We start from the raw sequence: 100481 nt of genomic DNA, 5'->3' as shown, positions 1-100481 counted from the left end.
ACGACAGGGCGGAGTGGGGGCACCTCCCGGGCCGAAGGCCCAGGGGGAATGGTGCCAGGGCACGCGAGCCCAGCAAGATCCGTAAGACAGGCCCTAGCGGCCTGCACCGATCACGGCGACGCAGATGCGTCCGTGGATGGCGCCTCGGCCCGCGCGGCGCAGGCAAGGCAGGGCGTCCGATCTGGTGGAAGTGCATGGGCCCGCGGGGCTTTGCGCATTAAAGTCGTGTCATCACTGGTGGTTATGGGGCCGGGGCTCGGTGTGCGTGCGTCGAGGTCCTGGTGGGGAGGGCCTGTCGAGCATGAGCCGTCGCTCCAATGGGTTGGTCGGGATCTGGGCTGAAGCGCAGCGGCAGCAGCAACGTCAACAGGAGGCGCAAGCCCGGTACCAGCGGGATCTGGAGCGGCAGCAGCGGGCCTACCAGCGGGAGACGGCGCGGCGGCAGCGGGAGCAGCGGGCGGCTTACCGGGAGATGCGGGAGGCGGAGGCGCGGCGGCGGACCGAGGAGATCGAGGCGCGGGTCGAGTCCTTGCAGGGGCTGTTGGCCGCGGGGTGTCGGGCGCCGGCGTTTCGGGCGGGGGCTCTGGCGCGGGTGGAGCAGGTGGAGCCGTTCGCACCGGGGCAGTTGGCGCAGCCCGTACGGATGCCGGATCCGAACCAGTACCAGCCGCGGGGTGGTTGGACCGCTTCCCGGCGGGCGCAGGCGCAGGCCGAGGCGCGGGCGCAGTTCGAGCGGGACTGGCAGGCGGCACAGGCGGCGGAGGCGCAGCGGCAGCAGCAGTTGGCCGCGTACCAGCGGCAGTACCAGCAGTGGGTGGACGGCCAGTTGAGCGAGGTGCGTCAGCACAACGCGGGCATCGTGGAGATGACGACGGGGCTGCGGAACGGGGATCCGGAGGCCACGGTGGCGTACTTCTCCGCGGCCCTGTACGCGTCGACCGGCTGGCCGGAGGAACTGCCCCGGCAGGTGTCCGCCGCGTACGATCCGGGCGCGCGGCAGTTGGTCATGAACTGGGAGCTTCCCCGGTACGACGTCGTGCCGGAGGCGAAGGCCGTCCGCTACATGATCAACGCGGACCAGGAGAAGGAGGCGCCGCGGCCGGTGACGCAGCGGCGCGCGCTCTACCGGGACGTGCTGGCTCAATGTCTGCTGCTGGTACTGCGCGATCTGTTCGCGGCGGACGAGTTCGGGGCGCTGGAATCGGTCGCTTTGAATGGTTTTGTCGATGACCACGACCCGACCACGGGGCGGCGCGCGTCCATCTTCCTGGGCACGGTCATGGCGCCCCGCGCGACCTTCACCGAGCTGCACCTGGAGCAGGTGAACGCCGTCAACTGCCTGGTGGACGGGTTGCGGGGGCAGCTGTCGGCGCGGCCCGACCAGTACGTGGCCGTACGGCCCGGTCGGGTGCCCGAGGACGTCGGCAGCGGTGTCGTCACGCACGGGGGCGACGAGGAGCCGGATCTGTACGAGATGGATCCGCTCGCCTTCGAGTCGCTGGTCGCCGAGCTGTTCCGGGCGATGGGGATGCAGGCCGTGACCACCCAGCGCTCGAACGACGGCGGGGTGGACGTGGACGCGCTCGATCCGACGCCGATCCGCGGCGGGAAGATCGTGGTGCAGGTGAAGCGCTACCGCAACACCGTGCCGCCGACGGCCGTGCGGGACCTGTACGGGACGGTGCAGGACGCCGGCGCGAACAAGGGTGTGCTGGTGACGACGTCGGGGTTCGGGCCCGGCTCGCACGCGTTCGCCAACGGCAAGCCGTTGGAGTTGGTGGCGGGCGCCGAACTCGTCGACCTGCTGCACCGGCACGGGCTGCGCGGGCGGTTGGGCGGCGGCAGCGGCCGTGGTGGCAGCGGGGGGTCGGTGCCGGCGCAACGGACCGCGCCGGAGGAGGAGACCCGTTCGGACGACCACAACGTGCTGGGCATGTTCTGGTCGGGGAGCGTGGCCCTGGACGTGTGCGCGCTCGTGTGCCGGGGGAACCGGGTGCTGGACGACGAGCACTTCGTCTTCTTCAACAACCCGCGGACGCCGGACGGTTCGGTACGGGCGCTGATACCCGTCGCGCCGGACAGGGCGGCGATCCAGGTCGCCTTCGATGCGCTGCCGGCACGGGCCGACCGTCTCGTCATCGTGGCCGCGGTCGACCCCGAGGCGAACCCCACGGCGGACCTGGCGGGCTTCACGAACGCGGGCATCCGGCTGCTGGACGCGGAGGGAACGCCGCTCGACCAGCTCCAGGTCTCCGACGGCCGCGCCGGCGAGACCGCGCTGGTGCTGGGGTCCTTCCGGCGGCGGGCGAACGGGGATTGGGACTTCGTGGCGGGTGGGAACGGATACGAGGGCGGTCTGGAGCAACTGATCCAGGAGTACGGCATCGAGGTCGTCTAGCGACCCACAGAAGAGCCGCAGGTCAGGACCCCTTCCGCCGGTGCTGGGCGGGAGAGTTCCTGACCTGCGGCGAGGCGGGCCCGACTTCTCACACGGGGAAGTTCGTCGCCCCGCCATTCGCTACCCAATACGCGATACAGGAGAATATGGCCAACCTCATCGCGTACTTTGCTCCGTTCATCGGTCCTTGCAGTCCTGTCTTGAACTCATCGGAAAAGGGCGCGCGGTATCCCGCGGAGTGGCAACGTCGCCACCCATGCGAGTGATCGTACAGGGTTCCAGTTGACGCGTAACACCAAGGAAGGACCTGCGGGAACCTCGACCCATTCACGCCGACGATTGGTCCACACCAATTCCCGGGCGAGTGCAATTTCATCGCCCGATGAATGCATTGCGCATTTAAAAGGCGTGGCCGCCCAGCGTCGCCCGCAACTCGCTCAGCGCCCGCTCCGCGCGCAGTTCCTCCACCGGGGCTCCGAGCCGCTTACTGACGGCGAGGGACTCCTCCAGATGACTCACGGCCTGGGTGGCCCGGCCCGTTTCGCGCTCCGTGAGCGCCAAGTCGTACAGGACGTCGCACTCATCGCCGACGGCGTGGATCCTGCGGGTCACCGCGAGGGCCGCGACGTGGCGGCCGAGCGCCTCCTCACCTCGGCCGACGGCGCGGCACGCCCTGCCGAGGCCGTTGAGGGCGATGGCCTCGCCGCGACGGTCGTCAGCGGCGCGGAAGACGGGTAGCACGGACTCGTAGAGCCCCAGGGCCTCCTCGGCCTTCCCCAGGGTTTCGAGCGCGCTGGCGAAGTTCACCCGGAGCATCGCCCTGTCCCGTTTGTTCCCGAGGCCCTGTGCGGCTTCCATTGCTTCCCTGTACGCCGTTTCCGCCGCGTCGGGGTGGCCCGTGCGCTGATGGAGTTTGCCCAAATTATTGAGCGTGCTGTAGCGTCCCCTTTGGTCCCCGATTTCCGTGAAGGCGGACAGTGCCGACGTGAAGCAATTCAGTGCTTCTCGATTCTCGGCCAGGTGGAGATGGACGATCCCCAGCAGGTTCTGCGTGCGGGCAATGCGGAGGGCGTCTCCATTCGCCGTCAGAAAGCCGAGCGCCTTCTTCTGGAGCGTTCGCGCGGTGGCGTATTCACCGGTCTGCCACAGCAGGATGGAGAGCTGGTGGACGGACTCGCTCTCCAGATCGCGGTCTCCCAGCGCACGAGCCGCGTCCAGTGCCTGCCGCAGGGTCGCGATCGCCTCGGTGAAGCGCGACGCATGGGTCTGCACGGCACCCAGGTCCAGCAGGGCCCGGGCGCGCGACGGGCCGTCGTCCGCTGCCGTCCAGTGGGCGACCGCCCGTCGCAGCAGGGGCTCGGCCGTGGTCAGGGGGCCTTCCATGTCGAGGAAGCCGGCCAGGACGTGCACCGAGAGGGAGAGTTGGTGGTCCGTGCCGTGGTGGGAGAGCCAGTCCAGGGTGTCGCGGAGGTTCGCCGCCTCGGCCAGGAGCCACTGCTCCGCCTCGTGCGCGTTCGCCATCTCCTGGATCGGCGTCACGCGACCCTCGGCGTCCAGGTCCGTACGCGAGCGGAACGGATACGCCAGGCGGTCCGCGCGGTCCGCGGTGTGGACGTAGTGGTTCACCAGGGCGTGGACCGCGCGGCGGGACTCCTCCGGGGACTCGAACTCGCCCGAGTCGACCAGGGAGCGTGCGTAGTCGCCCAACAGGTCATGAAGTCTGAATCGATGCGGGGTCGGCTCGAACACCAGGTGATGGGTGAGGAGTTCCTCCAGGATCCGGCCCGCCGTGTCCACGGAGAGACCCGTGAGCGCCGCCACCGCCGACGGGCCGAACTCGACGCCGACGTGCAGGCCCATGCGGCGGAAGACCAACTGCTGCTCGTGGTTCAGGGCGTAGTAGGACAGCGCGAAGACGTGCGAGAGATCGCGTTCGCCGTCCCGCAGTTGGGACAGCCGGCCTCTTCCCGCGCGCAGCTGGCGCAGCAGGTCCGCCGTGGTCCAGGAAGGGCGGGCGAGGAGGCGGCTCGCGGCGATCTCGATCGCCAAGGGCAAGTAGCCGCAATCACGGATGATTTCCGCGACCTCCGCCGGGTCGCCGCGGCGCCCCGGGCCCAGGCGCTGGGCGAAGAGGTTCGCCGCGTCCTCCGGCGGCAGCAGGTCGAGGAAGAAGGGGCGCACCCCGGGCAGGCCGGGGAGCCTTCGGCGGCTGGTGACGACGATCGCCGTCGGGGAGGCGCCCGGGAGCAGGGGGCGGACCTGGTCGGAGTCGGCCGCGTCGTCGAGGATGACCAGCATGCGGCGGTCGCGGGCCACGGAGCGCCACAGGGCTGTCAGTTCGGCGATGTCGTGCGGGAGTTCCTTGGCGTCCAGGCCGATCAGCCGGAGGAGTTCGGTCAGGGCCCGTGTCGGGGTGGGGGCGGTGCGGTCGGGGGCGCCTCCGCCGAGGTGGAGGAAGACGCTGCCGTCGGGGAAGCGCTCCCGTAATCGATGGCCGAGGTGCACGGCGAGCGCGGTCTTGCCCACGCCGCCCAGGCCGTCGACGGCCTCGACGGTGACCACGTTCGACGTGCCGCCGCCCTCGCAGAGCGCCGCGCCGAGCCGGCGGAGTTCGTCGTGGCGGCCGACCCACGGGACGTCGCGCGGCAGGTTGTCCGGGGCGCGGCGGGCCGGGCGGGCGGGGACCCTTTCGCCACCGGCCTGACGGAACAGGGCCGGTGCCGGGGTGCCCGACAGAATGCCCTGGTGGACGCGGTGCAGTCCGCGGCCGGCGTCCAGGCCGATGTCGCGGACCACGCGCTGGCGCGTGCGCTGGAGCAGCCGCGTCGCCTCCGCGGTGCGGTTGCCGCCGTACAGGGCGATGGCCAGGCGTTCGGCGAGCGCCTCGTCCACGGGGTGCGCCTCGATCAGGGGCAGGAGTACGGGGACGGCGTCGGCGAACTTGCCGTCGCCGAGGTGGATGTCGGCCCGGGTCATGGCGGCGACGAGGTGGGTCTCGTCGACGGAGGCGCGCAGGTGGTCGGCCCAGGAGCCGGCGATGCCCGCCAGCGGTTCGCCGCGCCACAGCGCGTCCGCCCGCTCCAGCAGGGCCAGCGCCCCGTCCCGGTCGTCGCTGTCCCGCAGCGCCCGGGCCTGTTCGACGCAGCTGGTGTAGCAGCGCAGGTCGACCAGGTCCGGATCGACGTGCAGCACGTACGAGTTCGTCCGGCTGACGACCTCGGGCCCGTCCGCCCCGGCGCTCCGCAGGGAGGAGCGGATCCGGGAGATGTGGGCGTGCAGCGCCTTCCTCGCCTTCTCCGGTGGGTGTTCGTCCCAGATGCGGTGCATCAGGGTGTCGACGCTCACCGTGCGGCCCGCGTCCCACGCGAGCGCGGCCAGCGTGAGGCGCGTCTTGGTCGAACCCAGGTCGCAGCGCCGGCCGGCCGCCCTGACCTCGACCGAGCCCGAGAGTCGGATCTCGAAGTCCACCAGCGACCACCCCCGACGGTTGGGCCTGCTGAAATGTCGAGCAATTTCGAGCATTCGAGGGTTTCACGGGCCCGGAGCGGACGTCCACAGCCTGGCGTCACCAACCCGAATTGGCTGATTGCGCGACGGTGCTTGTTCACATCGGGCCCCGGGAGGGGAGTGAATGTCGAGGTAGCGAAAGGAGTGGTGCGCATGCGAGCCTCCTCCTCGGGCGAGCGGGATGCGTTGCTGTCGGCACTGGTCGCCTGTGGCGCCGACCCGGAACCCCCTGCGTGGCACGGCCTGGTACGGGTCGTGGGCACCGCCGCGCTGGCGGATCCGGCGGTGGCGCGGCTGTGGCCCCCGCAGGGCGGCAGGAGACCGCCGCCCGAAGCGTCGTACTGGCGAGAACTCGCCCAGGCCCTGGGCGGGGCGGCGCTTCGGGACCCGACGACGAGCAGTCTCCTCGCGGAGTGGTTACGGAGCTACGGCGCGGGCGTGAGCACGGGCCCGGGCTCAGACGCCGCCCTCGTCCCGGACCAACCGGACGACCTCGTCCCGGACCAGTCGGACGACCCCGTCCCGGACCAACCGGACGCCCCCGTCCCGTACGCACCCCACCCCGCCACCGGCAACACCATCAGTGGCGACGCCGTCCTCCACGGGCCCAGCATCCAAGCCCGCGACGTCCACGGCGGCATCCACTTCCACCCCTCCCCCGCGCAGCCCCCGCCACCGCCCCCCGCCATGCCGGTGCCGCGCCAACTCCCGCCCGTCACCCCCCGCTTCGTCGACCGCGAGGCCGACCGCACCGCCCTGGACGCCCTCCGCGACCAGCGGCCCGCCCACGCGCCCCAGGTACTGGTCATCAGCGGGCTCGCGGGCGTCGGCAAGACCACCTTCGCCACCCACTGGCTCTCCGCGCACGAAGGCGGCTTCCCCGACGGCATGCTCTACGCCGACCTGGGCGCGCCCGGAGCCGACGGGGCCAGCGGGCCCGTCTCCCCCGCCACCGTCCTGGAAGCCTTCCTGATCGCGCTCGGCGCGCCCGCCGTGCCGGCCGGGGTCGCGCAGCGGAACGCGCTGTGGCGGTCGATGACGTCGAACCTGCGCCTCGCCGTCCTCCTCGACAACGCCTTCACCGCCGCGCAGGTGCGTCCGCTGCTGCTCAGCGCGCCGACCGGGCTCACCGTGGTGACCAGCCGCAGCCATCTGACCGGGCTCCAGGTCGACGGCGCGGCCTTCCGCCGGCTGGAGGGGCTGCCGGCGGAGTCCGCCGTCGCGCTGCTGGCCGCGGCCGGCGGCGGGACCCGGGTGGCCCGGGAGCCGGCCGCCGCGCGGGAGGTGGTCCGGTTGTGCGGGCGGTTGCCGCTGGCCGTCGCGCTGGCCTCCGCCCAGCTCGCCGTACGGCCCCACCGCACCGTGTCCGCGCTGGCCGAGCTGCTGTCCCGCGGGCGGGGCGCGATCGACGCGCTGCGGGTCGACGGGGAGGCCGTGATGCGCACGGCGCTGGACATGTCGTACGACGTGCTGCCGGGGCGGAGCGCCGCGCTCTACCGGCGGATGGGGCTGCTGCCGACCGACCGGCACGACCTGTCGATGCTCGCCTGCGTCGCGGCCGTCGACCCGAGGAGCGGCGCCGCGGCCGGCGAGGAGGACGACGACGAGGCCGACCACGCCGTGCACGCCCTCGTGGAGGCCAACCTCCTGGAGGAGACGGGGCCGAGCACGTACCGCTTCCACGACCTGGTCCGTCCGCATGCGCGACGGCTCGGCGAAGAGTTGGAGGATCGTGAGCAGCGGGAGCGCGCGCTGCGGCACTTCGTCGACTGGTGCCTGTCCACCGCCGTCGTGGCGGAGGGCATTCTCACCCCCAGCCACCACCTGCCCCTGCCCGACGTTCCTGAGCCCGACGCGCCGCCGACCCCGCTCGACGACGCGACGGAGGCGCTGGCCTGGCTGGACACGCACCGCAACGGGCTGATGGGTGCGGTGCGCCACTGTGCCGAGTCGGGTTGGCACACGTCCTGTTGGCGGCTGACTGACCTGTTGTGGCCGCTTTTCCTCCGCTTCAGACCGTCGGACCTCTGGATCGAGGCGCATCGACTCGGCCTCGAAGCGGCCCGTCGGAGCGGATCGCGGCCGGGCATCGGCCGGATGCTCACCTCGGGTGCGATCGGGTTGCGCAACGCCGCGCGGTACGAGGAGGCCGCGGTCTGGTACCGGGAGGCGCTGGAGCTGGCCGTCGAGGACGGGAACGTACGGCAGCAGGCGCAGGCGGTGAACGGGCTCGGGCACGTCGAGCTGCTGGCCGACCGGCTCGACGCGGCGCGCGAGCACTTCGAGCACGCGCTGCGGCTGCGCGAGTCGATCGGTTACGGACGCGGGGTGGCGCTCTCCCGGCGGCGTCTGGGCCAGACCGCGCTCGCCGCCGGCGACTTGGAGGCCGCTGCCGTACATCTGCGCCTGGCGGAAGCCGAGTTGGCCGCGCTGGGCGAGTCGTACGAGGCGAACCGGGTACGGGCCCTCCTCGGGCACGTCCTGGACCGCGCGGGCGACGCCGAGGTGGCCACCCGGCTGCTGCTGGAGGCCCTGGCGCGCTTCCGGGCCGGCGACAGCCGGTCGGAGCACTGGGAGGCGCGCTGTCTGGAGTGGCTCGGCCGAGCCGCCGAGTCCCGCGGGGACCCGGCGGAGGCGGCCCGTTGCTACGAGGACGCGCGGGACCTCTTCCAACGGCTGCACCCCGCGGACGCGGAGCGGATGGAAGACCGGCTGCGGGAGCTGCGGCAGGCGTGAGGGCTGCCGCAGTGACCACCGCGACCGGTGCACTGGTGGCGTCGTGGGTGCACCCACGACGCCACCAGGCTGCCCCTGGGGCATGTCCGGGGCCCGTCCTCAGTGCCGCGTCACCGGCTCACGAGCGAGACGGAACGCAGCTCTCGGGGTGCCCCGCCGGCCGCGACCCACGCGTGCACGACGGACGCGAACACCGGCGTCGGGACCGCGACCCCGTGGCCGTCCGGCCGCGACCGTGCGCACCACACGCCGCCCCCGCCGTCCCGCACCCCGACGACGCATCCCGCGGCGACGTCGGGCACGGCGGCGACGAGGCAGCCGGGGTGGGCCACCAGCAGCTCGCGCGCCCGACGGTGGGCCTCCGCGGGCGGCAGCGGCGTGCGGTCCACGAGCACGTCGGCGTGGAGCGCCAGCTGGGAGCCGACCGGGTCCGCCCGCAGGTGCACGTCGCACGGCGGCCGACCGCCGCGCGGATACGGGCACGGGGCCGGGTCCGGGCACGGGTCCGGCGCCGGCACCGCGGTGGACCGCACGAGGACGAGCCCGCGCGCGACGTCCGAGCGCCACATCAGGAAGGCCGGTCGACCACCGCCCCGACGGGACGCCGCACCAGAACGGGCCGGATGGAAGCACACCGCGGCCCACGCCGCGGTCGGTTCCGCCTCCCCGACCGTCGAGACCGCGGCCACGGCCGAAGCACCGGAAGCGCCCAAGACGCCACAGACACCCGATGCGTACCGCCGCGTACGGCTCACTGCGCCGCCCCCTCGCCCGCGCGGACCTCCCACTGCGTGAGCGCCGGCGGCAGCGGCGGCGCGGCGACCCGCGGCGGGAACGCCGGTTCGCCCAGGTCCAGCAGCCGGTACAGCACCGACCGCATCCGCCGGTGGAACTCCCCCGGCACCGACGACAGCGTCTGCGCGACCTCGTCGTACCGTCCCGGGCCGCGCAGCCGTGCCGCGTACTCCAACTGCTCGGCGAGCGGGTGCCCCGGCAGGATCACCGGCGCCACCGCGCTCAGCAGCGCCGCCGGCGAGCGGTCCGACACCTCGCGCCGCGGGCCGGCCGTGAGCAGGATCGTCGCCTCCGTGAGCGTTCCGTAGGCGGTCAGTGACCCGTGGTCACCGATGATCCAGTCCGCGGCGATCAGCAGCGGCTGCCAGTCGGCTTCCGGGGGCACGACCGCGACCCCCCGGCCGCGGCAGGCGGCCAGCCAGCCCCGCACCTGCCAGGTGCCGTGGCCGGCGAAGACGTTCGGATGGAGCATGATCGCGACCCGGTAGCCGTCGCCCGGCAGTTGGCCGAGCAGCTGCGGCAGCAGGCAGTCGAGCCGTTCGAAGGTCGAGGCCCGCCCCCACGTCGAGGAGACGACCACGAGCCTCTGTCCGGGCTCGACGCCCAGGGCCCGGCGGTAGTCGGCGCGCCGGGGCGCGCCCGCCGTGATCCGGTCGACGCACGGGTCGCCCACGACGTGGGCCACCGGCAGCGCCTCCGGGCAGGAGACCGCCAGCTCCTCCAGTGCCCGGGTGTGGCTGTAGACGACCGCCGCGTGCAGCACCTTGCCCTCGTGCAGCAGGTGCTGACGGCTCAGCATCCCGGGCGAACGGCGCTCGCCCGGTGCCAGCCTGGAGACGTCGGTGAGCAGTTTGTTGTGGCCGGCTCCGTGCGAGATGCGCACCACGGGGGCGCGCAGCTCGTGCACTCCGCGGGAGCCGGCGACCAGCGCCAGGTCGAACTCGGCCCGGAGGGCCTCCTCCCAGGGCACCGTGGCGATGCCCAGGTCCTGTAAGAACTGGGTGACTCCGGCTCCGAAGGCGTGCGGCGCGGTCGTGAAGACCAACTGGACCCGCAGATCCGCCTCCAGCAGGTCGAAGACCTCCCGCAGCCGCTGCGCGAAGGTCACCGTGTGCACGACCACGAGGACCCTCTTGCAGTCCCGCACCGTGAGCCAGTGGCCCTGTTCGATCAGTGCGGACTTCGTCGTTGTGACAGACACGCGATCCCCCATCGCTCGTCGCTGCGTCCAACTTCGACGAGGGGATGCCCGGCGCACCGGGCACTTTCCTTGCAGGACCCTTGCAATACCCTTGCCGGCGCGCTGATGCGGGGCGTTTCCCGCGGGCCGGGCCGGTTGGGGCGCCCTTCCCCGGGGCGCGGCGCGGAACGTCGGTTGCGCCAGGGCTCAAGGATGGCGCAGAGACCCCTGCTACGTCAGGGAAACGGACCATGCGGCAACTGGAAACGCGTCCGGCCGCCCCGTAAGACAGGCCCTGGCGGGGGAGCCCTATGTCGCCGGCCCCTTCCAGCGGGGGCGGGCGAGGTTGGTCCAGGCCCGCAGGATCCACTCCACGGGCCCGTACGGATGCCGCCGCAGCCACCAGCGGCTCGCCATCACCTGGGCGGCGAACAGCGCGAGTGCGATCGCGGCGACGCCCGACGGCGGGACGCGACCGGAGAGCGCCGCGCCGTACCCCGTGAACAGCAGGGCGCAGAACAGCGACTGGGACAGGTACACGCTCAGCGCCATCCGCCCGGCCGGCGCCAGGACCGCGGCCAGCCGCTCGGCGTGCCGGCCGGTGGCCGCGCGCAGCACGGTCGCCGCGTACGCCGCGGAGAGCAGCGGCGCCGTCATCACGTCGATGCCGAGCGCGAGCAGTTGGCCGGCGTCCTTCGTACTGGTGGTGCTGACGTACGCATAGGCGACCGCGCCCGCCAGGCCGACGGTGAAGCCGGTCCACTGGAGCCGGCGCAGCAGCGGCGTGAGGTCGGCGAGGCGGCCGATGACCCCGTGGCGTCCCGCCGCCAGGCCGAGGAGGAACGCGGCCAGCGCCGAGGGCGCCTGGAAGAAGACCAGCAGGAAGGCGACGGACGGCAGTTGGTCCAGGTGTGCACCGATGACGGAGGCGGCGTCGCCGCGCAGCGCTTCGGTGGCCCGCGCCGCGTCGGCGGCTGCCGCCGTCTCGTCGACGCCCCCGGTGCCCGCCGCCGCGGCCGCGGCGGCCAGCAGCAGGTACCCGACCGAGGTGACCACGAGCAGGGTGACGCCGATCCACACCGCGACCCGCGGGCGGATGCGGTGCACCGCCAGCAGGACCAGACCGAGGACCGCGTACGTCGTGAGGATGTCGCCGGGGAACAGCAGGACCGCGTGCAGACCGCCCAGGACGAAGAGGCCGAGGAGGCGGCGCAGGAACCGCGGGGCGAAGCGGGCGCCGCGGCGCTCGGCGGAGGCCAGTTGCAGCGTGAAGCTGTAGCCGAAGAGGAAGGAGAACAGCAGGAAGAACTTGGCTTCGAAGAACACCGAGGTCAGCGCGGAGACGGCGGTGTCCAGCGGGCCGCCGGCGCCCGGCTGCTCCGCTCCGCTGCCGTGGTAGGCGGAGGCCAGGAAGCCGATGTTCACCACGAGGATGCCGAAGAGGGCGAAGCCGCGCAGCACGTCGACCGCGGCCAGCCGGCCGGCCGCGTCGCCCGCCGCAGCCCCCCTGTCTGCTCGGTTGCCGCCCGCGCCGACCGACGCGTCCACCGTCGACGTCATGACGCCACCTCCCCGGCCCGCCCACCGCACCATCCGCGGGCCCCCACCACACAGGAATCGAGCACGCCCATCCCCCTTCGTTCATTTCGTTTGCATCAGAAACGCTCGTACTGAGAATGAACGTATCGGATGCGATAGCGCAACTCGGCTATGCTGCTCGCGATGACCAGCACCACCGCGGAAGACCGCGACGACGCACCCCGAGCCGACCACCGGCCGGAGGTCCCCACGCGCCTGCTGGTGGACGCCCTCGTACGGGAGGACGGCACCGTGGACGCCGGCGAGCTGTACGCCGTCGCGGCGCTGATGGGCATGAGCGACCAGCAGGTGCGCCTGTGCGTGCGGCGGCTGGTCGACGAAGGGCGGTTCACCCAGGACGGGCGGGGGCGCAAGGCCGTGCTGCGGGCCGTCGCCGACCCGACCGGCGCGCTCGTCCCGGACGCCGCGTACGTCCGCCACGCCTATCTCCAGGACGCCGGGCTCGCACCCTGGGACGGCACCTGGCACCTCTACGGATTCGCCGTCCCCGAGTCCCGGCGCGCCGCCCGGGACGCGCTGCGCGACACCCTCGTCCACCTGGGCGCGGTGCCGGTCCACGGCGGTCTGTACGCGTGCGCCAACGACGTCGACGAACTCGTCGAGGCCCACGCCCGCCACCTCGGCGTGCTGTCCGCCGTCACCTTCCTCACCAGCAAGGACCTACGGGTGGGCGAGGTGGGCGACCCCGTGGCGCTGGCCGCCGCGCTGTGGCCGCTGGCCCGGATCGCCGAACGGCACGAGCGGCTGGCCGACTTCGCCGAGCAGTGCCTGTCCCGCGCCGAGCACGCTGACGGGGCGCACCGGCTCGTCCTGGCGGTGGAGCTGGCGGCGGAGTTCACCCGGGCCATGGCCCCGGACCCGCTGCTGCCGCCGGAGTTGCTGCCGCGCCCCTGGGCCGGCGCCCGGGCGCGGGAACTCGCCGCCCGGTGCTGGGCGGTGCTGCTGGCGGCCGGCGGCGGGGAGCCCGCGCCGCGGCTGTTCCGGTGGTACGCCGACGTGCTCGCGGCCCCGCCCCGGCCGTGACCCACCGGACGGCGCCGCGCTGCGACCGCGTCAGTCGAAGATGACGTCGAGGGGCACCGAGCGGTAGCCCCGCACCTCGGTGGGCACCTCCAGCGCGTGCGACTCGGCGGAGGCCACCATCGAGTTGAGCAGGCTCGTCATGGCGGCGCGCAGCGCCTCCCGGTTGTCCCCGCCCTCCACGGCCACGAAGGCGGCCACCGTCGACAGCCGCCGCAGGACGGACTCCCTGGCCCGGCCGAAGCCGTACGTGATCACGTTCGGGTGCGGCTTCCAGCCGGGGTCGAGGAGTTCGTCCAGGTCGTCGTGCCAGTTCTCGCCGGGCAGGTCCTGCTCGTCGGTGGGGGCGCCGTCGGTGAGGACGAAGACCAGCGGACGCAGCACCTGGATGCCGCGGCTGCCGAGCGCGGGCACGTCGTGCTCGATGCGGCTGCGCACCAGACGGATCATGGGGCCGAAGTTGGTGCGTCCCGAGCAGGTGACCACGGGCAGGCGCTGGACGTCGTCGATCTCGGTCATGGCCGTGACCACGTGCGCCCGGCTGTTGAAGGACAGCACGGACAGGTGCACGAACTCCTGCACCTGCGGGGAGGTGACGATCGTCTGGTGGATGGACTCCAGGGTGTCGTTGAGCAGCGGCTCGAAGTCCTTCATGGACAGCGAGGTGTCCAGCACCACGTACACCGGGAGTCCGGACTCGGTGTACTGCGGCGTCTCGTCGAGCGGGTTGCTGAGAGGGGTGTTCATGGTGGGGTTCCTCTGGTGACGCGGTGGTGAGTGGCGGTCAGCGGACGGCGAGGAGCACGAGGACGAGGACGGCGCCGAGGACGATGAAGAAGGCGATGGCGCAGCCCGGGGCCGGCTTCGGCGGGGCGGGCGGAGCCGCGCCCGTTCCCGTACCGGTCGTGGTGCCGGGGTCCGGGTCGGCCGCCCCGGCGACGGGTGCCGGCTCAGGGGGGCGCACGGGCTTGGGGACGGGCGGCAGCACGTCGCGCCAGCCGCTGACGTTCGCGCTGCCGGTCCTGGTGCCCGTGGTCCCCGGAGCGGCGGGCGGCGGCGCACCCTGCGGCCGGACCTGGATCGCCGACAACAGCGTGAACACGCTGGGGCGTTCGCTCGGCTGACCCGTGGTGACCGCCCGGCGCAGCAGCGGGACGAGTTCCGAGTCGTCCGCCCGCTGCTCCGCGAGGCCCTCCAGCGCCCGGCGCGGATCGCCGCGGGTCCCGGTGAGCACCCGCAGCGTGAGCACGGCCATCCGGTAGCGGTCGGTGTACGTGGTGAGCGGGGTCCCCTGCGGGAAGAGCGGGTCCTCCCAGTGGTGCGACCTGATCCACTTCCGGCTCTCGATGCCGCAGGAGTCCAGGTCGATCAGGAAGACGTCGCCGTTCTGCTGGCTCCACAGGGCGTTGCGGTACGACCAGTCGCCGTACACCACGTCGTACCGCTCCATCAGCGCGCCCAGGGTCAGGAAGCGGGCCGCGGTCGAGCGGCGGCGCGCCGCGGACGGCGGGTCGAGGCCGAGCGCGGTGAACTTGGCGTCCTGGAGCACGAGGTGGTCGAGGAGGAGTTCCTTCGGCTCGGTCCGGCCGCCCTCGCCGTACGCGAACCGCACGTAGAAGGCGTCCGGGATCCGCGGCATGATCACGCCCACGGTGCCGCCGCGGTCCGTGACGCGGGCGACGGGCCACGCGGAGTGGCGGTCCACCAGGCGCATTTCATCCCAGCTCATCTTGGCCGGCAGATCGATCAGCCGGGTCAGGGTCTCCGCCTCGTCCTGCGCCAGGGGCTCCTTGTACAGCTTGGCGACCCAGCCGGGGTGGCCGACCACTTCCCGTACGCCGGTGGACTCGCCGCCCTCGCCGAGGCTGGCGTCCGCCAGCCGCAGCCCGGAGCGGGCGGTCTCCGGCGCGAACGGGCTCATCGACCAACCGGTCCCGCGCTGGCCGTTCTTGCTGCTCCTGCTGCGCCCCGCGCCGTTCGTGTCGTTCGTCTCGTTCATCTCGTTCGTGTGATGGACGTCGTTCGCGCCGTTCGCGTCGGGTGTGCGGCTCATCGCGGTCCCCCCGACGGCCGCCACCACACCAGGACCGCCGTCCGGTCGTCGTTGCGCTGCTGTGCCTCGTAGCCGATGTGGAGCAGCAGGTCGTGCGCCGTCACCGGGTGGGCCCACTGACGGTGGAACCAGCGGGCCGCGACCGGGAGTTGCGCCAGGGCGTCGCCGACGCCGTCCGTGGTCAGGGCGAGCAGGCCGCCGCGCCCGACGTCGATGCGGCGGGTCTCGGCCTGCTGGGGCGTGTGCGGCAGGAAGTGCCGCAGCTTCCCGCGGTCGAAGCCGCCTTCCTTCCCTGCGAACAGCGGCTTCCAGCGGTCGGTGCCCCGGAACCAGCCGGAGGGGTCGCCGACCCGGGCCAGCCAGAGCGTCCGCCGGCCGTCGGGGTCGGGGCGGGTGGGCAGGACCGCGGCGAGGGCGACCGTCCGCACGTCCTCGTCGCTCCAGCCGCGCTGCTCGGCGGCGGCGTACACCTGCTGCGCCGCCTCCAGGAAGACCTGCCCGGCGTCCAGCGTGCGGGGCCCGTCGCCCTCGTCGAGGCGCTGGCGCAGGGTGTTGACCAGGGTCGACACGGCGACGGCCGCGGCCACGTCGGCGTGCGCGCTGTCGGACATCCCGTCCGCGACGGCGACGATCAGGTGCGCGGAGCGCCCGTCGCGCCCGAGGCGGTACGCGTCCTGGCGCGGCCCCGCGTGCGTGGGGTCGCTGCGGTGGCCCGGCCCGATCAGGGACGCGGCGCGCACCTCCAGGTCGCCGACGGTCGCGGCGTCCGCGGTCATCGCCGGCGGCGCGGGCGCGGCGGGCAGCCGCCAGGGCAGCGCGGACGTCTTCGACGTGCGGTGCAGCCGCGGCGGTGGCGGCGACGGGGGCAGCGGCGCCGGCAGCCGCACCCCGGGCAGCGGCCAGGCGGGGCCCTGCGGCGGACGCTCCGGGACCGGCGGCGGAGCGGCCGGGGGCGGCGAGGCCTGCGGCGGTACGGGCGCGGGCACCCGGGGAGCGGGGTGGTGCTGCGGGTACGCCGGGCCGTGCACCGGACGTTGGGGGTACGGGTCGACGTGCGCCGGCCACATCTCCGCGGGCCTCCCCGGTGCTCGGTCCGCACCGGGCGGAACGTCCTTGCGCTGGAACTCGTCGATCACCACGTACACGGCCAGCACGACGATCGACGCGAAGACCCCGCCCACCAGCCCGGTCACCCGCCAGACCACCGCGCCCACGGTGATCAGGCACAGGCAGAGCACCACCACGCCGAGCCAGCGCGACGCGCGGCGGCGGCGTTCGGCGCGCCTGATGCGGTCGGGGCCGGCCGCGTGCATCGGTGCGGGGTGTCGGACCGGCGGCCCCACGCGCGGTGGCCCCTCTGACGGTGGCCCTTCGCCGCGCGGGAGCTGCGCCCGCGGCGCCGGTCCGCGGTCCGCGTCGAAGCCGCCTCGTCCGCCGAATCCGTGTGTCATACGGCCTCGTCGTCCCCCGCGTCCGCCCCGGGGCCGGAACGGTTCGGCCGGCCCACCGTCCGCCAGCCCACGACGCCGTCACCGGGCCCGGACCCCGACCCGGCTCCGGGCCCGTCCCCCGGCGCCTCGTCCGCCGCCGCGTCGTCCACGTCCGCGGCGCCGACCGTCGGGCGGTGCCGCGGCTGGGGCGGTACGGAAGGCATGGCCGCAGCGGACCGAGCCGGGGCGGGCGGGGCCGGTGGGGCCGCAGCAGACCGGGCCGCGGCGGGCGGCGGGGGCAGCGGCGGGGGCGGTGCCCCCGCACCGCGGATCGTCCGCCCGTCGACCGCACCCGGCAGCGGCAGCCGCCCGTCCCGTACGGTCAGCGTCGCGTCCGCCCCCGGCGACATCTGCCGCTCGAACAGCCGCGACAGGAACTCGGACCCCTCCGCCGGCAGCAGCACGCCGCTGTCGACGCACGCCTGGATCGTCCGCACCCGGTGCTCCAGCGAGACGTCCTCGCGCTCCGCCATCTCCCGGAGGATGTCCCGCAGCTGGGAGGGGTCCTGGGCGATCAGGTGCAGCATCATCCCGCCGTCGCCGCGGGCCGCCGCCCGCAGCGCCTCGGCGCGCAGCTCCGTCACCCGCCGCTCGTGCCCGACCTCCCGCACGTCCCGGTCGTGCCGCCAGACGTCCTCACGGCGCCCGCGGAAGGTCGCCGTCTCCTGCTCGCCGGGCGTGACGTGCACCCGGCACCCCAGGACGGTGATGCCGCTGCGGAGCACCGGCGCCTGGGTGCGCAGCACGTGGCCGGCGGCCTCCTCCGCGGCGGAGAAGTCCTCCAGGTCGAACTGCTTGACCCGGGCGCGCGCCAGCGCGGTGACCGCCCCGCGCACCAGCCCGGCGCCGTCCTCGACGCTGACGATGCCGCGCCGTACGACCTCCAGCGGCGCGGTCACCCGCCACGCGGCGGAGATGTCGACGGTGAAGTCGAAGCCGGCGGTGCCGCTGGGCAGTTGCTCGCGCCACCGGGTGGACTGGTCGGTGACGTCGACCTCGTAGCGGTAGTGGTAGCGCCCCGAGTCCCACAGGGACGGCCGGCGGTCCAGGAGGACCGGCTCGCCGTTCTCCAGCGAGTACACCTGGGCGAGACCGGGCCGCGGTACGGCGTTCCGCCCGCCCGAGCGCGGCTCCAGCGGCCCGTTGACGAGATTCTTGGCCGTCTTGGCGCGGTCCCTCTGGGGTTTGGCTTCGTTGCTGCTCACAGCGCTTCCTCGCTTCCGAGGTCGTACGGGACCTGGTCCAGGACGTGTTCCACCTGCGCGGCGGTGAGGGCGGCCTTGTCGTCCTCGTACTGCCAGGCGCGCACGTGGTGGCGGATGACGCGGCCGGCGCGCGGCGAGGACGCCGCTGCCCGCAGCAGCCGCGCCAGCGACCGCCGGCCGAGGGGGTCGTCGTTCACCGCGCGGGCCCACTCCCGCAGCACCGCGGCGGCGGTCGCCTGCGGCTCGGGCGACAACAGCACCGCCTCCCACAGCCGGGCGACGTCCCGCTGGCGGACCGGGTCGGCCGCGGCGAGGGCCAGCAGCCGGGGCCACTTGCGGCCCCGCGGCCGGCCGCGGCCCGCCGGCATCTCCTGCCGCAGGTCGGCCGCGGCGAAGAGGAACGCCAACTCGCCCACGGTGCGCCGCTCCGGGTCGCGCAGCGCGACCCAGTGCCGCAACAGGGCCAGCGCGGTGCGCTCGTGACGGGATCCGCCGTGGGACAGGTACTCGGCGACGCTGACGCAGATCGCTTCCGCCACGGCCGCGGTGGGCTCCCCCGCGAGTTCGTGCAGCAGCGCGACGGCCTCGCCGCCGCCGCGGTCCTCCTCCCGCAGCAGTGCGAAGAAGCCGCGGGCCGCGGCGGCCCGGTACGGGGTGCCGACGGGCTCCGCCGCCCACGCCCGCACCAGGTCGCGCACCGGCCCGACGAGGCCGGGGTGTTCGGCGGCGGTGCGCAGCGCGGTGGCGGCGGCTTCGCGCAGTTGCGGCGAGGTGCTGGCGGCCCAGGGGGTCAGCGTCCCGGAGCGCAGGGTGTCGAAGGAGAGCCCGGCGAGGAAGCCGGCGACGACGGCGGCGCGGGCGCGCACCGTGGGCAGTTCGTGGCCGGCGCAGGTCTGGAGCCAGCCGGGCAGTGCGGCGCGGATGTCGTCGTACTCCTCCCAGGCGGTCTGGAGCACCCGGGGCGGCACGTCGGGGTCGAGGTAGTGGACCGCCTTCGCGGGCGTCTCGCCGTACCGGCCCTCGACCTCGGTGTCGATGAGGGTTGCGTGGAGCCGGCGCAGCCGCACCGCGCGGGTGGCGCCGACGACGTGGTTGCGCGGCCGGTCGGGGTGGTCCGGGGTCTCGGGCTGTTGCAGCAGTTCCTTGAGGGCGCGGGCGAGCCCGTCGGCGGTCTCGTACGCCTCGCCCGCGAAGGCGGCGACGGACACGGCGAGGCACTGGGTGTGCAGGTCGGCGAGGCCGGTGAACCAGTCCTCGAAGCCCTGGCGCGGGTCGAGCCGGGCGGCGGCGTCGGCCGCGGCGCGGGCCGGTTCCCCGTCGGTGGCGGCGAGCACCCGGGCCGCTTCGGCGGCGCTGCTGAGGCTGCGGCCGGGCACGGCGGTGGCCTGGTGGTTGACCAGCTCCCGCACCTCCGCGCTGGCCAGCAGCTCCCGCCCGCGCCCGGCGCGGGCGGGCCCCAGCCGCCAGAGCAGATGGGAGGCGAAGACGTCCCAGGGGTCCGGGGGCGCGTCGGCCCACTGGACGTACGCGGCGAGGTCGAGGTCCGCGGGCACGGCCTCCTCGCGCAGGGTCACGACGAGACGGCAGTCGTGCGCGGCCAGGGCCCGTGCCACGCGTTGCAGTTCGAACGCGGACAGGGTGCGCTGGGCCACGGCCTCCGGCAGGTCGGGCAGCAGGTAGCCGTCGCCCCGGGTGAGCGCGGAGACGTCGAGACGGGTGAGGTCGGCGCCGGACTCCAGGCGGTGCAGCCGACGGTGGCCGAGGTCCAGCAGCCGGTGGCAGGCGGCGGCGTACTTGCCGCTGCCCTGCCGGCCGGCGAGCAGGACGAGCCGCCACGGGTCGGGCCCGGCGAACGGGCCGCCGTCGGTGGCCCGGCGCGACGGCACGTACGTGGCCCGGCACTGGTCCAGCGCTTCCTCGGTGAGCTGGTGGGCGCGGACCGCGCGTTCGCCCTGGCCGATGACGACCTCGATGTGGTCGCCGCCGTAGACGCGGTCGGCGCGGACGTCGGTACGGGCTCCTTGGGTCTGTCGCGAGAGGCGGGAGAGGAGGGCGCGGGCCTCGCGTTCGGCGCCGAGGCGTTCCTCGGTGGTGCCGGGGGAGGCGGCGACGGCGGCGAGGCCGCGGCGGAAGTCGGCCATGTCGCGCTCGGCGGAGCGGTCGGGGCGGGCTTCGGGGGCGGGTTCCGACGTGCCGTCGTCGGTGGCGTCTTCGGGGGTGCCGTCGGAGGGCCTTTCGCGGTCACGATCCCGATCCCTGTCCCGGTCACGATCGCGTTCCCTGCCGCCGTCCCGATCGCGGTCCCTGTCCCTGCCCCGATCACGGTCCCGATCACGGTCCCGGTCCCGTCCCCGGTCCTGGTCCCGTCCTCTATCTCGATCGCGATCCCGGTCACGGTCACGGTCACGGTCACGGTCTCTGTCCCGATCCCGATCCCTGGGGTTGTCCCTGGGGTTGTCCCTGGGGTTGTCGTCCCTCCCCCCGCCACCGCCCCCGCCAGGGGCGGCCGGCCGGACGGGCGCTTCGGGCGGGGCCGCCTCGCCCCGGTCGGCGGGGGCCCTGCCGTCCCGCTCCCGCCCGACCGCCCGCCCCCTCGGGTTGTCGTTCCCGCCCTGCTCCCGGACCTGGCGCACGATCACCGCTCGGCCCTCCCGGTCCCGTCACCCCTGACGACCTCGTGGTGGTCCCCGCCGTACAACCGCCCCACGTGGTGGAAGACCGCGCCCGCGAACCGACTGCCCGGCTCGGCCTGCTGTGCGGACGCGGGCTCGTCCGCCCCTTCCGCCCCTTCCTCCGCCTCCGTCGGGTTCGCCGACACGGGCCCGAGCCCGGGCGGTGCGCCGTACCCGGGCACCCGGATCCACGCTCGGGAGTCGACCTCCTTCTCCCGGAAGACCACCGGCCGGAACGCCGAGGACTCCAGCCCCGGATACCCGTGCCGCACCACCGCGTCGTGCCACGCCTGGGACACCGCGAGGGCCAGCGCCGAGCGGTCCGCCGCGGCCAGCGCGCGCCGCAGGTCGTCCAGGTCCACGAGCCGGCAGGCGGTGTTCAAGTCCGCACCGACCCAGCCGCGTTCGTCCCGGGCCACCTCGCCCGCGTGCAGCGCGACCCGCAGCCGCAGCGGCTCGGCGCCGGGCTCCGCGGCGTACGACCGCAGCCGCGTCTGGAGCCGCTCCACGACGTCGCCGGTGAGGTCGACCTTGGAGACGCCGGACGGGAACAGCCAGAAACCGCCGTCGCCGCGGTCGCCCACGCCGGCGACGTGCTGCGGCATGACGTCCGCGTCCTTCAGCGCCTCCTCGACCACGGAATACAGGGCGCTGCGCGCCCGTTCCTGTTCGGGATTGGTGCGGCTGCCGAATCGCTCCAGATCCAGCACCATGATCGAATAGTGGAGGGGTCGGGCACCCATGTTCGTCGTCCTGTTCCCTTCTCGCTGAGCGGCAGTCGTCGCGGCGCCCCCGAATTGCCGGCGACGACTGCCGTGCCCTCATGAATACCGGTGAAGGGGTGGCTCGTTCTGCCTCAGATGCGGCAGAAAAACGCTCAATCCCCTTCCGGTTCCCACCATTCGAGGCCCTCGGGATCCAGCACGACGATCGCGCCCCGCGCCGTCTCGACGAGTTCGTGCTGGTGGAGCTCGCGCAGGGTGCGCACCACGGACTCGCGGGACGTGCCGGCGGCGGAGGCCAGCTCCTGCTGGGTGAGTTTGAGGTGCCGGGCCCTCGGCGCCCAGCGCGGTGCCGGCGTCCCGTGCCGCTCGGACAACTCCAACAACACCTGCGCCACCCGCACCACCGCGGTGCTCGATCCGAGGGCCGCGCGCTGGTCGTCCGCGTGCCTGAGCCTGCTGATGACGCTGCGCAGGATGGAGAGGGCGAGGGCGCCGTTCTCCTCCATCAGCGCGCAGAAGCGGGGTGCGGCGATGACGAACCCGTGCACCGGCCGCATGGCGACGACCGACGCGGAGCGCACGGTGTCGTCGAGACAGCCGAACTCGCCGATGAGGTCGTGCACACCGCGCAGCGCCAACAGGCTGACGTAGCCGTTGGCGGACTCCGAGACGATCTTCACCACGCCCGTCTCGATCAGTACGGCGCGGTCGGCGGGCTCGCCCTGTCTCATCAGGACCCCGCCGCGCGGCCAGGCCGCGGGGACTCCGGCGCCGCGGAGCAGGGCGAGGTGTTCCGGTGTGAATCCGTCGAACATGGACTTCCCCCTGAAAGGTCCCCACTGTAGAGCGAGATCACAGCGTTTGTGCGGCAGTTGACCTACAAAACCCCGTCGCATGGGCGCACAAAGGAACGCACACGAAAGACAGTCGCGCCGTGCATCGAAATGCGCCCGAATGCGCCCGAGGGGAATTCAGATGGTCACGAACGATCAGCGGCGGTCCACGTCCACGTCTACCCCTGCCCCTACTCCTTCACCCTCGGCCTCGGCCTCGACCTCGGCATCGGCCGGGGCCGGGGCCGGGGCCGGGGCCACTGGAGCCGACCCCGCCCCGGACACCGTGCTCGCCACGGCCTGGAACGTCCACGCGTCGATCGTCGAGGTCACGGCCCGCGGTGACGCGAAGGCGTCCATCGCGCTGAGCGCGGAACTGGCGCTGGCGGCGGTCGCCGTCGCCCGCCTCGGCAGCCCGCCGCACGACGAGACCGTCCTGTCCCAGGCGTTGCTGTACGCCGGTGCCGTACTGCTGATGCTGGCGTCCCTGTTCGCCCTGTCGGCGGTCGTGCCCCGTCTGCCGGAACCGGTGCAGCCCGGCGGGCTCCTCTACTTCGGTGCGCTCCGTCTCTGGGACGCACGGGAGTTACCGGCGGCGCTGCGGGGCGCGGACGCGCTGGAGTCCCTGAGCGAACAGCTGGTCGCGATGTCCCGCATCGCCTGGCGCAAGCACCGCCTGGTCGCCCACTCCCTACGGATCTCGGTGCTGGGCCTCGTCTGCCTGGGGGTGGCAGCGCTGATCCCGGTCCTCCCCGGCTGAGGACTTCCGTACGACGCCTTGCGCGCGGGCTCCCCGCGGCGTCGGCCGCGGGGCGCTTCCAGCCTCGCGTTCAGATGCTGACCACGACCTTCCCCCGCGTGCGTCCGCGCGCGGAGTACGCGTGCGCCTCCGCGATCGCATCGAGCGGGTACGTCCGCTCGACGCGCGGCGTGTAGCGGCCCTGCCGGCCGAGTTCGCCCGCTTCGGCCAGGAGCGCGGAGTCGTTCGCCGCGTTCACCAGGTGCACGCCCAGGCGCTGCGCGTTGGCGTGGTCGGCGATCGTCGACACCCGAGCGGGGTCGCCCGCGATCGCGACGAGGTCGACCAGGGACCCGGAGCCCGCCGCGTCGAGCACCACGTCGACACCGCCCGGAGCCAGGGCGGCGACGCGCTCCGCGAGCCCGGCGCCGTACGTCGTGGGTACGGCGCCGAGGGAGGTGAGGAACGCGTGGTTGCGCTCGCTGGCCGTTCCGATCACCGTGGCGCCCCGAGCCACCGCGAACTCGACCGCGGCACTGCCCACGCCCCCGGCCGCGCCCTCGACGAGCAGGGTGCGCCCCTGGAGGAGCCCGAGCACCTTCAGCCCGCCCAGCGCGGTCACGGCCGCGAGCCCGGCGCCGGCGGCCTGCTCGTCGCTCCACTCGGCGGGCGCGGGCGCCCAGGCGGAGAGCACCGCCAGCTCCGCCGTCGCCCCGGTGACGCCGCCCAGTCCGAAGACGCGGTCCCCGATGCGTACCCCCTGCACGCCCGCGCCGATCTCGTCGACGACGCCGACGGCGTCCCGCCCGGGAATCGCGGGCAGGTCCACGGGAAGCACCTCGCGCACCGCGCCGGAGCGCACCTTCCAGTCGACGGGGTTGACACTGGCCGCCGCCACCTCGATGCGGATCTCACCGGGCCCGGGGCGCGGGTCCGTCACCTCCTCGACCACGAGGGTCTCCACCCCGCCGTACTGGTGGTACCGGGCTGCGCGCATGACGTCCTGCCTTTCGTGGATGCTCGGCGAGTGCCGACGCCGACCGTTACGCCAAAACCTGACGTCGGCGTCAGGTGCAAGTCGGGCGGGCGAGCCGCCCGGGGCGGAGGAGGACCGGTGCGGATCGGAGAGGTCGCCGAGAAGGCGGGCGTGAGCGTGCGGGCGTTGCGCTACTACGAGGAGCACGGCCTGCTCCAGGCGTCCCGCACCCCCGGCGGCCAGCGCCACTACCCCGACACCGCCGTCAGCCGGGTCCGCCTGATCCAGCAGCTCTACGCGGCGGGCCTCCCGAGCCGAGTGGTCCGCGAGGTGCTGCCCTGCGTGGACACGGGCGAAGCGTCCCCGGACCTCCTGGACCAACTGGTGTCCGAGCGCGCACGCATCGACCTGCGGATCACCGACCTGCTCGCCGTGCGCGACCGGCTCGACGACGTCATCGACGTCACGCGGAACCCCGACGCCCGGTGCACCTACTCGTAGGGCCCGCGAAAAGTCGGATGAGCACCCCCGGGGCGCGCTGTTAGGGTGCGCCGATGTCAACGATCAGGCAGTTCCAGGTGACCTTCGACTGCGCGGACACCGAGCGCGTGGCCGACTTCTGGTGCGAGGTGCTGGGTTACGTCGTGGCGCCGCCGCCGTCGGGCTTCGACACCTGGGCCGACTTCAACCGTTCCCACTTCCCCGAGGACGAGGGTTCCTGGCTCGCCTGCCTCGACCCTTCGGGTGCGGGCCCGCGCCTCTTCTTCCAGCGCGTCCCCGAAGGCAAGGTCGCAAAGAACAAGGTCCACCTCGACGTCCGCGTCGGCACCGGCCTCGTCGGCGAAGAACGCCTCGCCGCCCTCGAAGCCGAGTGCGCCCGCCTGCTCCCCCTGGGCGCGGTCCGCGAACGGCTCCTGTACGACGGGACGGACTCGTGCATCGTGATGCAGGACGTCGAGGGCAACGAGTTCTGCCTCGACTGAGTCGGCCGAAGGGTCAGGACCCGTCGACCGACGAAGGCGCGGGAACCACGGCGGGAGTCGCCATGCCGTTCGCTGCGAGGTCGACGTGGTCCAGCAGCACGCTGCGCACCAGGACCCCGGGGAAGTCTGCGAAGCGGTCCAGGGCGTCCGCGACGGCCTCCGTGAGCGTTTCGGCATCGACGACGCAGAGGAAACCGCAGTAGCCCGGCCCCTCTTCCAGCCCGATGCCGCCCTCGTGGAAGCGGTCGAGGTGGTCCAAGGTGTTCTTCTGCTCCTCGGTGAGCGGAGCGTCCAGGACCAGGTTGAAGTACCAGCTACGCACAGTTCCGGTGCCTCTCGGTGAATTGGTCGATCTTCTTCGCTTCGTTGCCCGGACTCCTGGGCGTGCAGGACACCGTGGTGTGCTGCGCACAAGGACAGCAGATGACGACGCCCCAGGTGTGCCCGTTCCCCTTGTGCGTCACTTTGAGCCCGGCGTCCTCCGCCCGTCTCAGCGCCGCCTCGACGTCCTTCTTCTGATGACGGTCTCCGATTCCCATCAGGCCGTCCTACCGGGCACGGAACGGAGGCGGAGACCAACGAGCCCCAGGTCCCCCGAACGCGTGAGCGCTGGCACACCGACCGCGAGGAGGGAAACGTGTTCTGCCTCGACTGAGTCCGATCGGCAGCGGTGCAAAAGTGACTGGATGTGCTGCTGTGGCCTGTGTTTCCATGCCGGAGTGAACAGCGAAGCGTACGGGGCGCTTGACGGGAAGCCGAGCCGCAAGGTCCGGCAGCGGACTGACGACGACGTTGCGGAGTGCGTACGCGTCCTCGCCGAGACACATCGGACCGACGGCTACCCCATGAACTGGCCCGCCCAGCCGGGCGATTGGCTGTCCAGCGGACCCCTGATCGGCTCCTGGGTCGCCGAGCTGGACGGCCGCATCGTCGGCCACGTCAACCTGTCGCGGGGCGACGGCGCCGACGCGGCCCCGGCGCTCTGGACCGAGCGGCACGGCCCGCAGAGCGCGACCGCCGTCGTCAGCCGACTCTTCGTCGCCCCCGAGGCGCGCGGCCACGGCATCGGCACGCTCCTGATGGACCACGTCGTCACGGAGGCCCGGCTCCACGACCTCCACCCGGTCCTCGACGTCATCGCCTCCCACCCCTCCGCCGCCCTGTACGAGCGGCTGGGTTGGGAACTCCTCGCCACGGTCGACCGACAGTGGCCGAACCGTACGGTGCAGGTCCGCTGCTACGCGGCACCGTCCTGACGCGGTCGGCGTCACTCGCCCGCCCCGGTGCCGGGCCCGCCTGCCTGCTCTCCGGAGCTTCCCTTCCGGGCCTGCCCCCTTCCGCGCGGGCGGTTCGCCGATCGGCCCATCCACGGCATCACTCGGCAAGTGAGAGCCGGATGAGTTTTTGATCAACATGTTCTTGAAGCCCGCTCCGTGATGAACTTCCTCTCTAGGGTGATCGATCAGAGGACTCCGAGTCCCTTACCAATGGCTCGGCAGATGCCGACGCCTTGCCCACTGAGCAGGAGATCATCGTGCTTTCACGGAGGCGTTTCACCCAACTAGCCGTGGTCTCGACTCCCTTGCTGTCCCTTTCGGCTCCCAACGCGTCCGCGCAGGAATCCGACGCAATGCCGAGCCTTGATCTCGCGGTCAAGCACTACGACATCAATCTCGCCTACCAGCCGCATTCCGGCGTTCTGACCGGCTCGACCCGCATACGGGGTGTCGCGGTCCGCACGTTGTCGACATTCCGCCTGCGATTCCGGCTGCGGGTTTCATCGGTCCATGTGAATGGCAAGCCCGCGGCGTTCACTTCCGACAACGGCACCCTCACCATCACCCCGAAAACTCCCGCGGGCGTCGGTGACGAACTACTCGTGGCGGTCCACTACCGGGACACTCCCGCCGCGTATCCGGCGGGCGACGGCGGCTGGGGCTGGATCCGCACGCCGACCGGCGCGCTGGCGGTGGTCAGTGCCGCCTGGTGGCATCCCGCGGCCCTCACCCCGGCCGCCAGGGCGACCCGGTCCGTGTCCGTGCTCGTCCCCAGGGGCCTGACGGCCGTGTCCAACGGCACGCTGCGCCGAGGCAGCCCCACCGTCACGTCCGACGGCGACCGGTGGTCCTGGTACAGCAAGACGCCCCTGCCGACGGAAACGGCGCTGCTCGCCATCGGCGACTACAGCCTCACGAAGTCCCGCGGACCGGATGGGACACCCGTGTTCAACGCGTACGGCAAGGACCTCGGCGCGCTGGAAGCCCCGGCCCGTGCCTCGGTGGAGCGCACCGCCGAAGCCGCGCAGACGCTGTCACGGTGGTTCGGCCCATATCCGTACGAAGCCGTGGGCGGCGTGGTCGACAAGGCATTCAACAACGTGGTCGCGACCGCGACCCGACCGATCTACGGCGGCAGTTACTTCGCAGACGGCGCGAACCCCTCCATGGTCGCGCACGAGACCGCGCACCACTGGTACGGAAACGCGGTCGCGCCCGCCGAGGACGCCGCGTGGCTGTCCGAGGGATTTGCGACGTACGCGGAATTCCTGTGGTCGGAACACTCGGGGCTGGGCACCGCAGCGGAACTGGCTCAGCAGGAATACGACCAGTATCCCCAGGACGACCCCGTTTGGAAGGAGGCTCCGGCCATACCGAACCCGGACGGCTTCCTCTCGTTCCCCGTCTACACCCGCGGTGCACTCACCCTCCAGGCGCTCCGCACCAAAGTCGGCGACGACACCTTCTTCCGCATCCTGCGCGGGTGGGTCACGGCACAGAAACCGGATACGGAAGCGACCACGGCCGCCTTCACCGCGTACGCCGAGCGCCTCCACTCGCGTCCTTTGGACGACGTCTTCCGGCCGTGGCTCTACGGCACCACCCGCCCACCGGTCGGCCCCAACGGCCAACGCCCCCGCAAGCCGGCCGCCGAACCCACCTCTACTCCACCATCACCCGCAACAGGGACCGTCTCGCTGCTGCGCACCACCGCCATCGGCGCTCGTGCGCGTGACCGTCAACGGCTGCACCGCCGCAATGTCGGCCGCACATCGTGGCCGTGCCGAGGGCGGCGGTGCGGCCGTGCTCCAACTGGAGGACGAGGGCGGTCCGGGTGATCCGGGTGATGCTGCCGGGGTCGAGGCAGACCCGGCGCAGGGCCTTGAAGGTGACCTTGAGCAGGGCGTTGGCACGCTCGGAGACACCGTGGGTGCCAAGGATCACCTTGTTGAACGCCTTTTGTTCAGTGGCGAGTTGGTCGCCTTGCGACGCGAGTCAACTCGTCCGCTTCGAGATGAGTACGCGTACTCAGGGCCATGCCGGTGCGCGACCGTAAGTTGACGTCATGCCCCGAATAGCACACACCGCAGCCGCCCTCGCTCTGGGCGCGCTCACCCTCACCGCCTGCTCCAGCACCCGCCCGGCCACCACCATCGAGATGAACAATGTCGCCTCCGTACCCGAGGGCCGGGACGCCGACAATCCGCAGCTTGACTTCATGAAGCTGTCCCTCAAGCTCACCGACGGCTGCCCGCCGCTGGACGGCACCAAGGCCGGCAAGGCCCTCGGCCCCAGCGACGTCCCCACCGTCCCCCATGGCCCCTCCAGCAAGCCCGCCGGCAAGCACGGCGACCGCGTCCCCTTGCCCGCCGACCCCGCCCCCGCCGATCCGCCCGCAACCGACGACCCCGTGCCGCCCATGCCCGACGGGAACCTCCTGAAGCCGGTCCCACTCACCAAGCCCGAGATCTGCTACGCGGACAAGTTCGCCGCGCACATCACCACCGCCCTCAAGGGCACGGGCGAGAACACCGCCGAGGTGCGAACCGCACTCAAGCGCGCCGGATACCCCGACGAGCGGATCGTGGACATGAAGCCCGAAGGCGGTTCCCCCCGCGTGCGGATCGACCTGCGCGAACAGGACACCCGTGTCGCCCTCCAGGTCGTGCACGCCGGCACCAGCGGCACCGTCGTGGAAAAGTTCGGTGCACAGCCCACCGCGCCCCTCAAGGACGTCCGGTACATCCCGGAGCTGGCTGAACCCCTGAGCTGAGACCGTGATGAACGTCTTCCTCGGGCCCGATCGAACCCATGCGGGACGAGTTGCGGTCAGGACGGCGGTCGGCCGGGTCTCCAGGGATCGGCTGGTGAATCAGGGGCGGCCCCAGCCGTCCGGGTGCGGGAGGTTGTGACGGCTGGGGCCAGGAGGCGGGTAACAGGGCGCGCCTCCTCTTCCTCTTGGCCGGACGGGGCAGTTCCGGTCAGGAGGGGCTGGACCCGCTGTCGCTTCGTTTTCCCCTTGCCGTAGCGACAGCGGGAGTTGGGGTGGTCCGGGGCGGCGCTAGGCGGCGGCGCCGTCTGGGCGCAGTTGGACCGTGTCGTGGACGGTGCGGGAGTAGAGCGCGTGGCCCGTCGTCGTGAGGTGGTACGCCATCCAGTCGCCGGCGTACTCGTGGTCGTTCTCCGCGAGACCGCCTGCGTCGGGCATCCGCACGCCGCACTCCGGGTGGCCGGACACACACCTGACGGTCACGTCCACACCCTCGGAGGGGACGGGGTGCGGGCTCCAGCTCTGCGGCTGCACGACGTACGCCCCACGGTGCTGCCTCGCGTACGGCTCGCGCCCGATCACGGGGCCGCCCCCGTTCGGCTGTCGGCGTTCAGTGCGGCGACGGCCGGCCGCAGCACGTCGGAGAGCGTGGCGCTCAAGTCCTCACGCCGCGCGGTCCACTCGATGCCGCCCTTGCGGGGCCGGAGGTAGTACCGGGCGCCGTCGTGGGCCATCACGACACCTGTCTTTTTGGTGACGCGGTCATGAACAACAGCCCCTTTGGCCAGGGCATCCTGGGGCAACCCGGACACAGGCGCTCCTCTCTGTAGCGAAACCACTACCAAGTGCCATCAGGTTGGCCTAGGGTCGGAGAACCATTCAACTGGGCAACAGCGAATGAAGGATCTGATGCGCTGTGGTGAACCGAAAGCAGTTGAACCCTGAAGCAGGCCCCGTTGAAGCGTTCGGCGCGCGCTTACGCACGTCACGCGAGGAACGCGGCTGGACGCAGGAGTACCTGGGCGAACAGATGGGCTACTCCAGCCAGCACATCTCAGCGATGGAAACTGGCCGCAAGCCTCCAACCCTTCGAAGCTCGGTGAACGCCGACAAGGTGTTCGAACTCGCCGACACGAGGCAGTCGTTCGAGCGGGCGTACCGGGAGATCAAGAACGGCAGCTTGCTGGAGGGTTTCCCGGAGTATCTGGCGCTGGAGGGAAACGCCGCGGAGGTCCGGCTGTTCGAAGTCGGAGTGATCCCGGGACTGCTCCAGACGCGGGAGTACGCGGCAGAGCTGAACAACGGCGCGGTCGAGCGGGGCGACATCAAGCCAGAGAAGGCGGCGGAGCGGGTCGAGTACTTGATAGAGCGCCAAGCCGCGCTCGTGCGGACGCCATCGCCACTGATCATCGCCGTGCTGGACGAGAGCTGCGTCCGCCGCCCCATCGGGGGTCCGTCGGTGATGAACAAGCAGCTGGACTGGCTGATCGAGTTCGCGGACCAGTCCAACACTGCTCTGCACATCGCTCCTTACTCGATGGGAGCGCGGAGGCCGTTCAATCGGTCGGTGAACCTGCTGACGCAGGCGGACCGCTCCATCGTCTCCTACGTCGAGTCACAGACGTCGGGCCACTTGGACCGCGAACTGACCTCTGTCCTCCCCCTGGTGAAGAACTACCATCAGGTGCAGACCGACGCGCTCTCCCAGGCTGAATCCGTCGCCTTGATCAAACAGCTACGAAAGGGCACCCCGTGACCAGCGCCCCCCTCCCGGCCACTCGTTGGATCAAGTCCTCCTACAGCGACAACGGCGGTACGTGCGTCGAATGGGCACCGGACCACGCGACCGCCACCGGCACGGTCCCCGTCCGCGACAGCAAGCGCCCCCACGGCCCTGTCCTGATGCTTTCCCCCACCGCCTTCGCGGGCCTCATCACCCTCGCCCGCGACACCCAGCTGTAACCCCCGAAGCACCGCCCGGGCCCCGTACGCCACCTGTCGTACGGGGCTCGGTCTTCGTTCAAGAACGCGTCCAGGGCGTGCCTGTCAGCGAGCACGGCGTTTGGCGAGGCGGCGAACGAGCAGGGGCGCGACGGCACCTGCCAGGAGGGCCGCGAGCGGTACGGCGACGTTCACCCAGGGGGCCCGGAGGGGTTTGTACGTGGCGATGCCGTCCCTGATCTCGATGTAGCCGCGGGCGCGGGCGCCGGCTCCTCCCCCGCAGTTGTTGGCAGCTCCCGCCTCGGGACCTGTGCCCCCGGCGAAACCGAAGCCGACTTCGGCGACCGGGATGACGGTGACTCCGTCGCTGGTGACGGGTTCCCCGAAAACGGCTGACACCGAGGCCCTGCCGAGTTGCTCGGTCAGTCGTTCCATCAAGGCTGCGGCCGGGTCGGCCTGCGGTTCGACTCGGGCCGGTATGTCTGAGCTGGCCATCGGGATACCTCCGGAGTGGCGAGTGCGTCGGTGTCGAGGATATGGGGGTGCCTGGGCCCAACCGATTCCACTGGACCTTGCGCCAGGACGACGGGTCCGGGCCCGGGATACCCGGGGAACTCGCCCATGACGCGCGGTCCTCGCACCAGCCGGATTCACCCGGAGCCACACCGAGCTGCCACCCGCAGCCGAAGCCTCACCCCACCCCGCCGGCACCCTCCTGGCCGTCGGCCGGGAGCCTCACGTGAGCGAGGCGGGCTCCGTCGCGCGTGGTCCGGCGAGGCGGTAACGCGGTATGCCTGAGCTGGGCCGCGGCTCAGGCGCGGCGGACCCGCCAGAGCCACGCCGACACCGCGGCCAGCAGGGCGAGCATCGTCACGTTGGCCAGGAGCGCCGGGCCGTCGCCCGTCGGGCCGCCGCTGGAGAGGTTCCAGGTGGCGATGACGACGGTCGGCAGGACCGCGGCGAGCAGGACGCCGGTGGTCTTGTGGACGGCAGTCCAGTGGACCGAGGTGCACAGGAGCACCGCGCCGACGATGCGGAACAGGACGCCGAACAGCGGCCCGGGCTGGTCGGGGAAGACCACGATGAAGGCCAGCGAGAGCGGGAGCATCAGGAGCGGGACCAGGGGGTGCACCTTGCCGCGCCGGGCCGGGGCCGGAGCGGGCTCGCCGCTCCCGCTCCCCGCCTCGGCCAGCGCCGTCGCCGCGATCGCGCGCGGGTCCCCCAGCTCCGCCAGGACCTCGCCTATCGCGGCGTCGGGGCGCTCGGCGCGCGTCACCTCGATGTGTTCGGCGAGGTCCGCGAGGAGTTCCTGGCGACGGTCGGCGGGGAGTGCGGAGGTCTCGCGCTCGACGGCGGAGAGGTAGTCGCGTACGAGGTCGACAGAGGTGGCGGCGGCAGGGGTCTTCATGCGAGGTCTCCGGTGCGGGTGTGGGGGGTGGTCAGGAACGCGTCGACGGCGTCGCGGAAGCCGGGCCAGACGCGGGTGAACTCGTCGAGCGCGGCCCGGCCGCTGTCGGTGAGCGCGTAGTAGCGACGGGGCGGCCCGGCGGTGGACTCCTGCCAGGTGGTGGTGACCAGGTCGTCCCGGCGGAGCCGGGAGAGCAGCGGGTAGACCGTGCCCTGGCTGGTGGCCAGGGCACCGGAGCCCTCCAGGGCGTGGAGGAGTTCCACGCCGTAGCGGGGGCGGTCCCGCATCAGGGCGAGTACGCAGTACTCCAGCACGCCCTTGCGCAGCTGGGCGGCTGCCCGGGCCTGCTTGGTCGAATCACCTGGTTCCATGCGATGCAAGATACCTGGTCGGGCAAGTGCGGTGCAAAAACGCGTCTGCCCGGCGATCGGTCGGCGATCACGCGATGCCCCGTGGCCATCCGCCCGCTCCCCCGATTAGCTTGGCGATCATGAACCAGACGAGTTCCGCCACCGACCAGGCTCCCGCCAACCCCGCCGCCACCGATGAGGAGTTGGCGAACCAACCCATCGGCTACTGGAGCGGACGCGCCCACGCCGTCGTCACCCGGCAGCTGCGCGACGCCATGGCGCGGATCGACGTCACGCAGCCGCAGTACTGGGTCCTCAACCGGGTGGACGGCGGACCGGTGGCGCCGAGCGTCGAAGAGGTGGTCGCGCAGCTCACGCCGCTGGCGGACGGTCCGCACGAGATCGCACGGTCCGTGGACCAACTGCTCCACCGAGGCTGGCTCCGCGGCGACGACGAGCAGCGCCTCCGCCTCACCGACGCCGGCGAGGCCGCCCGGCTGCGGGTGCGGGCGCTGGCGACGGAGGTGCGCGCCGTGGTGCACGAGGGGATCGGGGACGACGAGTACGTGGCGGCGCTGAAGGTGCTGCGCAGGGTGATCGACAACGTCGAGGGGGCCCTGGACGCCACCGGCCGTGCGGGAGCCTGAGCCGCGCGGGAGCCTGAGCCGCGCGGGAGCCTGACCGGGGCTCCCCATGCGCGGTCGACGGTCAGCGACCACCGGCCATGACGGCGACACACCGCGAGTACCGACTGATGCGGCCGATGACGAATTGGCGCTCGATCGCCGGGTGCCACTCGCCCGGCGCACCGCCGGCCGCCTCCCGCTGGCGGAGGTGGTGACGGGAGAGCCCCAGCAGCAACCACCTCGTCGCGGTCGCGACGTCCGGCGCCCTGCTGAAGACCTCCCGGACCCAGCTCGGCCACACCGCGGCGGGTCCGCCGCGTCGGTCGTCGGGCGGCCGGGTCGGGGCCCTTCCCGGTTCGAGGCCGGAGACGAGCGCGTGCATTTCGGCGTAGGCGAGGACCTGTCGGACGGACGGGTGCACCGGAGGCGCGGGGGCGGCGTACGAGACGATCGCCTCGATCGGGGAGCCCGGTGGCGTCGGGGGGAGCAACTGCCGCCAGCCGCGCGTCAGGTCCGCGTGCGCCCGCTGCGGGCACTCCACCCGGGTGAGGCGGTCCAGCAGGCGCGGGCGCTGGGGGCCCGGGGAGGCGCCGAGGGCCTGCCAGATGGCGTCGCGCCAGGCCAGTTCGCGCTGGCGCACCCGGACCTTCTCCTGTTCGGACGCCGCGAGTTCGCCCAGCGACGTCCCGTTGCGCAGGACCTCCGAGATGTCCGCGAGGGAGACCCCGAGGCTCCGTAATCGCCGTATCAGCCGGAGGTGGTCGAGCGCTTCGGGTTCGTAGCGTCGATGGCCCCCGTCGCTCCGGTGCGTCGCGGGCAGCAGCGCGATGTCGGAGTAGTAGCGCACGGTCTTCACCGGCAGCCCGGCGTGTGCGGCCAGTTCACCGATGCTCCACCCGCCCCGTCCACTCCGGGACGTGTTCCGCGTCACACCCTCGCGCATGGCCTTGAACCTCCAGTCCACGGGAGCTCCTAACGTAGGCCCGCCAGTCGGGGCGGTGAAGGCGCTCAAGGGCCTTGCGTGGCTTTTCGCATGAGGCCGGGCCGTCCTGCTGGGAATCGGTTCGATGTCTGGAGGAAGCCATGCAGAAGAATCGCAAACGCCTGTTCGCCGCCGTCCTGCCGCTGGTCGCGATGGCAGGGCTGGTGACCGCGGCGACGCCCGCGGTCTCGGCCGACGCGGGTCCGGCCTCGTGCTCCCACTCCTGGTCCAACAAGGACGGGGACACCGGGCGCGTCAAGCAGACCTCCCCGCTGCGACAGGGCCCGCACGAGGCTTGTGGCAGCGTCGCGCAGGTCTACACCACCTCGCTGCTCGCCTACCACTGCTACATGACGAACGGGGTGGGGAACACCTGGACCCACGCCCGGATCCAGGGCACCGACATCCAAGGCTGGATCTGGGACGGCAATCTGCGGGACAACGGCTCCACCAAGCCCTGTTGACCTCCGGGGGGGGCGACCTCCCGTGAGGTGACCCCTTAGGTACGCGGCCGGGGGACGCTGCTCGAAGCGTCCCCCGGTTCGCCTATGGCGCGTCCTGCGTCCGCAGGTCGTTGTAGATCGTCGCGCGGGAGACGCCGAGGACGCCCGCCAGCACGCGCGTCGCGTGCTTCACGTCCAGGTGGCCCTGTGCGCGCAGGGCACGGACCAGGTCGGTGCGGTCGCGGGTGGGGAGTTCGCGGGGCGTGCAGCCGCGGAGTGCCGCGTACTCCCGGGCCGCCTCGTGGAGGGCGGACGCCGGGGGGCGCAGGGTCTCCGGCGGGGTGGGGCCGGGGTCGTCGGTGCGGGTCAGGCGGGTGGCGACGGCGGCGAGTTCGGTCAGGAGGGACACGTCCAGGTTGAGGCAGAGCGCGCCGACGTACGCACCGTCGGCGTTGCGGATGCCGATGGACGTGCTCTTCACCGCGCGGCCGTCGGGGAGGCGGCCCGGGTAGTTCTGGACGACGTCGGGGAAGTCGGGGTCGGCCAGGCGGGCGAGGCCGAGTTCGGTCGCCGGGTCGCCGGGGCGGCGGCCCGAGAGCGGGTTCTCCACGGCGCGTACGGCGTGGTCCGGGTCCCGCAGGTCGTGGAGGACCACCTCGCACAGGCCGGGGAACATCTTCCCCACCGCGCCGGCGATCTTCTCCGCCTCGCGCAGCAGGAGTTCGTCCTCGTCGCTCACGACGCGCGCCCTCCGCTCACGATGCGCTGCATCGCTCCCGCCGCCTTGAGGCCGGAGCCGGTGAGGACGACGACGGTGCGTTCGCCGGGCACGATGAGTCCGCGGGCGGCGAAGGCGTCGACGGCCGCCGCCGCGGTGGCGCTGGTGGGCTCCGCGTACAGCCCCTTCGCGGCGAGGCGGCGCACCGCGTCCTCGATCGCGGCCTCCGGGACCGCGGTCATCTCGCCGCCCGAGCGGCGGACGGCACGCAGCACCTCGGGGAGGCGTACGGGGTGCCGGATGGCGGTGCCCTCGGCGACGGTGGGGGTCGCTTCGTACGGCACGGGTGCCTCCACCCCGGCACGGTGACTCGCGTGGATCGGCGCGCAGTTGGCGGGTTGGGCGACCAGCAGCCGGGGCAGTCGGTCGATCTGGCCGGCGGCCAGCAGCTCGCCGAAGCCGAGGTCGCAGCCGAGGACGGTGCTGCCCGCGCCGGCGACGGTGACGACGGCGTCCGGGGCGCGGAAGCCGAGGTCCTCCCAGATCTCGTACGCGAGGGTCTTGACGCCCTGGAGGAAGAAGGGGTGCCAGTTGTGGCTGGCGTAGGGGGTGGTGGCGGCGCGGCGCAGCGCTTCGGCCGCGGTGGCCTCCCGGTCGCCGGGGACCAGCTCGACCTCGGCGCCGTACGCACGGGCCTGGAGGACCTTCGCGGGCGAGGTGGCCTCGGGGACGAGGATCCGGGCGCGGATGCCGGCGGCGGCGCAGTACGCGGCGACGGACGAGCCGCCGTTGCCGGAGCTGTCCTCGATGACGTCGATGACGCCGTGGTGGGCGAGGAAGGAGATCAGGACGCTGGTGCCGCGGTCCTTGAAGCTGCCGGTGGGGTTGGACCACTCGGTCTTGAAGGAGACCGGGTGGCCGCTCCACTCGCCGTCCAGCAGCGGGGTGCAGCCCTCGCCCAGCGAGACGGGCGCCGCCTCGTCGAGCGGCGCGGGCAGGGCGGCGCGGTAGCGCCACAGCGAGCGGCGGGCGGTGTCCACGTCGTCGCGGGTGATGCCCGGCAGCGGGGCGACGCAGAGCGGTGCTCCGTCGTCGCCGCGCCAGCGCAGGGGGTCGGTGAGGGGGTAGGTGCGGCCGGAGCGTTCGTCGACGTAGTGAGCTACTTGATCAGGCACGCTGGACAGCCTTTCCAGCTTTGGACCGATCGTCAACCCCTACTGCGTCGCCCCTCGCTCACGCCTGTTCACACCCGTTCATGCCCGGAGTTCGTCGAGCCGCAGGAACGTCAGCGCGCGGCGCATCAGATCGGCGAACTCCTCAGGCTCGTCCTGCCAGGCCCAGTACTCCATGGTGACGGTGAAGGCGTTCAGCACCGCGGCGGTCAGCAGACGCACTTCGAGGCTGTCGACGGGGGCGCCCGTGCGGGACGCCAGCGCCGGCGCGAGCCGCTCCTGCGTCTCCTGCCCCGCGGCGAGCCAACGCGCCCTCAGGGCGGGGACGGTACCGAGGACGCGGACCAGTCGACGGGCCCGCGCCGCGTCCGCCAGTCGCCGCTCGGCCGTCGCCGTCACGAAGGACGCCTCGACGACGGCGCTGAGCGGGGCTTCGGCCGGATGCGCCGCGAGGACGTCCACGAGCTGGCCGACGCTGTCGGCGAAGAGGGGGGTGAGGGCGTCCTCCTTCGCCGGGCAGTAGCGGTAGAAGGTGCGCAGCGAGATGCCCGCGGCTGCGGCGATGCCCTCGACCGTCGTCGCGTCGTAGCCGCGGTCGGCAAACAGGGTCGCCGCGGCCTCCGCGATCTCCAGTCGAGTCTGGAGGCGCCGCTGTTCCGTCAGGGACGGACGGCCCCGTGCTGCCGCCATGGTGTGCTCCTCGCCGCGCTTCGCCTCGGGCTTCATTGTCACAGACGTATTTTCTGGCACGACATGCCAGAAAATCGTATGCTGATCACGATCGATCGGCAGCGGGTCGGCGGCAGGCCATCGGGGGGCGGCGCATCCGCGCCCGATTCGTCCAGCTGTGCCCCTGTGCAGGAGCACCCTCCGCCCGCGAACGAACAGCATCAGCAGCAACCTCAGCGAAGGAGCCGACCATGTCCCGCACCTACCTCGTCACCGGAGCCGCCTCCGGCATCGGCAAGGCCACCGCCACCCGGCTCAAGGAGCAGGGGCACGCGGTCATCGGCGCCGACCTCAAGGACGCCGACATCGTCGCGGACCTCGCCACCGCCGACGGCCGGGCCCATCTCGTCGAGCGCGCGGGCGAGTTGAGCGGCGGGCGGCTCGACGCCGTGATCGCGAGCGCCGGTCTCGCCGGTTTCGCACCGCGCGTGGTGAGCGTCAACTACTTCGGTGCGGTCGCCACCCTGGAAGGGCTGCGGCCCCTGCTGGCCGCCGGTACGGACCCGCGCGCCGTCGTCATCAGCTCGGTCGCCTCCGTCCACCCCCACGACACGGCCGTCGCCGAAGCCGCGCTCACCGGCGACGAGGAAGCGGCGCTGGCCGCCGCCCGGGCGGCGGTCGACCGGGGGGAGGGCTATGCGATCTACGGATCGACCAAGGCCGCCGTCGCCCGCTGGGTACGCCGCACCGCCGTGACCGCCGACTGGGCGGGCGCCGGCATCCCCCTCAACGCCATCGCCCCCGGAACCGTCGCCACCCCCATGACGGAACCCATGCTGACCAGCCCCGACCTGCGCAAGATCGTGGACGAGGCGATCCCCATGCCGCTCCACGGCCACGCCCGGCCGGCGCAGATAGCTCCCCTCCTGGACTGGCTCACCTCCCCCGAGAACCACCTGGTCACCGGCCAGGTCGTCTTCATCGACGGCGGCGCCGACGCCGTGCTGCGCGGCGACGGCACGTGGTGAGCCCGTCGAGGGAAGCGGCGGACGGCCAGGAACGCGCCGCGGCCCCCGAAGGCCCGTCCGTGCACGTGCTCACCCGCACCGTCGTCGTCACCGCCGACCCCGATGACGTCTGGCAGGTCATCGGCACCTTCGGCGGCCTCGCCGACTGGCACCCCCTGCTGCCGCCGTCGGTGATCGAGGACGACGCCGATCCCGAGACGCCCGGGGCGATCCAGGCGTTCTCCGTCAACGGCCGCGTGGTCATCCGGGAACGGCTCCTGGAGAAGGACGACGCGCGCAGGATCCTCCGGTACGCCATCCACGAATCCGCCGTTCCCGTCTCCGACTACGTCGCCACGCTGTCCGCGCACCCGCACGACGCGGGCACCGAGATCCACTGGGCCGCGACGTACGAGGCCGCCGACGAACTCGTCCCCGAGATCGAGAAGCACTTCGGAGACACCATTTACGCCACCGGCCTGGACGCCCTCAAGGAACGCTTCACCAGGCAGTAGGGGCGACGACCGCCAGGCGCTCGGCCACCCCTCATTCGTAACCTGCGGGTTACACTTCCCTCATGGATGAGGTGACCAACGCCATCGCGGATCCCGTACGCCGGGACATCCTCTTCATGCTGCGCGGGACCACCCTCACCGCCGGCGAGATCGCCCGTCGCTTCCCCATCAGCCGCCCGGCGATCAGCCGGCACCTGCGCGTCCTGCGGGCATGCGGCCTGGTGCACGACGAGGTCACCGGCACCCGGCGGCTCTACCGGCTCGACCCGGCGGCCCTGACGGAACTCGCCGAGTGGATCTCCGTCCTGCGCACCCCGGCCGGCTGGGACCACCGCCTGGACGCCCTGGAGACCGAGGTCCACCGCACCCGCCGCGAGCGGGCCGAGCACCGCCCGACCCAGCACCGAGAGCGCACGGAGGACACCGCATGACTCCCGTACCCACCGGTCGGCTCGCGCCCACCGCCGACGGCCACGACCTGACCCTCACCCGCACCTTCCGGGCCCCGATCGACGACGTCTGGGCCAGCGTCACCGAGCCCGAGCGGACGGCGCGGTGGTTCGGCCCCTGGGAAGGCGACGCCGCACCCGGCCGCACCGTCAAGGCCCGCCTGTCCTTCGAGGAGGGCGCACCGTGGTGCGACCTGCGCATCGAAGCGTGCGAGCCGCCTCGCCGCCTGGTCGTCTCCCTGTCGGACGAAGCGGGCGACTGGCACCTGGAGCTGCGGCTGTCCGCCTCGGGCGGCACGACGGAGCTCCAGTTGATCCACCACCTCAAGGACGCGCAGGGGATCGGTGAGATCGGGCCGGGCTGGGAGTACTACCTGGACCTGCTGCGCGCCGCCCACGAGGGGACGGACAAGCCGGACTTCGACGACTACTACCCCGCCCAGCGCGACTACTTCGCCGCCCTCGCCGCCCTCGCCGGCTGAGGTCCGTGACCGCGCAGGTTCACCGTGACCGACCGGTGCGATCGGTCACGGTGCAGCGGCGCACCGTCGCGGGACCGGGGTGCTTCACGGCCGGGTGGCGTCGGCCGGATCGGACTGCCTGGTCGGGCCGGTCACATCGGAGGTGCAGGTGATCGTGCCTCCGTCCCCGAAGGTGAGGGCCGTGCCGCTTACGCCACCGTGGAAACGGTAGGTGTGCCCGGGCCGATGGGGCCGGACCAGTACGTCGCGCAGCGCCCGGGCCGTGAGGGCGAGGTGCGGGACGACCTCCCACCTGCCGGAGTCCCGACCGGAGGTGAGCAGTCGGAAGGTCACGCGCTGCCCGCGCTCCAGGTGGCCGATGGCGAAGACCGCTTCCCGGGGCCCTGTTCGAGGTCCGGGCGCCGCCGCACACCCCATTCGGCCTCGTGGGCGGAGGTCGCGGCGGCGTCCAGGACCTGACTGCCGTCGGCGAACCGTCCGTCACCGGCGTGGACGCGGTGACAAACGGTTCGGCCGACGTCCAGCCGTCAGGACGGTGCCGCCGGGCAACGGGCGCCCCGTGGCGGGACGACCAGGTCGGTGAGGTAGCGGTTCACGGCGCCCTCCATGCACGGGCCGCTCGTCGCGCTGCCGTGGCCGTGGCCCTCGTAGGTGAGGAGCGCGCCGCTGCGGCCGAGTTGACGGGCCACCGAGACCGCCCCGGGGTGGCCCGTCGCGGGGTCGTGCAGCGCGTTGGTCAGCAGGACCGGCGGGACGCCGCGGGCGTCCAGGCGGTGCTGCGGGTTCGCGGTCGGCGCGCCCAGGCAGGCCGCGACCATGTGCACCGGCAGTAGGTACGGCAGGTCGGGCGCGGTCGTCCGCATCGTGGCGACGAGTGAGGCGTACTCCCGGTGGTCGCGCACCGGCAGACGCCAGTCCGAGCAGAAGACGGGGGCGGCCGAAGGCAGCGGCTCCACCGAGGTGGGTGACGCGGGCAGCGGGTCGCTCGCGTCCATCGTCGCGATCTTCGTGGCCAGGCCCGCGTAGTCGGCCCCGTAGAACTGCCGGAACGCGACCTTGTTGACCAGGTCCGGGGAGGACAGCGGGGCGCCCGGCTTCGCCGGGTCCGCCAACTCGCCCCGTTCGGCGCGGGCGAGCAGGTCCTGCCAGACTGCACGGACGTCGCGGTCGTGCAGCGCGCACTCCGCGGCGCCGTCGCACCACTTCACGAACTCCCGGAACGAATCCTGGGCCGCGGCGGCCTGGGACCGCAGGAAGCCGCGGGTGGTCGGGACGCTGTGGTCCATGACGCTCTCCAGCACCATCGCGCGCACGCGGCGCGGGTGGGTCTCGGCGTACTGCGCGCCGAGCAGCGTCCCGTACGAACTGCCGTGGAAGGTCAGCTTCCGCTCGCCGAGCGCGGCCCGGAGGGCGTCCAGGTCCCGGACCGTCTGGGCGCTGTCGAGATGGTCGAACACCGGGCCGGTGCGGGCCCGGCAGTCCGCCCGGAGCCGGCTGTTGTACGCCGTGGTGGCGTCGAAGTCCGCCTGGCTCTTCAGCTCCGGCGACGGCCGCGCGGCGAGCAGGTCGCGGGAGCAGGTGATCGGGCTGCTGCCGCCCACGCCGCGCGGGTCGAAGCTGACGACGTCGAACCTGCGGCGGACCTCGGGGCTGAAGCGGTGGGCGCGGTCCACCACCGTCGCCACGCCCGAGTCGCCCGGACCGCCGGGCCCGAACACCAGCGAGCCGACGCGCGCGTCGGGGTCGGCTGCCTTGCGCCGGGCCACGGCCAGGTCAAGCCTCGGCCCGTCCGGGCGGGCCCAGTCGACCGGCACCGACAGCGCGGCGCACTCCGCTCCCGGGCTCTCGGAGCCCCCGCACGGCGCCCAGCGCAGGGGTTCCGCGGCGGGCGACGCGTGGGCCGCGGGGGCGACGGCGAGGCCGGCGACGACGGCCGTCGTCACGGCCCGCGCGATGACGCGCCGCACCGCGGGTCTCCTGCTCAGCAGCATGGTTCCTCCTCCTTGCGGGACGCGCGTGTCGACGGGCGGGCCCGGTCGGGGCGCCCTGGTCACGCTAGGGCGTTGGCGCCCGAGTGGCGCGTCTGTCAGGGGCATTTCCGGGTCGACTCGGGGCCGGGTCAGGGTCGGGCCTCCGTCCGGTCGGCGGCGCCAGGGGCCGTGCCGCAGGGCGCGAAGCGGTCCGGGGCAGGTCAAGGATCTCTGTCGGCCCACTGCTGTCGGCGACTGCGCGGGCCTATCCTCGGAGCACTTTTCCGCTTGGGGGAAACATGACAGTCGACAGTGGATGGTACGGAGTCAACCCCGCTTCACTGGACGGAAGTTCGCACCTCCTCTTGGAGATCGCCACCCTGCTCCACCAGGGCCGGCCCGACGCCGACCTCTCGGTCCAGGCCCGTCGGCCGAGGGCCCACTGGGAGGTCGGGGTCGCCGTGGAGCACTTCGCCTACGAGACCAGGACCCAGTACGACAACGCCGTCGCGCTGATCGCGGCCCTGTCCACCAAGCTCCGGGCCGCCAAGGGCGCCTACGCCGAAGCCGACGCGGCGACGAAGGCCGCGCTGGACGCGATCGTGCTCCACGGCAAGCACGTCCCCGCCCACGAGAGGCCGCAGTTGTGACGCGCCGGGAGGACGTGGAGTTCCTGGAGGTGTGCAATCCGGCGCTGATCGCCCAGAACGGGGAGGAGTTCTGCCGGATGCACCGGCTGATCTCCTCCGTCGACGGCGGCATGTTCGAGGCGTCCGGCAGCGGGTGGGACAGCAAGGCGGCCGATGCGTACGGCAAGCGGCTCGACGAGGCCCACGACCTGCTCACGGGGCTGTCGTCCGCGTACAAGACCGGCTGGCAGGCGCTGGTGGCGTACGCCGACGGGGTGACCGCGGCGAAGCGGCGGTACGAGGACGGCCAGCACACCGAGAGGCTGCTGTCCCAGACGATCGCCCGCGTCGCGGAGGCCAAGAGCCCCACGGCTCGCGAGGCGGAGCCGCTGCGGCGGTGGGAGGACCTGCGCAAGAGCACCGGCATCCTCGACGCCGTCGCCGACTTCACGGTGGACGTGGACTCGATCCGGGAGGAGGCGGAGAGCTACTACGCGCAGACCCGGGCCGCGTACGGGGACGCCGAGCGGATCGAACGGGACGCGCGGACGGTCTGCGTCGCCGAACTGTTGCAGGCGCGGAAGTCGCTCCCCGTCTTCCACGGCCCGACTCCGGACCCGGCGACCCTGCTCGCCGGGATGCCCGCGTTCGGTGCCGAAGCGGCGCAGGCCCAGCAGGATCCGAACGTCCAACTGCCCGGCACCGGACCGAAGTCGGACACCGCCCTCGGGCAGCCTTACACCGACAAGGTGTCGCCGAAGCTGGCGTCGATCCGGGCCCGCATCGACGCGCTGGGGCTGCCGCCCGCCAAGGACCAGAACAAGTGGCTCCCGTCCGACTCGGACCAACGGCGCCGGGAGTGGATCGAGGCCAACCGGGGCTATCTGCTGGACGCCGCCGCCTCCACCGGCATCCCGGCGGACGTGCTCGCCGGCGTCGCCTGGCAGGAGGTCGAGGGCGACCCGAAGATCGTGGACGACATCGTCGACACCTACCGGCAGAACAAGGAGTGGTTCGCCCCCTGGACCCGGCAGGCGGCCGACTGGCTCGGGATGGGCGGGGAGGCGGACCGGACGTCGATGGGGCCGATCGCGATCCAGATCCGGCGTTCCGCGGAAGTCCTCGGCTACGACCCGCAGAATCTGACGGGGACCCAACGCGCGGAGATAGAGCGCGCCACCCAGAACCCGGGCACCAACATCTACATCGCGGCGGAGTACCTGGCGCAGCTGAAGGCGGAGAGTCCGTTCGCCCTGGTGCCGGCGGAGCAGATGACGCCCGAGCAGTACCGGGAGCTGGCCGCCCGCTACAACGGCGGGCCGCAGTGGCAGAGCGCGGACGCGCAGGCGTACGGAGGACGGTTCGCGAGGACCCTGGACGAGGCGAGGCAAGCACTGAATGGACCGTGAACCACCCCCGGGCACGGGGCAGCCACCGCCCGCGCGAGCACGCCTGCGGGTGGGGCCCGTTGGCCGCTCCGTGCCCTCCTGGGCCGCGCCGGTCGCGCCGGCCGCGCGGCGGCCGGGGCTCGCGGCCGGGTGGGGGTTCGTCCTGCTGCTCCTCCACACCCTCGGCGGCTATCTGCTGCTGGTCGCCCTGATGTCCCGCTCCGAGGGCCCGTGGGACCGCTCGGTCACGGGCATGGTGCGCGGCTTCGCCGGCGCTTGCGCCGTGGTGGAACTGATCGCCGCGGCGGTGACCTTCGGCTGCGTGCGGTGGGGGGTGCTGCGGGTCTGGTGGTACGCGCCACCCGCACTGCTGCTCGTCACGGCGCTGCTCCGGATGGTCTTCGCCCCGGTGCCGTGACACGGCCGTCAACCGCCCGACACGTGGTCGGCCTGAACCACCGCGGTTGCGCCGTGCTGCGTACGCAGCAGTGGCGTCTGCGGCCTGTCGGTGGTTGTTCACGCAGTTCCGCCCCCTGTGCCCTGGTGGCACGGGGCCCAGCGCCCCTGTACCTCCCGCCGTGGCCCTGCGCGAGCGTTGGCCTCTGCGGCCCGGTGGGGCGTGTTCGCGCAGTTCCCCGCGCCCCTGATTCGCTTCCCCCGCCATTCGTCTGCGGGCTGGGGCAAGGGGGTATGGGGGCGCGGGGAACTGCGCGAACATCCATAGATAGGCCGCAGACGCCATGACTGCCCATGCATCACGGCGCAACCGCGCCCGTTAGGGCACCGGTACGGGGCACGGGGCCGGCGGGCACGGGGCCGGCGGGCACGGAGGCTGCGGTCGGGGGGCGGGGCCGGCGGGCCCGGCCCCCGGGCCGGGCTTCAGCGGCCGATCGCGCGGCCCCGTGCCTGCATCAGGATTTCGCCGGGGGCGATGCCCAGGGACCTGTTCAGGCGGTTGCGCATGTGCTCGTACACGTCGAGCGCCGCGACCCGCATGCCCGCCGCCGTCAGCGCGTCCATCAGGATCGCGTGCGAGGACTCGTTGAAGTGGTCCTCCTCGCAGGCGCGCCGGGCCGCGACGATCGCCTCCTGCGGGCGGCGGGCGTCCAGGGCCGCGCGGGCCAGTTCCTGGAGGTGGCCCGTGTGTTCCAGCATCAGGGACTGGTGCGTGTGGTGGTCCACGCACTCCGCCGGCACCCCCTCCAGCAGCCGGCCGCGCCACAGCGCCAGGGCGCCCTGGAGGTGGCGCAGCCGGTGCAGCGGGTCGGTGAGTTGTCGGGCGCGTTCGACGGCGTGCCGGAACCGCGCCAGGTCGGTGAGCACGGCGCCCGTGCCGGCGCCGTCGGTCAGCGCGTAGCCGGACGGCTGGGTCACCACCCCGAGCCCGCCGTCCGTCGCGGTCAGCAGCCAGGACCGCAGCCGGTGCGCCCCGGTGTGCAGCCGCTGCTTGGCCTGGGCCGTCGAGCGGTCGGGCCACAGCCGGGCGGCGAAGTCGTCGGCGTTCACCGGCAGCGGGTGCGCCAGGGCGAGCGAGCCGAGCAGGGCGCGGACGACGGCGCCCGAGGGGGCGGTGTGTCCGCTGGGGCCGAGGAGGACGACGGGGCCCAGGATGCCGACGCTGTGCAGCGGCAGGGCCGTGGTCGAGGCATCGCCGAACGCCTCCCCGAAGGTGTCCGGCTGTCCGGGGCCGTGGTCAGCGAGCCCCTGGGCGATGTCGCCGGTGATCTGCATGGTTGACCCCGTTTCGTCGTTGGTCATGTGACTAATGGGTCCTGTGGTTCTTCTGTCTCGTACGTCGTTTCAGTCCTTCGACTCGGTCCGGTCGCTCAACGGAGCACCAGGGTGTGGCCCCGGTACGGCAGGACCTCCCCGATCACCGGATGGCCGGGCAGCTCGCCGGCGAGCAGCAGGCCGCCCGAGGTCTGGGCGTCCGCGAGGAGCAGGGCGGTGAGTTCGTCCGCGGCGGTGAGGTCGGAGTGCGGGGCGACCCAGGCGAGGTTGCGCCGGGTGCCGCCGCTGATGTGCCCGGCCGCCGCCGCGGTGCGGGCCGCCGCGAGCACCGGCACCTTCTCGACGTCGATCGCCAGCGTCACCCCGGAGGCCCGCGCCAGCCGTTGGGCGTGCCCGAGGAGCCCGAAGCCGGTGACGTCCGTACCGCCCCGGACGCCGGCGGCGGTGGCCGCGGCCGACGCGTCCCGGTTGAGCGTCGTCATCACCTCGACGGCCTCGGGGAAGACCTCGCCGGTCGTCTTGTGCGCGGTGTTCAGCACGCCGACGCCGAGCGGCTTGGTGAGGGTGAGCGGCTGGCCGACGGCCGCCCCGTCGAGGGTGATCAGCCGGTCCGGGTGGACCGTGCCCGTGACGGACATCCCGTACAGCGGCTCGGGCGAGTCGACGCTGTGGCCGCCGGCGACCGGGCACCCGGCGCCGTGCGCCGCGTCCAGCCCGCCGCGCAGCACCTCGCGGGCCAGCTCCATCGGCAGCGAAGCGCGCGGCCAGGCCAGCAGGTTGATCGCCATCGCGGGGGTGCCGCCCATGGCGTACACGTCGGAGAGCGCGTTGGTGGCCGCGATCCGGCCCCAGGTGTACGGGTCGTCCACGACCGGTGTGAAGAAGTCGGCGGTGGAGATCGCGGCGAGGTCGGGGCGCAGGCGCACCACGGCCGCGTCGTCGCCGTGCTCGGGGCCCACCAGCAGGGCCCCCGGGCAGTCGCCGTCGGCGTCCGCCCGCGTGTCACCGTCCGTGGCGGCCCGGTCGGTGAGACCGCTGAGCAGGGTCTCCAACTCGCCGGGCGGGATCTTGCAGGCGCAGCCGCCGCCCTGGCCGAACCGGGTCATCCTCGGCACGTTCACGCGCGTCTCTCCCTCGTCTCTCCTGTGGGGTGCACCGTGCGCAGGTCGTCTGGTCCGCGCCGGGTGACCCCGAAGCGGTCCAGGTGCTCGATAAGTGGGAGGGCGATTCGACGGGGTACGTTCCACATCTGACGGGCTTGCGACACGGTGAACGGGCCGTCGGCGAGCGGCGCGAGGGCGCGCGCCGCCGCCGCGGGCACGTCCGCGGCCACGTGGACGACGTCGGAGAGCCTGACGAGCCGCCCGGTCTGCACGGCCAGCGCGAGAGCGCGCCGGTCGACGCCGAGCGCGGTCAGCTCGGCGGGCGTCGGCGCCAGGAACTCGCCCCGCACCAGCGCCCCTTCCAACGACTCGACGAGCTTGCGCGCCGCCGCCGGCAGGGGGTCCGCCACCGCCGCGGGGACGACCCGGCCGGCGCGCACCGCGAGTTCGGCGGGGAGCAGCGGGGCGAGCAGTGCGCGGTCCGGCAGCCCCAGGCGCCGGGCGAGCGCGCCCGCTTCGACCGGTTCGCCCCCCGCTACGGCCAGGGCTTCGGCGGCGACGCGGCGCCGCTCCTCGGGCGCCACGAGCCAGTCGCCGGCGACGGTCGACATCGCGGCGCAGTCCACGCCGATGCGGCGCAGCGCGTCGGCCCGTACGAAGCGGCGCGCGGCCGTCTCGTACGGGGCGTCGGGCGTGCCGGGGTGCCGCGCGAGGACGTCGGCCCGCAGGGCGCCGGCACTGCGCGGGCCCACGGGCGGCGGCGCGGGGTCGAGCACCACCGCGCTCCCCACCACCCGTCGGTGCTCGGTGACCACCGCGCGGTCCCCGACGCGCAGCGGCAGCGCCCGCGCCAGGGTGAGCCGCGCGGTGCCCCGCCCGAAGCGGCGGACGCGCGCGGGCACGGCGGCGGAGCCGAGGTGCACGGTGCAGCGGGCCGGGATGCGGGCGAGCAGCGGCCCGTACAGCCGTACGTCGACGGTGTCGCAGAGCGCGTACGTGCCGGGGCTGCACAGCGCCCGTCCGCGCAGCCCTTCGGCGGGGGCCTGGCCGCGGAGGTTGACGGCGACCCGGGCGGGCCCGGTGGACCGGTCGACCGCCCGCCCCAGCTCGTGCACGGCGCGTACGGTCAACGACGCCTGGTCGGGGCCGACTTCCAGCACGTCGCCCCGGGCGAGCGTCCCTTCGCGCAGAGTGCCGGTGACGACGAGTCCGTGTCCGGTACGGGCGAAGGCCCGGTCGACCCACAGGCGTACGGGCGCCTGCGGGCGGCCCTGCGGCGTCCGGTCCCGTAACTCCGCCAACGCGGCCGTCAGTTGGTCCATGCCCGCGCCGGTGCGGGCGCTGACGGCGACGGCGGGCAGCGCGGCAAGGCCGGTGCCGGCGAGGGCGGCCCGGGCCTGCGCGAGCGCGGGGCCGGGGTCGGCGAGGTCGCAGCGCGTCACGGCGAGCACCCCGTCCCGTACGCCCAACGCGTCGAGCGCGGCGGCGTGCTCCCGGGACTGCGGCATCCACCCGCCGTCGGCCGCGACGGCGAACAGCACGGCCGGCGCGGGCCCGGCGCCGGCGAGCGCGGTGCCGAGGAACCGTTCGTGTCCGGGCACGTCGACGAAGGCGACCCGCTCGTCCCCGCCCCCGGGGCGGGGCACGTCGGTCCACACGAACCCGAGGTCGATCGTCAGCCCCCTGCGCTGCTCCTCCTCGGTGCGGTCCGGCTCCATCCCGGTCAGCGCCCGCAGCAGGCTCGACTTCCCGTGGTCGACGTGCCCGGCCGTCACCACGACCATCACGGCCCGGCTCCCGTGCCCACGCCCGCCCCCGTGCCGACGTGCGTGGCGGCGAGGTCGGTCCGGGCCGGGGGCCCCGACTGCGGCTCGGGCTCCGGCGGCACCGGTCGTAGCGTCGCCCAGGCCGTGAGCACCGCGCCGATCAGGAGTTCGTCGTCCGATTCGTCGACCGTGCGCAGGTCCAGCACCAGCCGGCCCTTGCGCACCCGGCCCAACACCGGCCTGCGGCCGGTGCGCAGGGGTTCGGCGAGAGCGGCGGGGAGGGTGACGCCGGCGGACGGCAGGGAGAGACCGGGCGCGCCGCCACCGCCGACGACGGACGCGGTGTCGACCGCCGCGGCGTCCACGTCCGCGCCCCGCAGCCGGCGCGCCGTCGTCTCCGCGCGGCTCCGCAGCGCCTCGGGCGTACGGGCCAGGGCCGTCTGCACCGGTGCGGCCGGGCCCCGCAGTGTCGCTTCCAGTGCGGCGAGGGTCAGCTTGCCGGTGCGCAGGGCGCGGGCGAGCGGATGGCGGCGGAGGCGCTCCACCAGGTCCGACGTGCCGAAGAGCAGGCCGGCCTGGGGGCCGCCGAGGAGTTTGTCGCCGCTCGCGGTGACCAGGTGCGCGCCCTGGGCGAGCGCGGTGGAGACGTCCGGTTCGTCGGGGAGCAGGGGGCTCGGGGCGAGCAGCCCGGAGCCCACGTCCACGACCAAGGGGCGTCCCAACGCGGCGAGTTCGGAGATCGAGGGCGCGCTGACGTAGCCGGTCATGGCGAAGTTGGAGGGGTGCACGCGCAGCAGCAGCGCGGTGCGGTCGCCGATGGCGCGGGCGTAGTCGGCGACGGTGGTGCGGTTGGTGGTGCCGACCTCGCGGAGCCGCGCGCCGGTGCTCTCCAGCAGCTCGGGGAGTCGGAACCCGTCGCCGATCTCGACGAGTTCGCCGCGGCTGACGACGATCTCCGCGCCCTGGGCGAGCGCGGTCGCGGCGAGGACGAGGGCCGCGGCGTTGTTGTTGACGACGTGGACGTCACCGGCCGCCGGCACCGCGGCGCGCAGCGCGTCGAGCGCGCCCCGCCCCCGCTGCCCGCGGCGGTTCGCCGCCAGGTCGAGTTCCAGGTCGGAGGTGCCGGCGAGGTGGGCGACCGCGTCGACGGCGGCCCGGGACAGCGGCACCCGGCCGAGGTTGGTGTGGACGAGGACGCCGGTGGCGTTCAGCACCCGGCGGTGACGGGTGGGCGCGGGCGGCAGCCGGACGACCGCGTCCGCGACGGCTTCGGCGACGCTGCGGTCACCCGCGCGTAAGGAGCGCTGGACGCCCCGGGCCGCCTCGCGCACCTCGCCCACACCGATGCGGACCGCCGCGGCCCGCAGGCGCGGATCGTCCATGATCTCGCGAACGGACGGTATGCGGACGGACGGTATCCGACCGGGGACGTCGGTCTTCCCCATGTCACTCCTGACAGTGTCCCGGAGGCGGTGGTGCGGCGCTCGCCTGGTGCCGGTGGAGACGGGGTCGGCGAGCGGAAGGTTGAGACGGAGGTGGACGGGAGTCGAACCCGCTGACGCGCAAGGGAAACAACGTCCACCGGTTTTGAAGACCGGGGCCGGCACCGGCCGACGGACACCTCCGGACAAGATCTTCCAAGCCGGACTCCCTTCTGTCAACGAAAGTCCGTACCCGGGGCAGTTGGTGTGAGCGAGGTGAAAGCGGCTGGTGAGCGGGGTGACAGCGAAGTGAGAGCAGATGCGAAGGAGGGCGGGAGGAGCGGTGTGCCCGCCCGCAAGGCGCGCGGCAGCACGGGGCAGGCGCGAGGCGAGGCGCACCGCAGCGCACCCGCAGCCCCTGAACAGCCCACTGAAAGACAAAGGGCAGATACAGGACAGAAGCGTCTCCTACGGTGTGTTCCGGGCACGTCGACCGGCGCGCCCCACCTCGCTCGCTCCACCCCATGGAGGTCCCATGCAGGCCACGGCACACTCCACGAAGGCCCTGGCACCCGACGGGCGTTGGGTGTCCTTCGCCTGCCGCGCCCGCTCCGTGCAGGACGACTGGTACTGGCACTTCCGCCTGACCAGCCGCTCCATGGGCGTCGGCGTCAGCGTCACCGACCGCGGCTATCCGAGCGTCCTCATAGAGCAGCTCGGCAACCGCCTCGTCCAGCAACTCACCTACGACAACCAGCCGCTGCAACTGCTGGCCAACGCCGACGGCGACGGCTGGCAGGGCATCTGGACCGGCCCGCACCACTGCCTGATCATGGCGTTCCCCGGCGGCCGGGTGGACGCGGGCGCGGTCACGGGCGTGCTCGACCAGCTCGTCCTCACGGACACCGCGGCCGGGCTCGTCGTCAAGCCCCGCTCCTCCGAGGTCTCCTCCTGGAGCCTGTACGGGGTGAAGTTCACCTCCGGCGGCTCCGTGACGATCTATCCCGCGGCCGACGCCGCCCGCCTCGTCCCCGAGGGCTCCGCGGGCAAGTCCGTGGAGAACGGCGAGGTGTGGGTGAAGACGATGGGCATCGCGGGCGTGGAGCGGGGCCGCAAGTTCCTGCACTCCGGGCCCAAGGCGGTCTGCCTCGTCGACGACGAGCTGACCTCGGACACCGGCGTCGGCGCCGCCGACCAGGAAGAACTGCTCCAGTCCCTCGACGTGCGCTGGGGAGCGTGAGCGCGCCGTGCTGAGCGTCCTCACGGTGCTGCTCGTCCTCGCGTGGGCGGCCATCGCGTTCCTGACCTTCGGATACGCCGCGCTCGTCGCCAAGGTGCGGGCGCTGGAGACCGGAGGCGCCGCGCAGGCCGGCAACCCCTCGCGGCAGTGGCCCGAGCTGGCGCCGGGCAGCGCCGGCGGGCGCACCCTGGCGCTGGTCGTCTCCTCGTCCTGCCCCACCTGCGAAGAGGTCGTCCCGGCCTGGCCCGCGATGAGCGGCCCGCTCGTCGCCGCGGGCCAGCGCCCGGTGCTGATCGACATCGACGACTCCGGCCGCTGGCACGGTGCCGACGCCGGCGAAGTCGTCCGCGGCAGCGAGCTGTCCGCGCCGCTGCTGCTGGCCTACCAGCCGGCGCTGCTGGTCCTCGACGGCGCCGGGACGCTGCTGTCCGCGGAGCCCATCGGCTCCGTCGACACGCTCGCCGCGGCCGTCGAGGCGCACACCGGCGCCGCGCAGTCCACCCACCCTTCCCTCACCACGGGAGTCGCATCATGACCAGTGCCTTCCTCCAGTCCATCCCGGAAGTGGCCGTCAACCCGGACTCGGGCGCGAGCCGCGCCACGGCGACCGCTGAGCCCGCGCCCGTCGCACCGCCGCAGCGCTCCGGCGGGGGCGGCTTCGGCCGCCGCTCCTTCCTCCGTACGACGATGGCGGGCGCCGCCACCCTCGCCTTCACCGGCCTCGGCTGGCTCAGCGGCGGCGGCACCGCGCACGCCGCGGTGGGCCGCAAGTCCCGCCACCCCGCGCACTGCATGAACGTGAACGTGCCCGGCGACACGCCGTGTTGGGGCCGCGAGTACATCGCCGCCAAGTACTGCGCAACGGACGGCTACCACCGCACCGACACCAAGAACTTCGGCACGTACACCCACAAGTACAACTGGGAGGCCGCGTGCGACGGCTACGCCGGTTGGTACTGGAAGACCCGCGACGGCCGCACCGTGCACTGCTGGGACGGCTACTTCGACCTGAAGAAGAACGGCCGCACGACCCGTCACACCACGAGCTGCAAGAGCAAGTGACCGGCGGAGCAGCACCCTCCTAGACGCAGCGCCCTCCTAGACACCGGTGGCCGTCGCCGTCCCCCGTCGGCGGCGGCCACCGGACCACTCGTGCCGTTACGCAAAGGACCACCGCATGGCACTGGCCCAGCGCTTCGAAGCGCGCCGCCCCCGCTCGCCGGGGGTCTCCGCACTGACCGCCGCGGGCGTCGCCCTGCTGCTCACCGCCGTGGCAGCGGCGGGCGCCGCGTGGGGTCCGACCTCGTTGTATGGGGTGCTGTCCGCCGTCGCGGCCTGCGCGGTCGCCGTCCTGGCGGGGTACTCGCTCTCGGGCTCCGTTTGAAGCCACAACTCAGCAGGCTTGCTGACCTCGTCGGTCTGGCGGGGAACACAGAACGTGCAGTACTTCGTCCGGGGACTCTTCCTCGGGGGCGCGTCCACCGGGCTGCTCCTCATGCTGCCCGCGGTCCTGTTGCAGACCGCGGTGCCGCTGCCGGCGCTCAGCGCGGCGCTGGCGCTCGCGACGGCGGTCTTCCTCGCCGTCGAGGTGGGGCTGCTGCCCTTCCGCATGCCGCAGAACGCCCGGCTGGTGCCGAGCGACATCGTGGTGCGCACGGACGGCAGCGGGGCGCTCCAGTTCGGCTTCGAGATGGGCACGGGCCTGCGCACCTTCGTCCCGTCGCACCTGCCGTACGCGGCGATCGCGGTCCTGCTCTTCGCGGGCCCGTGGTGGGCGACGCCGCTCGGCGGCCTCGCCTTCGCCTTCGGCCGCTCCCTGATGGTCCGCTCCGCGGTCCGCTCGGGCGACGCGTCCGCCTGGGACCGCGCCTTCGCCGCCCGCCGCGCCCCGATCCTGGCGCTGTGCTGGACGGTGGCGGTGCTGGCGGGCGGGTTGGCGGTGGCCCTGCAACACGGCGGCTGGACGCTGTTCTAGGCCGTGTCTGACGAAGACCCCGGGCGCCGGTTCCGAACCCCCTTGGAGCCGGTGCCCGGTCCGCGCCCGGCTCCTCGGGTGAGCCTGGGAGCCGGGCGCCCCCCTCTCCCGTGTCCGGATGTGACACGAGCCCGTCATTGCCGTCGTCCGCGCAGCGGCCGACGATGGAGCCATGTCCGACCACAGCCACCGCGTCGTGATCGCGGTCTTCCCCGAGGTCGACCTGCTCGACGTCACGGGGCCGGCCGAGGTGTTCGCGCTGGCCAACCGGGAGTCCGGCGGTCGCGCCCGCTACCGGGTCAGCCTCGCCGGCCCCGGGCCGGCCGGGGAGCAGGTGCCCACGTCGGCGGGCGTGCGCGTGGTCACCGACCTCGGGTTCGCCGACGTCGGGGCCGCGGTGGACACGCTGCTCGTCCCGGGCGCGGTGGACTGGCACCCGGACGGGCCGCTGCCCCGGGTCGACGACGACGTCGTGGAGTGGGTCAGGACCACCGCGCCGCACGCGCACCGGATCGCCTCGGTCTGCGTCGGCGCGCACCTGCTGGCCGCGGCCGGGCTGCTGGACGGCAGGACGGCCACCACGCACTGGTCCACGACCGACCGGCTCGCCGCCGACCACCCCGAGGTCACCGTCGACCCGGACCCGATCTTCATCCGCTCCGGGCGCGTGTGGACGGGCGCGGGCATCAGCGCCTGTCTGGACCTCGCGCTCGCACTGGTCGCCGAGGACCACGGCGAGGAACTGGCGCTCGCCGTCGCCCGGCAGTTGGTCGTGTACCTCAAGCGGCAGGGCGGCCAGAGCCAGTTCAGCGTGCCGATGAGCCGACCGCCGACGGCCCGCCGGGACATCGACGAACTGCGCCGTTACGCCGCCGACCACCTCGACCGGGACCTGTCGGCGCCCGCGCTGGCGGCCCGGATGTGCCTGAGCGAGCGACACTTCGCCCGGGTCTTCACCCAGGAGACCGGGACGACGCCCGCGGCGTACGTCGAAGCCCTGCGCGTGGAGGCGGCGCGGCGGCTCCTGGAGACCACCGACCAGCCGCTCGAACTGGTCGCCCGGTCCACCGGGCTGCGCTCGGTGGAGACGCTGCACCGGGCGTTCCAGCGGCAGATCGCGACGAGCCCGGGGGCGTACCGGCGCCGCTTCCGCACGGCGACGCCCTGAGCCCGTCCACCCTTTTCGTTCCCTCCCTCGTGCTCCCTCTCGCTCCCTCGTACTCCCTCAGGAGGTTCACCATGTCCGCTTCCACCACGCTCCGCGAGGTCGTCGGCCTGGACGGCCGGCTGCCCGCGCTCGCCGACGCGACCCTCGTCCTGATCGACTTCCAGAACACCTACCGCACCGGCGTGATGGCGCTGGAGGGCGTGGACGAGGCCCTCACCGCCGGCGCCCGCCTGCTGGCCGCGGCGCGTGCCCAGGGGACGCCCGTGGTGCACGTCGTCAACGACGGCGGCGAGGGCACCCCGTACGACGTCCGCGCCGAGATCGGCGCCATCAGCCCGGAGGTCGCCCCCGTCGACGGGGAGCCCGTGATCGTCAAGAAGTTCCCCGACTCCTTCGTCGGCACCGACCTTGAGCAGGTCCTGAACGACCTGGGCTCGGGCCCGGACCTGGTGCTGGCCGGTCTGATGACGCACATGTGCATCGCCTCCACCGCACAGGGCGCCTTCAACCGCGGCTACCGCCCCACGGTCGTCGCGGAAGCGACCGCGACGCGCGCCCTCACCGCGCCGGACGGCACGGTCCTCCCGGCGGCGACCCTCCACACCGCGGCGCTCACGACGATCGCCGACCTGTTCGGCCTGGTCGCCGGCGAAGTGGCCGACCTCACGCCCTGACCTGCGGTCGCGGCGCCGCGGTGCTACGGAAGCTGCCTTGGCGACTGCGGCCCGCGCCCGTGGACGATCTCGCCGTCGGCCCCACGGTGCGTTGGTCTCTGCGGCCCGGTGGGGCTTGTTCGCGCAGTTCCCCGCGCCCCTAAATACCCACGCCCTGCGGGCGTAGGGGGCGGAACTGCGCGACCAGCCACAGACGGGCCGCAGTCGCCGAGGCCGCTTCAGCGGCGCGGCGGCGCTACTGGAGCTCGTCCGGGCACGGCGTGCCCCGGGGGACGTCGTACGGGCCCGCGATCCGGTACGTGCCGGCGTGCGGGGCCAGCAGTTCCGTCCACTCGTCGCCCTCCGCGTCCTTCTCCGCCTTGATCAGGCAACCGTTGAGGTTGACGTACGACTTCGGCTCCCCGTCGTCCCGCTTCTTCGACTCCTCCGTCTCCTCCGGCCCCTTCACCCGCTTGCCGTTCTCGTCGACGATGCTCAGCCACGGCGAGTACGGCACCCGGATCAGCACCCGGCCCGGGTCCGCGACCTCGATCCGCAGTTCGCTGGCGTCCGCGGTCTGCACCGTCGCGGAGGAGTCGGCCAACGGCACGGGGTCCTTGACCTCGAAGACCTGCCAGTTCGCGTCGCGCCAGACGCGGTTCAGATACGGCAGACCGCCCTCGACCAGCTTCGCCTCCTGCTCGGCGCCGGTGTCCGGCTTGCCCTTGGGCAGGACGACGTAGTGCACCGCCCACCGGTCCAGCCAGGCCCGGTAGTCCGCCGCGGTGAGCGTCTTGTCCTTGTCGTAGAAGATCGGGTTCCGCTTCATGTCGGCCTGCCGGTTCCAGCCGCGGGCCAGATTGACGTACGGCGCGAGCGCGGACGCCTCCCGGTGGCTGCTGGCGGGCACGACCTCGACCCGGGCGCGCCGGGCGTCCAGGTCTTCGAGCTTGTCGATCAGCGGGGCCACTTCGAAGTTCCACGAGGCCGTCGGCGCGGTGCGGACCACGTCGTCGACGGCCTTGTAGCCGATCCAGAAGTTCAGCCCGGCGAACGCCACCACCAGCGCGTACCACCTGCGCGAACGCGGCACCGCGTACGGCAGCGCGGCCAGCAGCGCCACCCCGGCGAACAGCATCGCCATCCGGGACACGTTCGACCCGATCTGCGAGTCGATCACCCAGGTCAGCAGGGTGCCGACGGCGTAGACGGCCGCGGCCGTGCGGACCGTGCGCCACTCCTTCGGGACGAGGAGGAAGACCAGCACGCCGAACGCGAAGGGCAGCGAGGTGGACCCCAGCGACATCGGCTGCGTGCCGGAGAAGGGGAACAGCCAGGTGGACACGCCCACCACGGCGACGGGCGCGAGCCCCAGCGCGTACGCCCCGGGGCGCCGCTTGTGCAGGAACAGCGCCGCCGCGACGACCCCCAGATAGAGGCCTGCGACCGGGCTGCACGCGGTGGCCAGCCCCGCGAGCGGCACGGCGACGGCCGCCTTCGCCCAGCGCTTGGTGCGCCAGCGGTGCGGCCAGCAGAAGACCGCGGCCACCGCGCCGATCGCGAACATCATGCCGAGGCCGAAGGTGACCCGGCCCGACAACGCGTTGCAGAGGAAGGCGAAGACGCCGGCGAGGGCGCACGGCAGCGGATTGCGCACCGCCCGCAGCCGCACCAGGATCAGCGCGGTCAGGGCGGCGGAGATCGTGCCGGCGACCATCATCGTGGGCCGTACGCCGATGACGGACATCAGGTACGGCGAGACGACGCTGTACGACACCGGGTGCATCCCGCCGTACCAGGCGAGGTTGTACGCGGAGTCGGGGTGCCGGCCGGCGAACTCGGCCCAGGCGTCCTGCGCCGCGATGTCACCGCCGGTGTTGGCGAAGAAGAAGAACCAGGCCAGGTGGCCGATCGCCGCGACGACCGTGGTGACGAGGACCGGGCGACGGCTCAGCCGGTCCCACGCGTCGGCGAGCACGCCGGGGGTGCGTCCCGAAGAGCCGGACGAACCGGAGCCGGAGCCCGCTGTTTCCGTCGAGCCCGCTTCTTTGGTGGAGTCCGCTTCTTCGGTCGAGCCCTGTGACGACTGCCGTATTCGCGGCCCCGTACGAGGGCCGCCACCGTCCGTGTTGGCCGGCTTCGCGGTGGTCACTGCGGCTCGTCCCCCAGTCTCGTCGTTACGGGTGTGCGGTGCGGGTGCGGTGCGGGTGTGCGGTACGGGTGCCCGCCGGGTCTTCGGCGGACCGTCCCCGTGTGACTAAGACGCCGTGCCACCTGGGGAGAGTTGCCCGTCCCGAGCCCTTCCGGGCTTTCCGGACGCTAACACGAGGAAGCCCCGGGGATCCCGGGGCTTTCTCGTCGCCGTCCGACCGCGTCAGCCCAGCCGGGTCAGCTTGTCTCCGAAACCGGGCTCCGCCAGGTCCTGCTGAAGAGCGACCGGGGCGGACGTCCTGCCCGGCCCCTTGCCCATGGAGATCTCGCCGACGACCTCGCCGGCCGCGCCCTTGTTCGGCAGGTCGCCGTCCGCGGGGCCGGTCAGGGTGAGGTCGATGGTCAGGCCGGCCCAGCCGACGGCCTTCAGCTCCTGCGTGGCCACGACGGGGACGCGGGTGCCGAAGCCGTTGTCGAGGTAGCCGACGACCTGGCCCTTCTTGACGACCGTGGTGGAGTCGACGCCCGCGCGGGCCGCCGTGATCACCTCGATGCTCTTGTTGATCGCCTTCTCGGTCTTCTTGTAGAGCGCGTCGGCGCCCTGGACGTTCATCGTGATGCCGTTGACGCGGTGCAGCTTGCCGTCGATCTCGGTGCGGAAGGACCAGAGCAGATTGCCGCCGGCGGGGGTGGTCGAACCGGTCTTGATGCCGTCCACGCCGTCCTTGAGCAGTGCCTTGTCGTTGCCGTTGCGGTACCGGTCACTGCCCGGGACGTCGACGCTCGTGCTGTCGGTGATCGACACCAGCACCTTGTTGTTCATCGCGGCCTCGGCCAGCTTCAGCTGGTCCAGCGGCGTGGAGGTGTTGTCCTTCTTGAAGCCGCTGGGGTCGGTGTAGTGGGTGTCGTTCATGCCGAGGCTCTTGGCGGCGTCGTTCATCTTCTTCAGGAACGCCTCCTCGGAGCCGGCGTCCCAGCGGGCGAGGAGCCGGGCGGCGTTGTTCCCGGAGGGGATCATCATCATCTGGATCATCTGCTTCTGCGTGAACTGCTGCCCCTCCTTCATCTTCGCCACGGACTCGGTGTCGGTCCGCTTGGACTCCTCTTCGGCCTGCTGGTCGACCGTGATCTTCGGACCGTCCTCGCCCTCCTTCAGCGGGCGGTCGCGCAGGATGACGTACGCGGTCATCACCTTGCCGACGCTCGCGGTGGGCGCCGGCTTCTGCGGGCCGTACGTGCCGATGACGCCCACGCCCTCGACGGCGACCGCCCCCTGGCCGTCGTCGGACGGGAAGGGGAGGGTGAGCTTGCTGCCGGGGACGGTGAAGGTCGGCTTGCCCGAGAGTTCGAGCTCCGCCTCGGGCAGCGGGCGCAATATCTGTGCGACCGCAAAGGCGATCATGAGGAGCAGGACCAGCGGGGTCCAGATCTTGACGCGCCGCAGGGCGGCGCGGGCCGGGGTCTCCGGGGTGTTGGTGAGTTCGGCGAGCAGGTCCAGGGGCGGACGCGGCGGCATCGGCTGCTGCGTGGTCCGCTCGGCCTCGGCCAGGCCGGCGGGGGCGGCGGCCGGGGCGTCGGGCGTCGACTTCGGCGTCGACTTGGCCTCGTCGGTGCCGCGCAGCGGGACGAAGGTGCTGGCCTTCTTCTCCGACGGGGTTTCAGGCTTGGCCTCAGCCTTGGCCTCGGTCTTGACGTCCGGCAGGGCGATCGCCTTCGTCACACCGTCCTGGGAGGACTCGTCGGCGTCCGCGCCGTCCTTCTTGGCGGCTTCCTTCTTGCCGCCCTTGGCGGTGTCCTTGCCGGCGTCCGCCTTGGCGTCGTCCGTCTTCCCGTCCGACTCCGGGCGGGGGGCGGGCGGCAGCTTGAGCGCAGTGGTGGGGCTGTCGATCGGCGCCTTGCGGGGGGCGACGAACACGGCCGTGGCCTGGTCCACGGGAGCGTCCCCGGCATCGTCGCCGGAGGTGGACTTGCCCTTCGCATCTGCATCGCCGGCGGCGTCGGAGTCGGACGGGCCGTCCGCGTCGGAGTCGGCGCCCTTGGCCGGGGCGGCCTTGCCCTTAGCCCAGGACGGGCCGTTCTTGCGGAGGGTGGTGGTGGCCGTGTCCGTACGGCGGGCGGCCTCCGCGGTCTCCTTGCGGATGACCGTGGTCGCAGTGTCGGTCGAGCCGGACTGCGCCGTCGGCTCGGCCTCGGTCTCGTCCGCGTCATCGTCGTCGGCGGATTCCGCTTCCGATTCCGCTTCGCCCTTCGAGGCGGCGGCGGGAAGCGGGGCAGAGCCGGCTGTGCGGCGCTCCGGCGCCGCTTCCGGGGCGGAGGCGGGGGCGGGGACCTCCGCGGCCTCCTGGCGCTTCTGGGCGGCGCTCAGGGGCGGCTCGGGGATCACTGCGGTCGTCTCGGTGGTCGGGTCGTCCGCCGCGGCGACGGGCGTACGCCGGAACACGGCGGTCGCGCTGTCGCCGCCCGCGCCGCCCGAATCGGCGTCGACCTCGGCGTCGTCAGCGTCGACGGCAGCCGACTCGTCACCCTTCTCGGACTTCTCAGGCTTCTCGGCTTCTGCGGGCCCTGCGGGCTTCTCGGCCTCCGCCGGCTTCCCGCCCTTCCCCGACGTCGCCGACTCCTCGGCCCCTTCGGACTCCCCCGCCCCCTCTTCCCCTGCTGCTCCCTCTGCCTTCTTCGACTTCACGGACTCTTCCGACTCTTCCGGCTCTTCCGAGCTGTCGGAGGCGTCCGGGTCGGGCGGAAGGGTGAAGACGGCCGTCGCCTGATCGGAGCGGTCGGTCAGCGCCACCCGGGGGTCACGCTCCCCCGGAGCCGTCTCCCCCGACGACTTCCGCTGCTCCGACTTCTCGGGGGACTCGCCCGCCACCGTGCCTCCTCGATGAACCATGAACCATGAACCATGAACCGTGATCTTGAACCGTGAACGTCCAGAACCGCACGCGGTTGTCCCGCGTCCGAGTACGGGGGTGGCGACGCACGTCCGAACGGGGCCCGTGTTGTCCGAACCATCTCTCAGTGTCCTGTGTGAGAACGCGCCCCCCGTGCCTAGACGAGAACGACATACCTAACGGTTCCCATACAAAGCACCCAGGCACTCTCGACAGACCAATGTGAGAGGCGTCACCCTGTCATTCATCCACGCGGGGAGGCATGGATGGGCAGGAGCCGCAGAACACTTCCGGAGGAGCTGCTGCTGCTAGCTCTGGACCCGACCACGGGTACCACAGCTCAGCCGCAGTCGCTCGACCTCGGCCTTGCCGGAGCTCAGCTAGTGGAGCTGGCTCTGGCCGGGCGGATAGCCCCAGACGGGGATCGTATCGCCGTGGTGATGCCACGGCCGACAGGAGATCCAACCTTGGACTCCGCACTGGAGCTGCTGCGCAGACGCGGCAGCCCGGTTCGCGCGGTCCACTGGATCGGCGGGCCCCGACTGGGGCTGCGCCAGATCTATCTCGCACACCTGGAGCGGTGCGGCATGGTTCACGCCGTGGCCGGCCAGATGTGCGGCGTACTGCCGACGACTCGCTACCAGGCGACGGACACGGCGATCAGTCGGGACATCAGGGCCCGGCTGGACAGCGCGATCCGCACCGGCGTACCGCCGGACCCGCGGACCGCCGCGCTCGCCGCACTGGCCCATGCGGTCGGCCTCGGCAAGCACCTCTACCCGGGCAACGAAGGCCGTTCCTCACGGTCCAGGCTTCGTGACCTGATCCGACACGACCCCATGGGCGGACTCGTGGCGCACGCCGTGATGGACGTCCAGAACGGCGTGGCGGCCCAGCCGCGCCGCAGCCCGGGCACCCCCGGAGCCGGTCGGCAGAGCGCCGGCGTCTCGATGCAGCAGCGCCGTTCGGGCATGGCCCGCGTCGCCGCGCACTGACGCCACGACGACCCCGACCACGCATCCGCACGACCCGACCGACCCACCCACCATCGATCCGAAGAACCAGAAGAACCAGAAGAACCACCGGTCCAACGAACCACCGGTCCCATGAGCCGCTGGTCCAGCGAGAACCACCGAACCACCGATCCGTCCAGGAAACACCCACCCACAGATCCGACGAAGAACCGCCCGAGCAGTCCGAGTCGACCCCCCACTGACCCGGATCGGGAGCCGCACAGCGATGCGCGGGGCAGCCGAAGCGCTGCCCCGCGCATCCGTGTGCGTACGCCCCCGGGAACACCCGCGCGAGGAACGGAAGATCGGCGGACCGGCGTGCAACGGGAGATCGGTGTGCGTCGTTTCGCAGCGCGCCCCGGACGTTTGGTGGCAGTCTGCTGAGCAGTAGATACGCTCAGCTACTTCTGTCGGAGGTGCAGTTTCCGTGGCGTCCAGTGTCAACCCCACCGTCAGGCGACGCCGATTGGGCCAGGAGCTGCGCCGGCTCCGGGAGGTCAAGGGCATGACCGCCGAGGAGGTCGCCGACCGCCTCCTCGTCTCCCAGTCGAAGATCAGCCGGCTGGAGAACGGCCGCCGCTCCATCAGCCAGCGCGACGTGCGCGATCTGTGCGGGGTGTACGAGGTCGAGGACCAGCGGGTCGTGGACTCGCTGATGCAGATGGCCAAGGACTCCCGGCAGCAGGGCTGGTGGCACGCCTTCGGCGACATCCCGTACAGCGTCTACATCGGTCTGGAGACCGACGCGGCGAACCTGCGGGTGTACGAACCGCAGGTGGTGCCCGGCCTGTTGCAGACCCAGGGGTACGCGGAGGCCGTGATCGCGGGCGCCCTGCCGGAGAGCAGCCCGGCCGAGATCGAGAAGCGCGTGACGGTGCGGCTGCGCCGGCAGGGCCGGGTGAAGGACTCCGACCAGCCGCTGCGGCTGTGGGCGGTGATCGACGAGGCGGCGCTGCGCCGGGTGATCGGCAGCCCGCAGCTGATGCGGGAGCAGTTGGAGTACCTGGTCGAGGTGGCGCAGCTCCCGCACGTCACCGTGCAGGTGTTGCCGTTCGACATGGGTGCGCATCCGGGGATCAACGGCCAGTACGCCATCCTGGAATTCCCCGACGCCACGGACTCCAGCGTCGTCTACATCGAGGGCGTCACCAGCGATCTCTATCTGGAGAAGGCGCACGACGTGCACAAGTACACGATGATGTACGAACACCTCCGGGCGCAGGCACTGAATGTGGAGCAGACGAAGTGCTTCATCGAGGGGATCGCGAAGCAGTACGCCGAAAGGTCCTGAGGTGAAACCGCGCAAGGTACACCCCCGCTAGGACCAGGGGGAAGAGGGCAACGGGATAGATCACCCGACCGGGTGACTACCTGCCACGCGCACCGGCAGCGGCGAGTAGCGTCAATGACGTACCAACAAAGCACCAACAAAGCGCATCAATGCAATGTCGGTGCAAAATCCCCCACTGCGAGTACTGCCGAAACGGAGCGACCATGGCAATCATTCAGGGTGCGACGGACACCTGGACGAAGTCCTCTTACTCCGGAGGAAACGGCGCGTGCGTCGAAGTCAAGTCCCCCGTCATGGCGGAGATTTCCGTTCGTGACTCGAAGGTCCCCGCCGGTGCGCGCATCACTTTCGCGTCCGACGCGTGGAGCGCGTTCGTGACCGAGACCGGTCGCGGCGGTTTCGCCACGGACTGACGTCCCGCTCAGCGCTGACAGAGCCCTCTCGACTGGTCCGCCGTCCTGGCCGAGAGGGCTCAGCCGTGTCCTGCTCCGTGGAGCGCGTCCCGGTTACCGCAGGACGACGTTGCGGCCCGGGCCGCCGTCGGACGTGTCCTTCCCGGGGCCGCCGATGAGGACGTCGTCGCCGCCCTCGCCGTGCAGCATGTCGTTGCCGGAGCCGCCGAGGAGGACGTCGTCGCCGTCGCCGCCCATGACGTGGTCGTTGCCCGAGCCGGCGTGCACGAAGTCCTTGCCGCCGTACGCCTCGATCATGTCGTCGCCCCGGCCGCCCCAGAACCGCTGGTCGGTGTCGTCGCCCATGAGGTGGTCGTTGCCGTCGCCGCCGTGCATGACCACGCGCCCCATGACCATGTCGTCGCCCTCGTCCCCGTACACCGTGTGGGCGCTGTGGGCGTGCACCTCGTCGTTGCCGGGGCCGCCGCGGACGGTGGCCACGCCGGGGTCGCTGGTGGCGATCTTGTCGTTGCCGTCGCCGAGGAAGACGTCGATCCGGTCCGGGCGGGCGCTGTCGGTGGGCAGTTCGCAGACCACGTAGGTCTCGTCCCCGGGTGTGAGGTACGTGCAGTGGTCGCCGGGTTCGAGCGGGACCGAGTCACGGAAGCCGATCATCCGGACCCCGGCGCCGGTGTCCCTGGAGATCACGTGGAGATTGTTGGCCTGCCCCGCGGCGGCCTTGAAGACGATGGACTGCTTCTTCCAGTCGGCACTGATGCGCGCCTTCCCGCCGGCGGCGGGCGCGGACGCGGCTGCTGCCGGAGTTGCGGCGAGGCCGGCGGCGAGCCCGGTGGCGAGCAGGGTCACGGCGATCGCGCGGGCGGTGGTCTTGTTTCGGTTCATGGGCCCTCATCTCGATGTGGGGGGTGGGCCGGCCTGTCTGCGGACGGGGACGGCTGCCGGGGGACCTGGCGAAGGTCGCGCCGGCAGCGTCCTCGTGGCCGGCCCTCCTGAGCGGGGGTCTTCGCGAAGACTTCTCCGTGGGGGTTCGTGCCCGCCCACCCGGAGGCGTGGCGGGCAGGTGCATCTCGCGCCGCGGTTCCATGGCCGTACGGACTGCCATGGGCAGCGTCGGCAGCGTACCCCTCTTGGTCTAGACCAGGCCAGCATCCCGACGCGATCACCGCGCTCAACTGTCAACGCACTGCGCTGGATTGAGCACCTGCGCCAGCTAGCGCAGCTCGTCGACGTAGCGGTCGGTGCCCGGGACCGTGGGGATGAACGGCGCCACCAGTTCGACCCTACCGAGCCCGGATTCCGCCACCTCGCCGTCCAGCCCGCCGTACCGCTCCTGCCAGCGCACCCGGGGGTCCTCCGCCAGGAACCAGAGCAGCGTGAGCCGGGTGTCCACCCCTTCGACCTGCTTGACGTACGTCATCCGGTCCCCCGGCAACGGCGTGGGCCGGAAGACGGTCACCATCGCCGCGTCCGACCCGGCGAGCCGCTTCGGCAGGTGCCGGTCCCGCAGCCACTCCAGCAGCTCGGTCCGCTGCTGCGGCCCCTCCGCGTCGATGACTTCAAGGACCAGCCCGGCGTACGGATGATCCAGCGCATGCCGATCCCGCGGCCCGGCGGCCCCGTCGCGGTACACGGTCGCCTCGTGGTCCTGGAAGGAGGTGAAGACGTGCTCCCGCTCGTGGTAGACGCGCCCGTCGCGGTTCAGCCGCTTGTTGATGCCGACGGTCCACTGCATGTGCTCGTCGTAGCGTCCCTCCGTTATCCAGTAGACGGAGAGATAGCACCCTTTCGTCATCGGCTGGGCGACGGCGGAGGCCGTCGGATACCGCAGCAGTTGCAGCTCACGGGTGGCGACCCAGCGCCGTCCGGCGTACATCCAGGGCATCGCCATGGCGCCGGCGTAGTAGTGATCGTCCTCGTACCACCGGTTGTACGCGCACTCGTGCCCCGGCGCCGGCTCCACCATGGTGATGAGCGCATGCCCCGGCCGCACCCCGTAGGGCCCGACGGCGGCGAGCTGCCCGTACGCCTCGGTGTGCGTGTCCTCGCTCATGAGAACGCCCCTTCTGTTGCGTTGCTGGACACCCAACTCTGACGGCCCATCAGCTTTCACGCCAGGCCCGTGGTCTCCCGGCGGGCGACGGGACTCGACCGCGGACAGGATGGAGTGGTCACCCCTTGGTGGCGAGGCACCGTAGTACCGCGAGGTGGCCTCCTCGCGCATCGCGATCAGCAAAGCTTGGATTCAGCGTCTAGCCACGCAAGGCCGGCATCGCGTTGAATGCGCTTCGGTTTGCAGGGGGAGGAGTGGGCTATGGATTCAACGCCGCCGGCCGACGACGGAGCACCGCCATTACCGCCGCGACCGCCCGCACCCCCCGCCCCGACTCCAGCGCCCCCGGCGCCCGCACCTGACCCCGAGCCCGATCCACCCGCGCCCGCGCCGGGACGGCGGGGCATCGGGGAGTTCGCCGCACTCGTCTCGGCGATCACGGCCGTCGCCGGTCTGCTGTTCGGATTCTTCGGGCTGCCCAGCGTGGTGAACTCGCCGACCGCCAAATCCGTGACCGTCACGGAGACCGTGACGGCCACGACCACAGCCACGGCCACCATCGAGACCTCGCCCAAGGTGCCGGCCGACGGCGGCCCCTCGCAATCGCCCGCGGTCCCTCCGCTGCCGTCGGGACAAGTCGCACTGAGCGACCTCACTCCGCTCGGGAGCTTTCCCGACGATGAGTTCAGCCTGCAATCCGTGACGCTGGGGGGCAAGTCGTACCCCAACGCCATGGTCGAAACGTACCCCTGTCAGCCCGGCGCCGAGTACAGCATCAACCAGCGGTACAAGAAACTCACTCTCACCGCAGGGCTCGACGACAACGCCGTGGCCGTCAAAGGGAAGCTACTGATCATCGGGGACGGGAAGACCCGCAAGAACATCATGCTGGAGGTCAACAAGCCACAGACCGTTTCGGTGGACATCACCGATGTGGTCAAACTTGCCATAAACGCCGACATCAGCGACGGCAGTTCCTGTAACGACGACGGTGTCGTCGTCGCGCTGGCGAATGCGGTGCTGACGTCCTGACGAGGCGAACAGAGACCACCGGCCTCACCGTGCGCGCCCTCGCCCGTGCAGTCCGGGGGTGGCTGCCGGACTCCGCCGACATCGCCGGCGCCTTCGCCAGCGTCCTGACGGAAGGACGGCGATCATGACCAGTGCAAGCGGAGCTGAACTGGAGCAGCGCGCGCAGGAGCTACGAGACGAACTGGCAGCCGTCGTGACGCGGACCGAGGGGTTCGAAGGGTGGCACCACGCCGTGAGCGCCGTTCCCCGGCACCGGTTCACGCCCGGGTTCTTTCTGCCGGCGGAAGCACCGCCGCCGCAGGGCATGACCAGATGGGAGCCCGTGACTTCCCGCCTGAGCCCGGAACGGTGGCTCACCGCGGCCTACGCCGACCAGACCCTCGTCACCCAACTCGACGGAGAAGAACCCGACTGGGAGGCGCCGCACCCCCACGACGGCGGCTCCCCCACCTCCTCGTCCACCCTGCCGTCCCTGGTCCTGCGGATGTGGCAGGACGCGGACCTGGCGGACGGCCAGGACATCCTGGAGATCGGCACCGGCACCGGCTACTCCACCGCGCTGGCCTGCGAGCGCTACGGGTCGGCCGCCGTGACCTCCTTGGAGGTCGACACCCGGCGCCTCGAACAGGCCGCCGAAGCGTTGTACGGTCTCGGCTACGCCCCGGACCTCGCCGTCGCGGACGGCCTCCACGGCTACTGGCCTTCAGCGCCCTTCGACCGGATCGTGGCCGCCTGCTCCGTGCGTACCGTCCCCCGAGCGTGGCTCGCCCAGACCCGTCCCGGCGGGAAGATCCTCACCACCATCGGCGGCTGGCAGTTCGCCTTCGGCCGCGCTCTCCTCACGGTCCACGACGACGGCACCGCCAGCGGCCCCCTGCTACCGGGCACCGTCTCCTTCATGCTCGCCCGTCCCCATCAGGCGCCTGCGTTCGGAAACCCCGCCCATTGGGGGTCCCTCCTTGCCGACGCGCGCCCCACCCCGGCGCAGCACGGAACCGACTGGCTCACCGATGCCACGGTGGAGGCGTTCTTCACCCGCTTCCTCGTCCAGTCGGCCCTGCCCACCACCCAGGTCACCACCGTCGACGGCACGACGTACCTGATCGACGTCACGACCGGTTCGACAGCCGCCCTCACCTCTGACGGCGACGAACCGCACGTCAGGCAAGCCGGCCCGGAGCGCCTCTGGGAGCGGGTGGAGCACGTCCTCGAAGCCCACGCCGCAGCGGGCCGGCCGGGTCCGGAGGCGTTCTGTCTCACCGTCGACGCGAACGGGCAGCATCTCGTCCACCCCGGCATGCCGGTCATTTCGATGCGGTGAAGCCCGGCGGACGACAGCTGCGCCCCGTACGGCGGTTCCGTACGGGGCGCAGGGGCGATCCGGTGTTGCGCGCTTACGCGTCGGCGGCCCGGGCGAGGGCGACGAGTCCCGCGAAGGCGCCGGTGGAGACGAGCAGGACCGGGCCCGTGGGGCGCTTGCTGTCGCGGAGCGGGACGACGCCGGTGGTGGGCGCGTGGTCGGGGGCCCATTCGACGCAGGATCCGCCGTTGTTGCTGTAGGAGGACTTGACCCAACGGAGAGACTTGGTCATCACGTTCCTCTTCTTGGTGTTTTACACCTCGACCGTCTTGGCGAGGGCGACGAGGCCCGCGAAGGCATCCGCAGAGACCAGCAGCACCGGGCCCGTGGGGCGCTTGCTGTCGCGGACCGGGACGACGCCGGTGGAGGACGTGTGCGACGGGGCCCACTCGATGCACTGACCGCCGTTTTCGCTGTAGGAGGACTTAACCCAACGGAGGGACTCGGTCATTACGGGGTGCCCTTTCGTACCTGATCGATCATGGTCAGGGATTGCGCCTGGGGAAGTGCGTACTTCTGCATGTGATGGTAGTCCGTCAATATTGGCGCGACGAACCTTCCGTCACGCTCCACATGCCCCCGGGCAGCGGACTCGGCGTAGAAGACCAGCGAGCGATCCGGCAATGTGGCAACCGTGACGGGCAGGCTGAACGGTCGCCGAGCCCCCATCGCGAAGTCTGCTACCTGAAGTGCGGTGTTCGGGCGATCGGCGAACTCAAGCAGTCGTGACAACTGGGCGTGCATCACCTCCGGTTCACCGACCGGTCGACGGATGCAGCTCTCGTCCAGGACCACGAGGACCAACGGCGGTGGAGTTCGGGCGAGCACCGCTTGGCGTTCCGCGAGGAGTGACACCCGCTCGTGCGCCTGGGCAGGCGTGATCGCTCCCCGCTTGACCTGTTCCTGCGCGAGCGCCGAAGCGTACTCAGGCGTCTGGAGCAGACCCGGGACGACACCCACTTCGTACAGCCGGATCTCAACCGCCCGGCTCTCGTACCCCACGTACTCGGGAAACCCCTCCAGCAACGCACCGTGCTTCAGTTCGCGCCACGCACGTTCGAAAGTGTCCCCGGTGCCTTCGAGACCGAAGGCGACGTCAGTAGCACGCGAAAAGGGGAGACTTGGAGTCTTGCGTCCGGTTTCGATCGCCGAGATGTGCTTGCCCGAGTAGCCCATCAGCGCCCCGAGTTCGTCCTGCCTCAATCCCCGCGCCTCACGCAAACTGCGTAACCGCGCCCCGAACGCCGCCTGCGGCGAAGCATTCGGATTCAGCTCCTTGCGATTGACCAAGGTGCCCTCCCACCGAGGTTCCGTTGAAGAGTGAGCCCAGCCTAGGTCACGCTGACAGCCCTTGGTAGTCGCTTCGCTACAGAGAGGAGTGGTCATGTCTGACCCCAGCGCCGAACTCCCGGTCGGCGCGCTCGCCTACGACACCGAGACCAACGCGCTCGGCGTCGTCATGGAGGCGTACCGCAACTACTACGCACTCCGCCCGCCCCGCGGCGGGATCGAGTGGGACGCTCCGCGCGACGTCATCCGGCCCGCCACGGTCGTCGATCAGATCGCGCCCGTGCTCGCCGAGCGGAACGCCAACAGCAGGCAGGGACTGTGAGGCCCCGGCGTCCGGCCCGGCAGCGGAACTGCGCCGCGGTCGTCGCGCTGCCGGCCGAGTTGATGCTGGACGCGCTCGAAGTTCGGGGGCCGGGCGGGAGCGAGGAGGTCGCCACCGTACTCGTCTGCGAACTCGGCGAACACTCCGAACAGGCCGAGCACGCGGGCGACGCGCACGCCGCGCTCGTACGGCCGTTACCGATACCCCACCCCGGCAGCCTGTGGGCCCGCTGGCGCGACGGGGTCGAACCGGAAGAGCTGGTGATGCTCGCCGACTGCAACACGCCGAACGGCGCACCCCCCGGCCAGGACGACACCTGCTTCCTCCCCCTCGGCCACACCGGCCGGTGCTCCTTCGAGATCGACTACCCCTGAAGCCACACAAGCCGCCCGCCCCCGAGGGCACTGCCCCGGCCCCGGGGGCGGGCACCACGACGCCCGCTCGGTCGCGCCAGGGCAAGGGCCGCGGCCGGGCGGGCTCGTGGGTTCCTTCCGCGGGTGGGGCGCTCTACCCTGACGGGCCGTCAGGTCAGTTCCCGAGCCCGGAGGTGTCCGATGCTGTTGCAGGGAAAAACCGTGGTCGTGTCCGGCGTCGGTCCCGGGCTCGGGCAGCGGGTCGCGGCGGCCGTCGTGCGGGACGGGGGACGGGCCGTACTCGGGGCGCGTACGGAAGCGAACCTCGCCTCGGCGGCGCGGGAGATCGACCCGGAGGGGGGCCGCGCCGCGTACCGGCGCACGGACATCACGGACCAGGCCCAGTGCAACGCCCTCGCCGCGCTCGCCGTCGATACGTTCGGCGGGATCGACGCCGTCGTGCACGTCGCCGCGCTGGACACCCTCCTCGGCGGACTGGCCGACGCCGACGAGGACTTCGCCGACTGGCGGCAGGCCGTGGACGTCAATCTGCTCGGCACCCTGCGGATGACCCGCGCCTGCCTGCCCGCGCTCAAGAAGGCCGGGGGCGGCGCGGTCGTCTTCATCGGGACGCAGTCGGCGGTGGCCGCGCCGACGCAGGTGCAGCAGACGGCGTACGCCGCGTCGAAAGGCGCGCTCACCTCGGCGATGTACTCGCTCGCGCACGAACTCGGGCCGGACCGGATCCGGGTGAACACGGTCGTGCCGGGGTGGATGTGGGGGCCGCAGGTGCAGGCGTACGTACGGTACGCGGCGCAGGCGGAGGGCGTGCCGGAGGCCACGGTGCTGGACCGGCTCACGGAACGGATGGCGCTGCCCGCGCTCGCGACGGACGGGGACGTGGCCGACGCGGCGGTCTTCCTGGCCTCCGACCGCGCCCGGGCGATCACCGGCCAGTCACTGCTGGTGAACGCGGGCGAGCTGATGCGCTGACGCGGGTGGCTACGTGGCCTCCGACTCCGCGCGTTCCAGGGCTGCTTCCAACGCGGCCCAGTAGGGCGTGTCGAGCTGCTGAACGTCGACACCCGGAGGCAGCATCTCCTCCCTCACCTCGTCGTCCCCGGGAACCAACAGAAAGCGGAGCTTGGGGAACTCAGCCAGCCACCGCTCGCCCGTGTCGGCGTAGCCGGACGGGAGCCAGAGGTGGGTGAGGAGCTTGGGATCGAGATGCTCGACCAGCTCGCTGACGCCGTACTCGAAGTTGACTTGGACCCGCTCCCGGCCACCCAGCTCCCGCAGCGCCTTGAGGTGGTCCACGGAGTGAAGGGTGAAGTACAGGCCCCTCGGGTCGAGGTGGGCCAGGATCTGTGCCGCGTACCGATCGGTGTCGAACCGGTCCCACCCCCAGGCGAGTTGCCGCCGCACGCTCAGGGACGGATGGTCCCGGTAGCGGACGAGCACAGCAAGCGCTGCGTCCGTGCCGATGTACGAGGCGGCCGACATCACGAACACGGCCTCCTCCTCCGTCAGCCCCTCCGGGCCCGGCAGCAGCCGGGCCACCAAGGACCCGCCGGCCTCGGCCAGCTTCCGCGCCATCACCCCGTTCAGCGGCGGGATGAGGTCCGCGACCAGGCCCTGAGTCCGCTCCACCACCGCGGGGTCGATCTCCAGCGCCTGGTCCAAGCAGGACGCGGCGAGGAGGATGCGGCGCAGGGCGTTCTCCGTCGGCACGCTGCGGTCCAGGAGGCCGTTCACGATCCGCGCCCGCTCCCCCGGCCGTCCCAGCGCGACCGCCATCCGTACGACGTCCTCCCACAGGTCGTCGTGCGCGCGGTCCAGCAGCAGCGGGAAGTCGCCCTCCTCCACCAGGGCCTTCGCCGCCAGGTAGTCCTGGAAGGTGCGGTGGACGAAGTCGAGGCGGCCCGCGGCCGGCTCCCGGAGCAGGCCGGAGCGTTCGGTGAGGTGGCGCAGGACGCGTTCCGGGGGCTCGGGGACGTGGCTCATGTACGTGAGCGAGCGCGTGAGCTGGGCGAGGGCGTCCTCGCGGGACATCTCGGAGCGGCCGTTGCGCACCAGCCAGTGCGCCAGCTTCTGGAGCAGCGCGATGCTGGTGTCGGAGGACAGGCGCAGTTCGCCGTCCGTCGCCACGCCGCGTTCCACGTCCCGCCGCTCCAGCAGCATCCGCAGCGCCGCCTCGTACAGCTCCTTGCGGCCGTGCGGGAGGAAGCCGTGGCGTTCGCGGTGCAGTGCGCACAGCAGGCCACACATCAGGGGGTTGACGGCGAGACGGCCGAGGTCGTCGTTGGTGTGGACGGCGTCGATGAGCGCGCCGGCGAGGGCGTCGTCCGCGCCGGCCGCGGCGTGCCAGCGGCGGACGAAGCGTTCGACCTCCGTGCGCTGCATGGGGGCGAGGGTGAGTCCGGTGAAGCGTTCGCCGGTCAGCCAGTCGTCGGCGACGGAGAGCGGGCGGGTGGTGACCAGCCACAGGTTGCCGGGGAACTCCGCCATCAGCTCCCGCATCCAGCGACGGGTCGCGTCGCGTTCGCGCTGCGGGATCTCGTCCACGCCGTCGACGAGGAGCAGCGCGCGGCCGGCGCGCAGCACGCGGTCCACCCAACCCTTCGGCTGGGAGCCGGCGATGGCGGAGCGTACGGCGTGCAGGAACTCGTCCGGGGTCGGCGGCTGCCCGTCGCGCAGCACCCGGCGCATCGGCAGCACGAACGGCACCCGGCCGATCAGGTGCGACAGGTGCCCGCCGAGTACGGCGAGGTCCTGGCGGGCGGTGACGACCGCGAGCCACTGCACGAGGGTCGTCTTGCCGGAGCCCGCGGCGCCGCGCAGCAGGACGCGGCCCTGGCCGGCGAGGGCGTGTTCGGCCGGCAGCGCCACCGGGGCTTCCACGGGCCCGTCCGCCGTGACTTCCAGGGAGACGTACGCGGCGTCCAGCGGCCACTCGCGGGCGTGGTTGAGGTCCAGCCCGTAGATCGTCAGTTCGCCGTGCTTGCGCTGTACGTGTTCGGCGTAGCGCTGCTCGAAGCGGGTGTCCACGGCGAGCGGGGACGGGTTGCGTTCCAGCAGCAGATCGGTGGCGGCGACGAGCCGTTCGACCGCGCGGGACTGCTCGACGAGGGTGCGGGCGACGAAGGTGGAGCGGGTGGTGAAGAACTCCAGGACGTGCAGGCAGGCGGAGTGCAGCAGGGGATCGAAGTACGCGGCGGCCTCGGCCGACAGGCCCGCGGGGCGGGTGAGGCGGGCGGCGAACTCCTGATGCCCCAGGCGTACGGCCTGCACGTCGTCCATGTCGAGGTCGCCGAGGCTGTGCAGGGCGGTCGTCAGGGCGTCGGTGAGCTCGTCGCGTATCCGACCGTCCGGTGCTTCGTTGGGGCCGTACGCGTCGGCGGCGCGGGCGACGAGCACGGCGGCGAGCTTGCGCAGCCCCTTCTCGTCGAGGGTGCGCCGTTCGCCGCGGAAGGACACCAGGGCGGCCAGCCGCACCGGTTTGTCCGCCAGCCCGGCGCCCGGCTCGCCCGGCACGAACAGTTTCCTGATCAGCGGGGCCAGGGCGCTGGACGCGAGGCGGACGGCGAGGGTGGAGGCATCCATGGCGGGATGCTAGCCAACCTCCCGGGCGGGCACGTCGGTTGTCGCGATGTCGGCGGTGGCCGTGCGGTCCAGGTAGAGCAGGCTGACGAGTTCGCCCCGCGAGGTCACTCCCGTCTTCTCGAACACGGCCTTCACGTGGTCGCGGACGGTGTGCGGGGACAGCAGCAGCTCGGCGGCGATGCCGGCGGTCGGCAGGCCGCGGGCGATCCGGGCGCAGACCTCCAGCTCCCGCTCCGACAGGTCGAAGGCGTCGGCGAGCAGGGGCAGGACGTCGGAGGGTTTGGCCGGCTCCAGGACGACGGCGGTGCCGGCCGGGCGCAGCGCGGTGGCGTGGCACACCAGCCAGGCGCCGTCGCGGGTGCGCAGCCGCAGGCGTACGGGGTCGGTGGCGCCGGCGCGGGCCCGGAGGGTGAGTCCGCGCAGCCAGGCGGGGACGGGCGGGCCCGGCGCCGCGGCGGGTTCGCGGGGGCCGTCGGGGAGCCGGTCGAGGTGGTGGTGGGCGGCGTCGTTGGCGGAGACCAGGGCACCGGAACCGTCGAAGACCAGCAGACCGGGGCCCGAGGGGGCTGCGTCGGGGGGCGCTTCGGGGCGCTGGGCGGCGTACGAACGCAGTCGGCGCGCCAGCGGGGTGACGAGCGAGGCGGCGAGCGCGGTGTCCGCGGCGTCGAAGGCCCGGCGGCCCTCGGCGCGGAAGAGGCTGACGGTGCCGTGGGGCCGGCCGTCGAGCGCCAGCACGACGCGTAGTTCGTCGTGGAGCCCGCGGGCGCGCAGGAAGTGCCGGTACAGGGGGCTGCGTTCGGGTGCTCCACCGGTGGTGTGGTGCAGTCCGGCGACGGGCACGGCGCGCCGCGCCAGCTCGCCGTAGCGGTTGATCCGCTCCGTGGACAGCTCGATGTCCCAGTACGCGGCGCAGCCGTGGGCGTCGGCGTGCTCGGCGTGGACGGGCGCGGTCATCAGGCCCGTCTCGGGGTCGGTGGCCCGCCACACGGCCGCGTCGTACGGCATGAGGCGGCGCAGCCGGGTGGAGGCCGCGACGAAGAGGGCGAGGGGGTGCGGGGCGCGTTCGGCACTGCGGAGCAGTTCGGCGCGGGCGGCGGTGGTCGCGGGACGGGAGCGGGCGGTGCGGGCCGTGCGGGCCGGGGGCACGGAGGCGAGCGGTCGACGGGCGGGGCGCGGCGCTCCGTGCGGTGGCTGGTGCGGGCGCATGCAGCCTCCCGGCCGTTGGCGGTGTAGTCGTCGCAACAGGGTCGCGGCTGCGGGTATTCCCCGCCCCCGGCCCCCTCTCCACCCCTCAGTTGAGGGATGGGAACGCCGACGTGCGCTCCGCAGACTCCTCCGTGTCCATCCACCGGCCTCTTTGTTGAGGGAACGGAGTCCAGCGCCCATGCCCGTCGATGCGTCCTCCCGGAAGCCAGCGCCGCACAACTCACCCCACTCGCCCGAACCCGTCGGGGCGGGTTCCGGTTCACGTTCCGGTCCGAGCGCCGTGTCCGTGGGCGTACGCCTCGGGGCGCTGTTCGGGCCGGCCGTCTTCGGCGTGACCGCGGCCGGGATCGCGCTGCCCGACGTCGGCCGGGCGCTCGGCGCGAGCCCGTCCGCCACGGCCTGGGTGCTCACCGTGCACGCCCTCGCCCTCGGCGTCGGCACCGCGCTCGCCGGGCGCCTCGCGGACGTCCGCGGCATACGTCCGGTGCTGCTCGTGGGCGTGCTGCTGCTCACCGCCGGCACCGCGGTCTGCCTGGCCGCGCCCGGCATCGGCGCCCTCGTCACCGGGCGGTTCCTGCTCGCCGCGGGCTCCGGTGCGCTGTCGGCGGCGGCGCTCGCGCTCACCGCGGCGTCCGCGCCCGAACGGCGTGGTCCGGTGCTCGTCGTCTTCGGCGCGACGATGGCCGTCTTCTCCGCGGGCGCCACGCTCGCGGGCGGCGTGGTGACGGAGTGGCTGACCTGGCGGCTCACGCTGGTGCTGCCGGTGCTCTCCGTCCTCGCCCTGCCGTTCGTCCTGCCGCTGGTGCCGCGCACGGGGGTCGCGGCAGCGGGCGGGCGTTCCGTCAGCTCCGTGGACGGCTTCGGGGCGGCCCTGTTGACCGTGACCGCGGGGTCCCTGCTCGTCCTCGTCCAGTCGTCGGCGCTGTCGCTGTCCACGGGCGCGGTGGTGGTGACCGCGGCCCTGCTGGTCGTCTCCGCGCTGCTGCTCGGGCGGCGGATCGTGGTGCGGCCGGACGGCTTCGTGCCGCGGGCCACCGTCGCCGACCCGCTGTTCGTCCGGGCCGCGATCACCGGCGCCGGTGTGTACGCGGGCCTGTTCGGCGCCATGTACGCGGTGCCGCGGCTGCTGGTCGGCGACTTCGGCTGGAGCGTGCTGGCGGTCGGCGGCTGGCTGCTGCCGGGCGCGGTGCTGGGTGCGGTGCTGTCCCGCTACGCGGGGGCCGGGCTGGCGCGCGGCAACGCCACCCGCGGCACCGCGCTGTTGGCGGCGGCGTCCCTGATCGGAGCCGTACTCCTGGCCCTGACCGGTGTCGTCGACGGCCGGCCGGGGGTCGCGGTGGCGGGGGCGTCCTTCGGGTTCGCCGCGATGTCCGTGACGCAGGTCGTGGCCACGGGCGTGCTGTCGGCCCGGCTGGAGCCCCGACGGCGCGGCGGTGCGCTGGCCCTGCTGAACCTGACGTTCTTCGTCGGCGGCGGCATCGGCTCGGCGGTCGCGGGCGCGCTCGCCACCTCGCTCGACGCGGACCGGATCGTGCTGGTCGTCGCGGTCTTCCCGCTGATCGGCGGGGTGGCGGCACCGCTGTTGGGACGTGCGGCGGCGCGCGGCTGAGTGGTTTCGCCGACTGTTCATCCGGAGCACGCCCGTTGGATGGGCGCGCCGTTGACGATGTCTGCATGAGCGACCGCATCAGCGCCCTGATCTCGGCCTTCGGCGTGCTCCCCGGCACGCTCTTGTTCGTCGGGTCCCTCACCCAGTACCGCTCCGGGGCGTCGCCCCTGTGGGTCGTGGCGGGCTCCGCGATCCTGCTCCTGGCCGTGTACGCGCTGGTGCGGGACGTACGGCGACTGCGCGGGCGTACGTCCTGACCGGCGGCGGCCCTTTACCTCCGGCGTAATCGCCCGTCCGTCCTTCCCGCGGCAGGATCGGGCACATCGAAGGGTTCACAGGCCCACAGGGTCCACAGGGGAGAACGCCATGATCACGAGTTCCACCGGCACCACGCCGCCCGCCACCGCCCCGTCCGTCGCCGAGCAGACCCGCGCCGTCGTCCAGGAGTTCATCCAGGCCCGGCTCGCCGGGGACGCCGAGCGGCTGACCGCGCTCTTCGCCGACGAGGTCGACTGGCTCCTGGCGGAGAACCCGGCCGTGCCGTGGATCCGGCCCCGTTCCACCGCCGCGGAGTGCGCGGCCCAGGCCGCGGAGCTGGCGGCGCACACCGTCCCCGAGGACGCCCGCACCACGCTCGACGCGTTCCTCGTCGACGGCACCGACGCCGTCCTGATGGGCCACCTGTCCGGCACCGTGCGGGCGACGGGCAAGACCTTCGAGGGCCCGTTCGCGCTGCGCCTCACCGTGGAGGACGGCCGGATCACCCGGCACCACCTCTACGAGAACAGCCTCTCGGTCGCGGCGGCGTGCACGCCGTGACGCCCGTACGGACGTCACGCGTCACGCGTCACGCGTCACGCAGGCTCGTCAGGCCCGGGGGTAGCGGGCCAGCCACCCCGGCGACGTGACCGTGGGGCTGTGGAGCGCCGGGCCCTGGGTCATCTCCATCGAGAAGTCGTCCGCCAGCTCCAGCACCGTGGGCCGGCCCTCCAACTCCGCGAGCCAGGCAGGCGGCAGCGCGGTCTCGCCGTGCAGCGCGCCCAGCAGTGCGCCCGTGAGGACGCCGGTGACCTGGGACGGGCCGTCGTGGTTCACCGCCAGGCGCAGGCCGTGGCGGACGTCCTCGGCGACCAGTGCGCAGTACACCGCGATCGACAGGGCGTCCTCCGCGTGGTGGCCCTCGCCGAGTTCCGCGACGCGGGACGGGCTCGGGATGCCCTGGCGCACGGCGCCGAGCGCGTGCTTCAGGCCGTCCGTGACGGGCTGGTGGCCGGGGCGGGAGCCGATCTGCGCGAGGGCCCGCTGCACGGCGGCGTCCAGGGTCTCGCCGCGCGCCAGGCCGTGCACGACGACCGCGTACGCGCCCGCCGACAGGTACGCCGTCGGGTGGCCGTGGGTCTGCGCCGCGCACTCCACCGCCAGTTGGCACACCAACTGCGGCTCCCAGCCCACCAGCAGCCCGAACGGCGCCGAGCGGGCGAGGGCCCCGGCGTCGCGGGCGGTGGGGTTCTTCGGGGTCTCCAAGGTGCCCAAGGTGTCGTCGCCGAGGCCGAGGAGGCTGGCCTTGGGGGCGTCCCGGCAGGCGTACAGCCACTCCTCGCGGGCCAGCCAGCCGTTGTCCTTGCGGCGCTCGTCGGGGCCCCAGTCGCGCTGGGTCGCGGCCCAGCGCAGATACGCGCGGTGGACGTCCGTCGGCGGGTGCCAGGCGCCGGTGTCCCGGCGGACCTGGGCGCGGATCAGGCCGTCCACGGTGAAGAGCGTGAGCTGCGTCGCCGCGGTGATCGCACCCCGGCGGCCGTGGGCCGGCACGAGGTCGGTGACGCCGTCCGGGCCGTGCGCCTGCTGGATCTCCTCCACCGTCAGCGCCGTCACTCCGGCACCGAGGGCGTCGCCGACGGCGGCGCCGAGGAGCGCGCCGCGCACCCGGGAGCGGAAGTCCTGCTGCTCGGCACGCCCCCAGACGCCCGTGGCCACTGTGCTCACCGTGCGCCTCCCTCGACGTGTGCTGCTCGACTGCCGTGCTCTCGTGCCGTACGGCGCGTGCCGTACGCCGTGCTGCGAGCCCGTGTGCGGATGCGGCCGTACGCGCGCCCACCCGTTTGCGTGCCCGGCGCAGCACTGTAATCGAACGAGATGGAACCCCACCCTCAGTGCGAGACACCTCACGCTTTCCTCCGCACGTCGACCGCGCGAGCGTCACGCCCCGCGGCACGCGTCCGCGGACGTCAGGCGTCAGTGCCGGGGCCGCGCGCGGGCGTGCGCGCCAGCGCCTGCGCCAGCTCCCGCGCCTCCGGCACCGCCGCGAACGCCGGCTCGGCCAGGACCGCCAGTGCCCCCGCCGCCTCCCCCAGCTCCACCATCCGGCGCACGTCGGCGAGTGCCGCGCCGGTGCGGCCGTGGTGCAGATGCGCCGCGGCCCGGCGCGCCAGGGCGGGCGCCGGGTCCGGGTTGACCTCCACCAGCCGGTCGAGGTCGACGAACTCGGCGTCCACGTCACCGCGTTCCCGGTGGATCTCGGCCCTGCGCAGCAGCGCCCACCCGTACGCGGGGTTGCGGTCGATCGCGTCCGCCAGGTCCGCCAGGGCCGCGTCGACCTGGCCGAGGCGGTGCCGGGCCATGGCCCGACTGCCGAGCGCCCAGGTGTAGTCGGGGTTCAGGAGCAGGGCGCGGTCGAAGAGGGCGACGGCCTCCTCGTACTGCTCGAAGTGGCGCAGGGTCTCGGCGTGGGAGGCGACGACCCAGGCGTTGTCCGGCTCGATCGCGCCGGCGGCGGACGCGTCGGCGAGCGCGCCGGCCCGGTCCCCCAGCGCCCGTTTCGCGTCGGAGCGCGCCACCAGGGCCCAGGCGTACCGGGGGTTGGCGGCGACGGCCCGGTCCAGGTCGGCCAGCGCCTCCTCGTGCCGGCCGAGCCGGTGCTTGACCAGGCCCCTGCTGGCGGTGGTCCGCGGCGCGTCGGGGTCGTGCGCGAGGACGACGTCGTACGCGGCGAGGGCTTCCTCGTACTGCCGGCCCAGGCGCAGGTTCTCGCCGAGTTCGTGGTGGGCGGTGACGGTGTCCGCGCCGAGCGCGATCGCGGCCCGGCAGTCGGCCGCGGCCTCGTCGAACGCGCCGAGCCGGTGGTGGTCGCGGGCGCGCACCAGCAGGGCGCGGCAGCGGGTCGCGTCGTCCGCCTCGGCGCGGTCGACGACGACGCCGAGCAGTGCGGTGCAGCGCCGGGACTCGTCGGCGACGGCCGCCAGGCACGCGGCGCCCAGGGCGCGCAGGGAGTCGCTGTCGGCGTCCGTGCCGGCGTCGGCGACCGCCGCGGCCCACTGGCGGGCGGCGGCCGGCGACGCGTGGGCGGCGGAGACGCCGTCCCGCAGGGCGGCCGGCAGCCCGGTGCGCGGGCGGGCGCACAGCCGGTGGTACACCTCCTCGACGCGCGCGGCCCGCCAGGCGTCCACCGTCCACAGCCCGGCCGCGTCCTGCCCCTCGGCGTCCTCCCCGCCCGCTTCCTCCGCCGCCCAGTTCGCGTACGCCTCCGCGAGCCGGGTGTGGGCGGCGCGCCAGCGCTGCGGGGAGCGGTTGCGCTGGAGCCGCAGCATGGGGTCGCGTACGACGTCGTGGTAGCGGGCCCGGCCGCCGCGGTCGCTGACGAACGGCAGCCCGAGCAGCCAGCCGAACAGCCCCTCCGCGTCGTCCTGTGCGTCCGGCGCTTGCTGTGTCGCCACGGCGAGGACGTCCTCGTCGAGGTGGCGCGGCAGCGCGCCGTGCAGCGCCGCGGACCTGCGCCGGGCGTCGTGCTCCCACTTCAGGAAGCGCTCGACGGCGGTGGCGCTGGGGTCGTCGATGCCGCCGGGCCGCCCGGCGTTCTCGGCGAGCATGGACACCAGCACCGGCAGCCGGCCCGACAGCCGCAGCACGTCCCGTACGACGTCCTCGTCCCGCACCTCCTTGGCCGCCAGCAGCTCGCGCGCCTCCGCGTCCGTGAACGGCGGCAGCGGCAGCTCGGTGACCAGTCCGGCGTGGTCGCCCCAGACGGCCGGATCGGACGGGCGCTGCCCGCAGGTGGTGACGACGACGTTGCCCGGAAGCTGCCCGTACGGCCCGCCCAACGGCCCCGGCCCCGCCAGCAGCCCGCGCAACCAGGGGTCGAGGAGGGGCCCGGTGCGCTCGTACGTGTCGAAGAAGAGCGCCACCCAGGGCACCTTGGCCGCGACCCGGTCCGCCTCGTCCGCGAACACCGGGCTGATCACCCGCACCGGGTCCAGCACCAGCTGGACGTCCTCCGCCCTGCCGAACTGCCGCATCAACACCCCGCGCAGCTGCTCCGCCCCCTCCACGAGCCGCACCGGATCCACCGCACCCCCGACCCCGGGCAGCACCGCCCCGACCCCGACGAGCGACGCCTGGGCGACGAGCGCGGCCCAGGGGTTGGGCCCGGCGGGCGCGCCCGCGTCCGGCGCGTACAACGCGGCGGCGGCCGACTCGGCCTCGTACCGCCGCTGCCGGTACGTCGCCAACAGCTTCTCCACCGGCTTGAGCTGCTGCCCCTGCGCCGCGAACTGCCCGCAGATCCCCTCCAGCACCTCCGGCACCGCGCCCGCGGACTCGTCGAGCACGGCGGTCAGCGCCCCGCGCTCCCGCGCGAGCTGCGCGAACCTCCGCACGAGGGACGACTTGCCGACGCCGGCGTTGCCGTGGACGTGGAACAGGAAGCGGGCATCCGGCGCGTCGGCCCCCGCGTCCAGGTTCGCCGCGTACGCCCGCAACTCCTCCGCACGCCCCACGAACGCTCCTTGCGCCCGACTCTGCCCGCGCCCGCTCCGTCGCCCGCCCCCGGCAGCACCACTCATGTGATCAGTGTGTCAGCCGGGGTGGCGGACGTCAGGTCGACGGCGAGGGGGCGGGGACGGCCGGGCCACCGGCGGACCAGAAGTCGGAGCGCACGTTGGGATAGGGCGCGCCGTTGTGCGAGTAGTCCTCGCCGTTGGAGTCGGAGGCGGGGGGCGGGACGTCGGACGGCTTGACGCAGGGGGTTCGCACTTCGAAGAACGCCTGCCCCTTGTCTCCGATGGTCAGTCGGATGGACAGTCCCTCAGGAGAGAGCGCAAAGATCGCAGGGTGCCGCTTGTCCGGGTTGACCGAGGTGATCTCGTACCCACTCTTCTTCCAGAACCGTTCCGTCATCCCGAGGAAGTTGCCCCGCCGTTCCTCCGAGATGATCGTCATCACCGTGCGGTTGCGGATCACGTTGCACTCTCCCGTGATGCTCGCACTGTGTGTCCACTCGACCTCCGGAACGAACGCAGCCAACGTCGCGTCCAGCATCACGTCAGCCTTCTCGGCCACTTCCTTCATGGTGATGTCCATGACGGGCTCCTTCGGCTCGTTCTCACCCTCCAGCAGTCCACAACTGCTGACCAGTGCTCCGACCAGTGTCACCACCATTGCCGTACGGACCGCACGGCCTGCCTGCCTCACCGATGCTCCTCTTTCGTGATGCCGTACCTGCCCGACACGATGCGGGCGATGTTCTCCGCGGACCGGTTGTCCGTATCCGGGTTGAAGTACTGGGAGTGGGCCGTGAGGTGCTCGCCCGGCGTGAAGGGGTGCGGTCCGTCTCCCACAAGAAAGCGCTGAGCCCCGAACGCCTTGCTGGCGGGGTCCTTGCCGAAGTAGATGTCGTCACCGTCGTAGCCGACCAGGGCCGCGCCGACGGCCGGGCCGGGGCCCATCCCCGCCACCTCGCCCTTCGAGGGCAGCTTGGTCACGATGTCATTGTCGGCGGACCCCACGTACACCCGCTCCGGCGGCACACCGAGATCGGCCGCCTTGTCGACACCCACCCCCGGGCTGCCGACCAGGATGATGTCGTCCACTCCCGGGATTCCCCCCGACTGCTTGGCCGCGGTGCCCACCGTGAGCGAGCCGTAGGAGTGGCCGATGGCGGTCACGTGCGGGTCGTCGTGCTGGCTCGTCGCGGCCAGGCCGGCCATGAAGTCGTTGTACGCCGGTGCACCGCGGTCGGCGTCTGCCGTGCTCATAACGTCGATGTTCTGCGGGGCGTCGTACCCGAGCCAGACGATCGACGCGGTGGACTTGTCGAACTCCCGGGCGCCCATGGCGGTGTCGAGGGCACGGTTCACGGTCCCCCCGGCGAACCCCTCGTCCAGCTTCGTCTTCAGCCCGGGAACGTACGCGGACACGTTCCGCGACGTGTCCGGGTTCCCGTACGAGATGATCGCCCGGCCGTTGCCTTCGGCGCCAATGCCCAGCAGGTACATCGGGATGGGGTTGTAGTCCCGCAGCTTGCCTTCGATCTTCCGCAGCCCCGCCAGCATGTCCTGTTCGCCGCCCTGGCGTTCCAACTGGGCGATGAGAACGGGCAGGTGCGCACGGTTCGCCTCGTCGCGGGTGGCCGCGGGGATGCCGTCCAGCATCCCGATCGCGTCGGGCGCGACCTCCATGAACTCCCGGCGCTGCTCCTCGCTCAACCCTTCCCACCAGGTCCGGACCTCGGCGGGGGACGCGCCGTCGGGGATCGCGGCGACCAGGCGGCCGGCGGCGGCAGCGCCCACGTCGGCGGTGTCGTGGAGGACGTCCTTCATCATCGCTTCCGTCACGTCCAGGCCCTTGGCGGCCTTCAGCCGGGCGAACGTCTGGGCGTAGCGATGGTCGACACCCGCCGCGGCGCGCACGGCGCCGGCGATGCGATCCGCGATGTCCTGTGCCTGCGTCGCCTTGGGGTTCAGGTGGAAGTCCACCCGGAACCGATCGCCGTCGGGGACGTCGGGCACGATCCGCGGCGGTTTGCCGTCGCCCGCGACGGGCGGTGTCAGCGGGTTGGGGAAGCCCGCCCGCGCCGTACCACCCGAGACGCAGCTCCCGCCGCCGTCCGAGCCGACGATCGCGGAAGGGTAGCTGACCGATCCGTCCGGGTTGACGGTGAGGGAGAGGGACGCCGCTTCCTCCAGTGCTTCGTTCAATCGCCGCTGCGGTTCGGCCAGATCAGCAGAGAGGCCGGAAAGAGCCGACCAAATCAGGCCACATTCCCGATACACGTACTCGTAATTGCGGATCAGCCGGTCCAGGCGCTTGACCGCGCTGCGGGACGCTTCGCTCTCCTGGGTCTCGATGAGCTTGTTCATGCCCCTGCGGACGGTGTCACGATCCGCGGCTGAGCGGCTGGAGACTTCCCGCCAGGCGCGTGCCGCCTCGTCGAACTCGGAGCGCTTGACGTCCCGCAGCTCCTGCCAGGTCAGGGAGTCGGTCGCCATCAGGCACCACCCGCGGTCCGGCCGGAGGACCTGACGGACGTGCCCACGTCCCCGTCCACGCCCGGCAGGTCCCGTGCGACCTTCAGGAGCGCGCCGTCCAAGTAGGCGCACTCGTCGCGCAAGGAGACCAGTCGCTCCTGCCAGGACGTGCGGACCGCCTGTAACGCGGGCACGCTGGTCAGACCGGCACCACCCTGAGTGACGCCCTGGTGGCCGGTCTCCAGCGCTCGATGACTGCTGGCGGCGCCGGTATGTAACTCGCGGGCGTTCTTGGCAGCTTCACGCCACGGGCCGCTGCCGTGCAGCAGGCGCCCGATTCCGCCCACGCCGCCGTCCGGACCGCCTGGCGAGGTGGCCGCGACAGGGCCGGGCGGTGTCGTCGACGCAAGGTTCATGCGCGGGTCGTCCACTGCGGGAACGGTCTCACCCGCCGGCGGGATACCGAACATTTCTTGCCATCGCTGTGCATTGAATTCCGACATCTTTAAGAAGCTTCCCCCCTGAGGCGCAAGCCGATAAGCGGCCGGCACCAGGCGAGGCTAGCCCAGCGGAATTCCCCGACGCCAAGCGCAATGCGGAGTTCTTCGCAGAAAAGTCCGTAATCCATAGCACCGCGGAACTGCTGGCACAAGAGCACATGCCCCCATGCTCGTGCCCCACCCGTTCCGCGCGGGCGCTCAGGTGCCGTCGTGGAACGTCTCGGAGATGTGCTGGTCGCGGCCCGCCTGGTACACCCGTCCGCCCCGGTCCGCCCTCGCCTGCATCACGATCGACGCGATGTCGCTGCGCTCGTCGGCGGAGAGGGCGGGGGTGAGGTCGTCGTCCAGCAGGCGGCGGAGTTCCGCGGCCAGTTCCGGGGACTCGCGCACGAGTTGTTGGAAGCGCAGTCGCCATTGGCCGGCGAGTGCCTGTTCGGTGTCGGTGTCGCCGTCGGTTCGGGCGGCGAGGACTCCCTGGCGGGCCGCTTCGAGGTCGTCCTCCACCGAACCCGTCTGCTCGGGGCGGGCTCGGCGCCACAGGCGGAGCACGGCGGTGCGGGTCTGTTGCCAGGTGTCCGTGGCCATCGCCGCGATCAATGCCGTGCCTGCTGCCGCAACCACCGGATCCAAACCGCACCTCCAGAAAGTCACCATCGCGTGGTGCGGACTGTAGGAGAGCCGTGGCGAAGCAGCCACGGGGGCTTGCTGAATCCAGCCCTTCCGGGGCCGCTGGTGCTTCTGGTGCTTCCCGAAACGGGAAGTCCCGTTAGCGTGAAGGCCGTCGGCGCGACGGTGGTGCAGGATCCGCACGCGGGGAGGTGCGATGGATCCGGAGGACCAGCAGGAGCGGGCGGGCGGCGAAGGGGGCCGCTGGTACGGCGAGGCGTCCGACCACGGGCGGGTCTATCAGGCCGGGCGCGATCAGTACATCGCGGGGCAGGACGTGCATCTGCACTTCGTGGACGCGTTGCGCGAGACGCGGCGCACCGCGGCCCGTACGGTCTCCGACGAGTGCCCGTATCCGGGACTCGCCGCGTTCGCCGGTGAGCACGCTGCCTGGTTCTTCGGGCGGGACGGTGTCGTGGCGGACCTGCTGGGGCACCTCGACGAGCAGGTGCGCAGCGGTGGGCCGCTGGTCGTGGTGGCCGCGTCGGGGGCGGGCAAGTCGTCGTTGTTGGGGGCCGGGCTGTTGCCCGCCGTCGCTCGGGGGGCGCTGCCGGTCGCCGGGGCGGCGGGGTGGCCACGGCTGTTCCTGACGCCCGGTGCGCGGCCGGTGGCGGCGCTGGCTCGTCAGTTGGGTGAGGCCACCGGCGGCGACGCGCGGCGGTTCGTCGAGGCCGCGGGGCACGGTCCGCAGGTCTGTGCGCAGGTGCTGGACGAGGCACTGGGCGCGGGCGGCGGGCGGCTCGTGGTGGTGGTCGACCAGGCGGAGGAGCTGTTCACCGCGTGCGACGACCCGCGGCAGCGGCGCGACTTCCTCGCGCTGCTCGACGGGCTCACCCGGCCCAGGCCGGGCGGTGCGGGACCGGTGGGGCTCGTGGTGTTGGGGTTGCGCTCGGACTTCTACACCGCGTGCGTCGACCACCCCTGGCTGCGGGCGGCGTTACAGACCCGGCAGGTGCTGCTGGGGCCCATGGCCGAGGCGGAGCTGCGGGAGGCGATCGCGTTCCCGGCCGAGGCGGTCGGGCTCCGGATCGAGTCGGGGCTGGTCGAGCTCCTGCTGCGCGACCTCGGCGTGCCGACGGCCGGCGCCGCCACGGGGAGCGGGCCGCAGGGCGAGAGGCCCGTGTACGAGGCGGGCCGGCTGCCGCTGTTGGCGCACGCGCTGCGCGCCACGTGGCAGCAGCGTCACGGCCGCACCCTGACCGTCGCCGGCTACCGGACCACCGGCGGCATCCACCGCGCCGTGGCGAACACCGCGGAGCGCCTCTTCACCGGGCTGCCGCCGCCCCGACAGGCCATCGCCCGCACGCTCTTCCTGCGCCTGGTCAAGATCGGCGACGGCACCGAGGACACCTGCCGCCAGCTCCCGTACGCCCTTCTGCACCAGGTCGACGCGGACGTCCCGGCCACCGCCGCCGTCATCGAGGCGTTCGCCCACGGTCGGCTGCTCACCCGGCAGCAGGACGCGCTGGAGATCACCCATGAGGCGCTGTTGCGCGCCTGGCCCCGGCTGCGGGGGTGGATCGAGGGCGACCGGGCCGCGCTCCTCGTACGGCAGGACGTGGAACAGGCGGCGACCGACTGGGAAGGGGCCGATCGCGACCCCGGGTTGCTGTATCGCGGCTCCCGGCTGGAGTCGGCCCGCGCCTGGGCGCTGCGGCACCGGCCGGACCCGCCGAGCGCCAGCGCCGCCGCCTTCCTGACGGCCTCCGGTCACCGCGAGCGGCGCGCCGCCCGTCGACGTCGGTCCGCCGTGGCGCTCCTGGCGGTGCTGACCCTGATCGCCTCCCTGGCCGCCGTCGTCGCGTTCGAGCAGCGGGGGCAGGCCCGGGACCAACGCGATGCGGCCGTGTTCAACCAGGTCACGGCGACCGCGGACCAACTGCGCAGTACACAGGCGTCGTTGGCGGCCCACCTCGGGCTCGCGGCGCATCGGATGCGTCCGGACGACGAGGGCCCGGCCACCCGGCTCGTCGACGACGCGAACCGTCCCCTGTCCAGCCGGCTCAACGGCCACCAGGGCACCATACGGTCGGTGGTGTTCAGCCGGGACGGCCGCTCGCTCGCGACGGCGGGCGGGGACGGCACCGTACGCCTGTGGAACACCACCGACCCCACCCGCACCGCACCCCTCGGCAAACCCCTCACCGGCCACAACGGCACCGTCACCGCGGTCACCTTCAGCCCCGACGGGCACACGCTGGCCACGGCGGGTGAGGACGGCACCGTACGGCTGTGGAACACCACCAACCCCAGCCGTCCCACGTCCCTCGGCAAACCCCTCACCGGCCACGACGGCACCGTCACCGCGGTCACCTTCAGCGCCGACGGGAACACCCTCGCCACCACCGGCGAAGACCGCACCGCACGGCTGTGGAACACCACCAACCCCAGCCGTCCCACGTCCCTCGGCACCCCCTTCACCGCGCACGGCGACATCGTCACCGCAGCCGCCTTCCACCCCCGCAGCCCGATCCTGGCGACCGCAGGCAAGGACCGCGTCGTGAAGCTCTGGGACCTCTCCGCCCCCGCCGGCCGCTCGCGGTCGGGGCAACCGCGGCTGCTGGCACGTCCGCTCGCGGGGCACGGCCACGCCGTGACCTCGGTGGTGTTCAGCGCGGACGGCCGCACGCTCGCCACCGGGAGTTGGGACCTGACGGTGCGGCTGTGGAACGTCGCCGACCCGCGCCGGGCCAGCGGGCTCGGTCGGGCCATCGACGGGCACACCAGCTCCGTCACCTCGGTGGCGTTCAGCCCCGACGGGCTGATGTTGGCGAGCGCCGCGGAGGACCGCACGATACGGCTGTGGAGCGTGGCCGACCCGCGCCGGCCGGAGCCGGTCGGCCACCCCCTCACCGGGCACACCCGCTCCGTCACGTCGATGGCGTTCAGCCCGGACGGCCACGCGCTCGTCAGCGGCGGATCGGATCGCGCCGTACGGGTGTGGACCGGTCACCGCCGGGTGCTGACGGGCCACCGGCGCGTCGTGCGGTCGGTGGCGTTCGGCGCGGACGGCCGCACCCTCGCCACCGCGTCTGGGGACGGGACGGCCCGGCTGTGGAACGTCGCCGACCCGGCGCGCCCGCGGCCCCTGGGCCCGCCGCTCACCGGCCACGACGGCACCGTCTGGGCCGTCGCCCTCAGCCCCGACGGCCGCACGCTGGCCACCGGGGGGAAGGACCGCACCGTACGGCTGTGGAACGTCACCGACCCCGCCCGGCCCACGCCCCTCGGCAAACCCCTCGTCGGCCACACCGACGTCGTGCTCTCGCTGGCCTTCAGCCCCGACGGCGACGTCCTCGCCACCGCGGGGGAAGACGGCACCGCCCGGCTGTGGGACGTGAACGAGCCGGCGCGCCCGCGCCTCTTGGGCGCTCCGCTGCACGGGCACGACGGCGCCGTGTGGTCCGTCGCCTTCAGCCCCGACGGCCGCACGCTGGCCACCGCCAGCGAACCGAAGGTCGTACGGCTCTGGGACGTCGCCGACCCGGGCCGCGCCTCGCCGATCGGGCGGCCCCTCGTCGGCCACGTCTCGGCCGTCTTCACCGTCCGCTTCAGCCCGGACGGCCGCACCCTCGCCAGCGCCGGCTCGGACGAACGCGTACGGCTGTGGCACGTGGCCGATCCGAAGCGTCCGCGTCCCGCGGGGCCGCCGCTCACCAGCCACTCCGGCGCGGTCTGGGCCGTCGCCTTCAGCCCCGACGGTGACACCCTCGCCACCGCGGGGAACGACCAGTCCGTACGGCTGTGGAACATCGCCGACCCGGACCGCCCCGGCTCCATCGGTGCACCCCTCACCAGCCACACCAGCGCCGTACGGGCCCTGGCCTTCGGCCCGAGCGGCCACACGCTCGCCACGGGCGGCGAGAACGGCACCGCACTGCTGTGGGAGATGCGGACCGACCGCGCCGCACACCACATCTGCACCAGCACCGACGGCAGCCTGACCCGGGAGCAGTGGCAGCAGTACGTCCCCGGGACGCGCTACCGACCGCCGTGCCGCTAGGTCACGTTGCGCCCCCCATACGGCACGGCCGGTCGTCATCCGGTCACGTGATCACCCCGTCACGGCATCACTCCGTCACCAGGGGCAGCAGCGCCGGCAGGTGGCCGTCCGACGACTGGGCCGTGCGCTGGCGTTCCTCGGGGACCTCGCCGTACAGCGTCGTCCGGGGCTTCGAGGGGCGGCCCGCGAGGTCGGCGATGGAGATGAGGTCCTTGATGGAGCGGTACGAGCCGTAACGGGAGCCCGCCATGCGGGAGATGGTCTCCTCCATCAGGGTGCCGCCGAGGTCGTTCGCTCCGGAGCGGAGCATTTCCGCGGCGCCCTCCGCACCGAGCTTCACCCAGCTCGTCTGGATGTTGGTGATGTGGGGGTGGAGCAGCAGTCGGGCCATGGCGGTGACCGCGCGGTTGTCCCGGATGGTGGGGCCGGGGCGGGCGATGCCGGCGAGGTACACGGGGGCGTTGGTGTGGATGAAGGGGAGGGTGACGAACTCGGTGAAGCCGCCGGTCTCCTGCTGGATGCGGGCCAGGGTGCGCAGATGGCCGAGCCAGTGGCGGGGCTGGTCGACGTGGCCGTACATCATCGTGGAGGAGGAGCGGATGCCGAGCTGGTGCGCGGTGGTGATGACCTCGATCCAGGTCGCGGCGGGGAGCTTGCCCTTGGTGAGGATCCAGCGGACCTCGTCGTCCAGGATCTCCGCGGCGGTGCCGGGGACGGAGTCGAGTCCCGCTTCCTTCGCGGCGGTCAGCCAGTCCCGGATGGACATGCCGGTGCGCGTCGCGCCGTTGACCACCTCCATCGGGGAGAAGGCGTGGACGTGCATGCCGGGGACGCGTTCCTTCACGGCGCGGGCGATGTCGAAGTACGCCGTGCCGGGCAGGTCGGGGTGGATGCCGCCCTGCATGCAGACCTCGACCGCGCCGACGTCCCACGCCTGGGCGGCCCGGTCGGCGACCTGGTCGAGGGAGAGGGTGTAGGCGTCGGCGTCGGTGCGGCGCTGGGCGAAGGCGCAGAAGCGGCAGCCGGTGTAGCAGACGTTGGTGAAGTTGATGTTGCGGGTGACGATGTAGGTGACGTCGTCGCCGACGACGGCGGCGCGCAGTTCGTCGGCGATGCGGGTGAGCGCGTCGAGGGCGGGGCCGTCCGCGTGCAGCAGGGCGAGGGCCTCGTCGTCGGTGAGCTTGGTGGGGTCGTCGGCGGCGGTGCGCAGGGCGGCGCGGACGTCGGTGTCGATGCGCTCGGGGGCCATGCCGGGCTCGGCGGCCTCGCGCAGCGCTTCCCAGTCCCCGTAGACCACGTCGAAGTCGTCGCGGCGATCGGAGGTGCGGCCCTCGGTGTCGATGGTGCGGTGCAGGTCGGTGCGGCCGGAGGAGGCGGCGGTGAAGGACTCGTCCGGCTCCTGCCAGGGCAGGCCCACCGGCATGGCGTCGGGGGCGGCGAGGCCGGTGTCCGGGTCGGCGAGGGCGCGCACGTGCGGCAGCAGACGGGGGTCGAGCCAGGGCTCGCCGCGCTGGACGAACTCCGGGTAGACGCAGAGGCGCTCGGCGAGGCGGAAGCCGGCCGCGGCGGAGTGCTCCGCGAGGGCGTCGATCTGGGGCCAGGGGCGCTCGGGATTGACGTGGTCGGGGGTGAGCGGGGAGACGCCGCCCCAGTCGTCGATGCCGGCGGCGATGAGCCGGGCGAACTCGCCGTCCACCAGATTCGGCGGGGCCTGGAGGCAGGCGGAGGGGCCGAGCAGATGCCGGGCGACGGCGATCGTGGCCACCAGCTCGTCCAACTCGGCGTCCGGCATGCCGCGCATGGCGGTGTCGGGCTTCGCCCGGAAGTTCTGCAGGATGAGTTCCTGGATGCCGTGGTACGTCCGGGAGATGCGGCGCAGGGCGAACAGGGAGTCCGCGCGCTCCTCGTACGTCTCGCCGATGCCGATCAGCAGGCCGCTGGTGAACGGCACGGAGCTGCGCCCCGCGTCCTCCAGCACCCGCAGCCGGACCGCGGGCTCCTTGTCCGGCGAGCCGTGGTGCGGGCCGCCGGGCTCGCTCCACAGCCGGGTCGCGGTGGTCTCCAGCATCATGCCCATGGAGGGGGCGACGGGCTTGAGCGTCTGGAAGTCCGTCCAGCTCATCACCCCGGGATTGAGGTGGGGCAGCAGGCCCGTCTCCTCCAGGATGCGGATGGAGATGGCGCGGACGTACGCGATGGTGGAGTCGTACCCCTCGGCCTCCAGCCACTCCCGGGCCTCGGGCCAGCGGTCCTCGGGCTTGTCGCCCAGGGTGATGAGGGCTTCCTTGCAGCCCAGCTCCGCGCCCCGCCGGGCGATCTCCAGCACCTCGTCGGGGGACATGAACATCCCGTGGCCCGCGCGGCGGAGCTTGCCGGGGACGGTGACGAAGGTGCAGTAGTGACACTTGTCCCGACACAGGCGGGTCAGGGGGATGAAGACGCTCTTCGAATACGTGATGACGCCGGGACGGCCGGCTGCTTCGAGGCCCGCGTCCCGCACCCGGGACGCGGACGCGCACAGGTCCTCCAGGTCCTCGCCGCGCGCCTGGAGCAGCACGGCCGCCTCGGTGACGTCGAGGGCGACTCCGTCGCGGGCTCGCTTCAGAGCGCGGCGCATCGCGTTCGCAGTGGGACGTCCGGCCTGGTCAGCTGTCATGATTCGAGCATACGAGCGCGAGAACGGGTTTCCGTTTCCTGGTCGTGAAGAGGGCATGTAGTCGACAACATGTCCCCCGCCGGTTTAATCCCGCGAGCCGGTGGTATCCCCTCCGGAGTCCGGGCGAGGGTCCGCCGAAGGGACCGTGGACTCAGGTGCAACCGGGTCCGGTTCGGAAGCCGACGGGTCCGGTTCGGGCACGGCCGGTCGGGACGGCTCCTTCCCCGGCACCCCGCGCCACCACGGCCCGTTCCGCAGGCCGACGGTCGCCGGCACCGCCACCAGCGCCACGCACACCGCGCCCACCCACATCGACGTCCGGATCCCGGCGTACTGCCCGACGAGGCCCGCCAGCAGGGACCCCACGGCGATCGACCCGTACAGCAGGAAGCGGAACGTGGCGTTCATGCGGCCGAGCAGTTCAGGCGGCGTGAGGTGCTGGCGCAGGGTGACGACGAGCACGTTGTCGCAGCCGAGCCGGGTCATGACGAGGAACCACCCCGCCATCGCGATCCACAGCCACGCCCCGCGGTCGATGAACGGCACGACGAGCGCGGCGGGCGCCAGACACGTCCCCATCCCGACGACGGTGCGCCCGAGCCCGAACCGCTCCGCCAACGGGCGGGCGCAGCGCGCCCCGAGGAAGATCCCGATGCCGGACACCGACCAGTACAGCCCGAGGACGCCGGCCGACAGGCCCAGTTCCCGGGTGAAGAGGACCGGGAGCAGCGTGTTCACGAACTGGATGCCGAGGTTGGTGAGGACCCCGGCGATCACGAGGACCCGCAGTTCCCGGGTCCCGAGGACGTGCCGCAGCCCTTCCCTTATCTCGGCGGAGAGCTTGGGCCGCGCCACCTTCGCCGCCGCCCCCTCCGCCGCCCCCGCCGTCCCCTCCCCCGCCATGCCCTCCGTCTTCTTCGTCGGGCCCGACTCCGCCCGCATGCCGAGCAGTCGCAGCGCCGACCCCAGGTACAGCACCCCCATCGCCACCACCGCGATCGGCGCGGAGAGCGCCTGGATCGCCAGTCCGCCCGCGCCCCGCCCGGCGACCTGCCCCGCCGCCTGCAAGCTGATCACCGCGGCGTTCGCCCTGGTCAGTTGCGCCGTGTTGAGGATCCCCGGCAGCGCGCTCTGTGAGCCGACGTCGAAGAAGACCGCGGCGCAGCCGGTCAGCAGCGTCACCGCGTACAGATGGGCGAGCGTGAGCCCGTCGAACGCCCAGGCGAGCGGTACGGACAGGAACATCGCGGTCCGCGCGAAGTCCGCCCAGATCAGCAGTCGCCGCTTGTTGAGCCGGTCCACCCAGGCTCCCGCGGGCAGCCCGATCAGCAGGAACGCGGCCGTGCCGAGGGTGGTGAGCAGCCCCACCGCCCCCGGCCCGGCGTCGAGCGCGACGACCGCCACCAGCGGGATCGCAACGATTCCGACATTGCTCGCGAAATGACTGAAGACCAGCGAGGTGTACAGAACGCGGAAGTCAGGGACGCGCCAGGGGCTTCGACTGTCGGGCATGGCCTTCACAGTGCCCGCATCGAACCCGTGGCGACCAGCCAATTACCGTCTCGGGCCGGCAGCGGACGACGGTCGGTCCTCGACGCGTTTCAGGTAGTCGCGGATGATGTCGGTGTATTGCCGACGCAACGGTTCCGCCTCCAGATATCCCATGTGTGCCGCCCCCGGTTGCGTCACGTGCTCGGCGTCGGGGATGCGGGCGGCGATGTCGGCGAGGTGCGCGGGCACGCATTCGTCGAACTCCCCGCCGAGCACGAGCGTCGGGACGCTGATGCGGGCCAGCCGGTCGAAGACGTCCCAGTCCTTGAGGTTCCCGGTCACGTGGTAGTCGGCCTGCCCGACCATCGTCCGGAACGTCGTCTCGTCCATCAGTTCCGGCGCGAGCCGCTCCGAGGACGTGCGCAGGACGCACGCGCTCATGTACTCCTCGTGGGCCACGCGGTAGTCGGGATCGTCCGTCTCGCCCCGCAGCTCGCGCCCGTACGTGCGGTCCAGCACATCGCCGGGGATCGCCGCCAGCAGGGCCCGGACCTCGACCTGGAAGCGCGGCACGCTCGCCAGCCCGCTGGCGCAGACGAAGCTGGTCCATCGCGGTGCGCGGTCCGCCGCGTACTGGAGGCCGAGCATCGCTCCCCAGGAGTGGCCGTAGACGTGCGGCCGTTCCAGGCCGAGCGCTTCCTGCACCGCGCCGAGTTCGTCGAGGAAGCGGTCCACGGTCAGCAGCGAGGTGTCGTGGACCGGGTCCGAACGCCCCACTCCGAGCTGGTCGTACCAGATGACCTCGCGTTCCCGGGCGAGCGGCTCGAACGCCTCGAAGAGCGCGTCGCTCGGATAGCCCGGCCCGCCGTGGACGAGGAGGAGCGGCACTCCGCCGCCGCCCGCCCTGCGGTACCAGACCGCGCCGCCCGGCACCGGGATCCGGCCTTCCGTGCCGCGCGGCGGCCTCACAGCCCGCGCCCGTCGTACGAGGGGCCGCGCGCCTTCCAGCGCTGCGGAGGCCCAGAAGCCTTCCTCCTGATGGTGTTCATTTCACGCCCCTCCCTCGCCGAATTCCCGCGGTGTCGCGGCGAACTCCGATGCGGCGAATTCCCCTGCGGTGAACTCCACCGCAGGGAAGAACCCCCAAAGACATAAGACTTGACGTGGCTTCCCGCCTCCGGCAGGAGAATTCCGCCGAAAATCGGCGCCCGGACGACGAGGGCCGGTCAATACGCGGGGAAAGCCGTCCCGCACGGATAGTGGGGTTCCCGCTCGCCCCTGAAGGCCGCGGACGTACGGGCCAGGGCGCCGGGCCGCAGCTCCGTCACCCGGCCGGCGTCCGCAAGCGCGGCGAGGGTCACCCCGCCGAGGAAGGCGGCGCCCAGTTCGGCGACGGTCAGGCTCAGGTCCGCCGCGCCGGCGCCCGCGGCCGGGCGTTCGCAGCGCACGTCGTCCCCGTCCGCCCGCAGCCGGTACCGCCCGGTGTTCCAGGGGCAGAAGTCGTCCGTCACGTCGAGGACCACGTCCACCGGCACGGCGTACCGCCGCCCCGCCAGCGCCCGTTGCACGTCCACCAGCCGCACCCACAGCCGGTCCACCTCGCTCGACTCCACCGCCCGCGGGTCGACGAGCAGGTGAGGCAGCGTCTCGTCCACGGCGCCTTCGTACGTGACCGTCGGCACCAGGTCGATGCCGGCGAGGTAGCGCCACAGCGCGGTGTACGCCTGCCGGGAGGTCGCGGCCAGCTCTTCCACCCGGACCTCCTCGTCCGACGCGAACCGGTAGAGCGCGTACCCCGTCGCCTCCCCGTCGGGCTCGTGGTGCACCGCGTACCGGAGCGCGGTGGCGCCCCCGCGCTCGCCCGGGTCGTCGAACAGCCGGAAGTCCCAGTACCGGCCGGCGCGATCGGGCCAGCCGGGGGTGCGGACGCGGGCGCGTTCGTACGCCTTCTCGATCAGCGGCCGGGCCTCGTCGGGCGGCAGGAGCAGCACGCGGCCGGCGCCGAAGTCGGTCCCGGGCAGGAAGCGCACGTCCTTCTTGGCGCACCGCAGCCGTGCGCCGCGCGTCGCCGGGCCGTACCCGTACCGCCCGTAGATGGCGGCCTCGGAGGGCCGGAGCGCGGCGATCGGCTCGCCGCCGCCCTCGTACAGCTCGGTGAGCTGCCGGCGCATCATCGCGGTGAGCAGTCCGCGCCGCCGGTGGGTGGCCGCCACTCCGACCCAGGTGACCCCGGCGACGGGCAGCGACCCGCCGGGCACGGTCATCACGCGCGAGTACGCGGCGGCGCCGCCGACGGGCCTGCCGCCGTCGAACGCGCCGATCGTCCGGTCCAGTTCGACGACCGCACGCAGTCGGTCGACCTTCTCGTCGGTGTAGTCGCTGGCGCACGTGTCGCCGACGAGGCGGGCCCAGGCGGGGAACTCTTCGTCGGTGACGGGGCGCAGGGGATGCGGGTCGGCAGGCATCGGTCCTGTGTAGCGGTCGGCGTCCCGGGACGCGACGGCTTTTCCGCCCGCGCCCGGGCCCCGCGCCGCGTCAGGGCAGATAGCGCGCGAAGCCGTCGAGCGCGCGCAGGACCTCGTCCTCCCCTGCCGTGGGCAGCATGAGGACGACCTCTTCCACGCCCAACTCCTCGTAGTGCGCCAGCTTCTCCGGAGTCGGCTCCACCGCGTACGGCAGCACCTCCAGGTCCTCGGGCGAGCGGCCGGCCTCCTCCCAGACCGCGCGGAGCTCGGGCAGGGCCTCCTTCAGATCGACGCCGATGGGCATCCAGCCGTCCGCGTACTCCGCGACGTGCGCGAAGAGCTTGGGGCCCGCACCGCCGCCGACCAGGGTGCGCGGCGAGGTGCCGCGCACCGGCTTGGGGAAGGCGAGGGAGGCGCTCACCGAGTGGAACTCGCCCTTGTGCGCGGTGGGTTCGGCCGCCCACAGCGCCCGCATCACCCGCATCTGGTCGAGGACGAGTTCCCGGCGGGTCGCCCAGTCCACGCCGTGGTCGACGGCCTCCTCCTTGTTCCAGCCGAAGCCGACGCCGAGGGTGAACCGGCCCCCGGAGAGGTGGTCCAGGCTGGCGACCTGCTTGGCGACGGTGATGGGGTCGTGCTGGGCGACCAGCAGCACCCCGGTCCCGAGGGTGATCCGGGAGGTCACCGCCGCGGCCTGGGCCAGCCCGACGAGGGGGTCCATGGTGCGGCCGTAGTTGTCGGGCAGGGCGCCGTCGGCGGCGAACGGGAAGGGGGTGGTGCGCGCGACGGGGATGTGGGTGTGCTCGGGCAGGTACAGCCCGGCGAAGCCGCGTTCCTCCAGCTCCCGCGCCAGACGTACGGGAGTGATGGTCTCGTCGGTCACCATGAGCGTCGCCGAAATGCGCATCCCAAGCCTTCCTCGTCGAAGTCGGAGCGGCGTCGACTGCCGGACCGTGCACGCCTGCGGAACCTGTCGGAGGCGCCGGACGCGCCGGACCGCCGGACCGTTCCCAGGACGTGCCTTCCCAGCGGTACGAGCCGCACAACTCCACAACTGCGCCCCGCCGCGTCCTTCTTCCCCATCGAGGCGTGATCACCGGGACGGGGCGGGATCGTCTGGGTCGGCGGCGGCGACATGGCCGAGATCGATCGGTGTCGCCGGCGGGCCGTTGCGCCGTACGCCATCCAGGAGCTGCGGCAACTGCGGCGGCCACAGCGGTTCCGTGTCGCCGGCCAGCTCCTGCGGGGACCACCAGCGCCACCGCAGGATCCCGTCGGCGGCGTGGGCCGCGGCGAGTTCGCCGATCGGGTCGCGCCGCGGGCCGTACGCCAGGAAGACGTGCTCATGCTGGCGCACCGGGACGCCCGCCCGGGTGAAGTCGTGCTCCCACAGGCACAGCACGGTCCCGTCGACCTCGACGTCCGTCCAGCCGGTCTCCTCCCGGACCTCCCGCAACGCGCCCTGGAGCGGCGACTCGCCCGGGTCGAGGCCGCCGCCCGGCATCGCCCAGTGGACGCCCACTTCCTCGTTGTCGTAACGGAACATGAAGACGGAACCGGTCGGGTCCACCACCGCGACGCGCGCGGCCTGCCTGGGTATCCGGGGCTTTCGCATCCGCTCACCCTCTCAGAGCACACACGGCGGCATCCGTTCACCGGAGCCGACCAGGATGCGGTGCATGGTGACCAACAGCAGGGAAGACGCGACCGGGCCCGCGCGGCGCGGGCTCCTCGTTGCCGGTGCCGCCGCCGCGGCTACCGTGGGAGGCGTGGGCTCCGCGCACGCCGACGGCACCGGGGAGCGGCCCGCCGGGACGCGGGTCATCCGCGGCACCCTGCCGCCCGGCTCCCCCGACTACGCGTACCTGCCGTTCGCGGTGGGGCGCGGGGTGCGCGAGATCCACGTCTCGTACGCGTACGAGCGTCCCGCCGTCCCCTCCGGCACCCTCGGCAACGCCCTCGACATCGGGCTCTTCGACGAGCGCGGCACCGCCCTCGGCGGCGAGGGGTTCCGCGGCTGGTCGGGCGGGGCGCGACAGGAGTTCTTCGTCCGCAGCGACGCGGCGACGCCGGGGTACCTCCCCGGCCCGGTCCGCCCCGGGACCTGGCACGTCGCCCTCGGCCCGTACACGATCGCGCCGCAGGGCCTGGCGTACGAGGTGACGGTCACGCTGCGGTACGGCACGCCCGGCGGGCCGGCGCCGCTGCCGACGTACCCGCCGGAGCGGGCGAGGGGACGCGGCCGGGCCTGGTACCGCGGCGACTGCCATCTGCACTCCTGGCACTCCGACGGCCGCCGCACCCCCGCCGAGATCGCCGCGCTGGCCCGCGCCGCCGGCCTGGACTTCGTCAACAGCTCCGAGCACAACACCCACGCGGCGCACGCCCACTGGGCCGACGCGGCCGGGGACGACCTGCTCGTCCTGCTGGGCGAGGAGGTCACCACGCGCACCGGGCACGCGCTGGCGGTCGGCACCGACCCGGGGACGTTCGTCGACTGGCGCTACCGCGCCCGGGACGGGCACTTCGGCCGCTTCGCCCGGCAGATCCGGCGCGCCGGCGGGCTCGTCGTGCCGGCGCACCCGTACGCCGCCTGCCTGGGGTGCGCCTGGAAGCACGGGTTCGCCGACGCGGACGCGGTGGAGGTGTGGAACGGCTCGTACGGGCCGGACGACGAGGTCGCGCTCCAGGCGTGGGACGCGGAGCTGGCGCGCGGGCGCTGGATCCCGGCGATGGGCGGCAGCGACGCGCACCGCGACCCGGACCCGGTCGGCACCCCGCAGACCGTGGTCCTCGCCGACGACCTGACCCGCCCGGCGGTGCTCGACGGGCTGCGGGCCGGGCGCAGTTACGTCGCCGAGTCCCGGGCGGTCACCCTCGACTTCGGCGCGTCGGACGGGCGGGGCGCCCGGGCCGGCATCGGCGAACGGCTGCGCACGGAGCCGGGCGGGCCGGTGACGGTGCGGCTGGCCGCGTCCGGGACGCCCGGCTGCACCGTCCGCTTCGTCACCGACCAGGGCGTGGCGCACTCGGCGCTGCTTCCGGCGGCGGGCGAGGGGGTGGTGACGTGGCGCACGTCGGCGCGGGTCGCGGCGTGCGTCCGCGCCGAGGTGCGGCACCCGCCGACGGCGCCCGGTCTGCCCGGCGCCCTGGCCGCCTTCACGAACCCGGTGTTCCTGGGCGGTCAGGAGCGGCCACGGGGTGCTCATCCACGATGAGGCGTTCGACCGCGGCCTGCACGAACGCCTCCCGCTCGGCCTCCGAGTAGAGGTCCGGCAGCGTGAGCTGTTCGACGATCAGCCAGTTCAGCGTGAGCATCAGCAGCTTGACGGCCATCGCGTCGCCGGGGAGCCCGGACGCCTCGTGGTACGAGACGTTGGCGTCCACGTCGGCGCGGACGCGCTCGGTGAGCAGCCTGCGCAGCTCGGGGCGGCGGGTGGCCTCCAGCCGGAGTTCCAGGAAGGCGAGGTAGCCGGTGCGGAAGCCGGAGACGCGGCCGACGACCTCGCGCATCAGCTCGACGTAGGCCGCCCGGTCATGCCCGGCGGCGACCAGCGGGGCGATGGTCTCCTCGTCGGGCTGGAGCCGTTCGTAGAACCGGGCGCCGGCCTGGTTGAGCAGGTCGTCACGGTTGGCGAAGTAGTTGGACGCGGTGCCGTTGGGCACGGCGGCCTCGGTGTCCACGGCCCGGAAGGTCAGCCCCCGGGCGCCCTCCCTCGCCAGCACCTCGATCGCGGCGTCGACGAGCGCGGCGCGCCGTTCGTCGTTCCGTCTCACCATGACGACCACTCCTTGAGAGCACGAGAGCCATACCACTCCAACTAGAGCACTATAGATGGAGTGACTTGTGAAGTGCACCGGAGCCACCGAAACAGAATGTCCGGTTGCAGATAATCCAGAAGCGACCGTCTTCGCCTACCCTGGGCGCCATGACTTCCCTCGCACCCCAGCGCAACGAGCCGGACCTCTCCTACCTCCTCGACCACACCAGTCACGTACTGCGCACCCGGATGGCCGCGGCACTGGCGGACATCGGACTCACCGCCCGCATGCACTGCGTCCTGGTGCACGCCCTGAAAGAAGAGCGGACCCAGGCACAACTCGCCGAGCTCGGCGACATGGACAAGACCACGATGGTGGTCACGGTCGACGCCCTGGAGCGGGCCGGGCTCGCGGAGCGACGCCCGTCCCCCACGGACCGTCGCGCACGGATCATCGCGGTCACCGAGGAGGGGGCGCGCATGGCGGAACAGAGCCAGCAGGTCGTGGACGGGGTGCACCGCGACACCCTGGCATCCCTGGCCGTCGACGACCGCTCGGCGCTGCTGGAAGCACTGAACTCGCTGGCCACGGGCCATCTGTCCACCGCGACGGAGGCCGCACCCGCCCGCCGGGCCCGCCAGCGCTAGCACCCGACCCCGACCACCCGACAACTAAAAACATCCGAGATAGATAGTCTGCAACGGAACCATCTGCTACGGTCTCTCTTGTCGCCTCCACGGACTGCTCCGCGGAACACGGAATGACGGGAGAGAACCCATGTCACTGGCCTCGGACTCCACGGAACCCGCACCCACCCCGACCGCACCACCGGCACAGGCCGAAGGGCCGGCGGCCCGCTCCCGCTGGGCCGCCCTCGCCCTGATCGCCACCGCCACCCTGATGCTGATCCTGGACGGCAGCATCGTCACCGTCGCGATGCCCGCCATGCAGAGCGACCTCGGCTTCTCCCCGGCCGGCCTGAGCTGGGTCATCAACGCGTACCTGGTCCCCTTCGGCGCCCTGCTGCTCCTCGCCGGCCGCCTCGGGGACCTCATCGGCCGCAAGAAGATGTTCCTGGCCGGCATCGGCGTCTTCACCGCCGCTTCCCTGCTCGCCGGTGTCGCCACCTCCCCCGGCGTACTGGTCGCCGCCCGCTTCCTGCAAGGAGTCGGCAGCGCCATGGCGTCCGCCGTCGGGCTCGGCATCCTGATCACGCTCTTCACCGAGCCGCGCGAGCGTGCGAAGGCCATCGGCATCTTCAGCTTCACCGGCGCCGCCGGCGCCTCCATCGGCCAGGTGCTCGGCGGGGTGCTCACCGACGCCCTCGACTGGCGGTGGATCTTCACCATCAACCTGCCGATCGGCCTCGCCGTGATCGCCCTCGCACTGCCCCTGCTCCCCGCCGACCGCGGTCGCGGCCTGAAGGCCGGCGCCGACTGGCTGGGCGCGGCACTGGTCACCTCCGGGCTCACCCTCGGCATCTACGCCGTCGTCAAGGCGGAGCAGTACGGCTGGTCCTCCGCGCACACCCTCGGCCTCGGTGCGCTCGCCGTCGCCCTGGTCGCCGCGTTCGCCGTACGCCAGGCCAAGACCCGCTCGCCGCTGGTGCCGCCGCGGATCGTCCGCTCCCGCAGCCTCACGGGCGCCAACGTCGTGCAGATGCTGATGGTGGCCGCGCTGTTCTCCTTCCAGACGCTGGTGGCGCTCTACCTGCAGAAGGTCCTCGGGTACGGGGCGCTGGAGACGGGTCTCGCGATGCTGCCCGCGGCCGTGATCATCGGCGTCACCGCGCTCGGCGGCTCGGCGCGGCTGATCGCCCGCTTCGGGGAGCGGGCCGTGCTGCTGACCGGTCTGGCCCTGCTGGTCGGCGTCCTCGGACTGCTGATACGCGTCCCGGCCAACGACGCGAACTACGTGGTCGACCTGCTGCCGGTGATGCTGCTCGCGGCCGGCGCCGGCCTGGCGCTGCCGGCGCTGACCTCGCTGGGGATGAGCGGGGTGCCGGCGGAGGACGCGGGCCTCGCCTCGGGGCTGTTCAACACCACCCAGCAGCTCGGCGGCGCCCTCGGCGTCGGGGTGCTCAGCACCCTGGCCGCCGGGCGCACCGAGGGCGCCCTGGAGCGCGGCAGCTCCAGCGCCGAAGCGCTGACCAGCGGCTACCAGCTCGCGTTCACCGTCGGAGCGGGCCTGCTGGTGGCAGCCTTCCTCGCGGCCCTGTTCCTGCTGCGCAAGCCCGAGGCGCACTGACGAGCACCACGTGGGTGGGGGCGGCCGGTGATCACCGGCCGCCCCCCGCGGCAGAGGGGGGGGGTGGGGATGAGGGTTTGTCGGGGGGGGGGATGCGCGCGGGGGGGC

General features: G+C 72.8%; 93 protein-coding genes, 1 tRNA gene and 1 pseudogene. 42 read left to right on the top strand and 53 right to left on the bottom strand.

The window, feature by feature from the left end:
* The first annotated feature begins 301 nt into the window (after positions 1–301).
* Entirely contained in the window at positions 302–2398 is a 2097-nt protein-coding gene (locus tag AB0E05_RS31235; RefSeq protein ID WP_361969862.1) for a restriction endonuclease, read from the top strand.
* Between the two features lie 399 nt (positions 2399–2797).
* Here AB0E05_RS31235 and AB0E05_RS31230 read toward each other — a convergent pair whose 3' ends face one another.
* Entirely contained in the window at positions 2798–5866 is a 3069-nt protein-coding gene (locus tag AB0E05_RS31230) for a tetratricopeptide repeat protein (RefSeq protein ID WP_361969860.1), read from the bottom strand.
* Positions 5867–6058: 192 nt separating this feature from the next.
* Here AB0E05_RS31230 and AB0E05_RS31225 point away from each other — a divergent pair, with 192 nt between their 5' ends.
* The gene (locus tag AB0E05_RS31225) at positions 6059–8641 is read left to right on the top strand and encodes a tetratricopeptide repeat protein (RefSeq protein ID WP_361969857.1); all 2583 of its coding nucleotides are present in this window, start codon (positions 6059–6061) and stop codon (positions 8639–8641) included.
* 110 nt (positions 8642–8751) lie between these two features.
* On the opposite strand, the gene AB0E05_RS31220 is transcribed toward AB0E05_RS31225, so the two are convergent.
* From AB0E05_RS31220 to AB0E05_RS31210, 3 genes are all read right to left on the bottom strand, one after another.
* Positions 8752–9330: a hypothetical protein gene (locus tag AB0E05_RS31220; RefSeq protein WP_361969855.1), complete on the bottom strand. Its 579-nt coding sequence runs from the start codon at positions 9328–9330 to the stop codon at positions 8752–8754.
* Positions 9331–9392: 62 nt separating this feature from the next.
* Positions 9393–10637, bottom strand: coding sequence for a hypothetical protein (locus AB0E05_RS31215; RefSeq protein WP_361969852.1), 1245 nt, complete (start codon positions 10635–10637; stop codon positions 9393–9395).
* Between the two features lie 288 nt (positions 10638–10925).
* Positions 10926–12176 (bottom strand): DUF418 domain-containing protein, encoded by a 1251-nt coding sequence (locus AB0E05_RS31210; protein ID WP_361969849.1) that lies wholly within the window; start codon positions 12174–12176, stop codon positions 10926–10928.
* 162 nt (positions 12177–12338) lie between these two features.
* Between AB0E05_RS31210 and AB0E05_RS31205 the strand changes: the two genes are divergently transcribed.
* Positions 12339–13238, top strand: coding sequence for a PaaX family transcriptional regulator C-terminal domain-containing protein (locus tag AB0E05_RS31205; RefSeq protein WP_361969846.1), 900 nt, complete (start codon positions 12339–12341; stop codon positions 13236–13238).
* A 30-nt stretch (positions 13239–13268) separates the two neighbouring features.
* Here AB0E05_RS31205 and AB0E05_RS31200 read toward each other — a convergent pair whose 3' ends face one another.
* The 7 genes from AB0E05_RS31200 to AB0E05_RS31170 form a co-directional block, all read right to left on the bottom strand.
* Entirely contained in the window at positions 13269–13982 is a 714-nt protein-coding gene (locus AB0E05_RS31200) for a hypothetical protein (protein WP_361969843.1), read from the bottom strand.
* A 37-nt stretch (positions 13983–14019) separates the two neighbouring features.
* The gene (locus tag AB0E05_RS31195; RefSeq protein ID WP_361969841.1) at positions 14020–15288 is read right to left on the bottom strand and encodes a hypothetical protein; all 1269 of its coding nucleotides are present in this window, start codon (positions 15286–15288) and stop codon (positions 14020–14022) included.
* The gene (locus AB0E05_RS31190) at positions 15285–16601 is read right to left on the bottom strand and encodes a protein phosphatase 2C domain-containing protein (protein WP_361969838.1); all 1317 of its coding nucleotides are present in this window, start codon (positions 16599–16601) and stop codon (positions 15285–15287) included. The genes AB0E05_RS31195 and AB0E05_RS31190 overlap by 4 nt, the downstream gene beginning before the upstream one ends.
* Before the next feature lie 134 nt (positions 16602–16735).
* Positions 16736–17983 carry a hypothetical protein gene (locus AB0E05_RS31185; RefSeq protein WP_361969835.1) on the bottom strand — a complete coding sequence of 416 codons (1248 nt, stop codon included), beginning with the start codon at positions 17981–17983 and terminating at the stop codon, positions 16736–16738.
* Positions 17980–20124 carry a hypothetical protein gene (locus AB0E05_RS31180; RefSeq protein ID WP_361969832.1) on the bottom strand — a complete coding sequence of 715 codons (2145 nt, stop codon included), beginning with the start codon at positions 20122–20124 and terminating at the stop codon, positions 17980–17982. Before AB0E05_RS31180 ends, AB0E05_RS31185 begins: the two co-directional genes overlap by 4 nt.
* Positions 20125–20618: 494 nt before the next feature.
* Positions 20619–21398 carry a hypothetical protein gene (locus tag AB0E05_RS31175; protein ID WP_361969829.1) on the bottom strand — a complete coding sequence of 260 codons (780 nt, stop codon included), beginning with the start codon at positions 21396–21398 and terminating at the stop codon, positions 20619–20621.
* Positions 21399–21532: 134 nt separating this feature from the next.
* Complete coding sequence (locus AB0E05_RS31170; protein ID WP_361969826.1) at positions 21533–22195, bottom strand: Crp/Fnr family transcriptional regulator; 663 nt, start codon at positions 22193–22195, stop codon at positions 21533–21535.
* A 304-nt stretch (positions 22196–22499) separates the two neighbouring features.
* Here AB0E05_RS31170 and AB0E05_RS31165 point away from each other — a divergent pair, with 304 nt between their 5' ends.
* A complete protein-coding gene (locus AB0E05_RS31165) occupies positions 22500–22973 on the top strand; it encodes a Pycsar system effector family protein (RefSeq protein WP_361969823.1) in 474 nt (157 codons plus the stop codon).
* Positions 22974–23043: 70 nt separating this feature from the next.
* Here the strand turns inward: AB0E05_RS31165 and AB0E05_RS31160 are convergent, their stop codons facing one another.
* Positions 23044–23949 carry an NADP-dependent oxidoreductase gene (locus AB0E05_RS31160; RefSeq protein ID WP_361969820.1) on the bottom strand — a complete coding sequence of 302 codons (906 nt, stop codon included), beginning with the start codon at positions 23947–23949 and terminating at the stop codon, positions 23044–23046.
* A gap of 117 nt (positions 23950–24066) precedes the next feature.
* On the opposite strand from AB0E05_RS31160, the gene AB0E05_RS31155 reads away from it, so the two are divergent.
* Complete coding sequence (locus tag AB0E05_RS31155; RefSeq protein WP_361969818.1) at positions 24067–24429, top strand: MerR family transcriptional regulator; 363 nt, start codon at positions 24067–24069, stop codon at positions 24427–24429.
* Positions 24430–24482: 53 nt separating this feature from the next.
* Positions 24483–24911 (top strand): VOC family protein, encoded by a 429-nt coding sequence (locus AB0E05_RS31150; protein WP_361969815.1) that lies wholly within the window; start codon positions 24483–24485, stop codon positions 24909–24911.
* A 13-nt stretch (positions 24912–24924) separates the two neighbouring features.
* Here the strand turns inward: AB0E05_RS31150 and AB0E05_RS31145 are convergent, their stop codons facing one another.
* Together AB0E05_RS31145 and AB0E05_RS31140 are read right to left on the bottom strand one after the other, a co-directional pair.
* Complete coding sequence (locus tag AB0E05_RS31145; RefSeq protein ID WP_361969812.1) at positions 24925–25233, bottom strand: hypothetical protein; 309 nt, start codon at positions 25231–25233, stop codon at positions 24925–24927.
* Complete coding sequence (locus AB0E05_RS31140; RefSeq protein WP_361969809.1) at positions 25226–25450, bottom strand: hypothetical protein; 225 nt, start codon at positions 25448–25450, stop codon at positions 25226–25228. The genes AB0E05_RS31145 and AB0E05_RS31140 overlap by 8 nt, the downstream gene beginning before the upstream one ends.
* Before the next feature lie 180 nt (positions 25451–25630).
* On the opposite strand from AB0E05_RS31140, the gene AB0E05_RS31135 reads away from it, so the two are divergent.
* Both AB0E05_RS31135 and AB0E05_RS31130 read left to right on the top strand, forming a co-directional pair.
* Entirely contained in the window at positions 25631–26167 is a 537-nt protein-coding gene (locus AB0E05_RS31135; RefSeq protein ID WP_361969807.1) for a GNAT family N-acetyltransferase, read from the top strand.
* Between the two features lie 374 nt (positions 26168–26541).
* Positions 26542–28026, top strand: a complete 1485-nt coding sequence (locus AB0E05_RS31130; RefSeq protein ID WP_361969873.1) for a M1 family aminopeptidase — start codon at positions 26542–26544, stop codon at positions 28024–28026.
* On the opposite strand, the pseudogene AB0E05_RS31125 reads toward AB0E05_RS31130, so the two are convergent.
* Positions 27983–28171, bottom strand: a pseudogene (locus AB0E05_RS31125) (transposase family protein); the annotation flags it as partial. The gene AB0E05_RS31130 and the pseudogene AB0E05_RS31125 sit on opposite strands and share 44 nt — an antisense overlap.
* A gap of 82 nt (positions 28172–28253) precedes the next feature.
* Between AB0E05_RS31125 and AB0E05_RS31120 the strand changes: the two are divergent.
* Entirely contained in the window at positions 28254–28961 is a 708-nt protein-coding gene (locus tag AB0E05_RS31120; protein WP_361969804.1) for a hypothetical protein, read from the top strand.
* Between the two features lie 288 nt (positions 28962–29249).
* Here AB0E05_RS31120 and AB0E05_RS31115 read toward each other — a convergent pair whose 3' ends face one another.
* Together AB0E05_RS31115 and AB0E05_RS31110 are read right to left on the bottom strand one after the other, a co-directional pair.
* Positions 29250–29441 carry a hypothetical protein gene (locus AB0E05_RS31115; protein WP_361969801.1) on the bottom strand — a complete coding sequence of 64 codons (192 nt, stop codon included), beginning with the start codon at positions 29439–29441 and terminating at the stop codon, positions 29250–29252.
* A gap of 95 nt (positions 29442–29536) precedes the next feature.
* Positions 29537–29692 (bottom strand): hypothetical protein, encoded by a 156-nt coding sequence (locus AB0E05_RS31110; RefSeq protein WP_361969798.1) that lies wholly within the window; start codon positions 29690–29692, stop codon positions 29537–29539.
* Between the two features lie 182 nt (positions 29693–29874).
* Here AB0E05_RS31110 and AB0E05_RS31105 point away from each other — a divergent pair, with 182 nt between their 5' ends.
* Both AB0E05_RS31105 and AB0E05_RS31100 read left to right on the top strand, forming a co-directional pair.
* Positions 29875–30714 (top strand): helix-turn-helix transcriptional regulator, encoded by an 840-nt coding sequence (locus AB0E05_RS31105; protein ID WP_361969795.1) that lies wholly within the window; start codon positions 29875–29877, stop codon positions 30712–30714.
* Entirely contained in the window at positions 30711–30920 is a 210-nt protein-coding gene (locus AB0E05_RS31100; RefSeq protein WP_361969792.1) for a DUF397 domain-containing protein, read from the top strand. Before AB0E05_RS31105 ends, AB0E05_RS31100 begins: the two co-directional genes overlap by 4 nt.
* 84 nt (positions 30921–31004) lie before the next feature.
* On the opposite strand, the gene AB0E05_RS31095 is transcribed toward AB0E05_RS31100, so the two are convergent.
* The 3 genes from AB0E05_RS31095 to AB0E05_RS31085 all read right to left on the bottom strand — a co-directional run bounded on the left by AB0E05_RS31095 (position 31005) and on the right by AB0E05_RS31085 (position 32678).
* Complete coding sequence (locus AB0E05_RS31095; protein WP_361969790.1) at positions 31005–31394, bottom strand: sporulation protein; 390 nt, start codon at positions 31392–31394, stop codon at positions 31005–31007.
* A gap of 316 nt (positions 31395–31710) precedes the next feature.
* A complete protein-coding gene (locus AB0E05_RS31090; RefSeq protein ID WP_361969787.1) occupies positions 31711–32307 on the bottom strand; it encodes a hypothetical protein in 597 nt (198 codons plus the stop codon).
* Positions 32304–32678: a PadR family transcriptional regulator gene (locus AB0E05_RS31085; RefSeq protein WP_361969784.1), complete on the bottom strand. Its 375-nt coding sequence runs from the start codon at positions 32676–32678 to the stop codon at positions 32304–32306. Before AB0E05_RS31085 ends, AB0E05_RS31090 begins: the two co-directional genes overlap by 4 nt.
* Positions 32679–32797: 119 nt before the next feature.
* Between AB0E05_RS31085 and AB0E05_RS31080 the strand changes: the two genes are divergently transcribed.
* Positions 32798–33304 carry a MarR family winged helix-turn-helix transcriptional regulator gene (locus AB0E05_RS31080; protein WP_361969781.1) on the top strand — a complete coding sequence of 169 codons (507 nt, stop codon included), beginning with the start codon at positions 32798–32800 and terminating at the stop codon, positions 33302–33304.
* Between the two features lie 61 nt (positions 33305–33365).
* Here AB0E05_RS31080 and AB0E05_RS31075 read toward each other — a convergent pair whose 3' ends face one another.
* Complete coding sequence (locus tag AB0E05_RS31075) at positions 33366–34247, bottom strand: MerR family transcriptional regulator (RefSeq protein ID WP_361969778.1); 882 nt, start codon at positions 34245–34247, stop codon at positions 33366–33368.
* 119 nt (positions 34248–34366) lie between these two features.
* Between AB0E05_RS31075 and AB0E05_RS31070 the strand changes: the two genes are divergently transcribed.
* Positions 34367–34729, top strand: coding sequence for an SH3 domain-containing protein (locus AB0E05_RS31070; protein ID WP_361969775.1), 363 nt, complete (start codon positions 34367–34369; stop codon positions 34727–34729).
* 82 nt (positions 34730–34811) lie between these two features.
* Here the strand turns inward: AB0E05_RS31070 and AB0E05_RS31065 are convergent, their stop codons facing one another.
* The 3 genes from AB0E05_RS31065 to AB0E05_RS31055 form a co-directional block, all read right to left on the bottom strand.
* The gene (locus tag AB0E05_RS31065; RefSeq protein WP_361969772.1) at positions 34812–35447 is read right to left on the bottom strand and encodes a PAS domain-containing protein; all 636 of its coding nucleotides are present in this window, start codon (positions 35445–35447) and stop codon (positions 34812–34814) included.
* Positions 35444–36601: a pyridoxal-phosphate dependent enzyme gene (locus AB0E05_RS31060; RefSeq protein WP_361969769.1), complete on the bottom strand. Its 1158-nt coding sequence runs from the start codon at positions 36599–36601 to the stop codon at positions 35444–35446. Before AB0E05_RS31060 ends, AB0E05_RS31065 begins: the two co-directional genes overlap by 4 nt.
* Positions 36602–36679: 78 nt before the next feature.
* Complete coding sequence (locus AB0E05_RS31055; RefSeq protein WP_361969870.1) at positions 36680–37324, bottom strand: TetR family transcriptional regulator; 645 nt, start codon at positions 37322–37324, stop codon at positions 36680–36682.
* Positions 37325–37518: 194 nt separating this feature from the next.
* Here AB0E05_RS31055 and AB0E05_RS31050 point away from each other — a divergent pair, with 194 nt between their 5' ends.
* The 4 genes from AB0E05_RS31050 (at position 37519) to AB0E05_RS31035 (ending at position 39720) form a co-directional block, all read left to right on the top strand.
* A complete protein-coding gene (locus AB0E05_RS31050) occupies positions 37519–38295 on the top strand; it encodes an SDR family oxidoreductase (protein WP_361969766.1) in 777 nt (258 codons plus the stop codon).
* Positions 38292–38789: an SRPBCC family protein gene (locus AB0E05_RS31045; RefSeq protein WP_361969763.1), complete on the top strand. Its 498-nt coding sequence runs from the start codon at positions 38292–38294 to the stop codon at positions 38787–38789. The genes AB0E05_RS31050 and AB0E05_RS31045 overlap by 4 nt, the downstream gene beginning before the upstream one ends.
* A 62-nt stretch (positions 38790–38851) precedes the next feature.
* Positions 38852–39220 (top strand): metalloregulator ArsR/SmtB family transcription factor, encoded by a 369-nt coding sequence (locus tag AB0E05_RS31040; protein WP_361969760.1) that lies wholly within the window; start codon positions 38852–38854, stop codon positions 39218–39220.
* The gene (locus AB0E05_RS31035; RefSeq protein ID WP_361969758.1) at positions 39217–39720 is read left to right on the top strand and encodes an SRPBCC family protein; all 504 of its coding nucleotides are present in this window, start codon (positions 39217–39219) and stop codon (positions 39718–39720) included. The genes AB0E05_RS31040 and AB0E05_RS31035 overlap by 4 nt, the downstream gene beginning before the upstream one ends.
* Positions 39721–39804: 84 nt before the next feature.
* On the opposite strand, the gene AB0E05_RS31030 is transcribed toward AB0E05_RS31035, so the two are convergent.
* Positions 39805–40053, bottom strand: coding sequence for a hypothetical protein (locus tag AB0E05_RS31030; RefSeq protein WP_361969755.1), 249 nt, complete (start codon positions 40051–40053; stop codon positions 39805–39807).
* A gap of 194 nt (positions 40054–40247) precedes the next feature.
* A complete protein-coding gene (locus tag AB0E05_RS31025; RefSeq protein ID WP_361969752.1) occupies positions 40248–41711 on the bottom strand; it encodes an alpha/beta fold hydrolase in 1464 nt (487 codons plus the stop codon).
* 278 nt (positions 41712–41989) lie between these two features.
* Here AB0E05_RS31025 and AB0E05_RS31020 point away from each other — a divergent pair, with 278 nt between their 5' ends.
* Genes AB0E05_RS31020 through AB0E05_RS31010 form a run of 3 tightly spaced genes read left to right on the top strand, consistent with a single transcriptional unit; the run spans position 41990 to position 44125 of the window.
* Complete coding sequence (locus AB0E05_RS31020) at positions 41990–42340, top strand: hypothetical protein (RefSeq protein WP_361969749.1); 351 nt, start codon at positions 41990–41992, stop codon at positions 42338–42340.
* Positions 42337–43728, top strand: coding sequence for a hypothetical protein (locus AB0E05_RS31015; RefSeq protein WP_361969747.1), 1392 nt, complete (start codon positions 42337–42339; stop codon positions 43726–43728). Before AB0E05_RS31020 ends, AB0E05_RS31015 begins: the two co-directional genes overlap by 4 nt.
* Positions 43729–43777: 49 nt before the next feature.
* Positions 43778–44125, top strand: a complete 348-nt coding sequence (locus AB0E05_RS31010; protein ID WP_361969744.1) for a hypothetical protein — start codon at positions 43778–43780, stop codon at positions 44123–44125.
* A gap of 461 nt (positions 44126–44586) precedes the next feature.
* Here AB0E05_RS31010 and AB0E05_RS31005 read toward each other — a convergent pair whose 3' ends face one another.
* From AB0E05_RS31005 to AB0E05_RS30985, 5 genes are all read right to left on the bottom strand, one after another.
* Positions 44587–45465 carry a bacterial transcriptional activator domain-containing protein gene (locus AB0E05_RS31005; protein ID WP_361969741.1) on the bottom strand — a complete coding sequence of 293 codons (879 nt, stop codon included), beginning with the start codon at positions 45463–45465 and terminating at the stop codon, positions 44587–44589.
* Positions 45466–45533: 68 nt separating this feature from the next.
* A complete protein-coding gene (gene selD, locus AB0E05_RS31000) occupies positions 45534–46559 on the bottom strand; it encodes a selenide, water dikinase SelD (protein WP_361969738.1) in 1026 nt (341 codons plus the stop codon).
* Entirely contained in the window at positions 46556–48325 is a 1770-nt protein-coding gene (locus tag AB0E05_RS30995; protein ID WP_361969735.1) for a SelB C-terminal domain-containing protein, read from the bottom strand. The genes selD and AB0E05_RS30995 overlap by 4 nt, the downstream gene beginning before the upstream one ends.
* Entirely contained in the window at positions 48325–49752 is a 1428-nt protein-coding gene (gene selA / locus AB0E05_RS30990; protein WP_361969733.1) for an L-seryl-tRNA(Sec) selenium transferase, read from the bottom strand. Before selA ends, AB0E05_RS30995 begins: the two co-directional genes overlap by 1 nt.
* Positions 49753–49837: 85 nt before the next feature.
* Positions 49838–49932 (bottom strand) — tRNA-Sec (locus AB0E05_RS30985).
* Positions 49933–50263: 331 nt separating this feature from the next.
* On the opposite strand from AB0E05_RS30985, the gene AB0E05_RS30980 reads away from it, so the two are divergent.
* The 7 genes from AB0E05_RS30980 (at position 50264) to AB0E05_RS30950 (ending at position 54785) form a co-directional block, all read left to right on the top strand.
* Positions 50264–50968, top strand: a complete 705-nt coding sequence (locus AB0E05_RS30980) for a hypothetical protein (RefSeq protein ID WP_361969730.1) — start codon at positions 50264–50266, stop codon at positions 50966–50968.
* A gap of 7 nt (positions 50969–50975) precedes the next feature.
* Positions 50976–51503 (top strand): hypothetical protein, encoded by a 528-nt coding sequence (locus AB0E05_RS30975; RefSeq protein ID WP_361969727.1) that lies wholly within the window; start codon positions 50976–50978, stop codon positions 51501–51503.
* Positions 51500–52030, top strand: coding sequence for a hypothetical protein (locus tag AB0E05_RS30970; protein ID WP_361969724.1), 531 nt, complete (start codon positions 51500–51502; stop codon positions 52028–52030). The genes AB0E05_RS30975 and AB0E05_RS30970 overlap by 4 nt, the downstream gene beginning before the upstream one ends.
* A gap of 115 nt (positions 52031–52145) precedes the next feature.
* On the top strand, positions 52146–52352 hold the full coding sequence (locus AB0E05_RS30965) for a hypothetical protein (protein ID WP_361969721.1): 207 nt from the start codon (positions 52146–52148) through the stop codon (positions 52350–52352).
* A 54-nt stretch (positions 52353–52406) separates the two neighbouring features.
* The gene (locus AB0E05_RS30960; RefSeq protein ID WP_361969718.1) at positions 52407–52943 is read left to right on the top strand and encodes a hypothetical protein; all 537 of its coding nucleotides are present in this window, start codon (positions 52407–52409) and stop codon (positions 52941–52943) included.
* 172 nt (positions 52944–53115) lie between these two features.
* The gene (locus AB0E05_RS30955; protein WP_361969716.1) at positions 53116–54111 is read left to right on the top strand and encodes a helix-turn-helix domain-containing protein; all 996 of its coding nucleotides are present in this window, start codon (positions 53116–53118) and stop codon (positions 54109–54111) included.
* Positions 54112–54182: 71 nt separating this feature from the next.
* Entirely contained in the window at positions 54183–54785 is a 603-nt protein-coding gene (locus tag AB0E05_RS30950) for an isochorismatase family protein (protein WP_361969713.1), read from the top strand.
* A gap of 235 nt (positions 54786–55020) precedes the next feature.
* On the opposite strand, the gene AB0E05_RS30945 is transcribed toward AB0E05_RS30950, so the two are convergent.
* Together AB0E05_RS30945 and AB0E05_RS30940 are read right to left on the bottom strand one after the other, a co-directional pair.
* Positions 55021–56742 (bottom strand): MFS transporter, encoded by a 1722-nt coding sequence (locus AB0E05_RS30945; protein ID WP_361969868.1) that lies wholly within the window; start codon positions 56740–56742, stop codon positions 55021–55023.
* A gap of 396 nt (positions 56743–57138) precedes the next feature.
* A complete protein-coding gene (locus tag AB0E05_RS30940; protein ID WP_361969710.1) occupies positions 57139–59781 on the bottom strand; it encodes a serine hydrolase in 2643 nt (880 codons plus the stop codon).
* A 288-nt stretch (positions 59782–60069) separates the two neighbouring features.
* Between AB0E05_RS30940 and AB0E05_RS30935 the strand changes: the two genes are divergently transcribed.
* From AB0E05_RS30935 to AB0E05_RS30925, 3 genes are all read left to right on the top strand, one after another.
* Positions 60070–60798: a GPP34 family phosphoprotein gene (locus AB0E05_RS30935; protein ID WP_361969707.1), complete on the top strand. Its 729-nt coding sequence runs from the start codon at positions 60070–60072 to the stop codon at positions 60796–60798.
* Positions 60799–61243: 445 nt separating this feature from the next.
* Positions 61244–62107: a helix-turn-helix transcriptional regulator gene (locus AB0E05_RS30930; RefSeq protein ID WP_361969705.1), complete on the top strand. Its 864-nt coding sequence runs from the start codon at positions 61244–61246 to the stop codon at positions 62105–62107.
* A gap of 203 nt (positions 62108–62310) precedes the next feature.
* Positions 62311–62520, top strand: a complete 210-nt coding sequence (locus tag AB0E05_RS30925; protein WP_361969702.1) for a DUF397 domain-containing protein — start codon at positions 62311–62313, stop codon at positions 62518–62520.
* Positions 62521–62613: 93 nt separating this feature from the next.
* Here AB0E05_RS30925 and AB0E05_RS30920 read toward each other — a convergent pair whose 3' ends face one another.
* Positions 62614–63402: a calcium-binding protein gene (locus tag AB0E05_RS30920; RefSeq protein WP_361969700.1), complete on the bottom strand. Its 789-nt coding sequence runs from the start codon at positions 63400–63402 to the stop codon at positions 62614–62616.
* A gap of 328 nt (positions 63403–63730) precedes the next feature.
* Positions 63731–64570, bottom strand: a complete 840-nt coding sequence (locus AB0E05_RS30915; RefSeq protein ID WP_361969697.1) for a hypothetical protein — start codon at positions 64568–64570, stop codon at positions 63731–63733.
* 510 nt (positions 64571–65080) lie between these two features.
* Between AB0E05_RS30915 and AB0E05_RS30910 the strand changes: the two genes are divergently transcribed.
* Both AB0E05_RS30910 and tgmC read left to right on the top strand, forming a co-directional pair.
* Positions 65081–65602: an NPCBM/NEW2 domain-containing protein gene (locus AB0E05_RS30910; RefSeq protein WP_361969694.1), complete on the top strand. Its 522-nt coding sequence runs from the start codon at positions 65081–65083 to the stop codon at positions 65600–65602.
* Between the two features lie 124 nt (positions 65603–65726).
* Positions 65727–66923, top strand: coding sequence for an ATP-grasp peptide maturase system methyltransferase (tgmC, locus tag AB0E05_RS30905; protein ID WP_361969691.1), 1197 nt, complete (start codon positions 65727–65729; stop codon positions 66921–66923).
* Positions 66924–66996: 73 nt separating this feature from the next.
* On the opposite strand, the gene AB0E05_RS30900 is transcribed toward tgmC, so the two are convergent.
* From AB0E05_RS30900 to AB0E05_RS30890, 3 genes are read right to left on the bottom strand one after another with little or no spacing between them, the layout of a single operon-like run.
* The gene (locus AB0E05_RS30900; protein WP_361969688.1) at positions 66997–67194 is read right to left on the bottom strand and encodes a DUF397 domain-containing protein; all 198 of its coding nucleotides are present in this window, start codon (positions 67192–67194) and stop codon (positions 66997–66999) included.
* 21 nt (positions 67195–67215) lie between these two features.
* The gene (locus AB0E05_RS30895; protein ID WP_361969685.1) at positions 67216–67413 is read right to left on the bottom strand and encodes a DUF397 domain-containing protein; all 198 of its coding nucleotides are present in this window, start codon (positions 67411–67413) and stop codon (positions 67216–67218) included.
* Positions 67413–68252, bottom strand: coding sequence for a helix-turn-helix transcriptional regulator (locus AB0E05_RS30890; RefSeq protein WP_361969682.1), 840 nt, complete (start codon positions 68250–68252; stop codon positions 67413–67415). Before AB0E05_RS30890 ends, AB0E05_RS30895 begins: the two co-directional genes overlap by 1 nt.
* 94 nt (positions 68253–68346) lie before the next feature.
* On the opposite strand from AB0E05_RS30890, the gene AB0E05_RS30885 reads away from it, so the two are divergent.
* From AB0E05_RS30885 to AB0E05_RS30875, 3 genes are all read left to right on the top strand, one after another.
* Positions 68347–68574: a hypothetical protein gene (locus AB0E05_RS30885; RefSeq protein WP_361969680.1), complete on the top strand. Its 228-nt coding sequence runs from the start codon at positions 68347–68349 to the stop codon at positions 68572–68574.
* Positions 68571–68948 carry a hypothetical protein gene (locus AB0E05_RS30880; RefSeq protein WP_361969677.1) on the top strand — a complete coding sequence of 126 codons (378 nt, stop codon included), beginning with the start codon at positions 68571–68573 and terminating at the stop codon, positions 68946–68948. The genes AB0E05_RS30885 and AB0E05_RS30880 overlap by 4 nt, the downstream gene beginning before the upstream one ends.
* Before the next feature lie 180 nt (positions 68949–69128).
* The gene (locus AB0E05_RS30875) at positions 69129–69920 is read left to right on the top strand and encodes an SDR family oxidoreductase (RefSeq protein WP_361969674.1); all 792 of its coding nucleotides are present in this window, start codon (positions 69129–69131) and stop codon (positions 69918–69920) included.
* Positions 69921–69929: 9 nt separating this feature from the next.
* Here the strand turns inward: AB0E05_RS30875 and AB0E05_RS30870 are convergent, their stop codons facing one another.
* Both AB0E05_RS30870 and AB0E05_RS30865 read right to left on the bottom strand, forming a co-directional pair.
* Positions 69930–72530 carry an NACHT domain-containing protein gene (locus tag AB0E05_RS30870; RefSeq protein WP_361969671.1) on the bottom strand — a complete coding sequence of 867 codons (2601 nt, stop codon included), beginning with the start codon at positions 72528–72530 and terminating at the stop codon, positions 69930–69932.
* Between the two features lie 9 nt (positions 72531–72539).
* Positions 72540–73736 carry a helix-turn-helix transcriptional regulator gene (locus AB0E05_RS30865; protein ID WP_361969668.1) on the bottom strand — a complete coding sequence of 399 codons (1197 nt, stop codon included), beginning with the start codon at positions 73734–73736 and terminating at the stop codon, positions 72540–72542.
* Positions 73737–74016: 280 nt separating this feature from the next.
* Between AB0E05_RS30865 and AB0E05_RS30860 the strand changes: the two genes are divergently transcribed.
* The 3 genes from AB0E05_RS30860 (at position 74017) to AB0E05_RS30850 (ending at position 76164) form a co-directional block, all read left to right on the top strand.
* Complete coding sequence (locus AB0E05_RS30860; protein ID WP_361969665.1) at positions 74017–75345, top strand: MFS transporter; 1329 nt, start codon at positions 74017–74019, stop codon at positions 75343–75345.
* Positions 75346–75410: 65 nt separating this feature from the next.
* Positions 75411–75602 (top strand): hypothetical protein, encoded by a 192-nt coding sequence (locus AB0E05_RS30855; RefSeq protein ID WP_361969662.1) that lies wholly within the window; start codon positions 75411–75413, stop codon positions 75600–75602.
* Positions 75603–75711: 109 nt separating this feature from the next.
* Complete coding sequence (locus AB0E05_RS30850) at positions 75712–76164, top strand: nuclear transport factor 2 family protein (RefSeq protein WP_361969659.1); 453 nt, start codon at positions 75712–75714, stop codon at positions 76162–76164.
* 48 nt (positions 76165–76212) lie between these two features.
* Here AB0E05_RS30850 and AB0E05_RS30845 read toward each other — a convergent pair whose 3' ends face one another.
* From AB0E05_RS30845 to AB0E05_RS30820, 6 genes are all read right to left on the bottom strand, one after another.
* Positions 76213–77328: an ADP-ribosylglycohydrolase family protein gene (locus AB0E05_RS30845; RefSeq protein ID WP_361969656.1), complete on the bottom strand. Its 1116-nt coding sequence runs from the start codon at positions 77326–77328 to the stop codon at positions 76213–76215.
* 242 nt (positions 77329–77570) lie between these two features.
* Positions 77571–80114, bottom strand: coding sequence for a tetratricopeptide repeat protein (locus tag AB0E05_RS30840; RefSeq protein WP_361969653.1), 2544 nt, complete (start codon positions 80112–80114; stop codon positions 77571–77573).
* 97 nt (positions 80115–80211) lie between these two features.
* Entirely contained in the window at positions 80212–80775 is a 564-nt protein-coding gene (locus tag AB0E05_RS30835; protein WP_361969865.1) for a hypothetical protein, read from the bottom strand.
* Between the two features lie 29 nt (positions 80776–80804).
* Positions 80805–82604: an alpha/beta hydrolase gene (locus AB0E05_RS30830; protein WP_361969650.1), complete on the bottom strand. Its 1800-nt coding sequence runs from the start codon at positions 82602–82604 to the stop codon at positions 80805–80807.
* The gene (locus tag AB0E05_RS30825; RefSeq protein ID WP_361969646.1) at positions 82604–82930 is read right to left on the bottom strand and encodes a hypothetical protein; all 327 of its coding nucleotides are present in this window, start codon (positions 82928–82930) and stop codon (positions 82604–82606) included. Before AB0E05_RS30825 ends, AB0E05_RS30830 begins: the two co-directional genes overlap by 1 nt.
* Before the next feature lie 351 nt (positions 82931–83281).
* Entirely contained in the window at positions 83282–83704 is a 423-nt protein-coding gene (locus tag AB0E05_RS30820) for a hypothetical protein (protein WP_361969643.1), read from the bottom strand.
* Positions 83705–83906: 202 nt separating this feature from the next.
* Here AB0E05_RS30820 and AB0E05_RS30815 point away from each other — a divergent pair, with 202 nt between their 5' ends.
* On the top strand, positions 83907–87752 hold the full coding sequence (locus AB0E05_RS30815) for a hypothetical protein (protein WP_361969640.1): 3846 nt from the start codon (positions 83907–83909) through the stop codon (positions 87750–87752).
* A gap of 67 nt (positions 87753–87819) precedes the next feature.
* On the opposite strand, the gene AB0E05_RS30810 is transcribed toward AB0E05_RS30815, so the two are convergent.
* From AB0E05_RS30810 to AB0E05_RS30785, 6 genes are all read right to left on the bottom strand, one after another.
* Positions 87820–90408: a bifunctional FO biosynthesis protein CofGH gene (locus AB0E05_RS30810; protein ID WP_361969637.1), complete on the bottom strand. Its 2589-nt coding sequence runs from the start codon at positions 90406–90408 to the stop codon at positions 87820–87822.
* Positions 90409–90492: 84 nt separating this feature from the next.
* The gene (locus tag AB0E05_RS30805) at positions 90493–91920 is read right to left on the bottom strand and encodes an MFS transporter (RefSeq protein WP_361969634.1); all 1428 of its coding nucleotides are present in this window, start codon (positions 91918–91920) and stop codon (positions 90493–90495) included.
* A 42-nt stretch (positions 91921–91962) separates the two neighbouring features.
* On the bottom strand, positions 91963–92868 hold the full coding sequence (locus AB0E05_RS30800; protein ID WP_361969631.1) for a proline iminopeptidase-family hydrolase: 906 nt from the start codon (positions 92866–92868) through the stop codon (positions 91963–91965).
* A 257-nt stretch (positions 92869–93125) separates the two neighbouring features.
* Positions 93126–94364, bottom strand: coding sequence for a GNAT family N-acetyltransferase (locus tag AB0E05_RS30795; protein WP_361969628.1), 1239 nt, complete (start codon positions 94362–94364; stop codon positions 93126–93128).
* Positions 94365–94434: 70 nt separating this feature from the next.
* Entirely contained in the window at positions 94435–95271 is an 837-nt protein-coding gene (locus AB0E05_RS30790; RefSeq protein WP_361969625.1) for an LLM class F420-dependent oxidoreductase, read from the bottom strand.
* Positions 95272–95457: 186 nt separating this feature from the next.
* Complete coding sequence (locus tag AB0E05_RS30785; protein WP_361969622.1) at positions 95458–95979, bottom strand: NUDIX domain-containing protein; 522 nt, start codon at positions 95977–95979, stop codon at positions 95458–95460.
* A 64-nt stretch (positions 95980–96043) separates the two neighbouring features.
* Here AB0E05_RS30785 and AB0E05_RS30780 point away from each other — a divergent pair, with 64 nt between their 5' ends.
* Positions 96044–97582, top strand: a complete 1539-nt coding sequence (locus AB0E05_RS30780) for a CehA/McbA family metallohydrolase (RefSeq protein WP_361969619.1) — start codon at positions 96044–96046, stop codon at positions 97580–97582.
* On the opposite strand, the gene AB0E05_RS30775 is transcribed toward AB0E05_RS30780, so the two are convergent.
* The gene (locus AB0E05_RS30775) at positions 97524–98144 is read right to left on the bottom strand and encodes a TetR family transcriptional regulator (protein WP_361969616.1); all 621 of its coding nucleotides are present in this window, start codon (positions 98142–98144) and stop codon (positions 97524–97526) included. The two genes, AB0E05_RS30780 and AB0E05_RS30775, sit on opposite strands and share 59 nt — an antisense overlap.
* 149 nt (positions 98145–98293) lie before the next feature.
* Here AB0E05_RS30775 and AB0E05_RS30770 point away from each other — a divergent pair, with 149 nt between their 5' ends.
* Both AB0E05_RS30770 and AB0E05_RS30765 read left to right on the top strand, forming a co-directional pair.
* Entirely contained in the window at positions 98294–98773 is a 480-nt protein-coding gene (locus AB0E05_RS30770; RefSeq protein WP_361969613.1) for a MarR family transcriptional regulator, read from the top strand.
* A 130-nt stretch (positions 98774–98903) separates the two neighbouring features.
* Positions 98904–100373 (top strand): MFS transporter, encoded by a 1470-nt coding sequence (locus tag AB0E05_RS30765; protein WP_361969609.1) that lies wholly within the window; start codon positions 98904–98906, stop codon positions 100371–100373.
* Positions 100374–100481 lie beyond the last annotated feature (108 nt).

It is taken from the genome of Streptomyces sp. NPDC048057 (assembly GCF_040653095.1).
Lineage (GTDB): Bacteria > Actinomycetota > Actinomycetes > Streptomycetales > Streptomycetaceae > Streptomyces.
This window is presented reverse-complemented; position numbering and strand designations above follow the sequence as displayed.

Excerpts from the sequence above, each read along its gene's own strand:
- AB0E05_RS31235 (WP_361969862.1), top strand. The coding sequence starts at position 302 with ATGAGCCGTCGCTCCAATGGGTTGGTCGGGATCTGGGCTGAAGCGCAG.
- AB0E05_RS31225 (WP_361969857.1), top strand. The coding sequence starts at position 6,059 with ATGCGAGCCTCCTCCTCGGGCGAGCGGGATGCGTTGCTGTCGGCACTG.
- AB0E05_RS31210 (WP_361969849.1), bottom strand. The coding sequence starts at position 12,176 with ATGACGTCGACGGTGGACGCGTCGGTCGGCGCGGGCGGCAACCGAGCA.
- AB0E05_RS31205 (WP_361969846.1), top strand. The coding sequence starts at position 12,339 with ATGACCAGCACCACCGCGGAAGACCGCGACGACGCACCCCGAGCCGAC.
- AB0E05_RS31200 (WP_361969843.1), bottom strand. The coding sequence starts at position 13,982 with ATGAACACCCCTCTCAGCAACCCGCTCGACGAGACGCCGCAGTACACC.
- AB0E05_RS31195 (WP_361969841.1), bottom strand. The coding sequence starts at position 15,288 with ATGAGCCGCACACCCGACGCGAACGGCGCGAACGACGTCCATCACACG.
- AB0E05_RS31190 (WP_361969838.1), bottom strand. The coding sequence starts at position 16,601 with ATGCACGCGGCCGGCCCCGACCGCATCAGGCGCGCCGAACGCCGCCGC.
- AB0E05_RS31180 (WP_361969832.1), bottom strand. The coding sequence starts at position 20,124 with ATGGCCGACTTCCGCCGCGGCCTCGCCGCCGTCGCCGCCTCCCCCGGC.
- AB0E05_RS31175 (WP_361969829.1), bottom strand. The coding sequence starts at position 21,398 with ATGGGTGCCCGACCCCTCCACTATTCGATCATGGTGCTGGATCTGGAG.
- AB0E05_RS31170 (WP_361969826.1), bottom strand. The coding sequence starts at position 22,195 with ATGTTCGACGGATTCACACCGGAACACCTCGCCCTGCTCCGCGGCGCC.
- AB0E05_RS31160 (WP_361969820.1), bottom strand. The coding sequence starts at position 23,949 with ATGCGCGCAGCCCGGTACCACCAGTACGGCGGGGTGGAGACCCTCGTG.
- AB0E05_RS31150 (WP_361969815.1), top strand. The coding sequence starts at position 24,483 with ATGTCAACGATCAGGCAGTTCCAGGTGACCTTCGACTGCGCGGACACC.
- AB0E05_RS31140 (WP_361969809.1), bottom strand. The coding sequence starts at position 25,450 with ATGGGAATCGGAGACCGTCATCAGAAGAAGGACGTCGAGGCGGCGCTG.
- AB0E05_RS31130 (WP_361969873.1), top strand. The coding sequence starts at position 26,542 with ATGCCGAGCCTTGATCTCGCGGTCAAGCACTACGACATCAATCTCGCC.
- AB0E05_RS31120 (WP_361969804.1), top strand. The coding sequence starts at position 28,254 with ATGCCCCGAATAGCACACACCGCAGCCGCCCTCGCTCTGGGCGCGCTC.
- AB0E05_RS31110 (WP_361969798.1), bottom strand. The coding sequence starts at position 29,692 with ATGGCCCACGACGGCGCCCGGTACTACCTCCGGCCCCGCAAGGGCGGC.
- AB0E05_RS31095 (WP_361969790.1), bottom strand. The coding sequence starts at position 31,394 with ATGGCCAGCTCAGACATACCGGCCCGAGTCGAACCGCAGGCCGACCCG.
- AB0E05_RS31090 (WP_361969787.1), bottom strand. The coding sequence starts at position 32,307 with ATGAAGACCCCTGCCGCCGCCACCTCTGTCGACCTCGTACGCGACTAC.
- AB0E05_RS31085 (WP_361969784.1), bottom strand. The coding sequence starts at position 32,678 with ATGGAACCAGGTGATTCGACCAAGCAGGCCCGGGCAGCCGCCCAGCTG.
- AB0E05_RS31080 (WP_361969781.1), top strand. The coding sequence starts at position 32,798 with ATGAACCAGACGAGTTCCGCCACCGACCAGGCTCCCGCCAACCCCGCC.
- AB0E05_RS31070 (WP_361969775.1), top strand. The coding sequence starts at position 34,367 with ATGCAGAAGAATCGCAAACGCCTGTTCGCCGCCGTCCTGCCGCTGGTC.
- AB0E05_RS31055 (WP_361969870.1), bottom strand. The coding sequence starts at position 37,324 with ATGAAGCCCGAGGCGAAGCGCGGCGAGGAGCACACCATGGCGGCAGCA.
- AB0E05_RS31050 (WP_361969766.1), top strand. The coding sequence starts at position 37,519 with ATGTCCCGCACCTACCTCGTCACCGGAGCCGCCTCCGGCATCGGCAAG.
- AB0E05_RS31040 (WP_361969760.1), top strand. The coding sequence starts at position 38,852 with ATGGATGAGGTGACCAACGCCATCGCGGATCCCGTACGCCGGGACATC.
- AB0E05_RS31035 (WP_361969758.1), top strand. The coding sequence starts at position 39,217 with ATGACTCCCGTACCCACCGGTCGGCTCGCGCCCACCGCCGACGGCCAC.
- AB0E05_RS31025 (WP_361969752.1), bottom strand. The coding sequence starts at position 41,711 with ATGCTGCTGAGCAGGAGACCCGCGGTGCGGCGCGTCATCGCGCGGGCC.
- AB0E05_RS31020 (WP_361969749.1), top strand. The coding sequence starts at position 41,990 with ATGACAGTCGACAGTGGATGGTACGGAGTCAACCCCGCTTCACTGGAC.
- AB0E05_RS31005 (WP_361969741.1), bottom strand. The coding sequence starts at position 45,465 with ATGACCAACGACGAAACGGGGTCAACCATGCAGATCACCGGCGACATC.
- AB0E05_RS30995 (WP_361969735.1), bottom strand. The coding sequence starts at position 48,325 with ATGGTCGTGGTGACGGCCGGGCACGTCGACCACGGGAAGTCGAGCCTG.
- selA (WP_361969733.1), bottom strand. The coding sequence starts at position 49,752 with ATGGGGAAGACCGACGTCCCCGGTCGGATACCGTCCGTCCGCATACCG.
- AB0E05_RS30980 (WP_361969730.1), top strand. The coding sequence starts at position 50,264 with ATGCAGGCCACGGCACACTCCACGAAGGCCCTGGCACCCGACGGGCGT.
- AB0E05_RS30970 (WP_361969724.1), top strand. The coding sequence starts at position 51,500 with ATGACCAGTGCCTTCCTCCAGTCCATCCCGGAAGTGGCCGTCAACCCG.
- AB0E05_RS30965 (WP_361969721.1), top strand. The coding sequence starts at position 52,146 with ATGGCACTGGCCCAGCGCTTCGAAGCGCGCCGCCCCCGCTCGCCGGGG.
- AB0E05_RS30955 (WP_361969716.1), top strand. The coding sequence starts at position 53,116 with ATGTCCGACCACAGCCACCGCGTCGTGATCGCGGTCTTCCCCGAGGTC.
- AB0E05_RS30950 (WP_361969713.1), top strand. The coding sequence starts at position 54,183 with ATGTCCGCTTCCACCACGCTCCGCGAGGTCGTCGGCCTGGACGGCCGG.
- AB0E05_RS30935 (WP_361969707.1), top strand. The coding sequence starts at position 60,070 with ATGGGCAGGAGCCGCAGAACACTTCCGGAGGAGCTGCTGCTGCTAGCT.
- AB0E05_RS30925 (WP_361969702.1), top strand. The coding sequence starts at position 62,311 with ATGGCAATCATTCAGGGTGCGACGGACACCTGGACGAAGTCCTCTTAC.
- AB0E05_RS30920 (WP_361969700.1), bottom strand. The coding sequence starts at position 63,402 with ATGAACCGAAACAAGACCACCGCCCGCGCGATCGCCGTGACCCTGCTC.
- AB0E05_RS30915 (WP_361969697.1), bottom strand. The coding sequence starts at position 64,570 with ATGAGCGAGGACACGCACACCGAGGCGTACGGGCAGCTCGCCGCCGTC.
- tgmC (WP_361969691.1), top strand. The coding sequence starts at position 65,727 with ATGACCAGTGCAAGCGGAGCTGAACTGGAGCAGCGCGCGCAGGAGCTA.
- AB0E05_RS30900 (WP_361969688.1), bottom strand. The coding sequence starts at position 67,194 with ATGACCAAGTCTCTCCGTTGGGTCAAGTCCTCCTACAGCAACAACGGC.
- AB0E05_RS30895 (WP_361969685.1), bottom strand. The coding sequence starts at position 67,413 with ATGACCGAGTCCCTCCGTTGGGTTAAGTCCTCCTACAGCGAAAACGGC.
- AB0E05_RS30885 (WP_361969680.1), top strand. The coding sequence starts at position 68,347 with ATGTCTGACCCCAGCGCCGAACTCCCGGTCGGCGCGCTCGCCTACGAC.
- AB0E05_RS30875 (WP_361969674.1), top strand. The coding sequence starts at position 69,129 with ATGCTGTTGCAGGGAAAAACCGTGGTCGTGTCCGGCGTCGGTCCCGGG.
- AB0E05_RS30870 (WP_361969671.1), bottom strand. The coding sequence starts at position 72,530 with ATGGATGCCTCCACCCTCGCCGTCCGCCTCGCGTCCAGCGCCCTGGCC.
- AB0E05_RS30865 (WP_361969668.1), bottom strand. The coding sequence starts at position 73,736 with ATGCGCCCGCACCAGCCACCGCACGGAGCGCCGCGCCCCGCCCGTCGA.
- AB0E05_RS30855 (WP_361969662.1), top strand. The coding sequence starts at position 75,411 with ATGAGCGACCGCATCAGCGCCCTGATCTCGGCCTTCGGCGTGCTCCCC.
- AB0E05_RS30850 (WP_361969659.1), top strand. The coding sequence starts at position 75,712 with ATGATCACGAGTTCCACCGGCACCACGCCGCCCGCCACCGCCCCGTCC.
- AB0E05_RS30835 (WP_361969865.1), bottom strand. The coding sequence starts at position 80,775 with ATGGTGGTGACACTGGTCGGAGCACTGGTCAGCAGTTGTGGACTGCTG.
- AB0E05_RS30830 (WP_361969650.1), bottom strand. The coding sequence starts at position 82,604 with ATGGCGACCGACTCCCTGACCTGGCAGGAGCTGCGGGACGTCAAGCGC.
- AB0E05_RS30815 (WP_361969640.1), top strand. The coding sequence starts at position 83,907 with ATGGATCCGGAGGACCAGCAGGAGCGGGCGGGCGGCGAAGGGGGCCGC.
- AB0E05_RS30810 (WP_361969637.1), bottom strand. The coding sequence starts at position 90,408 with ATGACAGCTGACCAGGCCGGACGTCCCACTGCGAACGCGATGCGCCGC.
- AB0E05_RS30805 (WP_361969634.1), bottom strand. The coding sequence starts at position 91,920 with ATGCCCGACAGTCGAAGCCCCTGGCGCGTCCCTGACTTCCGCGTTCTG.
- AB0E05_RS30795 (WP_361969628.1), bottom strand. The coding sequence starts at position 94,364 with ATGCCTGCCGACCCGCATCCCCTGCGCCCCGTCACCGACGAAGAGTTC.
- AB0E05_RS30790 (WP_361969625.1), bottom strand. The coding sequence starts at position 95,271 with ATGCGCATTTCGGCGACGCTCATGGTGACCGACGAGACCATCACTCCC.
- AB0E05_RS30785 (WP_361969622.1), bottom strand. The coding sequence starts at position 95,979 with ATGCGAAAGCCCCGGATACCCAGGCAGGCCGCGCGCGTCGCGGTGGTG.
- AB0E05_RS30780 (WP_361969619.1), top strand. The coding sequence starts at position 96,044 with ATGGTGACCAACAGCAGGGAAGACGCGACCGGGCCCGCGCGGCGCGGG.
- AB0E05_RS30775 (WP_361969616.1), bottom strand. The coding sequence starts at position 98,144 with ATGGTGAGACGGAACGACGAACGGCGCGCCGCGCTCGTCGACGCCGCG.
- AB0E05_RS30770 (WP_361969613.1), top strand. The coding sequence starts at position 98,294 with ATGACTTCCCTCGCACCCCAGCGCAACGAGCCGGACCTCTCCTACCTC.
- AB0E05_RS30765 (WP_361969609.1), top strand. The coding sequence starts at position 98,904 with ATGTCACTGGCCTCGGACTCCACGGAACCCGCACCCACCCCGACCGCA.